84 protein-coding genes (1 of these 84 only partly in view) are annotated in these 84,971 nt (G+C 72.4%); 56 read left to right on the top strand and 28 right to left on the bottom strand.

The window, feature by feature from the left end:
• Nucleotides 1-584: carbohydrate-binding protein (locus ABD901_RS31960; protein WP_345132346.1), on the bottom strand; the 584-nt coding region annotated here is incomplete at its 3' end.
• 303 nt (nt 585-887) lie between these two features.
• Here ABD901_RS31960 and ABD901_RS31955 point away from each other — a divergent pair.
• Complete coding sequence (locus tag ABD901_RS31955) at nt 888-1,634, top strand: CAP domain-containing protein (RefSeq protein ID WP_345132343.1); 747 nt, start codon at nt 888-890, stop codon at nt 1,632-1,634.
• Here ABD901_RS31955 and ABD901_RS31950 read toward each other — a convergent pair.
• Complete coding sequence (locus tag ABD901_RS31950; protein WP_345132341.1) at nt 1,631-2,740, bottom strand: cellulose binding domain-containing protein; 1,110 nt, start codon at nt 2,738-2,740, stop codon at nt 1,631-1,633. The genes ABD901_RS31955 and ABD901_RS31950 overlap by 4 nt on opposite strands.
• 183 nt (nt 2,741-2,923) lie before the next feature.
• On the opposite strand from ABD901_RS31950, the gene ABD901_RS31945 reads away from it, so the two are divergent.
• Nucleotides 2,924-4,306, top strand: a complete 1,383-nt coding sequence (locus ABD901_RS31945; protein ID WP_345132339.1) for a ferredoxin reductase family protein — start codon at nt 2,924-2,926, stop codon at nt 4,304-4,306.
• Nucleotide 4,307: 1 nt separating this feature from the next.
• On the top strand, nt 4,308-4,709 hold the full coding sequence (locus ABD901_RS31940) for an FMN-binding protein (protein ID WP_345132337.1): 402 nt from the start codon (nt 4,308-4,310) through the stop codon (nt 4,707-4,709).
• On the opposite strand, the gene ABD901_RS31935 is transcribed toward ABD901_RS31940, so the two are convergent.
• Nucleotides 4,676-6,706 (bottom strand): MMPL family transporter, encoded by a 2,031-nt coding sequence (locus ABD901_RS31935; protein WP_345132334.1) that lies wholly within the window; start codon nt 6,704-6,706, stop codon nt 4,676-4,678. The genes ABD901_RS31940 and ABD901_RS31935 overlap by 34 nt on opposite strands.
• Before the next feature lie 109 nt (nt 6,707-6,815).
• Here ABD901_RS31935 and ABD901_RS31930 point away from each other — a divergent pair, with 109 nt between their 5' ends.
• The 23 genes from ABD901_RS31930 (at nt 6,816) to ABD901_RS31820 (ending at nt 32,403) form a co-directional block, all read left to right on the top strand.
• Complete coding sequence (locus ABD901_RS31930; protein ID WP_345132332.1) at nt 6,816-8,093, top strand: sensor histidine kinase; 1,278 nt, start codon at nt 6,816-6,818, stop codon at nt 8,091-8,093.
• Nucleotides 8,045-8,689 (top strand): response regulator transcription factor, encoded by a 645-nt coding sequence (locus tag ABD901_RS31925; protein ID WP_345132329.1) that lies wholly within the window; start codon nt 8,045-8,047, stop codon nt 8,687-8,689. The genes ABD901_RS31930 and ABD901_RS31925 overlap by 49 nt, the downstream gene beginning before the upstream one ends.
• A gap of 27 nt (nt 8,690-8,716) precedes the next feature.
• Entirely contained in the window at nt 8,717-9,451 is a 735-nt protein-coding gene (locus ABD901_RS31920) for a dienelactone hydrolase family protein (protein ID WP_345132327.1), read from the top strand.
• Nucleotides 9,452-9,700: 249 nt separating this feature from the next.
• A complete protein-coding gene (locus ABD901_RS31915; protein WP_345132325.1) occupies nt 9,701-10,222 on the top strand; it encodes a hypothetical protein in 522 nt (173 codons plus the stop codon).
• 62 nt (nt 10,223-10,284) lie between these two features.
• Nucleotides 10,285-10,839 carry a M48 family metalloprotease gene (locus ABD901_RS31910; protein ID WP_345132323.1) on the top strand — a complete coding sequence of 185 codons (555 nt, stop codon included), beginning with the start codon at nt 10,285-10,287 and terminating at the stop codon, nt 10,837-10,839.
• Between the two features lie 7 nt (nt 10,840-10,846).
• Complete coding sequence (locus ABD901_RS31905; protein WP_345132321.1) at nt 10,847-12,094, top strand: MAB_1171c family putative transporter; 1,248 nt, start codon at nt 10,847-10,849, stop codon at nt 12,092-12,094.
• Entirely contained in the window at nt 12,091-13,272 is a 1,182-nt protein-coding gene (locus tag ABD901_RS31900) for a cytochrome P450 family protein (RefSeq protein ID WP_345132318.1), read from the top strand. The genes ABD901_RS31905 and ABD901_RS31900 overlap by 4 nt, the downstream gene beginning before the upstream one ends.
• Nucleotides 13,273-13,445: 173 nt before the next feature.
• Nucleotides 13,446-14,507 carry a Gfo/Idh/MocA family oxidoreductase gene (locus ABD901_RS31895; RefSeq protein ID WP_345132316.1) on the top strand — a complete coding sequence of 354 codons (1,062 nt, stop codon included), beginning with the start codon at nt 13,446-13,448 and terminating at the stop codon, nt 14,505-14,507.
• Between the two features lie 122 nt (nt 14,508-14,629).
• Nucleotides 14,630-15,685: an NADPH:quinone reductase gene (locus ABD901_RS31890; protein ID WP_345132315.1), complete on the top strand. Its 1,056-nt coding sequence runs from the start codon at nt 14,630-14,632 to the stop codon at nt 15,683-15,685.
• A gap of 62 nt (nt 15,686-15,747) precedes the next feature.
• Entirely contained in the window at nt 15,748-16,629 is an 882-nt protein-coding gene (locus ABD901_RS31885; protein WP_345132313.1) for an alpha/beta fold hydrolase, read from the top strand.
• 17 nt (nt 16,630-16,646) lie between these two features.
• Nucleotides 16,647-17,348, top strand: coding sequence for a DUF427 domain-containing protein (locus ABD901_RS31880; RefSeq protein WP_345132310.1), 702 nt, complete (start codon nt 16,647-16,649; stop codon nt 17,346-17,348).
• A gap of 421 nt (nt 17,349-17,769) precedes the next feature.
• A complete protein-coding gene (locus ABD901_RS31875) occupies nt 17,770-18,276 on the top strand; it encodes a hypothetical protein (RefSeq protein ID WP_345132308.1) in 507 nt (168 codons plus the stop codon).
• A complete protein-coding gene (gene pstC, locus ABD901_RS31870) occupies nt 18,273-19,271 on the top strand; it encodes a phosphate ABC transporter permease subunit PstC (RefSeq protein ID WP_345132306.1) in 999 nt (332 codons plus the stop codon). Before ABD901_RS31875 ends, pstC begins: the two co-directional genes overlap by 4 nt.
• Nucleotides 19,268-20,569: a phosphate ABC transporter permease PstA gene (gene pstA, locus ABD901_RS31865; RefSeq protein ID WP_345132304.1), complete on the top strand. Its 1,302-nt coding sequence runs from the start codon at nt 19,268-19,270 to the stop codon at nt 20,567-20,569. The genes pstC and pstA overlap by 4 nt, the downstream gene beginning before the upstream one ends.
• 62 nt (nt 20,570-20,631) lie before the next feature.
• Nucleotides 20,632-22,242 (top strand): phosphate ABC transporter substrate-binding protein PstS, encoded by a 1,611-nt coding sequence (locus ABD901_RS31860; protein ID WP_345132302.1) that lies wholly within the window; start codon nt 20,632-20,634, stop codon nt 22,240-22,242.
• Nucleotides 22,242-24,857 (top strand): hypothetical protein, encoded by a 2,616-nt coding sequence (locus ABD901_RS31855; protein ID WP_345132300.1) that lies wholly within the window; start codon nt 22,242-22,244, stop codon nt 24,855-24,857. The genes ABD901_RS31860 and ABD901_RS31855 overlap by 1 nt, the downstream gene beginning before the upstream one ends.
• Nucleotides 24,858-25,088: 231 nt before the next feature.
• Nucleotides 25,089-26,318 carry a hypothetical protein gene (locus ABD901_RS31850; protein WP_345132298.1) on the top strand — a complete coding sequence of 410 codons (1,230 nt, stop codon included), beginning with the start codon at nt 25,089-25,091 and terminating at the stop codon, nt 26,316-26,318.
• Nucleotides 26,319-26,508: 190 nt separating this feature from the next.
• On the top strand, nt 26,509-27,807 hold the full coding sequence (locus ABD901_RS31845; protein WP_345132296.1) for an Ig-like domain-containing protein: 1,299 nt from the start codon (nt 26,509-26,511) through the stop codon (nt 27,805-27,807).
• Between the two features lie 91 nt (nt 27,808-27,898).
• Nucleotides 27,899-29,089 (top strand): WxL protein peptidoglycan domain-containing protein, encoded by a 1,191-nt coding sequence (locus tag ABD901_RS31840; protein ID WP_345132294.1) that lies wholly within the window; start codon nt 27,899-27,901, stop codon nt 29,087-29,089.
• 64 nt (nt 29,090-29,153) lie between these two features.
• Complete coding sequence (locus tag ABD901_RS31835; RefSeq protein WP_345132291.1) at nt 29,154-30,116, top strand: sortase; 963 nt, start codon at nt 29,154-29,156, stop codon at nt 30,114-30,116.
• A gap of 41 nt (nt 30,117-30,157) precedes the next feature.
• Entirely contained in the window at nt 30,158-31,078 is a 921-nt protein-coding gene (locus ABD901_RS31830) for a phosphate ABC transporter ATP-binding protein (RefSeq protein WP_345132289.1), read from the top strand.
• A 10-nt stretch (nt 31,079-31,088) separates the two neighbouring features.
• Nucleotides 31,089-31,709 carry a hypothetical protein gene (locus ABD901_RS31825; protein ID WP_345132287.1) on the top strand — a complete coding sequence of 207 codons (621 nt, stop codon included), beginning with the start codon at nt 31,089-31,091 and terminating at the stop codon, nt 31,707-31,709.
• Nucleotides 31,710-31,743: 34 nt separating this feature from the next.
• Complete coding sequence (locus ABD901_RS31820) at nt 31,744-32,403, top strand: hypothetical protein (RefSeq protein WP_345132285.1); 660 nt, start codon at nt 31,744-31,746, stop codon at nt 32,401-32,403.
• A 352-nt stretch (nt 32,404-32,755) separates the two neighbouring features.
• Here the strand turns inward: ABD901_RS31820 and ABD901_RS31815 are convergent, their stop codons facing one another.
• Entirely contained in the window at nt 32,756-32,953 is a 198-nt protein-coding gene (locus tag ABD901_RS31815; protein ID WP_345132283.1) for a hypothetical protein, read from the bottom strand.
• Between the two features lie 49 nt (nt 32,954-33,002).
• Between ABD901_RS31815 and ABD901_RS31810 the strand changes: the two genes are divergently transcribed.
• Nucleotides 33,003-33,404 carry a hypothetical protein gene (locus tag ABD901_RS31810; protein WP_345132281.1) on the top strand — a complete coding sequence of 134 codons (402 nt, stop codon included), beginning with the start codon at nt 33,003-33,005 and terminating at the stop codon, nt 33,402-33,404.
• A gap of 168 nt (nt 33,405-33,572) precedes the next feature.
• The gene (locus tag ABD901_RS31805; protein ID WP_345132279.1) at nt 33,573-33,881 is read left to right on the top strand and encodes an LPXTG cell wall anchor domain-containing protein; all 309 of its coding nucleotides are present in this window, start codon (nt 33,573-33,575) and stop codon (nt 33,879-33,881) included.
• 7 nt (nt 33,882-33,888) lie between these two features.
• Here the strand turns inward: ABD901_RS31805 and ABD901_RS31800 are convergent, their stop codons facing one another.
• The 5 genes from ABD901_RS31800 to eccCb all read right to left on the bottom strand — a co-directional run bounded on the left by ABD901_RS31800 (nt 33,889) and on the right by eccCb (nt 42,267).
• Nucleotides 33,889-34,542, bottom strand: a complete 654-nt coding sequence (locus ABD901_RS31800; protein ID WP_345132277.1) for a response regulator transcription factor — start codon at nt 34,540-34,542, stop codon at nt 33,889-33,891.
• The gene (locus ABD901_RS31795) at nt 34,530-35,750 is read right to left on the bottom strand and encodes a sensor histidine kinase (protein ID WP_345132275.1); all 1,221 of its coding nucleotides are present in this window, start codon (nt 35,748-35,750) and stop codon (nt 34,530-34,532) included. The genes ABD901_RS31800 and ABD901_RS31795 overlap by 13 nt, the downstream gene beginning before the upstream one ends.
• A complete protein-coding gene (locus ABD901_RS31790; protein WP_345132273.1) occupies nt 35,747-38,206 on the bottom strand; it encodes an ABC transporter permease in 2,460 nt (819 codons plus the stop codon). Before ABD901_RS31790 ends, ABD901_RS31795 begins: the two co-directional genes overlap by 4 nt.
• Entirely contained in the window at nt 38,203-38,931 is a 729-nt protein-coding gene (locus ABD901_RS31785; RefSeq protein WP_345132271.1) for an ABC transporter ATP-binding protein, read from the bottom strand. Before ABD901_RS31785 ends, ABD901_RS31790 begins: the two co-directional genes overlap by 4 nt.
• A 321-nt stretch (nt 38,932-39,252) precedes the next feature.
• A complete protein-coding gene (eccCb, locus tag ABD901_RS31780; RefSeq protein ID WP_345132269.1) occupies nt 39,253-42,267 on the bottom strand; it encodes a type VII secretion protein EccCb in 3,015 nt (1,004 codons plus the stop codon).
• 90 nt (nt 42,268-42,357) lie between these two features.
• On the opposite strand from eccCb, the gene eccD reads away from it, so the two are divergent.
• On the top strand, nt 42,358-43,743 hold the full coding sequence (gene eccD / locus ABD901_RS31775) for a type VII secretion integral membrane protein EccD (RefSeq protein WP_345132267.1): 1,386 nt from the start codon (nt 42,358-42,360) through the stop codon (nt 43,741-43,743).
• Nucleotides 43,744-43,791: 48 nt separating this feature from the next.
• On the top strand, nt 43,792-45,186 hold the full coding sequence (gene eccB / locus ABD901_RS31770; protein WP_345132265.1) for a type VII secretion protein EccB: 1,395 nt from the start codon (nt 43,792-43,794) through the stop codon (nt 45,184-45,186).
• 138 nt (nt 45,187-45,324) lie between these two features.
• On the opposite strand, the gene ABD901_RS31765 is transcribed toward eccB, so the two are convergent.
• Nucleotides 45,325-46,128 carry a TIGR02452 family protein gene (locus ABD901_RS31765; protein ID WP_345132263.1) on the bottom strand — a complete coding sequence of 268 codons (804 nt, stop codon included), beginning with the start codon at nt 46,126-46,128 and terminating at the stop codon, nt 45,325-45,327.
• A gap of 69 nt (nt 46,129-46,197) precedes the next feature.
• On the opposite strand from ABD901_RS31765, the gene ABD901_RS31760 reads away from it, so the two are divergent.
• Complete coding sequence (locus ABD901_RS31760; RefSeq protein WP_345132262.1) at nt 46,198-47,010, top strand: heavy metal-binding domain-containing protein; 813 nt, start codon at nt 46,198-46,200, stop codon at nt 47,008-47,010.
• 3 nt (nt 47,011-47,013) lie between these two features.
• Here the strand turns inward: ABD901_RS31760 and ABD901_RS31755 are convergent, their stop codons facing one another.
• On the bottom strand, nt 47,014-47,421 hold the full coding sequence (locus tag ABD901_RS31755) for a hypothetical protein (protein WP_345132260.1): 408 nt from the start codon (nt 47,419-47,421) through the stop codon (nt 47,014-47,016).
• A 62-nt stretch (nt 47,422-47,483) separates the two neighbouring features.
• Between ABD901_RS31755 and ABD901_RS31750 the strand changes: the two genes are divergently transcribed.
• Nucleotides 47,484-47,978 (top strand): tetratricopeptide repeat protein, encoded by a 495-nt coding sequence (locus tag ABD901_RS31750; RefSeq protein ID WP_345132258.1) that lies wholly within the window; start codon nt 47,484-47,486, stop codon nt 47,976-47,978.
• Here ABD901_RS31750 and ABD901_RS31745 read toward each other — a convergent pair.
• On the bottom strand, nt 47,941-49,242 hold the full coding sequence (locus ABD901_RS31745; protein WP_345132256.1) for a S8 family serine peptidase: 1,302 nt from the start codon (nt 49,240-49,242) through the stop codon (nt 47,941-47,943). The two genes, ABD901_RS31750 and ABD901_RS31745, sit on opposite strands and share 38 nt — an antisense overlap.
• A gap of 45 nt (nt 49,243-49,287) precedes the next feature.
• Here ABD901_RS31745 and ABD901_RS31740 point away from each other — a divergent pair, with 45 nt between their 5' ends.
• Nucleotides 49,288-49,860 carry an HD domain-containing protein gene (locus tag ABD901_RS31740; protein WP_345132254.1) on the top strand — a complete coding sequence of 191 codons (573 nt, stop codon included), beginning with the start codon at nt 49,288-49,290 and terminating at the stop codon, nt 49,858-49,860.
• Here ABD901_RS31740 and ABD901_RS31735 read toward each other — a convergent pair.
• Nucleotides 49,857-50,768: a hypothetical protein gene (locus ABD901_RS31735; RefSeq protein WP_345132252.1), complete on the bottom strand. Its 912-nt coding sequence runs from the start codon at nt 50,766-50,768 to the stop codon at nt 49,857-49,859. The two genes, ABD901_RS31740 and ABD901_RS31735, sit on opposite strands and share 4 nt — an antisense overlap.
• Nucleotides 50,765-51,988 carry a type VII secretion protein EccE gene (locus tag ABD901_RS31730; protein WP_345132250.1) on the bottom strand — a complete coding sequence of 408 codons (1,224 nt, stop codon included), beginning with the start codon at nt 51,986-51,988 and terminating at the stop codon, nt 50,765-50,767. Before ABD901_RS31730 ends, ABD901_RS31735 begins: the two co-directional genes overlap by 4 nt.
• A gap of 203 nt (nt 51,989-52,191) precedes the next feature.
• Here ABD901_RS31730 and ABD901_RS31725 point away from each other — a divergent pair, with 203 nt between their 5' ends.
• Both ABD901_RS31725 and ABD901_RS31720 read left to right on the top strand, forming a co-directional pair.
• The gene (locus ABD901_RS31725) at nt 52,192-52,797 is read left to right on the top strand and encodes a Dps family protein (protein WP_345132248.1); all 606 of its coding nucleotides are present in this window, start codon (nt 52,192-52,194) and stop codon (nt 52,795-52,797) included.
• Between the two features lie 22 nt (nt 52,798-52,819).
• On the top strand, nt 52,820-55,285 hold the full coding sequence (locus ABD901_RS31720; protein WP_345132246.1) for an Hsp70 family protein: 2,466 nt from the start codon (nt 52,820-52,822) through the stop codon (nt 55,283-55,285).
• A gap of 8 nt (nt 55,286-55,293) precedes the next feature.
• Here ABD901_RS31720 and ABD901_RS31715 read toward each other — a convergent pair whose 3' ends face one another.
• Nucleotides 55,294-55,992, bottom strand: coding sequence for an SDR family oxidoreductase (locus ABD901_RS31715; protein ID WP_345132368.1), 699 nt, complete (start codon nt 55,990-55,992; stop codon nt 55,294-55,296).
• 6 nt (nt 55,993-55,998) lie between these two features.
• Nucleotides 55,999-57,159, bottom strand: a complete 1,161-nt coding sequence (locus ABD901_RS31710; protein WP_345132244.1) for a thiolase family protein — start codon at nt 57,157-57,159, stop codon at nt 55,999-56,001.
• A gap of 66 nt (nt 57,160-57,225) precedes the next feature.
• On the opposite strand from ABD901_RS31710, the gene ABD901_RS31705 reads away from it, so the two are divergent.
• Nucleotides 57,226-58,056 carry a hypothetical protein gene (locus tag ABD901_RS31705; RefSeq protein ID WP_345132241.1) on the top strand — a complete coding sequence of 277 codons (831 nt, stop codon included), beginning with the start codon at nt 57,226-57,228 and terminating at the stop codon, nt 58,054-58,056.
• A gap of 115 nt (nt 58,057-58,171) precedes the next feature.
• Here ABD901_RS31705 and ABD901_RS31700 read toward each other — a convergent pair whose 3' ends face one another.
• The 3 genes from ABD901_RS31700 to hisN form a co-directional block, all read right to left on the bottom strand.
• A complete protein-coding gene (locus tag ABD901_RS31700; RefSeq protein ID WP_345132239.1) occupies nt 58,172-58,594 on the bottom strand; it encodes a YybH family protein in 423 nt (140 codons plus the stop codon).
• 439 nt (nt 58,595-59,033) lie between these two features.
• The gene (locus tag ABD901_RS31695) at nt 59,034-59,921 is read right to left on the bottom strand and encodes a hypothetical protein (RefSeq protein ID WP_345132366.1); all 888 of its coding nucleotides are present in this window, start codon (nt 59,919-59,921) and stop codon (nt 59,034-59,036) included.
• Between the two features lie 82 nt (nt 59,922-60,003).
• Complete coding sequence (gene hisN, locus ABD901_RS31690) at nt 60,004-60,822, bottom strand: histidinol-phosphatase (protein ID WP_345132237.1); 819 nt, start codon at nt 60,820-60,822, stop codon at nt 60,004-60,006.
• Between the two features lie 52 nt (nt 60,823-60,874).
• Between hisN and ABD901_RS31685 the strand changes: the two genes are divergently transcribed.
• Nucleotides 60,875-61,411, top strand: a complete 537-nt coding sequence (locus ABD901_RS31685; protein ID WP_345132235.1) for a DUF2087 domain-containing protein — start codon at nt 60,875-60,877, stop codon at nt 61,409-61,411.
• On the opposite strand, the gene rsgA is transcribed toward ABD901_RS31685, so the two are convergent.
• A complete protein-coding gene (rsgA, locus tag ABD901_RS31680; RefSeq protein WP_345132363.1) occupies nt 61,388-62,371 on the bottom strand; it encodes a ribosome small subunit-dependent GTPase A in 984 nt (327 codons plus the stop codon). The two genes, ABD901_RS31685 and rsgA, sit on opposite strands and share 24 nt — an antisense overlap.
• Nucleotides 62,372-62,378: 7 nt before the next feature.
• Entirely contained in the window at nt 62,379-63,707 is a 1,329-nt protein-coding gene (aroA, locus tag ABD901_RS31675) for a 3-phosphoshikimate 1-carboxyvinyltransferase (protein ID WP_345132233.1), read from the bottom strand.
• Between the two features lie 74 nt (nt 63,708-63,781).
• Here aroA and ABD901_RS31670 point away from each other — a divergent pair, with 74 nt between their 5' ends.
• From ABD901_RS31670 to ABD901_RS31640, 7 genes are all read left to right on the top strand, one after another.
• Nucleotides 63,782-64,498: an SOS response-associated peptidase gene (locus ABD901_RS31670; protein WP_345132231.1), complete on the top strand. Its 717-nt coding sequence runs from the start codon at nt 63,782-63,784 to the stop codon at nt 64,496-64,498.
• Between the two features lie 169 nt (nt 64,499-64,667).
• On the top strand, nt 64,668-65,120 hold the full coding sequence (locus ABD901_RS31665; RefSeq protein ID WP_380136877.1) for a WhiB family transcriptional regulator: 453 nt from the start codon (nt 64,668-64,670) through the stop codon (nt 65,118-65,120).
• 632 nt (nt 65,121-65,752) lie between these two features.
• Nucleotides 65,753-66,343, top strand: coding sequence for an alpha/beta hydrolase family protein (locus tag ABD901_RS31660; RefSeq protein ID WP_425556735.1), 591 nt, complete (start codon nt 65,753-65,755; stop codon nt 66,341-66,343).
• A gap of 329 nt (nt 66,344-66,672) precedes the next feature.
• The gene (locus tag ABD901_RS31655) at nt 66,673-67,473 is read left to right on the top strand and encodes a sigma-70 family RNA polymerase sigma factor (protein WP_345132359.1); all 801 of its coding nucleotides are present in this window, start codon (nt 66,673-66,675) and stop codon (nt 67,471-67,473) included.
• Nucleotides 67,474-67,479: 6 nt separating this feature from the next.
• Nucleotides 67,480-67,764 carry a mycothiol system anti-sigma-R factor gene (rsrA, locus tag ABD901_RS31650; protein ID WP_345132229.1) on the top strand — a complete coding sequence of 95 codons (285 nt, stop codon included), beginning with the start codon at nt 67,480-67,482 and terminating at the stop codon, nt 67,762-67,764.
• Nucleotides 67,765-67,905: 141 nt separating this feature from the next.
• Complete coding sequence (locus tag ABD901_RS31645; RefSeq protein ID WP_345132228.1) at nt 67,906-68,121, top strand: biotin/lipoyl-binding carrier protein; 216 nt, start codon at nt 67,906-67,908, stop codon at nt 68,119-68,121.
• On the top strand, nt 68,118-68,630 hold the full coding sequence (locus tag ABD901_RS31640) for a GNAT family N-acetyltransferase (protein WP_345132225.1): 513 nt from the start codon (nt 68,118-68,120) through the stop codon (nt 68,628-68,630). Before ABD901_RS31645 ends, ABD901_RS31640 begins: the two co-directional genes overlap by 4 nt.
• Here ABD901_RS31640 and ABD901_RS31635 read toward each other — a convergent pair.
• Nucleotides 68,568-69,410: a TetR/AcrR family transcriptional regulator gene (locus ABD901_RS31635; RefSeq protein WP_345132224.1), complete on the bottom strand. Its 843-nt coding sequence runs from the start codon at nt 69,408-69,410 to the stop codon at nt 68,568-68,570. The genes ABD901_RS31640 and ABD901_RS31635 overlap by 63 nt on opposite strands.
• Nucleotides 69,411-69,508: 98 nt before the next feature.
• Here ABD901_RS31635 and ABD901_RS31630 point away from each other — a divergent pair, with 98 nt between their 5' ends.
• Together ABD901_RS31630 and ABD901_RS31625 are read left to right on the top strand one after the other, a co-directional pair.
• Nucleotides 69,509-71,068: an MDR family MFS transporter gene (locus tag ABD901_RS31630; RefSeq protein ID WP_345132222.1), complete on the top strand. Its 1,560-nt coding sequence runs from the start codon at nt 69,509-69,511 to the stop codon at nt 71,066-71,068.
• Between the two features lie 140 nt (nt 71,069-71,208).
• Nucleotides 71,209-72,237 carry an SIS domain-containing protein gene (locus tag ABD901_RS31625; RefSeq protein WP_345132357.1) on the top strand — a complete coding sequence of 343 codons (1,029 nt, stop codon included), beginning with the start codon at nt 71,209-71,211 and terminating at the stop codon, nt 72,235-72,237.
• On the opposite strand, the gene ABD901_RS31620 is transcribed toward ABD901_RS31625, so the two are convergent.
• Entirely contained in the window at nt 72,212-72,604 is a 393-nt protein-coding gene (locus ABD901_RS31620; RefSeq protein ID WP_345132221.1) for a hypothetical protein, read from the bottom strand. The two genes, ABD901_RS31625 and ABD901_RS31620, sit on opposite strands and share 26 nt — an antisense overlap.
• 80 nt (nt 72,605-72,684) lie before the next feature.
• Between ABD901_RS31620 and ABD901_RS31615 the strand changes: the two genes are divergently transcribed.
• The 5 genes from ABD901_RS31615 (at nt 72,685) to ABD901_RS31595 (ending at nt 78,220) form a co-directional block, all read left to right on the top strand.
• Nucleotides 72,685-74,181 (top strand): sensor histidine kinase, encoded by a 1,497-nt coding sequence (locus ABD901_RS31615; protein ID WP_345132220.1) that lies wholly within the window; start codon nt 72,685-72,687, stop codon nt 74,179-74,181.
• Nucleotides 74,182-74,572: 391 nt separating this feature from the next.
• The gene (locus ABD901_RS31610) at nt 74,573-76,261 is read left to right on the top strand and encodes a nitrite/sulfite reductase (RefSeq protein ID WP_345132218.1); all 1,689 of its coding nucleotides are present in this window, start codon (nt 74,573-74,575) and stop codon (nt 76,259-76,261) included.
• A 154-nt stretch (nt 76,262-76,415) separates the two neighbouring features.
• A complete protein-coding gene (locus ABD901_RS31605; RefSeq protein WP_345132216.1) occupies nt 76,416-77,132 on the top strand; it encodes a phosphoadenylyl-sulfate reductase in 717 nt (238 codons plus the stop codon).
• Complete coding sequence (locus ABD901_RS31600) at nt 77,129-77,851, top strand: sirohydrochlorin chelatase (protein WP_345132215.1); 723 nt, start codon at nt 77,129-77,131, stop codon at nt 77,849-77,851. Before ABD901_RS31605 ends, ABD901_RS31600 begins: the two co-directional genes overlap by 4 nt.
• 69 nt (nt 77,852-77,920) lie before the next feature.
• Nucleotides 77,921-78,220 (top strand): TFIIB-type zinc ribbon-containing protein, encoded by a 300-nt coding sequence (locus ABD901_RS31595; RefSeq protein WP_380139797.1) that lies wholly within the window; start codon nt 77,921-77,923, stop codon nt 78,218-78,220.
• A gap of 106 nt (nt 78,221-78,326) precedes the next feature.
• Here ABD901_RS31595 and ABD901_RS31590 read toward each other — a convergent pair whose 3' ends face one another.
• Together ABD901_RS31590 and ABD901_RS31585 are read right to left on the bottom strand one after the other, a co-directional pair.
• A complete protein-coding gene (locus ABD901_RS31590) occupies nt 78,327-78,584 on the bottom strand; it encodes a WhiB family transcriptional regulator (RefSeq protein WP_190257048.1) in 258 nt (85 codons plus the stop codon).
• Between the two features lie 380 nt (nt 78,585-78,964).
• Complete coding sequence (locus ABD901_RS31585) at nt 78,965-79,903, bottom strand: diacylglycerol/lipid kinase family protein (RefSeq protein ID WP_345132210.1); 939 nt, start codon at nt 79,901-79,903, stop codon at nt 78,965-78,967.
• 84 nt (nt 79,904-79,987) lie between these two features.
• On the opposite strand from ABD901_RS31585, the gene ABD901_RS31580 reads away from it, so the two are divergent.
• Nucleotides 79,988-80,395 carry a hypothetical protein gene (locus ABD901_RS31580; protein ID WP_345132208.1) on the top strand — a complete coding sequence of 136 codons (408 nt, stop codon included), beginning with the start codon at nt 79,988-79,990 and terminating at the stop codon, nt 80,393-80,395.
• A 73-nt stretch (nt 80,396-80,468) separates the two neighbouring features.
• Entirely contained in the window at nt 80,469-81,164 is a 696-nt protein-coding gene (locus ABD901_RS31575) for a FadR/GntR family transcriptional regulator (RefSeq protein ID WP_345132206.1), read from the top strand.
• A 379-nt stretch (nt 81,165-81,543) separates the two neighbouring features.
• Here the strand turns inward: ABD901_RS31575 and ABD901_RS31570 are convergent, their stop codons facing one another.
• From ABD901_RS31570 to sodN, 3 genes are all read right to left on the bottom strand, one after another.
• Nucleotides 81,544-81,963 carry an ATP-binding protein gene (locus ABD901_RS31570; RefSeq protein ID WP_345132204.1) on the bottom strand — a complete coding sequence of 140 codons (420 nt, stop codon included), beginning with the start codon at nt 81,961-81,963 and terminating at the stop codon, nt 81,544-81,546.
• A 35-nt stretch (nt 81,964-81,998) separates the two neighbouring features.
• Nucleotides 81,999-82,493, bottom strand: coding sequence for a GNAT family N-acetyltransferase (locus ABD901_RS31565; RefSeq protein WP_345132202.1), 495 nt, complete (start codon nt 82,491-82,493; stop codon nt 81,999-82,001).
• Between the two features lie 73 nt (nt 82,494-82,566).
• Nucleotides 82,567-82,971: a superoxide dismutase, Ni gene (gene sodN, locus ABD901_RS31560; RefSeq protein ID WP_345132200.1), complete on the bottom strand. Its 405-nt coding sequence runs from the start codon at nt 82,969-82,971 to the stop codon at nt 82,567-82,569.
• Nucleotides 82,972-83,040: 69 nt separating this feature from the next.
• On the opposite strand from sodN, the gene ABD901_RS31555 reads away from it, so the two are divergent.
• The 3 genes from ABD901_RS31555 to ABD901_RS31545 form a co-directional block, all read left to right on the top strand.
• Complete coding sequence (locus tag ABD901_RS31555) at nt 83,041-83,355, top strand: S24/S26 family peptidase (RefSeq protein WP_345132198.1); 315 nt, start codon at nt 83,041-83,043, stop codon at nt 83,353-83,355.
• 103 nt (nt 83,356-83,458) lie between these two features.
• The gene (locus ABD901_RS31550; RefSeq protein WP_345132196.1) at nt 83,459-84,640 is read left to right on the top strand and encodes an NAD(P)-dependent malic enzyme; all 1,182 of its coding nucleotides are present in this window, start codon (nt 83,459-83,461) and stop codon (nt 84,638-84,640) included.
• 20 nt (nt 84,641-84,660) lie between these two features.
• Nucleotides 84,661-84,971, top strand: partial view of a zinc-binding dehydrogenase gene (locus ABD901_RS31545; protein ID WP_345132194.1) — the beginning only. The gene runs 634 nt beyond the window's last position; the window shows 311 of its 945 coding nt (coding positions 1-311); its start codon is at nt 84,661-84,663; its stop codon lies beyond the right edge, outside the window.

Here is an 84,971-nt window from a genome sequence, read left to right as displayed (position 1 = left end):
GTGGCGAACGCGGGGTACTTCTTCATCGCGTCGGTCAGTCCGGCGTAGGTGTAGAACGAGTTCCGGCTCGGGAACATCTGGTTGAACTGGGCCTCGCTGACCACGAAGCCGCTCGTCGACCCGCCGCCGGTGTCGCCACCGCCGCCGCCACCGCAGGCGTACGGCGACCAGAACCAGGTGCTGATCGTCGGGTCGTATCCCGGGTTGTCGTGCGTGGCCTGGTAGTACAGGCCGTTGGTGTACCGAACGATCGCGCCGGTCGCGTACCACTGCCCGGCCACCCAGTTCGGGTAGCTGCACGATCCCGTGCCGCCGCCGCCACCGCTGCCGCCGCAGCTTCCGCCGTCGGTCCACACGCCGGAGCCGCCGGTGCTCGGCGCTTCGTGCTGCGTCCACCACTTGGCGGTCCAGTTGTGGCCGTTGTACGACGCCTGCATGCCGCCCGTGTACACGGTGCTGTCGGCGTAGGCGGGTGCGCAGGCGACCGCCGCGTCGGCGCCGGCCGTCGGCAGGATCGCGGCCGCGGCGGCGGCGATCGCCACGCCCGCCGTGGCCATGAAGGCGAGGAGTCGTTTCTTGGGCATGAGGTAGCCACCTTCCCGTGAGCGGCGGGTGCTCGGTGCATGGATGTTCTTCCATGTAAATTAGTAAACAAGACTTAGCTAGTTGTAAAGACTGTTTCTTGATTCCGGTGGCACGGCGTCCAGGCCGACACGATCACCGGCGGCGCTCGGCGGTCCCGTCGCGGACCCTGGCCGGCCAGGAAGATGAAGGGCCGGCTTTCTGGTGCTTTAAGTCGGGCTTTGCAGGGCTCTGTTGCGGCTCGCGGGGCGGTACCTTGCGCGGTGGTCTCTTGCTCGGCCACCGCGATCGGAAGGTTCCTACCCGTGCGATTCCAGCTCCGTGTGAAGGGCGTCCGCCTGGCGTTGGTCCTGGGGGTGATCGCGCTGGGCGGCATCGTGACCACCGCAGTCGTGGCCTCGGCGCACGGCGGATCCGACAGCTCAGTCGACGGGGCGCAGGTCGGGCAGGCCTACCTGGCGGGCGCGGGGAATCCCGACGGCGCCGGTGGGGCGAGCACGCAGGTCACCGCCACCACGAGTCCGAGTGACGCGCCGAGCACCGCGGCGTCGCCTTCCCGGGCCGCGACGAAGGCGCCGACGACCGCGACCACCACCAAGAAGCCGGGCAATGCGGCGCCCACCGCGGTGGCCGGGGTGGCCAACGCGGTGCTGGCGCACATCAACGAGCTGCGGGCGAGCAATGGGCTCCCGCCGTACACCATGAGCTCGGGGCTGGTGGCCAGTGCCCATGCGCACAACCTGCTGATGCTCAACGGGTGCGGGCTGTCGCACCAGTGCCCGGGCGAAAAAGGGCTGGGGGAGCGGATCAGCGCCCAAGGGGTCAAGTGGAACGCGCTCGGCGAGAACATCGGCTACGGCGGCGGGGTGTCCAACACCCCCGCCGCCATCACCGCGTCCGCCAATGGGCTGACGACGAGCATGTACAACGAGAAGCCGCCGAATGACGGGCACCGCAAGAACCTGCTCAGCTCCACCTACACGCATGTCGGGATCGACGTGGTCCGGGACTCCTCGGGAACGGTGTGGCTGACCCAGGACTTCTCGAACTAGGAGATCGTGCAGGCCACGCTGGGCGGGGTGTTCGTGGTGTTGTTCCACGACGCCAGGAAGCCGAACGACGTGGCGGAGCCCGGGGCGAGCGTGCCGTTGTACGTCACGTTGCGCGCCGTCACCGCGGCCGCCGACTGGGTCACGGTGGCGTTCCAGGCCTGACTCACCTGCTGGCCGTTGGCGAACGTGAACGTTGCCGTCCAGGCCGTTGAGGCGGTGCTGGATGTGTTCGTCACCGACACCTCGCCCTGGAAGTTGCCTCCCCATTGGGAGACGATCCGATAGGTGGCGGCGCACCGGGAGGCGCCGGGCGATGCCGATGCCGACGCCGACGGTGAAGGCGAGGCGGAGCGGGACGGTGAGGCCGACGGGGACGGCGATGGCGGCGCCGCGCCGAGGGCCTGGGTCAGGGCCGGGTACCAGCGGTCGGCCATCTTCTGGAAGCCGGCGTCGTTCGGGTGCACCCCGTCGACGGTGTCGGCGACCGCGTCGAAGCCGGTCCACAGGTCGGCGACGGTGATCGGGGACTGGGCCGTGGTGAGGCCGGCCGCCCAGCCGGGGATGGCGTTGTTCAGCGCGATCACGTCGGCCGGGCAGGTGGCGCAGGCGGACTGGCTCATCGGGATGATCTGGGCCACGATGATCTTGACCGCCGGGTTGTTGGCGCGCATCTGGCCGATGAGCTTGGTGAAGGCGGCCAGCTTGGTGGACAGCGGGATGTAACCGCCCCACATGTCGTTGGTGCCCAGGTGCATGAGGATGACGTCGGGGCGGGCCGCGGCGAGCCACGGCGGCAGCTGGTTGTTGTCGGCGATGCCGGTGGCGGAGTAGCCGCCGTGGCCCTCGTGGTCGAAGTCGTAGGAGTAGCCGGGGTTGCAGCCGCCGCCGTCGGAGACGCCGCCGACGAAGTCGATGTTGGTGTAGCCGCTGGTCTGCAGGCGGTGCCAGAGCTTGGCGCGCCAGCAGCCGGGGCCGGCGGTGATGGAGTCGCCGAGCGGCATGATGCGGACCGGCGCGGTCGCGGACCGGGCCGGGTGGGCGAATGCGACCGCGGCCGCGCTCAGCAGGGCGGCGATCAGGGCGGGCAGGAGTGATCTGCGCAGCATGGGAGAGCTCCTCATGAAAAGGCACGGAGAATGGCCGGGCTCCCACGGCATCGCGCTTCATCGATGGTACTCGACTGTCCAAACTGGAGCGGATCCAGGCTGTGAGGCCCTTCGATTAGGCGCGCCTTAAAAGATGTTGAAGCATTCGACTCCGGGGCCGCGGTGTTGGTAAGACCGTCCGCGGTGGACACGCAGAGGGCGGAATACGAGGCGCGGTTCCGGCGGCCGTACCGGGCGCGCGAGTCGGTGGACGCGTGGCGGGCGGCGACGATCGCGGGCTTCTGGGCCGGCCTGGCGCTGACGCTGGCGCCGTGGTGGGCGAACACGCCCGACGGATTTCTCAGCGACTCGGCGGCGTCGCTCACGGCGGCCGGGCGGATCACCGGGCTGCTGGCCGGGTACGTCCTGCTGGTGCAGGTGCTGCTCATGAGCCGGCTGGGGTGGCTGGAGCGCTGGCTCGGCGCTCGTGACCTGCTGCACTGGCATCGCGACCTGGGCGTCTTCGTCGTGGCGCTGGTCGTGGCGCACGCCGCGTTCATCACGCTGGGCTACGCCGGCTTCGAGCGGGTGGGGCCGCCGCGGGAGGTGGCGCGGCTGCTGACGGTGGACAAGTACGAGTACATGAGCGGGGCCTTCATCGGCACCGGGCTGCTGGTCGCGCTGGCGGTGCTGTCCATGCCCCGGCTGCGGCGGCGGATGTCCTACGAGGTGTGGCACGTGCTGCACCTGTCGGCGTACGTCGTGCTCGTGCTCGCCGTCGGCCACCAGTTCGCCGTCGGGCAGGAGATGTCCGCGCCGGGGATCTCGCGGTACACCTCGATGCTCTTCTGGTGCGCGGTGGTCGCAGCGGTGCTGTGGGGCCGGATCGTCGCACCGCTGCGGATGAACCTGCGCCACCGGTTCCGCGTCCGCGAGATCGTCCCCGAGGGCCCGGACATGATCTCGATCTACATCGCCGGCCGGCGGATGCGCGGTCTCGGGGTGCGTGCCGGGCAGTTCTTCCGCTGGCGGTTCCTGGACCGGCGCAACTGGTGGCAGGCGCACCCGTTCTCGATGTCCGCCGCACCCAACAACGACTGGCTGCGCCTCACCGTCAAGGTCGTCGGTGACCACACCGCCGGGCTGCGCGACCTTCGCCCCGGCACGCCGGTGTTCGTGGAGGGCCCGAGCGGCGACTTCACCGCAGACCGGCGCCGGCAGGCCCGCGCGCTGCTCATCGCCGGCGGCAGCGGCATCGGCCCGGTCCGTGCCCTGCTGGAGGAGCTCCCGCCGCGCACGGTCGTGCTCTACCGGGCCCGCAACGCCGCCGAGCTCGTCCTGCGCGCGGAGCTGGAGATGCTGGCACAGGCCCGGGACGCGCAGATCTGGTACGTCATCGGCGGTCGCGACGAGCCCGGGCCGCGGCGCGCGTTCAGCCCGGCCGGCCTGCTCGAGCTCGTCCCCGACCTCGTCCGCCGCGACGTGTACCTCTGCGGCTCGGCCGGGCTCGTGGACGCCTCGGTCATCGCGCTGCGCCGCGCGGGCGTGCCGGCGCGGCAGATCCACCTCGACCCCTTCGAGTTCTGACGTGCGCCGCGTCGGTTGGGCGTTGGCCGGGACGGGCCTGGTCACCGCGGTGCTCATCGCCGTGAAGTCGCAGGCACCGGCCCCGCTGCCGGTGTCCGCGGCGGTCTCCGAGAAGGACTCGGTGACCAGGAACTACCTGGGTGCCGTCGTCCCCAACCGCTACGGGCCGGTCCAGGTCCGCATCTCGGTCCGCGCCGGCCGGCTGGTCGACGTCGAGGCGGTCCAGCTGCCGACGGCGGCGGCCCGCGGCGTCGAGATCGGCCGGCGCGCGGTTCCGATGCTGCGCGAGCAGGCCTTGCAGCGGCAGAGCGCGGACCTGGACACCGTGTCGGGGGCGACGTACACCAGCGACGGCTACCGGCGTTCCCTTCAGTCCGCGATCGACGCCGCCCGGGCGGCCTGAGCCGCCGGCCACCAGGTCCGGCGTCCGATGTGGAGGGTCAGGGCGGGGACCAGCAGGCTGCGGACCAGCAGCGTGTCGATCAGGACGCCGGCGGTGACGATGATGCCGATCTGGATCGACGGGACCATCGGCAGGACCGTCAGGGCCGCGAACGTGGCGGCCAGGACCACGCCGGCGCTGGTGATGACGCCGCCGGTGACCGTCAGCGCGTGCAGGACGCCCGGGCGGTGCCCGACGCGGGCCGTCTCCTCGCGGGCCCTGGTCATCAGGAAGATGGTGTAGTCGACGCCCAGGGCCACGATGAACAGGAACGTCTGCAGCGGGACCGCGCTCCACAGGCGGGGGTGGCCGACGGCGTTCAGGATCAGGCCGGCGGCGCCCAGGGCGGCCGCGTAGGACAGGACCACGCTCGCTATCAGGACCAGCGGGGCCACCAGCGCGCGCAGCAGCACGATGAGGACCAGCAGGACGACCGCCAGGACCAGCGGGACGACCACGCGGTTGTCGCGGCTGGTGACCGCGTCGCCGTCGGCCTCGAACGCGGTGTCGCCGCCGACCAGGGCCTCCGACGCCGGGACCGATTGGACCGCCGTGCGCAGGCGCTCCAGAGTCTCCACCGCCGCCGGGCTGGTCGGCTCGGCCGCCAGGGTGGCCTCGATGCGGACCCAGCGGCCATCGGCGGAGCGCATCGGCTCGCCCACCCGCGCCACGCCGTCGACCTTCTCCGCCAGCGAAGCGACCTGGGCCGCGGTGCCGGCGGTCGCCGTGATGACGGCCGGCGACAGGGTGCCGCCCGGGTAGTGGCTCTCGATGAGGCGCTGGCCGGTGATCGAGCCGACCTCCTTCGTGAACGTCTCGTCGCCGGGCAGGCCGATGCTGAGGTGGCCGATGCCGGCGGTCAGCGCGGCGAGCGCGGCCGCCGTGGCGATCCAGATGACGCGGGGCCGGGCGCCGACGAAGCCGGCGATGCGCGCCCAGACCCCGTGCTCGGTCGCGGAAGCGGCGACACGCGGGATGAACGGCCAGAACACCCAGCGGCCGAGCAGGACGAGCAGCGCGGGCAGCAGGGTCGTCATCGCCGCGAGGGTGGCCACGACGGCGATCGCTCCGACCGGGCCGAGGCCGCGCGTGGCCGGGAGGTCGGCGGCGAGCAGGCACAGCAGGCCGATCATGACGGTGATCGCCGATGCGCAGATCGCCGGGAAGGAGCGGCGCAGCGCGACCGCCATCGCCTCGCGGCGGTCCTCGTGGCGGCGCAGCTCTTCGCGGTACCGCGAAATGAGCAGCAACGCGTAGTCCACGCCCACGCCGATGGCGAGGATGGTCATGATGTTCTGGCTCTGCAGGTCCACGGTCAGCCCGGCGTGCCGCACCAGCAGGTACACCACGCCGCCGGCGCACTGGCTCGCGATGCCCGCCGTCAGGAGCGGGATGAACCACAGGACCGGGCTGCGGTACGTCAGCAGCAGCAACAACGCGACGGCGGCCACGGTGGCGAGCAGCAGCGTGACGTCGAGGCCGGAGAAGGCCTCGCCCAGGTCGTCCTCGGCGCCGGCCGAACCGGTCAGCGCGGTGCGCAGCCCATCGGGGGCCTGCGCGGCGAGGCGCTGCCGGATCGGCGCGACGGCCGCGGACTGCTGGTCGTCGTCGCCGGCGAGGGGGAAGGTCAGCAGCAGCGCCTGGCCGTCGGCGGCGGGTGCGGGCTCGGGGACCGTCCCGCCGCGTGCGTAGGCGGCGAACGCGGCCCGGTCGGCGTCGACCTTGGCCCGGTCGGCGGCGGTGAGCCCGGACTCGCGCACGTACACGGCCACGGCGACGAGCGCGTCCGGCCGCGGGAAGGCGGCCGCCTCGCGGGCCGCGGCCCGGGTCGCCTCGGCCGAGGCGGGAAGCGAGCCGAGCGTGTCGTTGTTCTGCACGTTGGTGAGCTTGAGCGCGAGCGGGCTCAGCCCGGCCACGATGGCGACCCAGAGGGCCAGGGTCAGCAGTGCGGTTCGCATACCTTCGATCGAACGCACGCGGCGCGCGCCGGGCAGGAGTGGCAGGTCCCGGGCGGTGGTAGAGCTAACACCACCGCCCGGGCGCGCGCTGATGGGCGAGAATGGGGCCGTGCGCGTCTGGGTGCTGCGCGGCCTGCTGGCCGGCCTGCGCGGCCTGCTGTTCGCGGTCGGGGCGTTGGCGCTCAACGCCGCGCTCTTCGGGCTGTTCGTGGTCGGGGTCCTGCTCAGCGTCGCCGGCCTCGGGATCTTCCTCGTGCCGCTGCTCGCCGTCGTGGTCCGCGCGGTGGCCGACTACGACCGGCGGATCCTCACGCAGTGGACCGGAGTCGCGATCGCCAGCCCCTACCGGGCGCGGCCGGAGACGCTCGGGGCCTGGGGCACCTACCGCTGGGTGATGACCGACCCGGCCACCTGGCGCGACCTGCTCTGGCTGTTCCTGTCGACCTACGCCGCCGCGGCGCTGCTGATCGTGCCCGCGGCGCTGATCCTCTCCGGGACCGAGGGGATCACGGGTGTACCCGTCCTGCTCTACTACATCCTCGACTGGTACGGCTACGGCGTGTTCTGGCCCATGTCCAACGCGGTCGAGGCGGCGCTGAGCTGGCCGCAGGGCTTCGCGATCCTCGCGGCGGGGCTGACGCTCGCGCCGCCGGCCCTGCGCTGGTACGCCCGGTTCACCAACGCCCTGCTCGGGCCGACCCGCGCCGCCGCGCTGGCCCGGCGGGTCGACCACCTGACCCAGACCCGCACCGACACCGTCGACGCGCAGGCCAGCGAGCTGCGGCGGATCGAGCGCAACCTGCACGACGGCGCGCAGGCCCGGCTCGTCGCGCTGAGCATGAAGATCGGCCTCGCCGAGGAGCTCATGAACCGCGACCCGGAGGCGGCGCAGCGGCTGATGGCGCAGGCGCGGGAGTACAGCGGCCAGGCCCTCGAGGAGCTGCGCGACCTGGTCCGCGGGATACACCCGCCGGTGCTCGCCGAGCGTGGGCTGGACGGCGCGGTGCGCGCGCTGGCCCTGACCGTGCCGTTGCCCGTCGAGGTGGAGGTCGACCTGCCGGGGCGGCCGCAGGCGCCGCTCGAGTCCGCCGCGTACTTCGCGGTGGCCGAGTCGCTCGCCAACGCCGCGAAGCATGCGCGCGCCACGCGAATCCACGTGCACCTGCGGTACCACATGGACAGGCTCAGCATCGTCGTGCGCGACGACGGCCGGGGCGGCGCCGACCCCGAGGCCGGCAGCGGGCTGCGCGGCATCGGGCGCCGCCTCGCCGCGTTCGATGGCACCATGTCGGTGGACAGTCCGCCCGGCGGACCCACCACCGTGACGATGGAGCTGCCGTGCGCGTTGTCATCGCCGAGGACCTCGCCCTCCTCCGGGACGGCCTGATCCACATCCTGCAGGCGTTCGACTTCGAGGTCGTGGCGGCCGTGGACAACGGCCCGTCCCTGCTGCCCGCCCTGCTCGGGCACCGGCCCGACGTGGCGGTCGTCGACGTGCGGCTGCCGCCGACCTTCACCGACGAGGGGCTGCAGGCCGCGATCGCCGCCCGGGCCGAGGTGCCCGGCCTGCCGATCCTGGTGCTGTCGCAGCACGTGGAGCAGCTGTACGCCCGGGAGCTGCTCGCCGGCGGCACCGGCGGGGTCGGCTACCTGCTCAAGGACCGGGTCTCCAACGTCGGGCAGTTCATCGACGCGGTACGCCGGGTCGCCGACGGCGGCACCGTGATGGACCCGCAGGTGGTGGCGGTGCTGCTGGCCCGCCGCCCGCAGGCCGGCCCGCTGGACGCGCTCACCGCGCGCGAGCGGGAGGTGCTGGGCCTGATGGCCGAGGGCCGCTCCAACGCCGCGATCGCCGGGCGCCTCTTCGTCACCGACAAGGCGATCAGCAAGCACATCAACAGCATCTTCACCAAGCTCGGCATGCCGCCGTCCGACGACGACAACCGCCGCGTGATGGCGGTCCTGGCGTACCTCGACCGCTGACGGGCGCGCGTCAGTAGGGTTTGCGGCATGAAGCTGCGCGAGGACCAGGTCACGGTGGCGGGGCGCGACTGCGGTATCCGCACCGCCGTGATCGGGCCGGTCGGCGATGGTGCGTGGCCGGGCGTGTTGCTGTACACCGACATCTTCCAGCTCACCGAGTCGACGCTGCGCAGCGCCCGGCGGCTCGCGGCGGCCGGGTTCGTCGTGTGCGTGCCGGAGATCTACCCGCGCGGGCCGCTGGCCGGGGTGGCGCTCGAGTTCGACGACGCCGGCAAGCGGGCCGGGCTGGCCGGGGCGGCGGCCACCACGACCGGGCAGTTCGACGCGGACCGCATTGCGGTGCTCGACCACATGCGGCAGCGGGCGGACGTGACGACGCTGTTCGCGGCGGGCTTCTGCATCGGCGGGCACCTCGCCTTCCGCGCGGCGCTCGATCCGCGGGTCGCCGCGACCGTGTGCTTCTACCCGACCGGGCTGCACAACGGCGCCCTGGGCGCGGATGCCGACGCCGGGTCGCTCGCCGCGGCGGGGGACATCCGTGGCCGGCTGATGATCGTGTTCGGGGCGCAGGACCCGCACGTGCCGGCCGACGCGCGGGTGCGGATTCTCGCGGACCTGTACGCCGCCGGGCACGACGACCTCGAGCTGCACGTGTATGCGGGTGGCGAGCACGCGTTCATGCGCGACGTGGGAGCGCGCCACGACCCGGTCCTCACGGACCTTGCACTGGACGCGGCGGTCTCGTTCTTCCGCGGGCGCTGACCTTCGAGACCGCAAGTGGGTGGAAGGTGCCCCCTGTTGAAGGCACCGAGTGCCGCACCTTCCACCCCGCAAATGGGCTGCTTCACGCGCGTTGCGGGTTTGGGCAAGTTGTTCAACGGGCGTTTTGCGCAACGCTCAGAGGATACGCCGGGCTGATAGGTGGCTGTCAACGTCGGGCGGGCCGGGTAGTGTCCTATACTGCTGAGCAGCGTTGTTGATCGATATGTTGGCGGGGCGGTGGGGGCAGCCGTGGAGGAACGTCGCTCGCTGGCGGATCGGCTGAATCTGCTCTTCGCGACCTTCAAGCCCAACGACGGGGTCAACCGGACGCGCTCCGACGGGGAGTACTTCAACAGCGAGATCGCCGAGCGGATCAACAAGGGCGAGCTGGCCGGGCGGCTGCAGCAGGAGATGGACGCGCCGGTCACGATCAGCGGTGCGTATATCGGCGAGCTGCGCAGCGGCAAGGCCACCGATCCGCGCCTGAGCCATCTCAAGGCGCTCGCCATGGCGTTCGGCGTGCCGACCACCTACCTCGTGTCCGCCGATGACGACCCGGCGCTGGACGACGTCGAGGGCGACCTCTCACGCCTGCGCACCATGCGCGAGCTCAACGTGCAGAGGGTCGTCCTGCGCGACGTCATCGGGCGCACCGGACTCTCCTCGGCCAGTCAGCGCGCGCTCAACTCCGTGCTGGCGCAACTGCTCGAGCTCGAAGGGATCGAACATCCCGACGTGTCCGGCCGCGGGGAGCCGGAGACGCCGGCGTGACCCAGCACCTGGTGTCGGTGTGGGTACTACCGCCTCTGGAGGATGAGCGAAGCGGTGGACGGATGAGATGGGCACGGCCGCGCCGGCGCGGCAGCGTCGCCGCCGGGCTGTCCCTGCCGAAGCACGTCACCCCGGACGTCCTCTGCGACGTCGTCAGCGAGCGCGTGGGCAAGCCGATCCACCGGCTCTACGTGGCGATGCCGCCCGAGCTGCCCAGCGGCTGGGTCGCGGTGCGCGCCAACAGCCTGAACATCATCATCGACGCCGCCGCGCCGCGCTGGCTGCGCGACATGGTGCTGTGCCACGAGCTCGCCCACCTCATCCACGGGCACCACCTGCTCGAGCTCGACGACCCCGAGGCGATCCGGCGGCTGCTGCCCAACCTCGACCCGGCGGCGGTGCGCGCCACGCTGCTCGAGCCCGGCGAAAGCGAGCCGGTCGAGGGCACGCTCGCCCGCACGTGCTTCGAAGGCGCCGCCGAGCGCGAGGCCGAGGAGCTGGGCACGGAGCTGTTCGAGCTGCTCAACCCGTGGCGCGGCGAACAGCGGTGGGACGTGCCCGAGGGCGCGGCCGGCGTCATCACGCGCATCGAACGCGCGCTCGGAGACCAGGAATGAGGCCGGCGTGAACGGCGTGCTGTACCCACTGGCGGCCGCCCTCGCGTGGGTCGCGCTGGCCTACCGGCTGGTGCGGGGCCTGCGCCAGGACCCGAGGGATCCGTCGCTGTACTCCGTCGGCGCCGCCTTCGCGCTGCTGGGCGTCATCTTCACCGTGTCGACCCCCGCGGTGTGGGCGCGGATCGACCACGCGGTGGCGGTGCCCAACCTGTCGCTGCTCATCAGCCAGAGCTGCGTCATCGCGTTCTCCGGCACGATCCAGTGCATCATCATCTTCTGGACGGAGCCGCAGCCCGGCAGCTGGCGGCGCGCCCGCTGGCGGATCGTCTGGGTGCTCGGCGTCCTCGTCGCGATGGCGGTGCTGTTCACCGCCGCGAGCCGGCAGGACGAGCACCCGACCGACGCCGCCGCGACCTACGCGAACGACCCGATCTACGCGGCGTACCTCGGCTGCTACATCGCGATGGTGGCGCTCGGCTTCTCCGACATCGCCCGGCTGTGCCTGCCCTACGCGCGCGCCGCCGGGCGCGTGTGGCTGAGCCGTGGCCTGCGGCTGACCGCGATCGGCGCCGGGCTCGGCCTGCTGTACTGCGTGGTCCGCGCGGTGACGCTCGTGGAGGGCCTGGTCGGCACCGACTCGAAGCGGCTCGAGGCGCTCGTGCCGATCTTCGCCGCGCTCGGCGCGATGCTCGTCATCGTCGGCCTGACCCTGCCGTCCTTCGGCCCGCGGCTGTCGCGCATCGCGGCCTGGCACGTGCAGCGCCGGTCGTACCGGCAGATGTACCCGCTGTGGGAGGCCATCGCGGTCACCGTCCCCGAGGTCGTGCTGGACCCGTCGGCCTCGCCGGCCCGCGGCGTCGTGCGCCACGTGGAACGGCGGCTGCGCCGGCGGGTGGTCGAGATCGGCGACGGCATCCGCCAGCTGCGACCGCACATGGACGACACCGCGGCCGCGGCCTCGGCGGCGGGCACCGCCGCGCAGATCGTGGCGGCCTGCATCGCGTACGAGACGGAGCGCCGCGTCGAGGCGCAGGGCGGCGACGAGGAGCAGCGGCGGGCGCGATGGGACGCCTGGCGCGCCGCGCTGCCGGCCACCGCCCGGCCGGCGGATTCGGCGGACGCCGGACCGCAGGCGCCCGGCGTCGACCACGAGGACTTCTTCGCCGAGGTGCGCTGGCTCGTCGCCGTCGCCCGGGCAATGCGCGCATCAGAGTTGCCAGTCGCCGGAAGCGACCAGATCGGGAGTAGGACATGACCACCGCAGCGATGGACGCGCTGCTCGCGGATCCGCACGGCTTCTACGCGACCCTTCGCGAAAGCGGCCCGGCGCATCAGGTGACGCTGCCCGACGGTTCGCCGATCTGGCTGCTGACCCGCTACGAGGACGTCCGCGCCGCGCTCGCCGACCCGCGGCTGTCGCTGGACAAGCGCAACTCCTCCGGCGGCTGGGCCGGCTTCTCGCTCCCGCCGCGGCTCGACGCCAACCTGCTCAACATGGACGCGCCGGACCACACCCGGATCCGCCGGCTGGTCGCGCCGGCGTTCACGCCGCGCCGGGTCGAGGCGCTGCGCCCGAGCATCGAGCGGACCGCGAACGACCTGCTCGACCGCCTCGCCGCGGACGCCGAGGCGGACCTGCTGACCGGGTACGCCACGCCGCTGTCGATCGCGACGATCTGCGAGCTGCTCGGCCTGCCCGACGCGGACGCCGACCGGATGCGCGCCTGGACCAACACCCTCATGAGCCCGCCGCCCGACGACCCGAAGGCGCCGGCCCGCGCGGTCATGGCGATCGAGGGGTTCCTGGTGGACCTCATCCGCCGCAAGCGCGCCGAGCCCACCGACGACCTGCTGACCGCGATGATCACGGCGCACGACGCCGACGACCGGCTCAGCGAGGAGGAGCTCACGTCGCTGGCCTTCCTGACGATCTTCGCCGGCTACGAGAACTCGATCAACCTGATCGGCAACTGCGTCCTGGCCCTGCTGCGCCGGCCGCAGCTGCTCGACGACGTCCGCGAGGACGCCGGCCTGCGCCGCGCGGCGATCGACGAGACGCTGCGGCACGAGCCCGCGGCGCAGCTGTCGATCCGGCGGTTCGCCCGGGAGGACCTGACCTATGACTCTGTCGCGATCCCGAAGGGCGCGACGGTGCTGCTGAGCCTCGCCGCCGCGAACCGGGACCCGTCGGTCGTCGAGGACCCGGACGAGTTCCGGCTGCGCCGCCCGAGCGCGCCGCACCTGGGCCTGGGACACGGCCCGCACCACTGCCTGGGCGCGGCCCTGGCGATCCTGGAGACCGACGTGGCCGTGGGCGAGCTGCTGCGCCGCTTCCCGCGCCTGACCTTGGCGGAGGCGCCGGACGGGCCGGCCTGGCGCCGCTCGTTCCGCAGCCGCTCCTTGGCCACGCTGCGCGTGGCTCTGAAGCACTGAAAGGGACCGGCATCCACGGGGGAAGACGCCGGTCCCACCGATCACTTTACGGCATATGAGCCGGATGTACCAAGGTCTATCGATCGGGTGGTCTTGTTCACAGCCGGGACCGCCCGGTCCCGCGGGCGGCCCTGTCATCCATCGACGGTGGCGCCGTGCTGAAGACTAGGGCCATGAGCGACTCCACCCTGCGCGTCGGCCTGGTGGGCTACGGCCTGGCCGGCTCGGCGTTCCACGCGCCGCTGATCAGCACCACGCCGGGCCTGCGCCTGTCGGCGATCGTCACCGCCGACCCGGGCCGGCGGGCCGCCGCCGCGGAGGCCTACCCGGACGCCCGCCTCGTCGAGCGGGCCGAGGAGCTGTGGGCCCTCGCCGGCGAGCTCGACGCGGTCGTCATCGCCTCGCCGAACCGCACCCACGCGCCGCTGGCCCGGGCCGCGCTCGAGGCCGGGCTGGCCGTCGTGGTCGACAAGCCGCTCACCCGCACCGCGGCCGAGGGCGCGGAGCTGGCGGCGCTGGCCGCCGAGCGGGGGCTGCTGCTGACCGTGTACCAGAACCGGCGCTGGGACGGCGACTTCCTGACCGCGCGCCGGCTCATCGAGGCCGGCGAGCTCGGCCGGGTGCTGCGGCTGGAGTCCCGCTTCGACCGCTGGCGCCCGGTGCCCAAGGGCGGCTGGCGGGAGAGCGGCGACCCGGCCGACGTCGGCGGCCTGCTGTACGACCTCGGCAGCCACCTCGTCGACCAGGCGCTGCAGCTGTTCGGCCCGGCGAGCGAGGTGTACGCCGAGGTGCACACCCGCCGCGCCGGCCTCACCACCGACGACGACGTGTTCGTCGCGCTGCGCCACGCCGGGGACGTGCGCTCCCACCTGTGGATGACCGCGCTCGCCGCGTCGGCCGGCCCGCGCCTGCGCATCCTGGGCGACCGTGGCGCCTACGTGAAGTACGGCCTGGACGTGCAGGAGGACGCGCTGCGCGCCGGGCACCGCCCGACCGAGCCCGGCTGGGGCCAGGAGGACCCGGCGAGCTACGGCACGCTCACCGCCGACGGCGAGGAGCGGATCGTGCCGACCGAGCCCGGCGCGTACCAGGAGTTCTACGCCGGGTTCGCGGCCGCGCTGCGCGACGGCGGCCCCGCCCCGGTCGACCCGGCCGGCTCGATCGCGACGCTCGAGGTCCTCGAGGCCGCCCGCCGTTCCGCCGAGCGGGGCGAGGTCGTCCGCCTGTCCTCCTGATCGTTCGGCCGGCGATCACGGCGTTGCCGGTCGACGACCACCCGCACGCTCACCCTCGCCGCCGGCAGGTACACGATCCGCCTGGAGGTGACGCGACGGCCCCCGGTCGTAGATTTGGGCTCATGACCCAGACCTACAGGGCGATCGTGCACAACGAGTTCGGAGCCGCGGCGGTGCTGCGTGAGACGGAGCGGACGCTCACCGAGCCCGGCCCCGGCGAGGTGCGGGTGCGGGTGGTCGTGTCCGGGGTCAACCCGACCGACTGGAAGTCCCGCACCGGCGCCACTGCGACATCGGACATCCCGGCCGACGGCGCCGTGCCCAACCAGGACGGCGCGGGTGTCGTCGACGCCGTCGGCCCGGGGGTGACCGGCCTGGCGGCCGGCGACCGGGTGTGGCTGCTGCTGTCGGCCTACCAGCGGCCCGGCAGCGGCACCGCGCAGGAGTACACCGTCGTGCCGGCCGAGCGGGCGGCGCGGCTGCCCGACGGCGTCGGCTTCGAGGCCGGCGCGTGCCTCGGCGTGCCCGCGCTGACCGCGCACCGGGCGCTCACCGTGCACGACGGCGCGCCGCGGCGCCTCGCGCCGGGCGCGCTCAAGGGCCTCAACGTCCTCGTCGCGGGCGGCGCTGGAGCCGTCGGCAACGCCGCGATCCAGCTCGCCACGTGGGCCGGGGCGTCCGTCGTGGCGACCGTCAGCAGCCCGGAGAAGGCCGCGCTGGCCCGGGCCGCGGGCGCGGGCCGCGTCGTCAACTACAAGGACGCGGACGCGGCCACGCAGATCCGCGACGCGCTCCCGGGCGGCGCCGACGTGGTGGTCGAGGTGGCCGCCGCGCACAACGCCGAGCTGGACCTCGCGCGGCTGCGCAACGGCGGCACGATCGCGATCTACGCGAACGACTCGGGCGGCGGGCCGCTGATCCTCGATGTGCGCCGCAACATGGTGCTCAACTCGCGTTGGCAGTTCATCCTGCTGTACACCGTGAGCCCGGAAGCCCTCGCGGACGGCATCGCCGCCGTCAACGCCGCCCTCGCCGACGGCGGCCTGCGCTTCGGCGCCGACGCGGGCGTGCCGCTGCACCGCTTCCCGCTGTCCGACACGGCCGCGGCGCACGCCGCCGTCGAGTCCGGCGCCGTCGGCAAGGTCCTGATCGACGTGAGCCCTTCGGCCGGCTCCTGACCTCACCCCTTGTGCCGCCCCGCCGCCGGGGTTCTCCCGCGGCGGCGGGGCAGGTCTGATCCGTGGCTCACGTTCATCACCGCACCGCGCACGTGGACGGGCAGACCGTCTTCTACCGCGAGGCCGGCGATCCGGCCGCGCCGCACGTCGTGCTGCTGCACGGCGCGCCGGCCAGCTCGCACATGTTCCGCGAGCTCATACCGCGGCTGGCGGGGGAGTACCACGTCATCGCGCCCGACCTGATCGGCTTCGGGCTGGGCGGCACCCCGCCGGTGACCGAGTTCGAGTACACCTTCGACCGGCTGGCCGACTTCGTCGAGGAGTTCCTGGCGCAGCGCGGCATCGACCGCTATGCCATGTACGTGCAGGACTACGGCGCGCCGACCGGGTGGCGGCTGGCCCTGCGGCACCCCGAGCACGTGCGGGCGATCGTGTCGCAGAACGGCAACGCCTACGAGGAGGGCTTCGTCGACACGTTCTGGGACCCGCTGTGGCAGTACGCCGACAGCCGCTCCCCGCACGACGCCGAGCCCCTGCTGGAGGCGCTGAGCGAGAGCGGCATCCGATGGCAGTACCTGCACGGGGTACCGGATCCGGATGTCATCGACCCCGATGCATGGCTGCACGACTATGCGCAGGTCAGCCGGCCCGGCAACCGCGAGGTGCAGCTGGCGCTCTTCGCCGACTACCCCAGCAACGTCGCGATGTACCCGGCCGTGCACGACTACTTCCGGTCCACGCAGGTGCCGCTGCTGGCGATGTGGGGCCGCAACGACCGGATCTTCGGCCCGGCGGGCGCCGAGGCGTTCCACCGCGACCTGCCCGACGCCGAGGTCCGCCTGCTCGACGGCGGGCACTTCCTGCTCGAGTCCCACCTGGACGAGGCGACCCCGATCCTCGCCGGTTTTCTGGCCCGGCAGCGACCGAGCGACACTTGGGTATGACGACGAGTCGAGGACGCGTGAAGGTTGTTCCGGGCGCGAAGCGGGTGCGCGCCTACCTGGGCGGCGTGGCCGTAGCGGACACGCCGCGGCCGCTGCTGGTCTGGGAGAACCCGCACTATCCCGCGTACTACCTGCCGGCGGCCGACGTGCGCGAGGACCTGATCACGCCGGACGGCGAACGGGTGCACTCGCCGAGCCGGGGTGACGCGGAGCAGGGCACGGTCACCGCCGGCGGGCGGACGGCGGCCGGCGCCGTGCTGTTCTACAAGGACTCGCCGATCGAGGAGATCCGCGGGCACTACCGCTTCGAGTGGGGCGCGCTGGACGCCTGGTTCGAGGAGGACGAGGAGGTGTTCACGCACCCCCGCGACCCGTACACCCGCGTCGACATCCTGCCCAGCTCCCGCCTCGTGCGGGTCGCCATCGGCGGGGTCACGGTCGCCGAGTCCACGTCGCCGCGCATGCTCTTCGAGACCGGGCTGCCGGTGCGGTACTACCTGCCGAAGCCGCACGTGCGCATGGAACTGCTCGAGCACACCGACACCGTGACGACCTGCCCCTACAAGGGCACGGCGGAGTACTGGTCGGTGCGCATCGGCGACACGCTGCACCAGGACGTCGTGTGGTCGTACCGCACCCCGCTGCCGGAGAGCCGCACGATCGCCGGCCTGGTCTGCTTCTACAACGAGAAGGTCGACATCACCGTCGCATCCGCCTGACCGCAGCCGCACGCAGCGGGCCGCCACCGTAAGTAGGTGGCGGCCCGCTGCGTGCATCTGTCCCTATCCACGCGCCGGGTGAATCGGCGGCAAAGCGCCGCCCTGCTGAATATGGCGATGCATGGATCTCGCGGCTCCGGCCGCATTTCCTGAGGTCGTATGCACCAACACGCCAATCGCCCAAATTGGACCCGAATGCCGTCGCGCCGGGCCGGCTCAAGGTCGGCTGAACGGTTGATTGTCGATGGGCAACTCATTCCGTGTTCAACCGCCGAAACGGTTGCGATCCATATTCGGCGACCCACGCTTCGTTCGGCGTTCACTATCCCTCCCTCGGCGCGTGGCTCGGCCTTGCAAGGTTCACCACATTGCGCCCCGGCATCTCGAACGGGTGTGCGCAGAGCGAGGCTGGAGATGGTTGATGCCCCAGGTGCGTATGCAGGTGCTGTCTGGACCGGCTTCGGTGCATCCGCACCGGATGGGATGGTCGCTGGCGCCGGTGCCCGTCGAGGCACTGGCGGCCGCGGGCTCTGCCGAGTCCACACCGCGTGACGCGGCCTGGCGCGGCGAGTGGTACGCCTGGCGGCTGATCGGGACGAACAACCACGAGCTCGGCCGCAGTGCGCTCAGCTTCCCCACCTACGAGCTGGCGCTCGGCGCCTTCGCCGAGCTGCAGGAGGGCCTCGACCGGCTCGTCCAGGTGCCGATCTACGACCGGCCGGCCGGGCGCTGGGGCTGGCGGCTCGAGCTGGACGGCGCGGCCGTCGCCATCAGCGGCCGCTGGTACCAGCGGGATCAGGACAGCTCGCTCGGCGCGGCCAAGTTCGTCGAGCTGTCCGCCGAGGCGGAGCTGGCCGACAGCGTCGTCGCCATGCACGAACGGCGCCCGCTCGGCGCCCTGAGCCAGCCCGTGCGGGGCATGCGATGAGCAGCGACATGATGCCGACCCAGGTCAAGCGGAAGCTGGTCGACAACGCCGGCCTCGCCGACAAGGTCTTCCGGGGCGTGGCCCGCGGCGGCGGCAGCCTCGTGCTGGTGCTCATGGTGCTCGTCGGCACGTTCCTGGCCTACCGGGCCTGGCAGGCGCTGAGCGCCGCCGGGCTCAGCTTCATCACCACCGAGCAGTGGAACCCCGACGGCGGCGGCTTCGGCATCGCCGCCGTGATCGTCGGCACCGTGCTCATCGCGTTCGTCGCGATCGCGGTCGCGGTGCCGGTGGCCATGGGCACCGCGCTCTACATCTCCGAGTACGCGCCGCGGCGGATCAAGCGCACACTGGTCGCGCTCGTGGACCTCATGGCGGCCGTGCCGAGCGTCGTGTTCGGCCTGTGGGGCGCGTTCTTCCTGCAATGGAAGATCATCAGCCTGTCCCGCTGGATCTCCGACTGGTTCGGCTGGATCCCGATCTTCAAGGTCGGCGGCGTCGAGCGGCACGACCCGCTGGCCACGCAGACGGCGTACACCTCCTCGACGTTCATCGCGGGCGTGGTCGTGGCGCTGATGGTCGCGCCGATCGCCTGCTCGGTGATGCGCGAGGCGTTCGGCCTGGCCCCGGTCGGCGAGCGCGAGGGCGCGTACGCGCTGGGCGCCACCCGCTGGGGGATGATCCGCAGCGTCGTGCTGCCCTTCGGCCGCGGCGCCGTCGTCGGCGGCACCATGCTCGGCCTGGGCCGGGCGCTGGGCGAGACCATCGCCGTCGTCATGATCATCTCGCCGCGCTTCGAGATCCAGCCGCGCCTGCTGGAGCACGGCACCAGCTCGGTCTCGTCGCTGATCGCGCTGCGCTACGGCGAGGCGAGCCCGTTCGGCATCTCGGCGCTCATGGCCGCCGGCGTGGCGCTGTTCGTGCTGACCCTGCTCGTCAACTTCGGCGCGGCCTTCGTGGTCTCCCGGTCCCGCTCCGGCGCGGTGAGCGAGGTATGACCGTGCTCCGCGGGGTCCAGCCGACGGCCGCCGACACGACCGAGGTCGTGGGCGGTCCGGAGGTCACGCGGTCGGAAGGCCCGCAGGCGCACGCGACCACGGTGCCGTCGCGCCCCACGGGGCCGAACGACCAGCGCCGGCGCCGCACCAGCGGGCTGCGGCGCAGCGACTGGTTCGCCATCATCGGCGCGTTCGCCGCGGGGACCACGACGACCGGGGTGCTGTGGACGCAGCTCGGCCCGTTCACCGGCGCCCTCGGGTACGTCATCGTGACCTGGTTCGTGATCGTCCTCTGTTACGCGGCGCTGGTCTCCTTCGACGAGAGCCGCGCGGTGATGCGCGACCGCATCAGCGCGTTCGTCGTGCACTCGCTCGGGCTGCTGCTGATCGCCGCGCTCGGGTTCGTCATCGAGTACACGCTGCAGCGCGGCTGGCGCGCGATCATCCACCTGAACTTCTACACCGAGGACGTGCGCGCGACCCTGGCCACCGACCCGCTCACCAAGGGTGGCGTGCTGCACGCCATCATCGGCACGCTCATCGAGCTGGGGATCGCGCTGGGGATCGCGGTGCCGCTGGGCCTGATCGCGGCCATCTACCTGCACGAGGTGCCGGGCCGCTTCTCGCGGTTCATCCGGACCGTGGTCGAGGCGATGACCGCCCTGCCGGACATCATCGCCGGCCTGTTCATCTACGCGACCCTGATCCTGATCTTCCACCTCGGGCCGTCGGGCTTCGCGGCCGCGAGCGCGCTCGCCGTGACGATCCTGCCGATCATCATCCGCGCCTCCGACGTGGTGCTCCGGCTGGTGCCCGGTTCGCTCAAGGAGGCGTCCCTGGCGCTCGGCGCGAGCCGGTGGCGCACCACGTGGCACGTGCTCCTGCCGACGGCCCGCTCGGGCCTGGCGACCGCCGTGATCCTCGGCGCCGCCCGCGCGATCGGCGAGACCGCACCGGTGCTGCTGACCGCCGGCGCGACCGGCTACATGAACCTCAACCCGTTGCACGGCTCGATGATGTCGCTGCCCCTGCTGGCCTTCACCCAGGTGCAGGCGCCGGAGAAGAACGAGATCGCCCGCGGCTTCGGCACGGCGTCGGTCCTGCTCATCCTCGTGCTGCTGCTGTTCATCATCGCCCGCGTGATCGGTGGTCGCGGCCCGGGCGAGCTCACCGCTCGCGGCCGGCGCGCCCGCGCGGCCGCCTCGCGCCGCGACGCGCGGCGCATGGCGGCGCGGCACGCACACATCGGCGTGGCACACCCAGTCACTGTTGAAAGGCAGGAAGAGGCCGGACCATGAATCCTCGGCGTTTCGGATGGCGTCGCCGTACCGCGGCGGCCATCACGGTGCTTCTCGGCGCGATGATCAGTCTCGTCGGGCCCGCACGCCCCGCGGTCGCGGCCACCTACGTGCCGATCTCCGGCGGCGGCTCCACCTGGTCGTACAACGCGTTCCACGCGTGGATCGGCAACGTGGCCCAGTACGGCATGCGGGTCGACTACGAGCGCAGCGGCTCGACCACCGGCCGGTCCAAGTTCCGTGAGGGCACTCTCGACTGGGCGGCCTCCGACATCCCCTACGGCGTCAAGGACGGCCAGAGCAACGACGACCCGCCGCCGCGCGGGTACGTCTACATGCCGGACACCGCCGGCGGCACGACCTTCATGTACAACCTGAAGATCGGCACCAAGCGGGTCACCAACCTGCGGCTGTCGGGCGAGAACATCGCCAAGATCTTCACCGGCGTGCTGACCAAGTGGAACGACCCGGCGATCAAGGCCGACAACCCCGGCCTGAGCCTGCCGGCCATCACCATCGTCCCGGTGGTCCGCTCCGACGGCTCCGGCTCCAGCGCCCAGTTCACCCAGTGGATGATCGCGACGCAGGGCCAGTACTGGTCGGCGTACTGCGCCAGGGTCGGGCGCAACCCGTGCACCCAGACGTCGGCGTACCCGGTGCTCGGCGGCTCGCCGATGATCGGCCAGCCGGGCGACCTCGGCGTCTCCGGCTACGTCAGCCAGGAGGGCGCGGTCGGCTCGATCGGCTACGTCGAGTACTCCTACGCGATCCAGGCCGGCTTCCCGGTGGCGAAGGTGCTCAACCAGGCGGGCTACTACACCGAGCCCACCGCCGGCCACGTGGCCGTGTCGCTGCTCGTGGCCGAGATCGACATGGACAAGAACAACCGGGCCACCTACCTGACCCAGAAGCTCGGCAAGGTGTACACGAACACGGACTCGCGCACGTACGTGCTGTCCTCGTACTCGTACATGATCCTGCCGACAACGACCGAGTTCGGCTTCAACGCGCAAAAGGGCTACACACTAGGCGACTTCGGCAAGTATCTGTTGTGCCAGGGGCAGAGTCAGGTCAACGCGCTCGGCTACTCGGCGCTGCCGATCAACCTGGTCCAGGCCGGTTTCGGTCAGCTGGCCCTCGTGCCCGGCGCCCAGGTGCCGCCCCCGTCGGACATGCGTACCTGCAACAACCCGACCTTCTCCACCGACGGCACCAACACCCTGGCCAACAACGACCCCTTCCCGCCTGCCTGCGACAAGAAGGGGCCCAACCAGTGCACGACCGGCACCGGTGGCGCCAACCCCGGCGGTGGCGGCGGCAACGGTAACGGCGGCAACGGCAATGGCAGCGGCAATGGCGATGGCAGCGGCAACGGCGCCGGGAACGGTGCCAGTGCCGACCCGTCGGCGAGCGCCAGCGCCGGTGGCGCCCAGAACTGCGACGCGGACACCGGCATCTGCGAGGGCGGCGGCGGCTCGGGCGGCGGTGGCCAGAGCGGATCGAACCAGGTCGACGCGGCGGCCGTCTCGACCGCGCCCGGCCTGTACAACGGCTTCGAGGTCGTCCTCATGGTGGTCGCCGCGGCGCTGCTGCTCGGCCTGGCCCTCGTGCCGCCGCTGACCGCGCAGTACGGCGCGAACCGCCGCCGGCGCGACGGATCGGGAGGCTTCTGATGGTCCTCAACACGCCGGCACGCAGGCGCGCGGCGAGCGGCCTCGCCGCCGTGGTGGCCGCGCTCGGGCTCGTCGCGCTCGGGCCGGTCGACCCGGCTCGGGCGGCGGGTTCGACCGTCGACCAGATCACCGGCAACGGGGTGACCGACACCGCGGTCACGGTCCGCTGGGACGCAGGGCTGGTCGGCCAGGACAACCAGACGGTCGTCAAGCCGCGCGATTCCAACAGCCCGTACGCCTTCATGTACGACGACTTCAAGAACCTCGAGGTCACCGTCGGGCAGACCAAGAACCTGGTGCACCAGGCGATCCAGGTGACCTGGAAGGGCGGCATCGAGACCACGGGCCAGGGGCAGTTCGTCGCGCACTACCTGCAGTTCATGGAGTGCTACGGCGACACGACCGCCGGGCCGGACCCGGAGACCTGCCAGTTCGGCGCCACCGGTCTCAAGATCGCCAACTCGGGCGGCACCAACACCGGGATGCGGGCGGGCACCACCTGCGAGAGCCACGCGCCCAGCGTCACCGACCCGCCGATGACGCGCGAGGGCCAGCCGGCGCTGCTGGGCTGCGACCCGGCCGAGGACCCGGACGCGCCCGGTTACACCCATCAGTACCCGGGCGGCGGCAAGGGCACGTACACGGTGCCGTTCATCCCGGCCGACACCGGGGAAAAGATCTTCGATCCGGCCCTGTTCCCGTTCAACAAGTTCAACAGCAACGAGATCCAGCAGGCCACCACCCGGCCGGACGGGACCGGCGAGGTGTTCTTCAACACCCTCACCCGTCGCGAGGCGCCCGGGCTCGGCTGCGGTGAGATCCAGACCAACGGCAAGCCGCGCGACTGCTGGCTGGTCGTCGTGCCGCGGGGCGGCTACGAGCCGAACGGGTGGAAGCTCAGCGGCGACGGCATCAGTGCGGCCATCCAGGAGTCGCCGCTGGGCTCCTCGACGTGGGCCCAGCGGATTCAGGTCCGGCTCGGCTACAGCCCGGTGGAGCCGAACTGCCCGATCGGGTCGGCCAAGGAGCGCCAGACGCAGGGCAGCGAGCTCGTCTCCCACGCGGTCTACTCGTGGCAGCTCGCGCTGAACAACGCCGCGAACTGCCACACGCTCTACGGGTACTCCGCGACCCCGGAGGCGTCGAACACCGCCGAGATGTCGAACCCGATGTCCGAGACCGGGCTCACCTTCACCACCGTGCCGATCGGCAGCGAGGCCATACGCAGCGGCTCGACACCGCCGGCCCTGCCGCCGCTGGTGTACGCACCGGTCGCCGTATCGGCGGTCACCTTCGGCTTCCACGTCAACCTCTTGAAGGGCTACGTCAGCACGCCGGTCAAGCTGACGCCGCGGCTGGTCGCCAAGGCGCTGACCCAGTCCTACCGCAGCGACCTCACGGACCTGCCGAGCTTCGGCAACAGCGGCCCGGAGTGGGCCCGGCAGAACCCGATGTTCATGACCCAGGACCCCGAGTTCATCAAGGTCAACCCCGACATCGGCGAGCGGTCGGGCGCCTCGCTCATGGCACCGCTGCTGACGGCGGAGCACTCCGGCATCATCAAGCAGGTCTGGGCCTGGGTTCTGACCGACTCGGCCGCGCGCGCCTGGCTCGGCGGCGCCAAGGACGAGAACAACATGGTCGTCAACCCGCTCTACAAGGACCTGGGCCTGAACAACGCCCCGTTGGACTCGTTCCCGCGCCCCAACCACTGCTACAACACCGGCGTGCAGGGCGAGACGGACCGCGGCCGTTGCACGCTGGATCTGCTGCCCTACATGGAGAACTTCGACGAGAGCGCGGCCCGGGTGCGCCAGGCCAACAACCCCGAAGGCGCCGACTGGGACACCACCGCGCGGGCGCCCGACGGCTCGTCGGGCTGGTGGTCCGTCCCCTTCCCGATCCAGTTCCCCGGCCAGGTGTTCATGTGGGGCGTCATGGACTCCGCGAGCCTGGCCAACTACGGCGTCATCCCGGCGCAGTTGTGCAAGTCCGACGGCACCGGGTGCGTGTCGCCGACGGAGGCGACGGTCGCCGCCGCCGTCAGCGGTGCCAGGCCGGACTCCAGCGGGCTGCTGCAGGTGGACCCGGCCTCGCCGGGAGCGGGCGCGTACCCACTGACCGCCGTCACCTACGCGGCGGTGCGCAAGAACCAGGAGCAGGCGGCGCTGGCCGACTACGCCGCGCTCATCAAGTTCGCGGTCAACGAGGGCCAGACCCCCGGCGTCGACCCCGGGAACCTGCCGCACGGGTACCTTCCGCTGCCGCAGCGCCTGCGCGACACCGCCACGGCCGCCGCCAACGTTCTCCTCAACCCGGCCACCACCACCACGACGACCACGGCCGGCACCGGAACGGGCAACAACGGCGGCGGGGGAGGTGGCGGCGGCTCCAGCGGCGTGCCCAACACCGGTGCGCGACCGTCGGCGTCGACCTCGTCCGCGCCGCCCTTCACCACCACCACGGCGAGCCCGGTGCCCGCGGCGATGACCACACCGCCGCAGGCGGTGGGCGTGATCCGGTGGGCGCTGCTCGTCGTGATCATCGCCGGCCTGGCCGGTTCCGTCGGCGGGCCGTTGCTCCGGTTCGCCCTCAGCCGCCGGACCCCTCCATGAGGCACTGCACGCCCAGCCGCACCGCAGTGACCGTTTCGGTGAACGACAGCCGACGGTCAGTGGAACGGAACTACATATCCGCTTAACCGGTGCTTAAGAATGGCGTGCCCGCAAGTATCGCGAGCCTCCATGCACTTTCGGTATCGGGCCCCGGTCACGTTTCCAGAAGATTGTTTCGCTCGCTCCGAGTCGGAGCGGGAATTGCGGCCCCCATCGCAGGAAAGGACGCACATGAACAACGCGAAGCGGCTCGTGCGGAGGTTGCTCGTCGGCGGTATCGCCACGGCCACCGTCGCCGCGGGTCTCGTCGTCGGCGTGACCGGGCCCGCCTCCGCCGACCCGGTGGCCGGCCTGGTGGGTGTCGGGTCCGACACCACCCAGGACGTCATGAACGGTGCTGCCGACGCCATCGGCCTCGGTGTCGTCGGCTCGTACGACGCCATCGACCCGATCACCAAGGCCCAGCACCTGGTGATCAGCGGCAAGCGCAGCTGCACCTTCAACCGGCCGAACGGTTCGGGCCAGGGCGTCACCGCGCTGCGCCAGTCGGGCAACGTCGCGGCTGCCATCTCCGGCACGTTCCCGGACGAGGTCGACCTGCCCGAGCTGGGCTGCATCGACTTCGCCCGCTCGTCGAGCGACCCCGGGACCAACCAGTCGACGAACGGTCGCTGGGCCTACATCCCGTTCGCGCTGGACGCGGTTGCCGTGGCGAGCCAGCACTTCGGCGACGCCACCGCCACCAACTACAACGCGCTGAGCTTCGACCCGAACAACTCGCCGACCGGCCAGGGCACGCTGCAGAAGCTGTACCGTGACGGCACGGCCGTGACGGTCAACGGCGTCACGTACGACCCGCAGTGCAACGTCGCGCCGTGCGCCGGTGGCGCCACCCCGATCCACCTGTACATCCCGCAGAACGGCTCGGGCACCCGCACCTACTGGCTCGGCAAGATGGGTATCACCACCGTGCCGAACTGGGTCCACGACCACGCGTGGAACGGCACCGACTACACCGGCACGCTCGTCGAGGAGCACGACGGCACGGTCCTCGAGGCCGACGCGCTCGGCATCGCGCCGTTCTCGATCGCGCAGTGGGTCTCGCAGCGCAACGGTCACGGCGACCGTCGCCACAACGCCCACCTGCACAGCCTGGTGAACGTCACCACGAGCGCGGTGTTCAACCCGCTCACCGGCGCGTTCCCGACGGTGGAGACCGGCGGCCTCAACTCCAGCTTCCTGGTCCGTCGCGAGGTCTACAACGTCGTCGAGTGGTCGAAGGTCAACGTGGGCAACGCGGCCTTCGACGCGTCGCTCTACGCGGTCTTCGGTCCCGGCCAGGGCCTCTGCGGCAAGTCCTCGGTCATCCTGAACTACGGCTTCGGCCTGCTCAACAGCGCTCCGCTGGGCCACACCTGCGGCGCGATCGTTGACGGTCTGCGCGCCTACGCCGCCGGCTAAGGACGACTGATCGGGTCGGTGCCTGGCCGGCGGGTCACCTACCGACCGGGCACCGGACCCTCCGGCTCCACACCGTGCACGTCCCTGGATTGATCGCAATCCACAGACTCCCTGGGGGCCCAATCCCCAGGGCGGTCCAGGGCTGTGCAGCGGGCATTGCCCTCTAGCAGAAAGGTCAGTGTAGCCCCAGATGAAGACCAGTTCCCTGAAGCGCCAGGCCCTCGCGGCCGGTGTGGTGCTCGGGGCGATGGGCGCGACCCTGCTCGTTCCCTCGATCGCCCACGCCGAGCTTCCCAACCCGATCCCGGGTGGGATCACGATGGGCGGCCTGCACCTGACGCCGACGTCGGGCAACGGCAGCGAGACCCCGACCTTCGTTGCCGAGCACGCCTGCCCGGCGGGCACCAACCTGGCGAACGTCAACACGATCGACCTGGGCGGCGTCGAGCAGACGATCTCCAACAACGTGGCCGGCCCGGTGGCCGTGAGCCCGAACTTCGGGGCCGCGTTCAACACCGACATGAACACGGTCCAGGCGCTGGGTGGTACCCCGGGTACCGCCGAGTCGTTCCTGTTCCTGGTCGACTGCCGCACGGGTGCCGGTCACGGCACCTACACCGACGCTGTCCAGGTGGACTACGCGGCCGACGGCAGCTGGCAGATCCACGGCTCGGGCCCCGTCCAGCAGCCGACCACCACCACGCTGTCCCCGGCCTCCCAGACGGTGCCCCCGGGCACCAACGTGACGGTCACGGCCACGGTCAGCCCCGCGGCTGCCACGGGCACCGTCGAGTTCAAGGAAGGCGCCACCACGCTGTTCACGACCCCGTCGGGCAGCGGCACCTTCACCTTCTCGTCGGCCGCCCTCGCGCTGGGCTCGCACACGATCACCGCGACGTTCCACTCGGGCAACGCGGCCGCCTACGCGGACTCGAACTCGACCGCGCCGGCGACGATCGCCGTCAGCAGCGACACCCTGACGGGCTCCGAGACCATCCAGGTCGGCGTTCCGCAGGAGCAGGGCGTGTTCACCATGACGGTGGACCCGGGCATCGTCGACCTGGGCACTGCCCACCTGACGGGCACGGGCGACGCGCGCCACTTCCACGCGGAGGGCACGCTGAAGAACGTCAACATCTCCGACGGTCGTGACCAGACCGTTCCCGGCTGGTCCGTGACCGGCCAGGTCGGCCAGTTCACCAACACCACTGACGCCACCAAGCACTTCCCGGGCACCAGCCTCGGCTGGACCCCGGCCGTGGTGGCCCAGAACCCGGCGGCGAACGTCTCCGCCGGTGCCGCCGTCGCGACCGGGACCACCCCGGGCCTGACGTCCGCCAGCGTTCTGGGCGGTGCCCAGGCCGGCAAGGGTCTCGGCGACAGCAAGCTCGGTGCGGCCCTCGCTCTGGACTTCCCGAAGGGCACCACGCCGGGTACGTACGCCGCGACGATCACGATCACCGGCCTCGGCGGCACCCCGCTCGCCTAGGTCCTGACCAGGGGAGGGGTGCGCGGCCCGGCCGCGTGCCCCTCCCCGCAGCAGCCGTGAGAGCTCCATCGAAGTGAATGGACGTGCTGAGATGACGACCCCGCGCCCCCCGCGCCGATCGCGCGCGACCAGCGTCGTGTTTGGCCTGTTGATCGCCGCCGCGATCGCGGCTACGGGTACCCCGGCCGGTGCGGCGCCCTCGCCGACGCCCACGCCGTCGGCGCCGGCCGCCAACACCAACGCCGGCGGAGGCGTCGAGCCGGCGCCGCCGGGCTCGATCCGGTGGTCGGTGCAGCCGTCCAGCGCGCAGGGGCCGGACAGTCGCAAGGAGTTCTCCTACCGCGACGTCAAGCCCGGCACCGCCATCCACGACTACGTCGCCGTGACGAACTTCAGCTCGGCGCCGGTGACGTTCCAGATCTACGGCACCGACGCGCTCAACGGCAACGCCGGCGCCCTGCAGCTGCAGCCGGCCGATGAGAAGCCGAAGGATGTCGGCGCCTGGGTGTCGATCCTGAAGACCAGCGTCACCCTCAAGCCGAACGAGCGCGCGATCGAGCCGATCACCCTCACCGTCCCGGCCACCGCCACGCCCGGTGACCACACCGGCGGCATCGTCGCCTCGATCGGCGTGGAGGAGAACACCGCCAACGGCCCGGTCAAGGTCGACCGCCGGCTGGGTGTCCCGCTGTACCTGAGGGTCGCGGGCCCGCTGAACCCGGGCATCACCATCGAGTCGGTCAGCGCCAGCTACCACGGGACCGCCAACCCGTTCGGCGGCGGCAGTACCGACGTGACCCTGACCGTGCACAACACCGGCAACGTGCGGCTCAACCTCAACCCCGAGGTCGCCGTGCACGGCCTCTACTGGCTGAAGGTCGCGAGCGCCAACCCGGCGACGATGCCCAACCTGCTGCCCGGCTCGACGGTGCAGATCAGCGCGCACCTCGACGGCGTGTACCCGCTCGGCCCGATGACCGCGGACGTCCGCGTCGTGCCCAGCCAGATCACCGCGCTCGGCCTGCCGAAGGCGCCGAACGAGCCGCAGGCCGTCGAGTCCGACGCGTTCCTGTGGGCGACGCCGTGGCCGTTGCTCCTGCTCGTGCTCCTGCTCGTCGGCGGGTTCTTCGCGTTCCGCTGGGTGCGCAGGATGCGCCGCGGCCGCCAGGACCAGGTGGTCGCCGAGGCCGTGGCGAAGGCCCGCCAGGAGACGGTCGAGCAGCTGAAGAAGAAGGCCATGGCCGCGAAGGCGGGCGGCGGGGGCACCGGGGCCTCGGGATGACCCAAGTCGATTCGAGTGATTTGGCTTCGGGTGATTTGGTTTCGAGTGATCTTGTGAGGGTTCCATGACCGCGTCCGACGTGCTGCCGGCCAACGGGCCGGCAGCACCGCCGCACGTCGTCCCACCGCCGCCGGGACTCGCCGCGCCACCGCCGCCGCGGGTCCCGCGCCGTGCGTCGCCCGGCGTCCAGGTGGTCACGACCGCGATCACGATCCTCTCCCTGACGCTGCTCGGGTTCGGCGCCTACGTGGGTTTCCTGTCCCGGCTCCACCACGACCGCGCGCAGCTGACCGCCTTCGCCGACTTCCGCGTCGACCTCGCGCAGGGCACGGCGCCGACCGGGCAGACGAAGCCGACGGACCCCAAACAGCTGCTGGAGCTCGGCACGCCGGTCGCGGTGCTCGAGATCCCCAAGCTGGAACGCAAGGAAGTGGTCTTCGAGGGGACCACGGGCGAGGTGCTGCAGAGGGGGCCGGGCCACCGGCGGGACACGCCGCTGCCCGGCCAGGCCGGCGTCAGCGTGATCATGGGCAAGGCCACCACGTACGGCGGGCCGTTCGGTGCCCTGCAGACGCTGGTGCCCGGCGACCAGTTCACCGTCATCACCGGCCAGGGCAAGAGCCGCTACACGGTGCTGGACATCCGCCACGGAGGCATGGCACAGCCGCCGCCGGTGGCCGCGGGCAAGGGGCGGTTGGTGCTCACGACGGCGTACGGCGGGATGTTCGTGCCCTCCGACGCGCTGCGGGTCGACGCGGACCTGACCACGGAGGCCTTCCCGAAGCCGAACTCGGTGCTGAAGACATCCGAGCTGTACCCGTCGGAGCAGGTCATGGCGATCGACCGCGGCGTGTGGTTCCCCCTGGTCTTCATCGGCGAGGCGCTGGTGCTCGCGGTCGGGCTGCTCTCCGCCGCGCGCGCGTTCTGGGGCGGCTGGCAGACCTGGATCGTGGCGGTGCCGGTGGTCCTCTTCCTGGGCATCGCGACCGCCGACCAGGTCTCCCGGCTTCTACCGAACTTGATATGAACCGACTTCTACCGATCTGATATGAACGAGGAAGTTGCACCGTGAGCCGAGCCAACGACAACACCATGCCCATGCCACCGGGCGCGCTGGAGCACACCGACACCCTCACCGATGCCGGCTGGGTCACCTCCAGCGAGGCGCTCGCCGCGTACGACGACTACCTCGGCGCCCATCGCCATCTGCCGTCGCTGGCCGGGCTCGACGCCCGCGACATCAGCGCCTGGTTCGGCGACCACCAGGTCCTGGACCGGGTGTCGCTGTCCATGAAGGCGGGCAGGGTGACGGCGCTGATCGGCCCGTCCGGCTGCGGCAAGTCGACGTTCCTGCGCATCCTCAACCGGATGCACGAGCTGGTCCCAGGCGCGGGCCTGGCCGGCGAGGTGCTGCTGGACGGCGTGGACATCTACGACGCGGCGCGCCGGCTGACCGACGCCCGCCGGCAGGTCGGCATGGTGTTCCAGAAGCCCAACCCGTTTCCGGCGATGTCCATCTACGACAACGTGCTCGCCGGCCTGAAGCTCACCGGCCAGCGCAAGACCCGTTCGGAGAAGGACGCCCTCGTCGAGGAGTGCCTCATCAAGGGCGGGCTGTGGCGGGAGGTGCGCGACCGGCTGCGCCAGCCCGGCGGAGCGCTCTCCGGCGGCCAGCAGCAGCGGCTGTGCATCGCCCGGTCGCTCGCGGTGCGCCCGCGGGTGCTGCTGATGGACGAGCCCTGCTCGGCGCTGGACCCGACGTCGACCCGGGTCATCGAGGAGACCATCAAGGAACTGGTGGCCGAGGTGACGATCGTGATCGTCACGCACAACATGCAGCAGGCACAGCGCATCAGCGACCACTGCGCGTTCTTCCTCGCCGAGCAGGGCACGCCGGGGTACATCGTCGAGCACGGCCCGACCGAGGCGATGTTCTCGACGCCGCAGGACCCGCGCACGTCGGACTACGTGCACGGCCGGTTCGGCTGAGGTGCCGACGATGACCGGTTCCCTGAAGCGGATCGCCCTCGCGGCCGCCGCAGTGCTCGGCCTGGCGGGCGCGACCGCGCTCGCACCCGGTGCCGCTGTGGCCGCCCTGCCGGAGAAGATCCCGCCGCAGATCACCATGGGCGGCCTGCACCTGACCCCGAGCTCCGGCACCGGCAGCGACGTGCCGAGCTTCAAGGCGGACCACGCGTGCCGGGAGGGCACCCGCCTGGCGAACGTCAACACGATCGACCTGCTGAACGTCGAGCAGACCATCTCCAAGAACGTGCTCGGCGAGGCAACCCAGGACAAGGGTTTCGGTGCCGCGTTCAACGCCGACATGAACACCGTCCAGGCCGCCGCCGGCACTCCGGGGACGGCCGAGAAGTTCCTGCTCATGGTCGACTGCCGCACCGGCGCCGGCCACGGCGTCTACACCGACGCCGTGATCGTGGCGTTCGAGGCCGACGGCGGCTGGCGGGTGGAGAGCTCGCCGCCGGCCGGCGGCGCGGCGAGCGAGGACGATTCATCGGTGGAAGTGTATGTCCTGGTCGGCGTCACGGTCGCATTGATCGGCGCCGGGGCCGTTCTGTTCTTCGTCCTGGGTCGCCGCCGCACGAAGTCCACCGTCTGATCGATCGGATATCAGAAAGGTCGGCGTCTCCCTCATGAAGACCACGCTCTCGAAACGGCTGGGCCTCGCGTTCGCGGCGGCTCTCGGGGCGATCGGGGTGAGCCTGCTCGTTCCCTCGATCGCCATGACCGCCATGCCCAACCCGGTGCCTCCCGGCATCAACCTCGGTGGCCTGCACCTGACCCCGACGTCCGGCAGCGGCACCGACACGCCGAGCTTCGTGGCCGACAGCGCGTGCCCGGGCGGCACCAACCTGGCGAACGTCAACACGATCGACCTGTTGCACGTCGAGCAGACCATCTCCCTCAACGTCGTCGGGCCGCAGTCGCGGATCCCGGGCTTCGGCACCGTTTTCAACGTCGACATGGCCGCGGTTCAGCTCCTGGCCGGGACCCCCGGCACGGCCGAGTCGTTCCTGTTCATGATCGACTGCCGCACCGGCGCTGCGCACGGCACCTACCTCGACGCCGTGCAGGTGGACTTCCACGCCGACGGCACCTGGCAGGTGCACGACGGCAGCACGCCGCCGACGCCGACCCCGTCGGTGAGCGCCTCGCGCTCCGCGTCGGCGTCCCCGTCGGCGTCGCACTCCACGTCCCATTCCGCGTCCGCGTCCGCCTCGGGCTTCGGCGGGCGCCGCGTCGTCGTCGGCAGCGCCATCGACGCCCACCTCGAGCGCCCCGCCCGGGGGTAACCTGCCGGTGACCGGCACCGACGTGACCGCCATGGCGGGCATCGCGCTCGCGATGATCGGCGTCGGGTCGGCCTGCGGTACGCGGCGCGCCGCCGGGACGAGGAGTCCGGCGCCCGATCGATCCCGCGATCCACCCGCCGGGGTGGCCGGCCGTACAGGCCGGCCGCCCCGGCGCCTTTTTGGTCCGGCCACAATGGACCGATCTTGGCGAGTCCGCGCCCGCGCGCGGGACGGCGGCAGCGCGTTCACAGCGGGCATTCAGGTTCAATTCAGGCACCCATCAGACCGGACGCTTAATGGGGTACTGCTGGCTATCGCCTGTTCGGTCAGGCGTTTCTGCTGAATGGATTACTCATCGTTTTCTGATGTTCATCTCGTGCATGTCCGGCGTGCGGTCAGGTACGCGTGCCACGTCATCGCCGAAATCGAGTGTCAGCACGGTGGCCTGCGCGCCGGCCGAGCTACGAGCTGCCCGTCGCGCCGGCAACGAACATTCGGGGAGGAATGTCCACATGCTGCCGCCGCGGTTCATTTTCCTGGCGATCGTCACACCCGACGATGACGAGTCTGTTGCGGACCGGCAACAGCGGACCGCATGGATGCTTTGCTCACCCAACAATCGGATCCTCGGCCGCGGGAAGCAACCCTTCGACACCGAGGCGGAGTGTCGCGAGGCCGTCCTCGGCCTGGTGGACGCCGCCGACCGGCTCAACCCCGTCTCGACCGCGCTGGGCACCAGCGGGCACTGGGTCTGGCGGGTCGAGCTCGACGGCGTGCCGGTCGCGGTCTCGCACCGCTCGTACCTGCGGGCGCGCGAGTGTCAGTACAACGTCGGGCGGTTCATGGCCGCCCTGCCCGCCGCTCTGCTGACCGAGGGCCGGCGGCTGCTGCGGGAGGCACCGCGGGCCGTCGAGCGGCTCACCCGCGGCGCGGTGGAGAACCCGCCGGCGCCGCGCCGCGCCCTGGGTGACACCGCCTGGCGGGTGATCTCGACCGCGTGATGCCCAATGCCTGAAAACGGCCCCGAACATTGGCGGCCGCGTTTCACCGCGACCCTATTCCCGACACGTATAGGTGTTCACCGGCCCGCCCATTGGTGTGTCGGTTCACGAAACCCGGGCGCGCCAGGATGGCCGGATGCTCAACGGTTGCGCCGGAACGGATCATTCATGAAACCAGCCCGCACGAACCAGCCGTATGTCCGCCTCGTCGTGCTATTCGCGGCCGTCTTCGCGTTGCTCCTGGCGGGCGCGCCTGCGCACGCGGTTCCCAGCGACGACGGAATGCCGATCACGGTCGTGGTGAGCGGCAGTCCGGAGCCGTCGACGAGCCCCACGCCCGGCGGCGGTGGCGGCGGGCTGCCCAGGACCGGCCTGAACATCATCCTCATCGCGGGCGTCGGCGCCGGCCTGGTGGCGCTCGGCGCGGTCGTGCTCATCGCGGCCCGGCGGCGGCGTGCCGTCGGCGCGCAGAGCTGAACCCGGGTCAGGACGCCTCGGCGCCCAGGTACGCCAGGACGGCGCGCACCCGGCGGTGCGCGTCGTCCGAGGGCGGCAGCGCGAGCTTGGCGAAGATGTTCGTGATGTGCTTCTCCACCGAGACCGGCGCGAGCACGAGCGCGGCACAGATCGCGGAGTTCGACAGCCCCTGCGCCATCAGCGACAGCACCTCGCGCTCCCGCGGCGTCAGCGCACCCACCCCGGCGTTGCGGTCGTTGCGGGTGAACAGCTGCCGCACGACCTCCGGGTCCATCGCGGTGCCGCCCGCCGCCACCCGCTCGATCGCGTCGAGGAAGTCGTCCAGCGCGGTCACCCGGTCCTTGAGCAGGTAGCCGACCCCGCCCCGCCCGTCGGCGAGCAGGTCGGCGGCGTAGGCGCGCTCGACGTACTGCGACAGGATGAGCACCCGCGCGGACGGGTCGGCGGCGCGGATCGAAAGCGCCGCCCGGAGGCCTTCGTCGCGGAAGCCCGGCGGCAGGCGCACGTCCACGATGGACAGTTCCGGCGAGTGCTCCGCGACCGCCGCGAGCAGCTCCGGCGCCGAGCCGACGGCGGCGAGCACGGTGTGGCCGGTGTCGGTGAGCAGCCGGACCAGCCCGTCGCGCAGCAGGAGCAGGTCTTCGGCGATCACGATGCGCACGGGAACTCCGCCTTCAGCAGGGTGGGCCCACCGGGTGGGCTGGACACGGTCAGGGTGCCGTCCAGGGCCTCGACCCGCCGCCGCAGGCCGTCCAGGCCCGCGCCGGCGGGATCGGCGCCGCCCCGGCCGTCGTCCTCGACGGTGATCGAGACCCGGGATTCGGTACCGCGCAGCTCGATCGCGCACGCCCCCGCGCCCGAGTGCTTCGCGGCGTTGGCGAGCCCCTCGGCCGCCACGAAGTACGCGGCCGACTCCACCGCCGCCGGGAAGCGCAGCCCCGCGTCCCCGCGCACGGCCACGGTCAGCGGGCTGTCGGCGGCCAGCGCGGCCAGCGCGGCGTGCAGCCCTCGGTCGGTGAGTATCGGCGGGTGGATGCCCCGCACCAGCCGGCGCAGCTCGGCGAGCGCCTCGTCGAGCTGCCGGCGCGCGGTCTCCACGTCGTCCGCCGCGGCCCCGCCGGCCCGGATCTTGCGCGCGGCGAGCGCCAGAGTGATCCCGGCCCCGACGATGCGGGCCTGCGCGCCGTCGTGCAGGTCCCGCTCGATCCGGCGCAGCTCGGCCGCCTGTGCGTCGACCACCCGCGCGCGGGTGCGCGCCAGCCGCTCGGTCTCCTCGACGAGGCGCCGGTGCTCGCCCGGGGCCAGCAGCGCACGTGCGACGGCGACCTCCAGCGCGGCCAGCCGGCGCACGATCCACACCGCCAGCGGCACCAGGAGCAGGCCCAGCAGGGTCAGGCCGAACCGGCCGGGCGTGGTGGTCATCAATGGTTTCACGGGGAACGGAGCCCGCGGGTTGGGCACCGCCCAGGCCCACGCGGGCGCGGTCAGCACCCCGGCGCAGACCGCGGCGGTGACGATCCCGGCGACGCCCAGCCCGACGCCGAACGGGAACAGCAGCACCAGCCAGGCCAGGTCGCGCCAGGTGGCGGGCTGCGAGCCGACGGCCGCGACCCGGCGGCGCAGGGTGTCGCCGCCCGCGGCCACGTACGGCGGGTCGATCGGCCGGCCCAGCACCCACCCGGCCCGGTGGCGCTCGAGCCGGGCGAGGCCGCGGGTGACCCAGGCGGCGCCGAGGAACGCCGGCCCGCCGAGCTGCGTGATCGCGAGGACCAGGACGGCGACCGTCGAGGCCACGCTCCACAGCAGCCCGACCGGGCCGGCCACCACGCCGCTGGCCAGGTACGCCAACGCCGCCGCCGTACGCCTCACTCGGACCAGGTTACGCATCGTTTCCGGACCACGAAGCGCACGGGCACGGCGCCGGCGATCAGCCCCAGCAGCGCGGTGCCGCCGAGGAGCGCCGCGTAGACCGGCGGGTCCACGAACACCCGGAACACGCCGTCCTGCGCGACGCTGAACGCGCCCACCACGATCGCGGTGACCGCCGCGCCCAGCAGCGCGCCGACCGCGACGGTGATGCCGGCCTCGGCGGTGACCAGCCGGCGCACCTGCGTGCCGGTGGCGCCCGCGAGCCGCAGGTCCGCGTACTCCCGCCGGCGCGCGGCGGTGGCGATCGCGAAGGTGTTGACCACGGCGATCGCGGTGAAGCCCAGCGAGACGGCGACCATCAGCTCCCAGGCGCCCTGCTGCTGCGGCGCGTCGGCGGGCGCGGGCGCGGCGGTCCGGACCGGCGCGCCCTGCGTGGTACCGCGCAAGGCCAGCCCGGTGACGAGGCCGCGAGGATCGTGCGCCGCGACGAGCGAGGCGGGCAGCACCAGCTCGCCGAAGCCGTGCGAACGCTCGTACACGGCGGTCAGCGGCAGCTCGGTCCGGAACCCGTCGGCGAGCCACACCGGAACCCGGTCACCGACGCGCAGCCCCTCCTGGCGGGCCAGGAAGGCGCTCATCGCCAGCCCGTCCGGGCGCAGCGCACCGTCGCGCACGCCGAGGTCGAGCGCGGGCGCACCGGTGGACAGCAGCCCCTGCGCGGCGTAGTCCTCGGGCTTGCCGCCGCGCACCAGGATCGCCCGGGTCGGTATCGTCGCCGCCGCGCCCGCGGCGCCCGAGGCGCGGATGAGCTCCTCGGCCGCGGTGAGCGGCAGCCCGGCCGCGGTGTCGACGCGCACGTCGGCGGGCGCACCGCGGGCCGCCTGCTCGTCCCCGGCCAGCCGGGTCAGCAGCGAGCTGTTGAGCAGCATCGTCGCGTTGACGGCGAACATCAGCACGAGCGGGACGGCGACCGCGGCGACCCGGCGGTACTCGGCCCGCGCGATCAGCCCCGCCAGCCGGCCCGCGCGCCCGGGCGCCAGCCGGGCCACGACCGCGGTCAGCCCGCGCACCAGCAGCGGACCGCTCGCCGCCACGGCGCACAGCAGCAGCGCGCACGACACGAAGCTCATGCCCATGCCAAGGGGCCCGTCCAGGGGTACCACGGAAAGCACGGTGACGGCACCGGCCGCCGCGACCACCGACAGCACGACGCGCAGCGCGCCGGCGCCGCGTGGCGCGACCGCCGTCTCGGCCAGCGCCTGCGTCGGGGCGATCCGCACCGCCCGCCGGGCCGCGATCCGCGCCGAGAGCACCGTGAGCAGCACCCCTGCGAACGCCGCCGCGACGAGCACGCCGCCGTTGACCCGCACCGCGAACTGGGCCGGCACCACGCCGAGGTCGCGGAAGCGGCCCGCGATCATCCCGGCGATCGCGGCGCCCAACGGCGCGGCCGGTATCGAGGCGACGAGGCCCAGCACGGCCGCCTCCACGCCGAGCAGCCGCCGCAGCGTCCGGGGCGTCGCACCGATGGTGCGCAGCAGCGCGAGCTCGCGCAGCCGCTGCCGCACGCCCAGCGCCACCGTCCCGACCAGCACGAACACGGCCGCGAACGCGGTGATGCCGATGACGAACCCGAAGATCGAGATCGGCGCGACGTAGTCCGGCAGCGCGCCGGGCAGGTCCGCGCGGACGCGGTCGTCGCCGGTGAGCACCGGCGCGTCGGTCACCCGCAGGGCCGCGGCGGCGAAGGTGGCCGGATCCGCCGTACGGACGGCGATCGCGGTCGGCCCGGCCAGCCCCGACAGCGCGGCCACCTCCCCGTCCGCGACGAACAGCGCCCCCTGGGCCGGCAGCCCGTTTGCTTGCGCGGGCGCGGCGATGCCCGAGACGCGCAGCGACCGCACGCCGGCGCGGGTCGTCACCTCCACGGTCGAGCCGGGGGAGAGGCGCGCCCGCGCCGCGAGGTCGGCGTCGACGACCGCCTCGCCGGCCTTGGGCGGCGCCCCCGCGCGCAGCGCGAACGGCGTCAACGCCGCCGAGGCCCACCCGTGCCCGACCACCGGCGCCCCGTCGGCACCGCGCACCGTCCGCTGGTCGACGGCGAGCTGCACCGGGAACGCGTAGTCGGCAACGGCTTCCCGCACCCCCGGCAGCGCCGCGAGCCGCCCGGCCAGGTCGGCCGGCAGCGTACCCGCCCCGGTGAGCCGCTCGGTCTTGGTCTTGGTCTTGGTCTTGCCCTTCTTCTTGTGCGTCACGGTCGTCGCGGTCACCTCGCGCTCGCCGGACACCACCGCGTCCGCGCCGGCGAAGCGATCCGCGGGCGCCCGCGCGGTCAGGACGGAGAACAGGAGCAGCCCGCCGGCGCCGAGCAGCGCGACCGCGAGGAGCGCGGCCAGAAACGTCCCGGCGTAGGCACCACGGTGCCGGCGCAGCGTGCCGAGGGCGAGGCGGATCATCGCGCACTCACCGCCGTCATGCGGGCAGCGATCCCTTCGGCGGTCGGGCCGGTCAACTCGTCGACGACGCGCCCGTCGGCCAGGAACACGGCCCGGTCGGCCCATGCGGCGGCGGCCGGGTCGTGGGTGACCATGACGATCGCCGTACCCATGCGGTCCACCGCCTCGCGCAACAGCCCGAGCACCTCCCGCCCGGTAGCGAGGTCGAGCGCCCCGGTCGGCTCGTCGGCGAAGATCACCTCCGGCCGCCCCGCGAGTGCCCGCGCCAGCGCCACACGCTGCCGCTGCCCGCCGGACAGCCGCGCCGGCCGCTCGTCCTCCCGCCCGGCGAGCCCGACCCGCCGGATCACTTCACGCGCCCACCCCTTGTCCGCGCGCACCCCCGCCAGCCGCTGCGGCAGCAGCACGTTGTGCCAGACGGACAGCGAGTCGAGCAGGTTGTACGCCTGGAACACAAACCCGACGCGCCGCCGCCGCGCCTCGGTCAGCCGCGGCTCCTTGAGCCGCTCGATGTCCTCGCCGGCGAGCCGCACCCGCCCGGAGTCTGCCCGGTCCAGCCCCGCCGCGCAGTGCAGCAGCGTCGACTTCCCCGACCCGGAGGGCCCCATGACCGCGCAGAAGCTCCCTCGCGCAACCGCGACGGAAACCCCGTCCAACGCCCGGACCCCGGCTCCGGGGTAGGTCTTGATCAGGTCGTGCACCTCGACGACCGGCGTGTTCTCCATGCCTTACAGCCTCGGAAAATTCGCCGCCCGCGAACACATGGCACCCTTGGGTCTTGGGGGTATGGACAGCCCTACCCCGCCTTGTTCCGCGTCGCCGACCTCGTGAACCCTCGATCTGTCGAGCGCCCCAAGTGTCCACTTCGCCGCCGACTACTACGGACGTCCGTAGGGGCCGTCACCGCAGGTGGAACGTTGCGCCGTCGCCCGTGCTGGCGATGCCGGTGTTGTGGCCGATGGCGATCGAGCGCTCGCCCGACGCCTCGATGTGGGTCGACGTACGGGACCACCGCCGCGGCGGTGGTCGTCACGTCTACATCCATGTCACTTGGGTACACCCACCGCGCCACTCGCGGGAGTGGCCTCGCGGATGTCGGTGACGAGGCGGGCGATGCCCTCGGGCAGGTCCTCGACGCTCGGGCGGCCGTCCACGCGCGGCAAAGCGGCCACGAACTGCAGGCCGCCGGGAATGACGCCGCGGCCGGGCGCGCGGTCGGGGACGTTGGCGGCGGCGCGGCGGTCGATCTGGGAGTCGGCCGGCTCGCTCAGGCGCAGCTCAAGGCGGCTGCCGAAGCGGTCGCGGACGGGCGCCGGGACGTCGAGCCAGCGCGTCGCGGTCGCGACCACGTGTACGCCATAGGTCAGGCCCCGGCTCGTCAGGTCGTCGATCGCCTCCTCGAGGTCCGGGAAGTCGGCGCGGATCGTGGGCCAGCCGTCCACGACGAGGAACACGTCGCCGAACGGGTCGTCGGCGTGCTGGCCGGCGCGGCGGGCGCGGCGGTACGTCGCCATCGAGTCCACCGACGCCGCGGCGAAGCGGCGCTGGCGTTCGGCGCGCAGGGTCTGCAGGGCGGCCACCGTCCGGCGGACCGCGTCCGGGTCCTGGCGGGTGACCACGGTCGCGACGTGCGGCAGGTAGCGCAGGGCGGTCAGCGTGCCGCCGCCGAAGTCGAGGCAGTGGAAGGCGGCCTCGCGCGGGGTGTGCGACAGGGCGAGGCTCAGCATCAGGGTGCGCAGCACGGTGCTCTTGCCGCTGCCGGGGCCGCCGACGACGATCGCGTGGCCGGCCGGGCCGGACAGCTCCCACCACACCGGGTCGCGGCGCTGCTCCAGCGGGCGGTCCACGACGCCGATCACCGCATACAGGCCGCCCTGCAGCTCGGGGACCGGCACGGTCAGGCCGCGCTGCGGGTCGGCGACCGGGGCGGGCAGCAGGGCGCCCAGGGTTGGCGGCTCGGCCAGCGGCGGCAGCCACAGCGGGTGCGCCGGCTGGCCCTTGCCCTGCATGCGGGCGACCAGGGCGTCCAGGGCGCCGGCGCCGGGCGCGACGAGCGGGGCGCCGGGGTTCTCGCCGGTCGTCGCGGGCGCGACGTAGGCCGACACGTAGTCGTGGATGACCGGGGCGGCCGGCGCGGCGGCCCGGCCGTACAGGCCGGAGACGCTCGCCGCCCGGAACGGCCGCGGCGGCAGGCTGGCGACGCTGAGGTGGCCCTGACCGGGCGCGTCCGGGTCGCCGTCCGGCGCCGGGCCGAGCCCGATGCGGTAGGAGAGGTGCGCGTCCAGGGCGCGCGGGCGGCCCTCGTCGAGGCGCCGGGAAGCCAGCAGCAGGTGTACCCCGAGCCCGTGCCCGATCCGCCCGACCCCGGCGAGGGTGTCGATGAGCGCCGGCCGCGCGGCCAGCAGCTCGGAGAACCCGTCGCCGACGATGAGGAGGCTCGGGAAGGGGCGCTGCAGCTCCTGGCGGCGGCGCAGCTCGCCCTCGATCGCCGCGGCCAGGCGGTCGACGAGGGCCGGCTGGTCGGCGACGCCGGCGATGAGCGCGCCGGTGTGCGGCAGCGCCTCCAGGCCGGCGAAGGTGCCGCCGCCGTGCGCGTCGACGAGCAGGAAGTTGATGCGGTCCGGGCCGTGCGCGACCGCCAGGCCCGCCACGACGGCGCGCAGCAGCTCGGCGCGCCCGGCGTCGCCGGTGGCGATGACGAGGCCGTGCGGGCCGTCGCCGTCCAGGTCGAGCTCGACCGGGGCGCCGTCGGGCGACCAGCCGATCGGCACCCGCAGGGCGGCGCCCGCGGCGGCCCACCGCTCGGCCGGGTCGAAGTCGTCGACGGCGCTCAGGCCCAGCAGGGCGAGGTCGTCCGTGGTCTCCGATGCCTCCGGGCGCAGCGCGGCGAGCTGCATGGCGAGGGCCTCCGCCTCGGCCAGGCTCAGGGCGTCGGCGCGGCCGGCGGGGGTCCAGCCCTCGGCGGCGGCGCGCAACAGCATCCCGTAACCGTCCACGGAGACGACGGCGGAGGACGGGCCGTGCCCGGACGGCGCGGCGGAGAGGTCCAGCACCGTCACGCCGGCGACGCCGCCGTCGCGCAGGAGCTCGGAGCGCAGCTCGTCGCCGCCGTCGAGGACGAGCAGCAGGTGCGGCTCGCCCGCGCCGGGCTCGAAGCGGGGGCGGTTGCCCAGGATCGGGTCGAGCAACGTTTCCAGGGCCGCCATGGCCGGCACGACCAGGCGCACCGGGCCGAGGGCGTCGCGCAGCTGCGGGTGCTGCGCGTGCGGCAGCCACTTGGCCCACTCCCACAGCGGCGCCGCGCCCGGGCCGGCGCAGACGGCGACGAGCAGGTCGCGCGGCGAGTGGAACGCGGCGGCCTGCGCGACGATCGCGCGGGCCAGCGCCCGGGTCGCCTCCGGCGCGCCCTGGACGTGCAGGCGGGCGAGGTCGGCGAGCCGGAGCGCCACGGGCAGGTCCTCGACGGCGGCGTACGTCGTCATGAACCGGCGCACCTCGACCGCGCACATCGGGTCGAGGTTGTCCAGGGGGCGGGCCGGCGGCGGCACGATCGGGGTCGCGAGGGGCTGCGGGCCGAGCGCGACGCGCACGGAGCCGAAGTCGGGGTCGCCGGGGCGGCGCTCCCACAGGCGGCTGCTCGGCGGGATGGACCACAACGAATCCGGGTCCGGGTGGCGGTACAACAGCGTCGCCCTTTGCATCTCGACGCTCCGCCGGGCCCGGCGGCGCAGCTGGGCGAGGTGGCGCAGGTAGGCGCGGCGGGCGAGCAGCCGCTCCCGGCGGCCGGGCCCGGTGCCGCGGCCGAACAGCGCGACCAGCAGCCCGACGGCGGCCAGCGCGAAGAGCCCGGCGGTCAGGTACACCAGCGGCCCGACCGGCTGCCCGGCGAACAGCAGCGCCATGGAACCGGCGCCGAGCACCAGCGGCACCACCGCGACCAGCACCGCCCCGCCGCGCCCCGCCGACGCGGGCAGCTCCGGCGGCGGATCGAGCACCAGTTCGCCGGCTGGGTATTCAGGCTCGGCCCGCCGCATCGGCCTGGGGCGCACAACGGTGCTCACGGGGAGACATGCTAACGGTGGCGGCGCCGTGAGCGGCGGCTGCTAGGTTGGGCACTCTCGATGGACGCGGACGCTAGGGAGCGCGCGGCGATGGCCGAGAACGTTGGTGCCGGGCTGGCCCGGGTGGTGCTCGCCGCGCCCAAGCGGCGGCTGGACCTCGTGCTGCCGGAGCAGATCCCGCTGGCGATGCTGCTGCCGGGCGTGCTGCCGCGCGCCGGCGAGGCGCTCGCCGACGAGGGGCTCGAGCACGGCGGCTGGGTGCTGCGGCACACCGACGGCCGCCGGCTGGACCTGAGCGGCACCCTCGCCGCGCAGGGCGTGCGCGACGGCGACATCCTGCACCTCGCGCCCCGCTACGCGCAGTGGGCCGAGGTCGAGTACGACGACGTCGTCGACGCGGTCGCGGCCGGCGCCCGCCGGCACGGCGCGGCGTGGACGCCAGCGGCGACGCGCGCCACTGGCATCGGGGCGGCCCTGACGCTGCTGCTCGGCATGCTGGTGCCGCTGCTGGCCGCCGGGCCGTCGTGGACGGTGCCGGCGATCGTCGCGCTGGCCGTGGCCCTGGGCCTGCTCGCCGGCGGCGTCGTGCTGTCCCGCGCGCTGTCGGAGGCGACCGCAGGCGCGGCGCTCGGCGCGGCCGGGCTCGCCTACGCGTTCGTGGGCGGCCTGCTCATCCTCGGCGGCGACGACCCGCTGTCGCGCCTGGGCGCGCCGCAGCTGCTCGTCGGCGCCGGTGCGCTGCTGGTGGGCTCCGTCATCGGGTACGTCGCGATCGCCGCTCAGCTGCGCCTGTTCGTGGCCGGCATCGCCGCCGGCGCGCTGGGCGTCGGCGCCGGCCTGCTCGGCCTGACCGACCTCGGCGCCCCCGAGTGCGCCGCCGCGCTGATCGGCGCCCTGGTGCTGCTGGCGCCGGGGATCCCGCAGGCCGCGGTGCGCCTGGGCCGGGTGCCGGTGCCGCGGCTGCCGCGCACGACCGACGACCTGCTGCGCCCCGACCCGGTGCCGCCGGCCGCCGCCACGTACGCGCGGGTCGCCCGGGCCGACGAGATCCTCACCGGGCTGCTCCTCGCCTTCGCCCTGCTCAACGTCGTTTCGAGCTGGCTGGTGCTGCGCAACGGCGGCGCCGTGGCCGAGGTCCTCGTCGGCGTGGTCGCCGCGGCCGCCGCGGTGCGCGCGCGCCTCTTCGCCGCCGTGCGCCACCGGCTGCCGCTGCTGGTGGCCGCCCTTGCCGGCGTGGCGCTGCTGACGGTCCGCCTCGCCGACGGGGACCGGGTCGTGCAGGGCGCGGTCGCGGCCGGGCTGCTGCTGATCGCGATCGCCGCGGTGGCGGCCGGCGTGCGCTACGGGTCGCGGCCGCCGTCGGCGTACCTGGGCCGGGCCGCCGACGTGCTCGACGTGGTGCTGGTGCTGTCGGTCATCCCGCTGGCCTGCCAGATCCTCGGCGCCTACGCCTGGGCGCGCGGTCTCGGCGGCTGAGTCGCCGTCCTTTTGTTCGGTGCCAAGCACGGAGGGGGACACACGCCGATGCCGTCCCGGCGGGAGCAGATCCAGTCGCACCAACATGCCATGCAGCGCGTCGTCGGCGCGTTCGTCGCGGGCGACGCCGAGCCCGCGCAGGAGCCGACCCGCCGGCTCGGCGCTGCCGCGTTCGCCGGCCTGCTGGTCGCCGCGGTGGCGCTGGCCGGCGCGGGCGTGTTCGGGCTGCTGCGCCCGGGCGGCAGCACCGGCTGGAAGCACGAGGACGCCGTCGTCATCGAGCGCGAGACGGGGACCCGCTACGTGTACCGCGGCGGCCTGCTCTATCCGGTCGCGAACTTCTCCTCCGCCGTGCTCGCCGTCGGCCGCGCCCCCGAGCCGGTCATCGTGTCGCGGGCGTCGCTTTCCGGCACCGCGCGCGGCCCGCTCATCGGCATCGCCGGCGCGCCCGACGCGCTGCCGGCCGCGGACCGGCTGCTGCGCGACGCGTGGTCGGTGTGCGCCACGAGCGGGCGCGACTCCGGCGGCGCGACCACGGTGACGAGCGAGGTCCTCGTCGCGCGGGCCCCGTCGGGCGGCACCGACCTCGGCGATGCCGGCATCCTGGTGCGGGAGAACGGCAGCCAGAAGGTGTACCTCGTGTGGCACGGCCGCCGGTTCGCCATCAACAGCAAGCAGGCGCTGACCGCGCTGAACGTCGACGCGCAGCCCCGCATCCCGGTCGACGACGCGTGGCTCAACACGGTCCCGGTCGGCCTGCAGATCACCCAGCCGCCGGTCGAGGGGCGGGGCAAGGCGTCCACGCCGCTGCCGAGCTACCTCGTCGGCCAGGTCATCACGGTCGACGGCGCCGGCTACCTGGTGCGCCAGGCCGACCTGCTCCCACTGACCCCGGTCGAGCAGGCGATGATCCTGGCCGACCCGAACACCGCCTCGGCGTACCCCAACGCGACCCCGGCGGCCAAGACGGTCCAGGCCGCCGACATCGCCGCCGTCACGAAGGCCACCCGCCCGCCGGCCTCCGACCTCGACCCGCCGGCGCAGCCCCCCGCGATGGCGAGCGCCGACGCGGCCCGCATGATCTGCACGACGTTCGCCGACGGCCAGGCCGCCCCGAAGTTCGTCCTCAACGCCGACCCGCGCCCGGGCGGCGAGGGCATCGCCACCAACGGCAGCGCCACCGACCTCGTCGCCGACCGCGTCCTGGTGCCGCCGGCCTCGGGCGTGCTGGTGCGCTCCGCGCAGTCCTCCGAGGCCGACTCGGGCACGCTGTTCCTGGTAACCGACCAGGGCCGCCGCTTCGCGGTGCCGGGCACGGAGCCGCTGGCCTGGTTCGGATACGGCGGTGCGAAGCCGATCGAGCTACCGGCGAACGTCGTCGCGCGCATCCCGGCCGGCCCGGCCCTCGACCCTCGTGCCGCGCGCCGCCCGCTGACCGGCTGAGCCTTTCGCTCTTCGCCTTTCGCTCTTCGCTGTTCGCTCTCCGTCTTTCGCCTTTCGCCTTTTGTCGACAAGTCGGGCACTCCGTGCCACGACTTGTCGGATTTATACCCCGGCTGGGGATAAATGGCGGCGGATGGCTCAGTCGTCCCCGAACGCCTCGGCGAACACGGCGTGGACCGGCGTGTGCGGCAGCCGGTCGTAGATGGCGAACACGACGTTGTCGAAGCACGGCACCTCGCGCAGCGCCGCCGCGAACGCGGCCGCCACCTCGACCGGGAGGTTGCGGAACACGCCGCAGCCCCACGCGCCGAGCACCAGCGTGCGGTGGCCGTGTGCGGCGGCCACCCGCAGCACACGGGCGGCGCGGCGGCGCAGCACGGCGGGCACGTCGCCGGCGTCCTCGGACTGGTTGCGCAGGATCGCGCCGAGGTTCGGGGCGGCGGCGGTCAGGAACGCCGTCGTGTACGCCTCGCCGAGCAGCCGGCCCTTGTCGTCGCGGAACACCGGCACGCCCGGCGAGTAGATGACGCGGTCGCTGTAGCGCAGGTCGCGCTGGTGGCGGTGGAAGTCGTAGAAGGCCGGGGCGGTGCGCTGGCTGGTGTACAGGGCCGAGGCGCGCGCCAGGCTCTCCTCCTGCGCGACCGCGCCGCCGAGGAAGCCGCCGCCGGGGTTCTTCGCCGAGGCGAACACGAGCGTCGCCGCACCCGGCCCTGCGCGCCGCGCGGCCTGCAGCGTCGACTCGCGGGTCACCTCGATCGCGGGCGGCCCGTCCGCCGGGCGCCCGGCCGGCAACTCCTCGTCGGGCTCGTAGAGGCGCGTGCCCGCCAGCGACGCGGCCACCGCGGCGGCGATCGACACCGTCGCGCCGTCGGGGTTGACGTAGTCGCCGCGCTCGGCGATCGCCACGGTCTGACGGGCGATCTCCCGCAGTCGGCCACTCACGCCGGTCACCATAGCCTCTGTCGTGTTCCGGGCCGACGTGGTTTTCCGGTGGGCGTAGCGTTCGCGGCTATGAGCGATCCGGTCTCACAGCAGCCGCAGCCGCTGCCCGAGAGCGCGCGTGCCCGCATCGGCCGCGCCCGGCAGGGCAAGCCGTTCTTCACCTCCGACCTGTCGGTCAACGAGTTCGTGCTGACCTCGCAGGCCGGCTTCGAGCCGCTCGGCCTCGTGATGGGCACGTGCATCTACCACGTCGGCATCCAGCAGTCGCGCTGGAGCGTCAGCCAGGAGCTGCAGGTGCTCAGCCAGGCGATGTACCAGTGCCGCGAGCTGGCCATGGCCCGCATGGAGAGCGAGGCCGACGCCCTGGGCGCCGACGGCGTCATCGGCGTGCGGATCCGCTCGCTGAACTACCAGTTCGCCTCCGACGTGCTGGAGTTCGTCGCCGTCGGTACGGCGGTGAAGGCGGCGAACGGCCAGTCCTACCGCACGCCCCATGGCCGCCCGTTCACGTCCCACCTCAGCGGCCAGGACTTCTGGACGCTGCACCGCCACGGCTGGATGCCGCGGGGCCTGGTGCTGGGCACGTGCGTGTACCACATCGCGCATTTGACCTTCCGCCAGATGCTATCCAACGTCGGCCAGAACGTCGAGCTCACCAACTTCTCACAGGCCGCCTACGACGCGCGCGAGATCGCGATGGACCGGATGCAGTACGAGGGCCAGCTCCTGGAGGCCGACGGCATCGTCGGCGTCACGGTGGAGGAGTCGGCCTGGGAGTGGGGCCAGCACGCGATCGAGTTCTTCGCGATGGGCACCGCGGTGGCCCGCCTGCACCCGGACGCCCAGCCCGAGCACCCGACGATGGTCATGCCCCTGACGTAGGCCTCAGGAGGTCAGCCGCCGCAGGGCCTCGACCGCGGCCGTGTCGCTCCCGGCGTTCTCGACCAGCGCGGCGGTGAGCGCGCGGCACCACTCGTCCGCGCTCACCGTCTCCGAGGACAGCACCACACCCCGCGACTGGTGCCGGATCACGGTGGTCGGGCGCGCACCGACCCCGTCCCGGTCGATCTCGAACCGCCGCTCGCCGAGCGTGACGGCCACCCCGAGCACCGCCGGCTCCCGCCCGCTCAGGCGCGCCTTGAGCCGCCCTTCGCGCCTGACCTCGACCAGGTGCTCCGGCAGCGCCCCCGACAGGACCGCCAGCAGCATCCCGCCGTGCAGCGAGAGGTCGTCGGCGCACCGGCGCAGCTGCGCCGCCACGATCTCCAGATCCAGGTGCGACTCCGGGTTCACGCCCTTCATCGTACGGACGCCGCCTCTTCCCGCCCCCGCCCAGCGCGGTGTAGGCAGATGCCATGGAGGCCGATCCGCGCTCGATGGTCGCGACGACCAACAGCGGCATCATGAACACCGGCGACAATCCGAGGTTCATCAGGATCGACGCCGGCTCGTCGCTTCCCGCCCCGTTCCGCGTCGTCGGTCTTCCCCGGGAGCCGGTCGTGCCGTTCGTGGGCCGGGACCGCGACCTGGCGCTGCTGGAGGCGTCGGCGTTGACGCGGGCGCTGTACAACCTCGCGTACGCACTGGATGCGATGGACAGGCCGGATGAGGCACTCCCGCTACGCCGGCGGGCCTTGGAGGTCAGCGAGGCCGCGCTGGGACCCGATCACCCCATCGTCGCGGTTCGCCTGCACAACCTGGCCACGACCTTGCTGTTGCTGTCCCGCCCGACGGAGGCCCGCCCTTTGCACGAGCGGGCCTTGCGCATCAGCGAGTCCACGCTCGGCCCGGACCACCCGACGACGGTTACGATCAGCCGGAATCTCGCGGAGCTCGAGCTGCCGGAGTGAAGAAGAGGTGCTCCGGGGTGTCGGCCGGGGGCGCCGGCGGGGTGGGCTCGCCGGGGCGCCAGCCGCGCTCGCGGCCCCGGCGAATCGCCGGGCGCAGTGCGAACAATGCGGCCGTCGCCAGGAGGACCGTCAGGGCCACCGCGAGGCCCGTCAGGGCCGCCGAGGACCAGCCCGAGGAGGGCGTCGTGGCCGACGCGGGAGGCAGTGCGGGGCCGCTCGCCGGGTTCTCCCGCGGTGGGGCCTCCGTCACGGCGCGGTACGGGTCGAGCATGCCGTAGCCGAACTCGTTGCTGCGGCCGCCGCCCGCGATGCGGTCCGAGGTGATGCGCAGGCGCCAGGAGACGTCGGAGTTCTTCAGGTACGGCTGCGAGGACCACAGCAGGGCGGCCGCGGCACTGACGAAAGCGGGTGCCAGCGTCGGGTCCTTGAAGGACTGGTGGCCGCTCGCGCGCGTCGCCGCCAGGATCTGGGCGCCGGGGGCCGACAGGTCGACGTAGCTGCCGACCTGGGACGTGGGGACCCGGGACTGGTGGTCGTCCACCGCGGCCACGCCGAGCACGTTCTCGTACGCCGCGGGGTAGGACGACGGGTCGTTGGGGACGGGGTTGCGGGCCGAGCCGATCGGCGGAAGTTCGGCGTCCGTGGTGGGGTGGTGTGCGCCCACCGTGGCGACGACCAGGCAGCCCTTCGTCGTGATGGCGTAGTCGACGGCCTGGGAGAGGGGCTGTGCGTCCTTGTCCAGCGCGACCGAGATGTTGATGATTTTCGCGCCCTGGTCGGCGGCGTAGCGGATCGCCTGGGCCAGGACGTCGGGGTTCACCGGCGAGTCGGGCTTGTCCGTCACGCGCAGCGGGAGGATCTTCACGCCCTGGGCGAGGCCCTCGAACGCGGTGCCGTCGATGTGCTTCGCGGCGATGAGGCTCGCCACCGCCGTACCGTGTGATGTGCAGTCGAAGTCGGCGCCCGGTGTGTTGCGCACGAAGTCGAAGCCGGGCAGGACCTGGCCGGACAGCTGCGGGTGGGCGCCGTCCACGCCGGTGTCGAGGACGGCGACCGTGATGCCGGTGCCCGTCGTGAGGGGCCAGATGCGCTGGGCGTCGAAGAGGCGCTGCGGCCAGGGGCGGTCGGCGATCACGGAGCCCGGGGGCTCGGGGGTGTCGCAGACGCCGGGCGGGGGCGGGCCGGCGGCGGCCGTCGTCGGGACCAGCCAGGCGGTCACGGCCAACAATGCGGCCGCGGCGGCCGACCAACGCTGACGGTGCACGTCACGGGGCCCTTCTATCGCGCGGACCACGCTATGGTACGGCGTATGACGCGCACCTTCGACGGATCGGTGGGGTGGGCGGCGTTGCGCCCGACGTTCGCCGATCGGCTCGGGCCGCAGACGCTCGAAGCGCTGGACGACGCCGTCGCGTTCGCGACGCAGCGGCACGGGGAGCAGCGGCGGCCGGCCGGCGAGCCCTACGTCGAGCACCTGCTCGAGGCGCTGCAGGTGCTCGTCGACGCGGTCGGGGAGCGGGACCCGGACACGCTGCGCGCCGCGGTGCTGCACGACGTCGTCGAGGACACGCCGACGACGATCGACGAGGTGCGGGAGCGGTTCGGGGATCGGGTCGCCGAGCTGGTCGGGTGGGTCACCAAGAGCGGGGACCGCGCGCAGTACCTGGCTCGGCTGCGGGACGCGCCCGATGCCGCCATCGCGGTGAAGCTCGCCGACCGGCTGAGCAACGTGCAGCGGCTGCGCACACACCCGAGGCCGGAGAAGCGGGCGTCCTACTACCGGGAGACGGTCGCGACCATCGTCCCGCTGGCCGCCGGTCGGCCCTGGTTCCAGCAGTGGTACTCCGAATGGCAGGCCGGCCACGCAGACCTGGACGGCTAGCGGGCAGGCTGTCCGTGGTACTGCCGCTCGATGCTCGTCGGCGCGAGCCACACGTAGCGGTTCGCGCCGCCGCCCATCAGAGCCAGCATGTCCGGCGTCATCTCCTGCAACGGGCCGGCGCCGTTCTCCGGCAGGTTCAGCGCCGCCGCGGCCACGGCGGCCTCGGGCGGGCTCAGCTGCTGCAGCATGACCAGGTCGACGCCCTGCAGGGTGTGCGCGAGCTCGGGGGCCAGCTGCGGTACCACGGCGATCTGGGTCTGCCACGCACCCAGCTGCGCCGGCGTGCCGGCGGGCGCGACGATCAGCAGCGGCTGGCGAGGGCTCGCGGGCGCGGCCGGCGGGCGCGGGTCGTTCCACAGCACCATGCGGTCGTTCATGCCGGTCGCCCACTCGCCGAGGCCCTGCCACGGGCGCGGGTCGGTGCCCATCACGATGACGCGGGCGCCCAGCGCGAGGGCGCGGAACACCAGGATCCGCTGGGCCCACAGGCCGCCGACGAGCGTCACGCGGGTCGGCTCGGGACGGAACAGCCGGACCGGCACCGGGCGGCGCTGGTAATCCACGCCGATGATGAGCCCGGCCGGCCCGGTGCCGGCGCGCACCTGGCCGAGCGCCTCGGCCGTGACCTCGTGCCAGCCGACGTGCAGGGCCGGCAGGGTGGGCGCCAGCGGGCCGATCGGGCGGCCCGGCGGAGGCGGCGCCGCAACCGGCACGGGCGCAGGCGGCGGTGGGGGAGCCGCGACCGGCGCGGGAGGAGCCGCGACCGCCGCGCCCTGCCAGGGGAGCTCGGGCGCCGCGGCCGGCGACAGCGAGCTCTCCAGGTCGAACTGCGGCGGGGCCATCGCCGGGTGCACCTCTTGGGTGACGTGCGACTCTGGCTGCTGGAAGGGGCGTACCGGCTGGGTCACTTGGCACCGCCTCCGGTCGGGGCGCAGGCGTACACGGCCGGCCCATGCTCCCCGTCGAGGCGCACGAGCTCGGCGTTCGCGGCGGTGGCCGCCTCCTCGATAGCGCGCACCGCCGGCTCGAGGGCGCTCGCGGTCGCCGCCACCCGCACCAGGCAGCGCGCGGCGAGGCCCTCGCCGTCGCGGGTCAGCGTGAGCGAGGCGGCGCAGGACGCCGCCGGCAGCGAGAGCAGCCGCTCGAGCAGCGCGGCCGTCTCCGGCAGGCGGGGCCAGGTCTTGAGCCACAGGCCGTTGTGCGACAGCTCGCCGTTGCGCCACGCGGTCCACTCCTCGCGGGGGCGCCAGGGCTCGCCGGGATGGCCGTAGCCGGGGACCGCCGGGTCGAACTCGCAGGCGCGTACGAGGGCGCCGACCAGCTCGCCGGCGGTGAGGATCCGGTGCTCGAGGCCGGCGGCGCGCAGCAGCCGACTCGCCTTGCGCGCGAGCGAGGCGACCAGCTCGGGCGCGCGCTCGGCGTCGTCGGCGCCGCCCAGGCCGGCCTCGGCGCGGGTGCGCGCGTCGAGGCGCACCGCGACCCACGTGGTCCGCTCGGCCGGCACCGGCGGCGCGGTCTGGAGCTGGTGTAGCTCGTGGTAGGAGCGCGCGGCGAACTGCGCGGCGTCGATCTGCGGCCACGGCGCCGGGACGCTCACGGTGCTGACCTGGACGACCGCGCCCGCATCGGCGGCGTTGTGCAGGACCTTTGCCAGCAGATCCAGCGGTACCCCAGCAGCCGCATCCCCGCTCATGGACGCCTCGCCGCCGAGCTGGACCGCGGCGTACCACCCGGCGGCGTCGCACCCGATGCCGATCGGCCGGTCCTGCGCCGTCTCGCCGGGGACGTCCCGGACGGTCAGGCCGGGCGCGAGAGTCCGCAGCATCACCAAGGGCAGTCCGTCGGCGGAGTGCGGGACCGGGCCGGCCTTGCGGCGGCGGCGGAACTCGCCCGCCATCGCCCGCCGCTCCAGCCACCAACGGCCGCGGGCGCGCAGCAGGGCGATCACGATGACGAGGATGCCGGCGAATGCGGTGATCCCGGCTACGACCGGCCCGCGCGGCAGCACCGCTGCGATGCCGAGCAGCACGGCCTCGACGAGCAGGACCCGCCCGATGGGCAGGCCCGCGAACAACCCCGGCCGCCGCCGCAGCCGCGGCTGTTGCGCGGGCACCGGCGCTTGCGTCATGGGATCGCAGCTTACCCATTCCCTTCCGCCGATGGCGCGGGGCAGCGCCTCCGCCGGCCGCGGAGGTCGAGGAGCTGTCGGAGGGCGGATACGCGCGGTACGAGGAGCCGAACTGACCGGGGCACTGTCGGAAACGCGACGGTCGGCCACGAGTCACCGCGCCGGGTGAGGGTCGCCGCGTCCGCGGTGGGCACCTGGCGCGCATGCCAGCTAAGAAGAAGGGCAGCCAGCCGTGGCTGCATCAGCAGGGCCACGAGATCCAGCGGTTCGGGCAGATCAGGCAGTTCCCGGTCGCGCTCTCCTACGAGGCCCGCATGTACTCCTGCGAGCGGCTCAACCAGGTCCTCGCCGACACGCAGATCCTCTATGCGCTGTACAAGAAGCACCACTGGCTCATGCGCGGGCCGACCTTCTACCAGCTTCACCTGCTGCTGGACAAGCACGCCGGTGAGCAGATCGAGCTCGTCGACGCGCTGGCCGAGCGGGTGCAGACCCTCGGCGGCATCGCGGTCGGCGACCCGCGCCACGTCGCCGAGCTGACCCGGGTGCCTCGCCCGCCGGACGGGGCCGAGGAGGTACCGGCGATGCTTTCGCGCCTGCTGGAAGCGCACGAGATGATCCTGCAGGAGTGCCACGACGCCGCCGCCAAGGTCATGGAGCAGGGCGACGACGGCACCAACGACCTGCTCGTGTCGGAGGTCATCCGGACGGGGGAGCTCGAGGCGTGGTTCCTCGCCGAGCACCTCGTCGACACCCCGCTCGTGCGCACGGAGGAGGAGGCGCGGGCGGCCGCCAACGGCCGCCGTTGATGGGAGGCGCTACCGTGTCGGCGTGACGAGGCATATCGAGTCGCAGCTGGGCATCGACCTGGGCACCACGCACACGGTCGCTGCACTGACCGCCCCCGACGGTCGAAGCCAGCCGCTGCTGTTCGACGCCAGCTTCCTGCTGCCGTCGTCGGTCTACGCCGAGGTCGACGGGCACCTGCTCGTCGGCAGGGACGCCGAGCGCAGTGCGCGACTCGACCCATCCCGCTACGAGCCCAACCCGAAGCGCCGGGTCGACGACGGCACGGTGCTGCTGGGCCAGCGCGAGTACGCCGTGTCGGACCTGCTCGCCGCGCTGCTGCGGCGCACGGCCGACGAGGCGTCGCGGGTGCTGGGGATCATGCCGGTGCGCTCGGTGCTGACGTACCCGGCGAACTGGGCCACGCACCGCCGCTCGGTGCTCGCCGACGCGGCGGCCCGAGCCGGCATGCCGGCGCCGATCCTGGTGCCCGAGCCGATTGCGGCCGCCGCGTACTTCACCACCGTCCTCGGGCGCAACATCGTCCCCGGCGGCGTGCTCGTGGTGTACGACTTCGGCGGCGGCACGTTCGACACGACGGTGCTGCGCCGCCGGCCCGACCTCGGCTGGGACGTGCTGGCCAGCGACGGCCTGCCCGACGTCGGCGGCGTCGACCTCGACGCCGCGATCATCGCGCACATCGGGCAGTCGATGACGACCAGCGACCCGCAGCGCTGGCGGGACCTCGTCGAGCCCGGCGACGACGCCGCCCGGCGCCGCAACCACCTGCTGCGCGAGGACGTGCGTTCGGCGAAGGAGCAGCTCTCGCGCAGCTCCACCGCGAGCGTGCACCTGCCGTTGTTCGAGACCGACGTGCACGTCACCCGGCCGGAGTTCGAGCAGCTGTCCCGCTCCTACCTGGAGCGCACCGTCGACCTGACCGCCACCACGCTGCAGCGCGCCGGCGTGCGGGTGGACCAGATCGGCGGGTTGTTCCTGGTCGGCGGCTCGAGCCGGATCCCGCTGGTCAGCACGCTGCTGCACCAGCGCCTCGGCGTCGCGCCGACTCTGATCGAGCAGCCGGAGCTGGTGGTCGCGCTCGGCAGCGTGCTGGCCGCGATGCCGCCGCGCCCGGCGCCGTTCCCCGCGCCACCGCCGCCGGCCGGGCCGCGCCCGCCGATGATGATGGGGCCCACCGGCGCCCCGCCTGTCATGGGCGGCCCGCCGCCGAACGCGCCCGTCTCGGGGCCGAGCCCGGTGCCGGTCTCCGGCCTGCCGGTCTCCGGCCTGCCGGTCTCCGGCCTGCCGGTCTCAAGCCTGCCGGTCTCCGGCGGGCCGCGGCCGCCGGTCTCGGGCCCGGTCTCACCGGCCGCGTTCCAGTCCGCGGCGACGCCGCAGTCGCCGCCGGGCCAGCCCAACAGCACCGCCGTTTTCGGTGCTGCGCCGCCGGCACCATTGACCTCACAAGCCCCGCCGCCGCCCTACGGCCCGTCCGCCCCGCCGCCGCGCCCGGGCGGCTCCGGCGGCCGGCTCGGCCTGCTCGTCGGCATCGTCGCGGTGCTCGTGCTGCTGCTCGGCGTCGGCGGCGTCGCGGCGTGGCGGGCGGTCAGTAACGACAAGTCCAACGACAACGGCTCGGCCACCGGCGGTCGCGGCGGCGCCGGCAACAACGGCTCGGGCGCCGACGCCACGGACGACTCGGGCGGCCAGGCGGCGAGCACCAAGAACGCCCAGCCCGGCCCCGACCAGCAGACGGCGCAGGTGGGCAAGACGGTCTGGTACGCCCAGTTCAAGATCACCGTGAACAAGGTGACCTACAACGGCAAGGCCGAGCAGCACCCGCTCTCCGCCGAGGTCGTCATGGAGAACCTGGGCTCCGACAACGAGACGCCGTACCTGCCGATCGTGCTCTCCGTCGGCGGGCAGCAGTACACGGGCTCGTTCCGGGAGAACAGCACGGTCGCGGGCGGGCAGAAGAGCAACTACAACGTCGACTTCTCGATCTACGACCCGCTGAAGGGGAACCTCACCTCCGGCGAGATCATCATCGGCGACGCGGACCGCGAGCAGCCGAAGATCCCGCTCGGCGGTGGCGCGCCGGTGGCGTACGAACCGTTGAATCTGATCAAGAGCAAGAAGGTCACGGCGCACGACGTGACGGCCACGTACACCACGTGCGACCTGCGCGGCGGCTTCTTCGACTACAACGGCCAGGCGAAGAAGGGCTACCGCGTGGTCATGTGCAAGGTCGACATCCAGTACACGGGCAGCTCCAGCAAGTACGTCGGCCAGGAGCACTTCCGGCTCCTGCAGCCCGACGGCACCGAGATCGGGCCGCTCACGGCGCCGAACGAGGCGCTCTCGGGCAGCCAGGTCGCGGTGGGCACCGACCTCGCGTTCCAGGTGAAGATCGACGCGGCCGGGACCTACAAGCTGCGCCTGGTCGACCTCGGCGATCACAAGGACCGCCAGGCCGGCGATGTCGCCGAGGTCGACCTGGTCCTCAAGTAGGAGCGGACCTACCGGGCGCCGCCGTTGACGTAGAGGGTCTGGCCGGAGACGTAGGAGGCCTCGTCGCTGGCCAGGAACGCGATGACGGCGGCGACCTCCTCGGGCCGGCCGACCCGACGCAGCGGCGTGCGCTCGGCGGCCATGGCCTGGTGCTCCTCGGCGCTGCTGCCCACGCGCTCGGCCGTCGCCGCCGTCATGGGCGTCGCGATGTAGCCGGGCGCGACGGCGTTGACGGTGATGTCGTACGGCCCCAGCTCGATCGCCAGGGTCGCGGTGAGCCCCTGGACGCCCGCCTTCGCGGCGGCGTAGTTGACCTGCCCGCGGTTGCCGAGCGCGGAGCGGCTGCTGAGGTTGACGATGCGGCCGTACCGCGCCGGCACCATGACCTTCTGCGCGGCCTGGCAGCACAGGAACATGCTCGTCAGGTTGGTGTTCAGCACCGCCTGCCACTCGTCGTACGGCATCTTGAACAGCAGGTTGTCGCGCGTGATACCGGCGTTGTTGACGAGGATGTCGATCCGGCCGATGCCGGCGAAGACCTCGTCGACCTGCTCCTTGTCGGTCACGTCGCACTGCACGACGCCGTCGCCGGCCTGCCGGTCCAGCCGGACCACCTCGGCGCCCTGCTCCCGCAGCAGCGCCGCGGTCGCCGCGCCGATGCCCTGCGCCGCGCCCGTCACGACGGCCGTCCGGCCCTCAAACCGCATCATTCGTCACCTTTCCACCAGTACCGCAGAACCTTGACCGACCCCGACGCACATGGTCGCGAGGCCGCGCGTGTCCCCGGTCCGCTGCATGCGGTGCAGCAGCGTGGTGAGGATCCGCGCGCCCGAGCAGCCCAGCGGGTGCCCGATCGCGATCGCCCCGCCGTCCGGGTTGATCATCTCCGGGTCGAGCCCGAGCTGGTCGGCGCAGGCGAGGACCTGCGCGGCGAACGCCTCGTTGAGCTCGGCCTGCTGCACGTCGCCGACCTTCCACCCGGCCCGCTGCAGCGCCTTGCGGGTGGCCGGCACGGGCCCGACGCCCATCACGTCGGGGTGCACGCCCGCCGACGCGCCGGCGACGTACCGCCCGAGCGGCTCCAGCCCGAACTCCCGCAACGCGTCCTCGCTGACCAGCAGCAGCCCGGCGGCGCCGTCGTTGAGCGGCGAGGAGTTGCCCGCCGTCACCGTGCCGCCGTCGCGGAACACCGGCTTGAGCTTCGCGAGCTTCTCGAGGCTGGTGTCGGCCCGGATGCCCTCGTCGGCGCTCACCCCGTCGATCGGCAGCACCTCGGCGGCGAAGTGCCCGGCCTGCGTGGCGCGGTCGGCGTTGCGGTGGCTGCGCAGCGCGAACGCGTCCTGCCGCTCGCGGGACACGCCGTAGCGCGCGGCGACCTCCTCGGCCGTCTCACCCATGCTCAGCAGCCCGTGCAGCTCGCGCATCCGCGGGTTGACCAGCCGCCAGCCGAGGCGGGTGTCCGCGATCGACATCGCATTGGGCAGCGGGTCGTCGGGCCGGGGCAGCACGAACGGCGCCCGGCTCATCGACTCCGACCCGCCGGCGACCACGACGTCGGCCTCGCCCGCGGCGATGGTGCGCGCGGCGACGGTGACCGCCTCCATGCCCGATGCGCAGAGCCGGTTGACGGTCGCGCCCGGCACGCTGTCGGGCAGCCCGGCGAGCAGGACCGCCATCCGGGCCACGTTGCGGTTGTCCTCGCCGGCCTGGTTGGCCGCGCCCCAGTACACCTCGTCGACGCGCGCCGGGTCGATCCCGACCACCAGCTCCTTGACCACGGCCGCCGCGAGATCGTCGGGCCGCACGTGGGAGAGCGCGCCACGCAGCTTCCCGATCGGCGTGCGCCGCGCGGCGGCAAAGTACACGGTTCGCATGCCCCTAAAACTAACACTGTAAGTAGGCCGTGGAACCGTCCGATGCGCCACACCGTCGAAGGGCTCATGAAGCTCTCGCGCCTGATCCCAGCGGTCGCCCTGCTCGCGGCCGGCTGCGCGTCCCCGACGGTCGCCGGCAAGCCGCCCGCCGGCTATGCGCCGGCGGACCTCGTCCTGCGCGTGGACACCGCCGGCGGCATGCTGCCCGTGTCGGCCACCGTGACCAACCTGCCGGAGCTGAGCGTGTACGGCGACGGCCGGGTCGTCACCGTCGGCCCGATCCCGGAGATCTACCCCGGCCCCGCGCTGCCCAACGTCCAGGTCGTGCACATCGGCCGCGCGGACGTGTCGGCACTGGCCCGCCGTGCCCTGGAGGCCGGCGTCGGCAACGGCGAGGACACCGGCACGCCCAACGTCGCGGACGCCCCGTCGACCCACATCACCGTGCGCACCGAGTCCGGGCTGGTCGACACCACCGTCCTGGCGCTCGGCCTCGACGCGGGCGAGCTGAGCCATGAGCAGCGGGCCGCGCGGGAGCGGATGAAGGAGCTGGTGGACGCGCTGACGGACCTGCCGCGGACGCTCGGGAAGGGGGCGGTGAGCTCGCCCGCGGCGTACGAGCCTTCGCGCATCGCGGCCGTCGCGACCGAGTGGCGGCCCTCGGACACGCTGCCCTCCGACCCGCCGGCGGTGCGGTGGCCGGGCTCGGCGTCGCTGCCCGGGCCGGCGGTGCCGAACCGGCCGAGCGTGAACTGCGTGGACGTCGAGGCGGGGCCGGTGCTGGCGGCGGCGAAGGGCGCGAACGCGCGGACGCCTTGGGTTTCGGGCGACGCGCGCTGGTCGGTGCAGTTCCGCCCGTTGTTGCCGGACGAGTCCTCGTGCGCGGACCTGTCTTGACTTCTGTACGAGCCCGAAATGTCCGGCGCCTGGCGGCGCCGGACATTTCGCCAATTTCGTAGTCACGTGATTGATGTTACGAAATGTTGGATAAATCGGGTGCTGGGTGCCGGATTTATCCGGATCGAGACGGTTCTTGCGAGGCGCGCCACTCGGGCGTCGGTTCCGAGCCCTGGACCGCGCGCCAGAGCCAGGCGCCCGAGGAGCGGCGCGAGAGCAGTCCGGTGATGCGGTACGGGAACGGCTCGACCGTCCCGTCGGCCGCGTGCTCGGCTCCGTCGGCCTCGGCGATGAGGAACGCGGCGCCCGGCAGGCTGTGCACCGTCGCCGAGGTGGTCTGCCAGCCGTAGGCTTCGGGGCGGGCGAACAGGCCCGTCAGGAGCGCGCGCACCGCATCGCGGCCGGTCGCCGATTCGCCGGCCTCCGAGCCGACGTACGTGATGTCGTCATCGGGCACGAAGCAGGCGAGCGCGGCCTCCACGTCCCGGGTCAGAAACGCGTGGCCCAAGCGGTCGACCATCTCGACCACATCGCTCATGTCGTCACCACCAGCTGCTTCGGCGAGCGCACGCCCGGCAGATACAGGACCGCCGAGGACGCCCGCGCCGACGAGCGTGTCCTGCGCGCCTGCCTGAGGCGCCCGCGAGCGTGCCCCAGAGCCACACGTTGCCCCGGCCGTGGTTGATGCCCTCCTTGAACTTGGCCCAAACCGACGTCTCGGAACTGTCGGAACCGGTCCCCCCGCGGCCCAGGCGGCCGGGCGCGGACTCGAGCAATGCGGACAAATCGCAACTACAGCGCGTCGCGTGGCCTCAAGCGCTTCGCTCCGCGGGTGCGCCGCGCGGTTGACGCAAAAGCACCAAACAACGATAAGTCGGGCACTTCGTGCCGCGACTTATCGGACTTATCTCCTGTCAGGGTATAAAGCCGATAAGTCGTGGCACGAAGTGCCCGACTTATCGCAAAAAAGCGGGAAATCAGCGGCTCGCGCGACGGGCCGCGGCGCTGTGGGAGCCGCTGAAGGCCAGGCCGTGCGGTATGCACTCGGCCTCGGGGGCGATCTTGTGGTGGTGCTGCGGCTCGGCGTAGAAGCTCAGCCCGATCACGCCCGCCAGCGTGACCACGAAGCCGATCGCGACCAGCCACTCGCGGTGCGGCCACACGCCGTCGCCCAGGAACAGCAGGCCGACCAGCGCCGCCGGTACCGCGCCCGCCGCGTCCATGGCGGCCACGGCGGCCGTGGTCGAGCCGCGCTGCATCGCCAGGCCCAGCAGCAGCTGGCCGACGAGCGAGTGTGCGATGAGGAGGTACGACAGCGGGTCCGTCACGCACTGGGAGATCGAGTCCGCCGACGCCAGCGGGCGCGACGCCACCGCCGCCGCGCCGAAGGCCACGCCCGACAGGGAGCCCAGGACGACCGAGCCGGGCGCGCCGTGCAGGCGGCCGGCGAAGAAGCCCAGCACCGCCAGCACCGCGAGCACGGCGATCAGCCCGATCACGCCGCCGGTGCCGAGCTGGCGCGACGGTGCCGGCTTGGCGGCGAGCACGAGCGCCGCAATGCCCACGATCAAGGCGAGCAGCAGCGCGATCTCGGTGCGCGGCAGCTTCCACTTCAGGATCAGCACGCCCAGGATCGTGGTCACGCCCAGGCCGGCGGCCATGGCGGACTGCACCAGGAAGAGCGGCAGGTCGCGGCGGGCGAAGAAGGCGAGCGCGAAGCCGGCGCACTGGCAGGCGACGCCGACGAGGTACGACTTGTGGCGGCCCAGGCGCAGCAGCAGCATCGGCTGGAAGCCGTGGTGCAGGTCGGTGCGCGCGGCGGCCATGGATTGCAGCAGGTTGGCGACGCCATAGGCGGCGATCATCGCGCCGAGGAACAGCCAACTCCAAGATGCCACCCGGGCAGGATAGACCCCGCGGGTGACCCCGGCATACGGACCTTTCGGTTCAGCCAGACAATCCGGACAGTCGGGTATTGCCCAAACGGGTGAGCACGTCCTCGTGGAGATGGCCGTTCGTGGCCACCGCGCTGCCGCCGCCCGGGCCGGGCTGGCCCTGCAGGTCGGTGAAGGTGCCGCCGGCCTCGGTCACGATCGGCACGAGCGCGGCCAGGTCCCACAGCGACAGCTCGGGCTCCACCATGATGTCCACGGCGCCCTCGGCCAGCAGCATGTACCCGTAGAAGTCGCCGTACGCCCGCTGCCGCCACGTCCGGCGGCTGATGTCCAGGATGGCGCCCAGCCGTCCGGCCTCCTCCCAGCCGCCGAGCGACGAGTAGCAGAACGACGCGTCGGCGAGCCGGTTGACACCCGACACGCGGATGGGTGTCGCGGCTGCGGTGTGGCGCCCGGCGTACGCCCCGTGGCCGATCGCGCCCCACCACCGCCGCCCGAGCGCGGGCGCGGAGACGAGGCCGACGACCGGCTGGTTGCCCTCCATGAGTGCGATGAGCGTGGCCCAGATCGGCACGCCGCGCACGAAGTTCTTGGTGCCGTCGATCGGGTCGATGACCCACTGCCGGCTGCCGGGCCCGGCGGCGGCCTCGGTCGCGCCGAACTCCTCGCCGAGCACGCCGTCGCGCGGGCGCGCCCGGCCGAGCGTCGCCCGCAGCGCCCGCTCGACCGCTGTGTCGGCGTCGGTGACGGGCGTCAGGTCGGGCTTCTCGGTGACGTGCAGGTCCTGTGCGCGGAAGCGCGGCACGGCGATCGCGTCCGCGGTGTCGGCGAGAAGATGAGCAAGGGCCAGATCGTCCGCGTAGCGCGCCATGCGCGGAAACTTAGCCGACGATCGCCACCTTCTGGCAGTACTGTCGCCGTTTGTGACTCCCACAGCCCTGTGTGGCCTGCTCGCCGAGTCCGATCGCCTGCAGGTCTTCGCCGCCGTCGTGCTCGGTGCCCGCACCCCGAGCGAGGTCGAGTCCACGACCGGCCTGTCCGCCCGGCTCGTCGAGCCGGCCATCCGCCGCCTCCAGCAGGGCGGGCTGCTGCGCATATCCGACGGCGAGCTGGCGGCGGCCGACGAGGCATTCAAGGATGCGGTACGCCAGAACGCCGCCCCGGCGGCACCGCAACCCACGCTGGACCCCGACCGTCAGCGGGACCTGATCCTGCGCACCTTCATCAGCGACGGACGGCTGACCCAGATTCCGGTCGCCCAGGCCAAGCGCACGGTGGTCCTGGAGCACGTCGTCTCTTCCTTCGAGCCCGGGATTCGGTACCCCGAACGCGAGGTCAACGCGATCCTGCGCGCCTGGCACGACGACCACGCGGCCCTTCGCCGGTACCTCGTCGACGCCGGGCTGCTGTCGCGGGACAACAACGTGTACTGGCGCTCAGGCGGCCCCGTCGTCCTCTGAGATGCCCTCCTTGGAGGCGAGCAGCCGGCGGAACGACTCGAGCCGGCGCTGGTCGGCGCCGCCCTCGGCGATGAGCTTGTCGAGGCCGCAGTCGCCGCCCGCGCCGGTGTGGTCGCAGTTGGGTGGGCAGCGCGTGGAGGCCTCGACGAGGTCGGGGAAGCCGTGCAGCACGCTGTCGGCGGAGACGTGCGCCAGCCCGAACGAGCGGATCCCGGGCGTGTCGATGATCCAGCCGGCGTCGTCGGGCAGCTGCAGCGCGACCGCGCTCGTCGAGGTGTGCCGGCCCTTGCCGACCGCGCTGACCCGCCCGACGGCCCGGTCGGTGCCCGGCACCAGCCGGTTCACGAGCGTGGACTTGCCGACGCCGGAGTGCCCGATGAGCACCGAGACCCGGCCGCGCAGCTCGGCGACGAGGGCGTCCAGCGGCTCGTCCGGGCGGCACAGCACGTACGGCAGGTCGAGCTCGGCGTAGTAGTCCAGCACCGCCTCGGGGCCGGCGAGGTCGCCCTTGGTCAGGCACAGCAGCGGGTCGATCTCGGCGTCGTAGGCCGCGACGAGGCACCGGTCGATGAACCCGGTCCGCGGCGGCGGGTCCTGCAGCGAGTTGACGATCACCAGTTGCTCGGCGTTGGCGACGACGACGCGCTCGAAGCGCCCCTCGGTGCCGCCCTCCTCGTCGTCGGCGGTGCGCATCAGGACCGACTGGCGCTCGTCGATGCGCACGATGCGGGCGAGGGTGTCCGGCCGGCCGCTCACGTCGCCGACGATCTGGACGTGGTCGCCGACCACGACGCCGTGCCGGCCCAGCTCCCGCGCCCGCATGGCCGTCACGGTGACACCGGCGCCGGCGATGTGGCAGGTGTACCGGCCGCGGTCGACGGCGACGATGAAGCCCTCGACGGCGTCGCTGTGCTTGGGGCGCTGGCGCGTGCGCGGTCGCGAGGACCGGCCGGGGCGCACCCGCACGTCATCCTCGTCGTACTCGCGCTTCCGCGTCAGTCGACCCTCCCTCGTATCCGAGCACCATGGTCGACCATAGCCGGGGGAACTCCGGCAGCGTCTTCGCGGTACACGCCACGTCATCCAGGTTGACCCCCGCGACGGCGAGGCCGAGCACGGCGCCGGCGTAGGCGAGGTGCCGGTCGCCGTGCGTGCGCAGCGTGCCGCCCCGCAGCGGCCGCGGCCGGATGCGCAGCCCGTCCGGCTCGGGTACGACGTCGGCGCCCAGTGCGCTCAGCGCCGCGGCGAGCCGGCCGAGCCCGTCGGCGCTCTCGTCCCGCCGCAGGTGGCCGAGGCCGAACAGGTGCGACGGCCCGTCGGCGACGGTGGCCAGCGCCGCCACGACGGGCGCGAGCTCGGAGATGGCGCCGAGGTCGGCGCTGAGCCCGTGTACCGCGCCGGTGCCGCGCATCACGAGTCCGCGCGGGGTCAGGGCCGGCTCGCCGCCCATCCGGCGCAGCAGGTCCAGCAGCCGCCGTGCGGGCTGGGTGCTGGCCGGCGGCCAGCCCTGCACGGTCACCGTCCCGCCGGTGACCAGCGCCGCGGCCAGGAACGGCGCGGCGCTCTCGATGTCCGGCTCGATCTCCCACGCGCGGCCGTTGAGCCGCCCGGGCTCGACCGACCACACGTCGGGCCGCGTGTCGTCGATGCCCGCGCCGGCGGAGCGCAGCATGTGCACGGTGAGGTCGAGGTGGGGCTTGGGCATGGGGGTGCCCACGTGGCGTACCACGGCGCCCCGGTCGAAGCCGGGCGCCGACAGCAGCAGCCCGGAGACCAGCTGGCTGGACGCGGAGGCGTCGATGTTCACCGGCCCGCCCGCCATCCGCCCGACGCCGTGCACCGTGAACGGCAGGCCGTCGTGCGTGTCGGTGCGGGTGTCGATCCGGGCGCCGAGCGAGCGCAGCGCGCCGATCAGCGGCGCCATCGGACGGCGCCGGGCGCGCGGGTGGCCGTCGAAGGCGACGGCGCCGTCGGCCAGCCCGGCGACCGGGGGCAGGAAGCGCATGACCGTGCCGGCGAGCCCGACGTCGACGCGGGCCGGCCCGGCAAGGGGCCGGGGCCGCAGCAGCCACAGGTTGTCGTCCACGGTCGACACGTGGCAGCCCATGGCGCGCAGCCCGGCCGCCATCAGCTCGGTGTCACGCGTGCGCAGCGGCGTGTGCAGGGTGCTCGACCCGAGGGAGTTGGCGCCGAGCACGAGCGCCCGCGCCGTCATGGACTTCGATCCGGGCAGCCGCAGCGATGCGTCGAGGGGGCCGGGCGCGGTCGGGGCGGGCCACGATAAGGGGGTCTCCACGCGCTCAGTGTGCGGTCAGTTTCGATATGTAGCGACCGGCAGGTTTTGTCGTACCCCGTCGCTAGGGTGGCGGCATGTGTGGCAGGTATGCGACCTCGCGCAGCAACGCCGACCTCAGTGCGCTGTTCGAGGCCACTGACGACAGCGACGGGCTCGAGCCCGACTACAACGTGGCCCCGACCGACCCGGTGCCGATCGTGCGCGTGTCGCAGTCGGCGGGCGCCCGGGTGCTCAACACCGCCCGCTGGGGCCTGGTCCCGGCCTGGGCGAAGGACCCGAAGGTGGGCGCTCGGATGATCAACGCGAGGGTGGAGACCGTCGCCACCTCCAATGCGTTCGCGCAGTCCTTCGCCCGGCGCCGCTGCCTCGTCCCGGCCGACGGCTGGTACGAGTGGGTTCGCACCGGCGACAACAAACAGCCCTACTTCATGACGCTCGGTGAAGACGAGCCCTGCGTTTTCGCCGGGCTGTGGACCGTGTGGGGTAAAGACGAGGGTCGGCTGCTCACGTGCAGCATCATCACCACGCCCGCCGTCGATGACCTGGCGCTCATCCACGACCGCATGCCGTTACTGTTGCCCCGCGACCGATGGGACGCCTGGCTGACGGCCGACCCCGATCCCGGCCTGCTGGCCCCGACCCCGTCGTCGCACGTCGCACGCCTGGAACTACGCCCGGTAGGCTCCCGCGTCGGTGACGTACGCAACGACGGTCCTGACTTGGTGGCGAAAGTTCCGGCCCCACCACTGCGATCGAGCGATGTCGAGCCGATCGATCTGACCCTTTTTTAGGCTGTAAGTCCAGATAAATGTCCGACCGTTTTTGCAAACCGGCTTGAAAACTCTTGTATTTGCTGTCGTTTGTGCGATACAACACAGCGCCGGTGGGTCTATGTCGGATGGGGGCATCCCGACATTTACTCACCCTGCGTTCGTTTGACCCACGGGGGAGGTGGGTGTAATGACCCGGGCGAGGATGCCACGCCCTCATGAAGTTGCAGCCGCGCGGCGAGATCCGCGATTGCTGCGGGCAGTCAAGGAGCAGCAAGGCGACGGCGCCTGGCGCATACGAGGCGCATGCCAGGCAGTGGACCCCGAAACGTTCTTCCCGGCTCCGACGGAGCCGGCCGACGCCGCCGTGGCGCTGTGCCGCACGTGCGACGTGCAGGGCGCCTGCCTGGCGTGGGCGCTGGACGTCGGGGACTGCCATGGCGTGTGGGGAGCCACCACACCACGCGAGCGCCGTGCAATGCTCGTGGCATGGCGCAACGAGGTGCCGGGCCAGGTGATGCCCACCGCGGCCGGCGCGACCGACCCGAGGCTGGGCGCGGTGGCGTGCCTGCCGATCATGCCGATCCAGCGGGCCCCGCGCTCGCACGAAACCCCGGACCCGGTGGGCGCCGCGGCGCAGTAGCGACGACCACTCGGCCCGACGGCCCTCAGCCGGCCGGCTCGCGCGACCGCAACGACGCGGCAGCGCATCGGCCACATCACCCACAACCGGCACAATCTTCACGGAAGCCACCCGCGGCGGCCTCGTCCGCCGCGGGTGCCTCCGCCACACCGTCCGAGGACCGCCAGACGGCGAAGAAGACTGCCGCGAAGGCGTCTCCGGCGGCCAAGGCAGCTGCGGCGCCGAAGAAGGCCGCCCCGGCGAAGAAGACCGCGGCGCCGAAGAAGACTCCGGTTGCGAAGGTTGCGAAGGTGGCCGGGCTCGCCCCGGCGGCCAAGGCGGCCGGGCTCGCGCCGGCGGCGAAGAAGGCCGCGCCGGCGAAGAAGGCTGCCGCTCAGGCGTCTCCAGCGGCCAAGGCCGCTGCGGCGCCGAGGAAGGCCGCGCCGGCGAACAAGGCCGCGCCGGCGAACAAGGCCGCGGCGGCGAAGAAGACTTCGGCTGCGAAGCTGGCTGGGCTCGCGCCGGCGGCCAAGGCGGCGGGGCAGACCGCGGCGGCGAAGAAGGCTCCGGCGGCCGCGAAGAAGACACCAGCGGCGAAGGCGGCCAAGACCGCCAAGCCGGCTGCGGGTGCTCGATCCCGTGCCGGAGGGCCGGTGCGGGAGGTGGAGACGCGGGTCGGGGTCGCGCGGTACCGGCTCGACGTGCCCGACCCGCACGGCGGCGTCCTGCTCGTCCTCGGGCACGGCGCCGGCGGTGACGTCGACGCGTCCGACCTCGTCGCCGTGCACGATGCGGCGCTGGCCCGCGGGGTGGCCGTGGCGCTCGTGACCCAGCCGTACCGGGTGGCCGGCCGCCGAGCCCCCGCTCCCGCCGGGCAGCTCGATGAAGCCTGGCTCGCCGTGATCGAGCACCTACGTGCCAGCCTGGCGTTCAGCTGGCTCGTGGTCGGCGGGCGGTCGAGCGGCGCGCGGGTTGCGTGCCGTACGGCGCAAGAGGCCGGTGCGGACCGCATCCTGGCGCTCGCGTTCCCGCTGCACCCGCCAGGCAAGCCGGAGAAGTCGCGCGCCGAGGAGCTCGACTCCGGGGTGCCGACCCTGGTGCTCAACGGCGACCGCGACACGTTCGGCGTGCCGCAGCCTCGGCCCGGCGTGACCGTGCGCGTGCTGCCGGGGGAGACCCACGGCCTCTCCAAGAACCCCGCGGCGGTCGCGGCGGCGGCGATCGACTTCGTGGCGGGCGAGTAACACCCCGCCCGCGAGCGTTGGTGCAGGGCGCGGGCTGAGGCGGGGCGACGGGCGTCACCTCGGTGGCTGGTGGGTCGTGGGATGCGGTGTGATCGGCACAAATCGGACACGCTCCACAGCCTCCCGGGCCCTTCCGTCCTGTTCCGGTGGTCGGCCCGGTCTAAGAGTCGCCGGGGGTAGGCCGGAGAGTCGCCCGGGGGCAGGTCGGGTGGTTTCGGGGGTGAGCGGCGGCGACGTTACGTCGGTCACGCGGAATGGGGACGCACGCCTCGTTGTTACACGCATCGTGCGGCGCTGCCGACGGCGCCGCCAGCGGAGGGAAACCAAGCGTGGCAACACTTGAGCGTGACGATCTGCGGTTGCGGGAGCTGCTGTTCAGTCCCGCATGGCCGGCGTCGACCGATGCGGAGCCCGATCCGTCGTGGCAGCCGATTGCCCGGGAACGCTTGACGGGCGCCACAAACTCAGATCTCGCACAGCAACTCGGCGTATCCTCGGCGGGACGGTCGAGGGTGGGGGTCGCACGAGTGGTCAGCAGCGAGAGCGCGGAACAGCAGCGTGTCCGGTTCGAGCATGACGCGCTGCCCTTCATCGATCAGCTGTATGCGGCCGCCCTGCGCATGACGCGCAACCCGTCGGACGCCGAGGACCTGGTGCAGGAGACGTTCCTGAAGGCGTTCGCCGCCTTCCACCAGTTCGAGACCGGCACCAACCTGAAGGCCTGGCTGTACAGGATCCTCACCAACACCTACATCAACTCCTACCGGCGCCGGCAGCGTCAGCCCGTCCAGGCGCCCACGGAGGAGATCACCGACTGGCAGCTCGCCGAGGCGGAGTCGCACACCTCCAGCGGTCTGCGCTCGGCCGAGACCGAGGCCCTGGACCGCCTGCCGGACTCCGACGTCAAGGAGGCGCTGCAGTCGCTTCCCGAGGAGTTCCGCCTGGCCGTCTACCTGGCCGATGTCGAGGGATTCTCCTACAAGGAGATCGCCGACATCATGAACACGCCGATCGGCACCGTCATGTCCCGCCTGCACCGCGGACGGCGCAACCTGCGCCGGCAGCTCGAGACTTATGCTGCCGACCGAGGGTTCACCCGCAACCCGTCCGCTGAGCCGAGCGAGGTCTGAAATCCGATGAGCTGTGGAGACCCGCACGAAACCGACTGCAGTGACGTCCTCGCCGAGGTCTACCTCTACCTCGACCTGGAGTGCGCCGACGACCGGCGCGCGCTGATCCGCGAGCACCTCGACGAGTGCTCGCCGTGCCTGCGGGAGTTCGGCATCGAGCAGGAGGTGAAGGCCCTCGTGGCGCGCTGCTGCGGCTCGGAGCTCGCCCCGGCCGACCTCAAGGCCCGCCTGCGTTCGAAGCTCTCCGAGCTGGTCCTCAACGCCGACTCCCGCGAGCTGCGCCCGGACTAGAGCGGCGCGGCGCACCCGAGCGGATGACGGCCCGGACAACCCCAACCGAAGATAGGGGTGTCCGGGCCTTCGTGTGTGCGGGCCGCAGGAGTTGTGCACCGATATGCTTCGAGCGCACGCAGAGCCGCGAAGGAGACCGGGATGTCCGACGAGATCCGCGCCGAGATGGTGGCGAACGTCTGGAAGATCACCACCGAGGTCGGTGCCGACGTCAATGAGGGCGACACGCTGGTGATCCTCGAGTCCATGAAGATGGAGATCCCGGTCGTGGCCGAGTCCGACGGCACCGTCAGCCAGATCGCCGTCCACGAGGGCGACGTGGTGCAGGAGGGCGACCTCATCGCCGTAATCGGGTGAGCGCACCCGGCATCGTCGTCCGCCTCGTCGAGCCCCGCGACCATCCCGAGGTCGAGCGGGTCACCGTCGCCGCATACCGCGAGGACGGCCAGCTCGAGGCCGCACCCGAATACGCCAAGGTCCTGGCCGACGTCGCCGCCCGGGCCGCGGCCTCGGACGTGCTGGTGGCAACCGCCGAGGGCAAGGTGCTCGGCGCGGTTGCGTTCACGCTGGCCGGCGGGGCGTACGCAGAGGTCTCCAAGCCCGGCGAGGCCGAGTTCCGCACGCTCGCCGTGGACCCCGCCGCACAGCGTCGCGGCGTGGCCCGGGCGCTCGTGCAGGCGTGCATCGACCGCGCCGCCCAACTCGGCTGCAACGCGCTGGTCATCTGCGTGCGCGACGACAACAACGGTGCCCACGCGCTCTACGAGCGATTCGGCTTCGAGCGCGACCCGAGCCTCGACTGGTCACCGGTGCCGAGCGTCAAGCTCCTCGGCCTGCGCCTGGCTCTGCCCGTCCTCGCCAAGTAGCGGCTCGGCCGGCTCGCCGGCGACGGGAGCGGTGGCCTCCGCGACCGCGCCCTCGGCGGAGCCAGCGGCCGAAGCTGGGGCGGCGGCCGAAGCTGGGGCAGCGGCCGAGGCGGGGGCAGCGGCCGAGGCGGGGGCAGCGGCCGAAGCGGAGGCATTCACCCGGTCTGCGGACGACATCAGCTCCGCCGCCACCTCCAGGGCCGCCGCGCGGCGCTCCTCCTGCGTGCCGGGGCGCTCGCGCAGCAGGAACCAGCTGGCGTGGATCGAGAAGAGCGCCATGGCCCGCCGCAGCTGCTGCGCCAGGGACTCCGCCGGGTCGGTGAGCAGGTCGAAGACCCGCATCATCTGCTCGCGCAGGCGCTTGCCGGCCGGCAGGGTGTTGACCACCGTCTGGTTGCGCTCGAAGAACCGGATGACGTTCTCGTGCGCGAACTGGTCGTGCAGGCCCGAGTAGCGCCGGATGAACTCCAGCCGCGTCGCCGAGTCGCGCGGCTGCGCGGCCGCCCAGTCCAGCAGCGCGTCGACGGCGGCGATGCGGTCCTCGATCAGGCTGGCGACGATGTCGTCCTTGGTGGGGAAGTGGTAATACAGCGCCGCCTTGGTCACGCCCAGCTTCTCGGCGATCTCGCGCAGCGACGTCTTGTCGTACCCCTCCTCGATGAACAGGTCGAGCGCCACCCGCTGGATGTGCGCCCGCACATCCGCGCCCTCGGCATCGCCGGTGCGGATCCGGTTGCGCCCCCGCACGACCCGGGCCCCGCTGTGCTCCGTCTGCTCCATCGCCCCACATCCTACTTGACGCCCGGCTAGTAACAAGCTTACCGTGCGGCTAGTAAGTTCACTAGCCGGTCGACAGGTAAGTTCGGGGGCAAGGGGCAATGTCCGAAGTATCCGAAACAGCCGAAACTGCGGCGCAGCGCACGGTCAAGGCGGTCCTGCCGGGGCTGCTCATGGCGATGCTGCTGGCCATGCTCGACAACGTCATCGTCGGCACCGCGATGCCGCGCATCGTCGGCGACCTGGGCGGCGTCGACCACCTGTCCTGGGTGGTCACCGCCTACGTGCTCGGCACGACCGTCTCCACCCCGCTGTGGGGCAAGCTCGGCGACCTCTACGGCCGCAAGACGGTCTTCATGACCTCGATCGTGCTGTTCCTGATCGGCTCGATGCTGTGCGGCATCGCGCAGAGCATGCCCGAGCTCATCGGCTTTCGCGCCTTCCAGGGCCTCGGCGCCGGCGGGCTCATGGTCGGCGCGATGTCGGTCATCGGCGACCTGGTGCCGCCGCGGGAGCGCGGGAAGTACCAGGGCCAGTTCGCCGCCGTCATGGCGATCGCGATGGTCGGCGGCCCGCTCGTCGGCGGCTTCATCACCGACCACGCGAACTGGCGCTGGGCGTTCTTCGTCAACCTGCCGCTGGGCGGCGCGGCGCTGCTGCTGCTCGCGCTGCGGCTGCGCCTGCCGAAGCGGCGCACCGAGCACCGCATCGACTGGCTCGGCGCGTTGCTGCTGTCCGTCGGCGTGACGGCGCTGGTGCTGATCACGACCTGGGGCGGCAACCAGTACGCCTGGGGCTCCGCCGAGATCCGCGGCCTGGGCGTGATCGCGGTCGTGGCGCTCGCCTTCTTCGTGCTGGTGGAGCGCCGCCACCCGGAGCCGATCGTGCCGCTGGCGGTCTTCGCCAACCGCAACTTCACGCTGGTGGCGCTCGTCGGCTTCCTGGTCGGCTTCGCGATGTTCGGCGCGGTGACGTTCCTGCCGCTGTACCAGCAGATCGTCCAGGGCGCCTCGGCGACCAACTCAGGGCTGCTCCTGCTGCCGATGATGGGCGGCCTGCTCGTGACGTCGCTGGCGGTCGGGCGGATCATCACCAAGACCGGGCGGTACCGCGTGTTCCCGATCGCCGGCGGGGTAGTGCTCGTCGGTGCGATGCTCCTGCTGTCCCAGCTCGACGCGCACACCTCCAAGCTCGAGTCCGGCGCGTACATGGCCGTGCTGGGCCTCGGCCTGGGGTTCCTGATGCAGACGACGATGCTGATCGCCCAGAACAGCGTCGAGCTCAAGGACATCGGCGTGGCCAGCAGCACGGCGACGTTCTCCCGCTCGATCGGCGGCGCGTTCGGCGTGTCGGCGTTCGGCGCGATCTTCAACCACAGGCTGCACGCGCTGCTCGGCGAGCGGCTCGGCACCGCGGCCGCGGACAAGATGGCGGCCGGCGGCGGGGGAGCGCGGATCGACCCGGCCACCCTGGCCCAGCTGCCCGCCCCGGTGCGCACCGCGGTCGTGGACGCGATCGCCGGCGCGACGTCGAGCGTGTTCCTGTGGTCGATCGCGGGCGCGGTGCTCATCCCGGTGTTCGCGTTCTTCATCCGCGAGGTCGCGCTGCGCGGCGGGCCCTCCGAACAGCCCGAGCGCACGCTGATTGCGCAGGAGGGCTAGTTTCGCGCACGCTATGCGCGAATTTGCCCCTCGAACTAGCGATCGGTGCGCGAAACTGCCAGACTATGAGCAGGATCGCGCACCGATCGCGCGTTTGACGACTTGAGGGGAAGACCGTGACCGAGCAGCCCGGCGCCGGGATGAAGGCTGACATCGCCGAACAGCCGGAGGTGTTCGCCCGCCTGCTCGATCAGCAGGCCGGCGCCATCGGCGACGTCGCCGCGAAAATCGCGCAGTGGCGGCCGCGCAGCGTCGTTTTCACGGCCCGCGGCACCTCCGACCACGCGGCCCTCTACGCCGCGTACCTCACCGAGATCCGCCTCGGCATCCCGGCCGGGCTCGCCAGCCCGTCCGCGATGACGGTGTACGGCGCCCGCCCCGACCTGCGCGACACGCTCGTCGTCGGGGTCAGCCAGAGCGGCGGCTCGCCCGACCTGCACGAGGTCCTGCGGGTCGCGCGCGAGCAGGGCGCGCACACCCTCGCCGTGACCAACAACGCCGAGTCGCCGCTGGCGCAGGTCGCCGAGCTGCACATCGACGTCGTCGCCGGTCACGAGGTCGCGGTCGCCGCCACCAAGACCTACACCGCCGAGCTGCTCGCCCTGCTCATGCTCGTGGAGAGCGTGCGCGGCGAGGGCCGCCTGCCCGACGACGAGCTCGCGGCGCTGCGCTCCCTGCCCGGGCACGCCGAGGCGCTGCTGGCCGACGACTCGGCGGTCGACCTCGCCGCGCGGTACCGCTTCGCCGCCCGCCTGGTCACCACCGGCCGCGGCTACGCCTACCCGACCGCGCGCGAGACCGCCCTCAAGCTCATGGAGACGTGCTACCTGGCCGGGCTCGCCTTCTCCGGCGCCGACCTGCTGCACGGCCCGCTGGCGATGACCGATCCCGATGTACCGGTGCTCGCCGTCGTCGGCAACGGCCCGGCCGGCGCGTCGATGCGCGACGTGGTGACCCGGCTGGGGGAGCGGCGCGCCGACACGGTGGTGTTCGGCCCGAACGCCGTCGAGGGCGCCAAGGGCTGGGTGCGCACGCCGGACGTGGACGAGCGCTACGCCCCGCTGCTGGACATCCTGCCGCTGCAGCGCCTCGCGCTCTCGCTGGCGCTGCTGCGCGGCGAGAACCCGGACGCGCCGCGCGGGCTCAAGAAGGTGACGACGACGCTGTAGCCGGCGAGACGGGGATCACGGCAGGCTTGCCCTCCCGCAGCTCCTTCGTCTGGAACGTGGTGGCCGGGCGGTCGCCGACCATGATCGTGTACGTCGCCCGGCCGCCCGACAGGTTGCGCAGCTCAAAGGCGAAGTTGCAGGTGTACCCGCCGTCGGCCTGCGCAAGGACCCCGTTACCCAGCGTCGTCACGGCGATGACGTGCCCGGCCTCGTCGCCGACGCGGACCGTCCCGCCCTGCGCGATGTCGCTCACCCCGGCCGGGGCCAGGCACGGCGTGCCGGGCACTCCGGCGGCGGCGCCGGTCACGCTGACGTACCCGTGCAGCAGGATCCCGTCCGGCTTGGACTGCTCGTCGTGACGTCCCACCCACCCGCAACCGCCGAGGGAGAGCACCAACACAAGGGGAAGGACCAATCGCCGCACGCGGCAACCTTAGTCTTGTCAACGTGTCGACCCTGCGTGACCTCGTCGAGGAACACACGAGCCTCGAAACCGACGACATCGAGCACCTGCACCGCCTCGCCGGCGACTGGCAGATCGTGTCGGACCTGAGCTTCGCCGACCTGCTGATGTGGGTGCCCATCGAGGCGCGCGGCGAGTACCTCTGCGTCGCCCAGGTGCGCCCGACCACGGCCCCTACGGCATACCAGGACGACCAGGTCGGGCGGATCGCCGGCGGCCCCGAGGTCGCGCACCTGCAGATCGTGCGCCAGCAGGGGCGCATCTGGCGGGAGGGGGATCCGGTCTGGTACGGCGACATGCCCGCCCGCCACGAGGCGATCCCGGTGCGCCGTCGCGGGCAGGCCCGGGTCATCGCCGTGCTCGGGCGCGACACCAACCTCAGCACCGCGCGCACCCCGGCCCAGCTGGAGCTCAACTACCTCACGACCGCCGACGACCTGGCGCAGATGATCGCCGACGGCAGCTGGCCGCCGCCGCGGCACCCCGGCGAGACCACGAGCGCGCCGCGCATCGGCGACGGGCTGGTGCGCCTGGACGCCACGGGCAAGGTCACCTACGCCAGCCCGAACGCGCAGTCGGCGTACCGGCGGCTGGGTCTGGCGGCTCACCTCGTGGGCGAGAGCCTCGCCGCGATCACCGGCCGGCTCGTCGACGACCCGCTCGAGGGCGCCGACGCGACCGAGCGCATCAACTCCGCCCTGCACGGCGAGGCGCCGGCCCGCAAGGAGCTCGAGGCCCGCGGCGCGACGGTGCTCATGCGCGCGCTCCCGCTCATGCCGGCCGGCGTGCCGATCGGCGCCCTGGTCCTGGTGCGCGACATCACCGAGGTCCGCCGGCGGGACCGGCAGCTGATGACCAAGGACGCGACGATCCGCGAGATCCACCACCGGGTCAAGAACAACCTGCAGACCGTCGCCGCGCTGCTGCGCCTGCAGGCCCGGCGCGTCGGCGTCCCGGCCGCCCGGCATGCGTTGGAGGAGTCGGTACGCCGGGTCGCCTCCATCGCGCTGGTCCACGAGACGCTGTCGATGTCGCCCGAGTCCTCCGACGAGGCCGTGGAGTTCGACGGCATCGTCGACCGGGTCGCGGCGGCCGCCGTCGAGGTCGGCGCGACCGGCTTCCCCGTCTCGGTGCGCCGGCAGGGCGACTTCGGCGTGCTGCCGGCCGAGATCGCCACCCCGCTGGTCATGGTCCTCAACGAGCTGTTGCAGAACGCCGTCGAGCACGCCTTCGAGCCCAAGGCCCCGGAGGCGCCGGAGGTCGTCGTCTCCGTGCACCGGTTCCGCAAGCAGCTGCACGTGACCGTCGCCGACAACGGCCGCGGCCTGCCCGAGGGCTTCGACCTGGACGCGAGCGAGCGGCTAGGCCTGCAGATCGTGCGGACCCTGGCCACCGGCGAGCTGCGCGGCACGATCGAGCTCCGTGCACGTGCAGAGGGCGGCACCGAGGCTGTCATGGTGGTACCGCTGGCAAAACGGTAATCCGACCGCAGTGTGGGACGGGGGCGTGAAGGCCTCCGCCACCTGCGCCAAGGGTGCCTTCCTTTCCTATCGTCTGAGTGTTATTTCCGTTACCGGCCTGTCAAATCGCGTTGAGACAACCCTCACGCGGGCGTGGCGTAAGGACCGGTCACATGGAAGACTGCACAACATGCACGCTGCTTCTCTGCGGCTCGTCAGCCGCCGACACGTCGACTACGGTCGCGTGCGCAGCGCCATCTGTCCGGCTTGCTGAAACGCCGCCCGCCGAACTTTTTCCCGGGTGCGCGACTTCGCGCCGGATTTTTTTATGACATCGACGTCATCCGATCTCTGATCATGCGGGGTCGGCCGGCGCTGGGTCGCGTGCTCTCAACCTTGAGAGGACGCCGACATGTCGGTGAACACGGTCCGCGGACGTGGTGCGGCCGGTGGGCGCCCTCGTGGTGAAGGCCAGTGGGCCCTCGGCCACCGAGAGCCGCTCAACCCGAACGAGCGCAGCAAGAAGGACGACAACCCGCTGAACGTGCGGGCCCGCATCGAGAACATCTACGCGCACCGGGGCTTCGACTCGATCGACCCCGCCGACCTGCGCGGGCGTTTCCGGTGGTTCGGGCTGTACACCCAGCGCCGCCCCGGCATCGACGGCGGTCGCACCGCCGTGCTGGAGCCCGAGGAGCTCGACGACCGCTACTTCATGCTGCGCATCCGCAGCGACGGCGGGCAGCTCTCGCTGGCGCAGCTGCGCGCGATCGCCTCGATCGCGCAGCGCTTCGCCCGCGACACCGCCGACGTCACCGACCGGCAGAACATCCAGCTGCACTGGATCGAGATCGAGAACGTGCCGACCATCTGGCGCGAGCTCGAGGAGGTCGGCCTGACCACCACCGAGGCCTGCGGCGACACGCCGCGTGTCATCCTCGGCAGCCCGATCGCCGGCGTCGCCGAGACCGAGATGCTCGACCCGACCGAGGCGATCACCGAGATCAACCAGCGCTTCATCGGCGACCCGGAGCTGTCGAACCTGCCGCGCAAGTTCAAGTCGTCGATCTCCTGGCTGCCCGACACCCCGTACGAGGCCAACGACATCTCGTTCGTCGGTGTCATCCACCCCGACCACGGCCCCGGCTTCGACCTGTGGGTCGGCGGCGGCCTGTCCACCAACCCGATGCTCGCCCAGCGGCTCGGGGCGTGGGTGCCGCTGCACGAGGTGGCCGACGTCTGGCACGGCGTGATCAAGGTCTTCCGCGACTACGGCTACCGCCGGCTGCGCAGCCGCGCCCGGCTGAAGTTCCTGGTCGCCGACTGGGGCGTGGACCAGTTCCGGCAGATCCTCGAGAACGAGTACCTCGGCCGCCGCCTCATCGACGGCCCGGCGCCGGACCTGCCGGAGAAGCCGATCGACCACGTCGGCGTCCACAAGCAGTGGGACGGCAAGTACTACGTCGGCGCCGCCCCGATCGCCGGGCGCAGCTCCGGCAGCCAGCTCGCCGCCGTCGCGGACCTGGCCGAGCGCTTCGGCTCCGACCGGGTGCGGCTCACGCCGTACCAGAAAATCCTTGTCCTCGACATCGCGGAGTCCGACACCGAGCCGCTCGTGCGCGGGCTCGCCGGCATCGGCCTCGAGGCGCGCCCGTCGAACTGGCGGCGCAGCACGATGGCCTGCACCGGCATCGAGTTCTGCAAGCTCGCGATCGTGGAGACCAAGGCGCGCGCCGCGGAGCTCATCGCGCACCTCGAGAAGCGCGTCGCCGAGCTCGACGCCGACATCTCGATCCACCTCAACGGCTGCCCGAACGCCTGCGCCCGCACGCAGGTCGCCGACATCGGCCTCAAGGGCATGCTGGTGCGCGACGAGGCCGGCGACATGGTCGAGGGCTTCCAGATCCACCTCGGCGGCGGCCTGGGCATGGCCGAGGGGCAGACCGCCGGCTTCGGCCGGAAGCTGCGCGGCCTCAAGACCACCGCGACCGACCTGCCCGACTACGTGGAGCGGGTCGCCAACCACTACCTGGCCGGGCGGGCGCCCGGCGAGTCCTTCGCCCGCTGGGTCATGCGCGCTCCGGAAGAGGAGCTGCGATGAGCGAGCGGATGGCGCCGCTGTACTGCCCGTACTGCGGCGATGAGGACCTCCGGCCACACGAGGACTCGCACGGCGCATGGGAGTGCCGCAGCTGCGCGCGGGTCTTCTCACTGAAGTTCCTGGGACTGGCGGCAAAGACGTTGGAGGCAAAGCGATGAGCAGCACGGTCGTTGCCCGAAGTACGGAAGAGTCCATCGAGCTGGCGAAGGCCGCATCGGCCCGCCTCGAGAACCAGCCGGCCGAGAAGATCGTCGAGTGGGCCGCGGCCCAGTTCGGCGACCGGTTCTGCGTGACGAGCTCCTTCGCCGACGCCGTGCTGGCGCACGTGGTGTCCCGGGTCGTGCCGGGCGTTCCGGTGATCTTCCTCGACACCGGCCTGCACTTCGCCGAGACTCTGCGGGTGCGCGAGATCGTCCAGCGCACCCTGCCGGTGACCGTCCGCTCGATCCGTCCTCGTCAGACGGTCGCCGAGCAGGACGCCGAGCACGGGCCGCGGCTGTACGCCCGCGACCCCGACGAGTGCTGCTTCCTGCGCAAGATCGAGCCGCTGGAGCGGGCGCTGGAGGACTACGACGCGTGGGCCGCGGGCCTGCGCCGCGACGAGTCGCCCAGCCGCGCCAACACGCCGATCGTGAGCTTCGAGCAGGCCCGCAGCAAGTTCAAGGTCTCGCCGCTGGCGCAGTGGACGCAGGCCGACGTCGACGCGTACATCTCGCGCTACAACGTGCCGGTCAACGCGCTCATGCGGCAGGGGTACGCCTCGGTCGGCTGCTGGCCGTGCACGCGGCGCACGCCTCCCGGCGGCGACCCGCGCGGCGGGCGCTGGCCGATGTTCGACAAGACCGAGTGCGGGCTGCACACCGCCGGATGACCGCGGTACTCCTCGTTGCCCACGGGTCCTCGGACCCGCGGGCGGCCGCGGCCACCCGCGCACTGACGCGGGCGGTCGCGGCGCAGCGGCCCGGCCTGGACGTGCGCTGCGCGTTCCTCGACCACGCCGGCCCGCGCCCCGGTGACCAGCTCTTCGCCTTCCAACGGCTCGGCCACGCCGGGGCGGTGGTGGTGCCGCTGCTGCTCACCAATGCCTTCCACGGCCGCTTCGACCTACCGGCCGTGCTCGAGCAGGCCCGCGAGGACGGGCTGGGCATGGACGTGACGACGACCGACGTGCTCGGCGCCGGCACGCCCGCCCTGCTGCTGTCGGCCCTGCGCCGGCTGCTGCCGCCCGTCTCCTACGACGGCGTCGCGCTCGTCGCCGCCGGCACCCGGGACGATCTGGCCCGCCACTCCGTCGACGTGGCCGCGAGTGCCCTGGGCGCCTCGCTGGGCGTGCCATGCCTGGCGGCGTATGCCTCGGGGTCACCGGTGACCGGCGCGGTCGCCGTGGAGGCCCTACGGGCCCGCGGCTGCTCGCGGATCGCCGTGTCGTCGTACTTCCTGGCGCCCGGCAAGCTGCACGACCTCGTCGTGGACTCCGCGCTGTCGGCCGGCGCGCTGTCGCCGGTCGCGCCGCCGCTCGGCGCCAACCTGGACGTCGCCCGCCTGGTGATGTCGCGGATCGGCGCGTTCGGGCTGCTGCGGGCCGCCTGAGGCCGTTTCCGGCCTGGTCACGGCCCTGCGGACCAGCACGTGGCACGTGCCGGTTACCGTTGATGGATGATGACATGCCCAAAATGCCGCGGCGAGATGCGCCAGTTCGAGCGCAGCGGCGTCACCGTTGACCAGTGCCTCGAATGTCGCGGCATCTTTCTCGACCGCGGCGAGTTGGAGCGCCTGGTCGATGCCGAGCAGGCCTGGAACGGCAGCCGGCAGCAGCACCAGCAGCCGTCACACGGCTATCCGCAGCAGCCCTACCAGCAACCGTACCCGCCTCAGCATGGTGGCTATGGGCATTACGGCCACCACAAGAAGCACCGCCGCCATCACCGTGAAAGCTTCTTCGGCGAGCTGTTCGACTGACGGTTCGCGGACACGCAACAACGCCCCGGCCGGTGCGGCCGGGGCGTTCAGCGTCTTGTGCGTGCGTCTTTGTGCTCGCGGTCTTCGTCGTGCGTAGTAGTAAGGCTCAGGCAGAGTGAGCGCGGACCCGCAGGCCGCCGCGACGCTTCATCAGGCGACGCTCGTCTTCGCTCATTCCGCCCCAGACGCCTGCGTCCTGACCGGAGTCGAGCGCCCACTGCAGGCACTCGCTGGTCACGGAGCAGCGCTGGCAGACCGCCTTCGCCTGCTCAACCTGCAGCAACGCCGGTCCGGAGGTCCCAATGGGGAAGAACAGCTCCGGGTCCTCGTCGCGGCAGAGGGCATGGTGGCGCCAGTCCGACATGGCGGCAACACTCCTTGTTTTTTTTCGCGGATCGTTGTTGGTGATTCCCTATATGCATCTCATGTAACGGTTCGGCTAGGCGGAGCCTGAAGATCCGTAACATGCGTGCGGGCAACGCTCAGTGGTCGTTTCGCTTGTGAATGCTTTCACGAACTACCGCGATGTCAAGGGGTCCAAACCAAAAAAATCCAAGTCGGTGAGCAAGCTCACGCACTGTTTGTCCGATTTTATGGCGACTGGTAACCCTGGATCGCAACAGTCAGTGACCAAGATAGTACGGTTCGGTCAACGACCGACGGGGTTTCCGTGGTGCGGCCGCGGTGTCTCTCTCGCCACGCTCTGCAACTTTCTCCCCTTCGGTGTTTGAACCCCGGGGTGACTCAACACACTACGCGTAACGCCCCCGGTACGGACGCGAAATCCAACTTGTCGACCTCCCCGAGGTACTCCCCGTCAACCTGGTAGGCGATCGGTCTGGCGGCGGTCAGCGTGAAACCCGGCAGGTCGTGCATGCGCACCACCTGCTTGCCCTTCGGGCTGCGGCGGCCGGCCACCAGCTGGACCATGGTCCGAGCCGCGCCGCCGACCTGCAGTTCCCGAAGCCCGAGCAGGTCAAGCCCGGTGTCGAACGACGCGCGCGGGTTGGGGTCCACTGGCTTTTCGCCTATGTACGTCCACGGTGCGGTGTTCTGCACCAACATCCAAGCTAGCCCGGTCTGCGCCGTTTCGCCCGGCAACTCGATCGTGAGCAGCGGCACCCGGCGGTTGGTGGCGGCCAGCTGCGTCATCGTGGCCCGGAAATACAGCCACGGCGTCGAGGTCGAGCCCTTGTGCCGCGCCTGGTCGACCCGGCGCACGACCTCGGCGTCCAGGCCCAGCCCGGCGCAGAAGGTGAAGTAGCGATCGTCGGCGCGGCCCAGCCCGATGATCCGCTCGCGCCGGTCGCGCAGCGCCTCCAGGATCGCGCCGGTGCCCTCGGCCCAGTCGCTGGGCAGCCCGAGTGCTCGGGCGAAGACGTTGGTGGAGCCGCCGGGCACGACGGCGAGGGCGGGGCGCTCCTGCGCGCGGCCGCCGGCGGGCCCGGAGTCGAAGGTCATGAGGCCGTTGACGGCCTCGTTCACGGTGCCGTCGCCGCCCAGGGTCACGACGAGATCGATGCCCTCCCGGGCGGCCTCGCGCGCGAGGTCGGCGGCGTGGCCCCGGCGCTGCGTGTAGGCCACGTCCAGGTCGACCTGGCTGCGCAGGGCCCGCACCAGGATGTCCCGGCCGCGTTCGGTGGTGGTCGTGGCGTTGGGGTTGACCACCAAGAGCGCTCGCATGGGCGGCACTGTACCCGCTCCAGGGCGCGATAAGGTTGTAGCCGCATATCCCTGTGCGATGTCGTGAGCAGGAAGGACGCCCAGGTGAGCGGGACGGCGGCGGCCGAGACAGCACCCGATCAGACCCCGGCGACCCTGCGCTGGGCGGTCCGGCTGCTCCTGTTCGAAGGGGCCGGCCTGGCCCTGCTGACGCTGTGGCTGGGCTACCTCGACGTCACTGCGGACGCCAGCGACGCCCGCGCCGCGCTCGGCGTGACCGCCTACCTGGCGCTCATGACGATCCTCTTCCTCGGCATCGGCTTCGCCCTGCACCGCCGCCGCCGCTGGGCCCGCGGCCCCGGCATCGTCGTGCAGATGCTCCAGATGCCCATCGGCTGGACGATGCTGACGCAGGGCCAGCCGTATATCGGCGCACCGCTCTTCCTGCTCGGCGTCACCGGCGCCGTCCTGCTCTTCGCCCCGTCGACCCGGATCGCACTCGGAGTGCGATAAGCGCATTGACTCGCAGAGCGCTCAGCGCATTGATCGGTCCCAGACGGCTTCGGTTGCTCTACGCTCAAATGTCGTGACGGTCGCTCCTGCCTATCAGGTCCTCGCCGAGCGCATCCGCGTCGACATCATCTCCGGCCAGCTGCGCCCCGGCGAGCGCCTGCCGACGGAGCCGCAGCTGTGCGAGCAGTCGGGCCTGAGCCGCTCCACGGTCCGCGAGGCGCTGCGCCTGCTCAGCAGCCAGCACCTGATCGTCACCACGCGCGGCGTCAACGGCGGCAGCTTCGTCGCGGAGCCCGACGCGCACCAGCTCGGCGAGACCCTCTGCGACGGCGTCGGCCGCCTGCTCACCAGCGGCGCCGTGACGAGCGACAACTTCCTGGAGGTCCGCCGCATGCTCGAGGTCCCGGCCGCCGGCCTCGCCGCGTCGCGCCGCCTGCCGCACCACCTCGACGACCTCGAGCGCGCCATGTTCGACCCGGAGCGCGAGGACCTGGAGCGGCGCATCGAGGCGCACGCGGCCTTCCATCTCGCGGTGGCCGCGGCCACGGGCAACTCGCTGCTCGTCCTGGTGGCGCGGCCGCTGTACAGCATGACGGACCCCCTCGCCGTCGAGCAGGTGGCGCCGCTGGGGTTCTGGCGCGCCGTGGACCGCGACCACCGCGCCCTGCTCGACGCCATCCGGGCCGGCGACGTGGCGCAGGCGATGGAGCTGGCCCGCGCACACATCGACAACGTCCGCCCCGCCGAACCCCTCTCAACGGCATCCTGACCCGTCGCGACCTGCGACGCTGGGTCCGTCCCGGATAAGTCCAGACGCTGCCGCGTCCGGACTTATCCGACATTTCACAATTTTTCGCGCTAGCTCCCGACTGGGCCGCACCGGGCGGCGTCTCGGCGACGTTTTGTTTCCACGATCACGCAAAAGTGTGGTGGACAAATCGGACATCGCCATGATCGTGGAAACAAAATGCTGCTGACCGCTCTCGGGAGCCGCCTGAGCCGAGTCGGAGCGGCGCGCGCGGCGTTCGGTCAGTGCGCAGCTCGGCGACGTGCGGGTGCTGCCTGAGCCGAGTCGGAGCGGCAGTCGAGGAGCGAGTGGGTGTCTGCCCCGGCCGGCCCGAACCCGCCCGCTGCGCTGAAGCGCCGGGTCAGGAAGGGCGGCGCTTCGTCAGGCGAATGCCTGCCTGATGCCCGTCGACCGTGGCCGACACCTCGTCGGCCAGCGCGCTCAGCACCTGCCAGGCGAACGACTCGCCGCCCGGCAGGCGCTCGTCCGGCGAGCCCAGCGGAACCGTCGTGTACACGGTCAGGGCATCGCTCGTGACGGTGAATCGGCACGAGAGCTCGACTGTGTCGCCCAGTTGGGGAGTGTCCGCGGCGATCGCGAGCAGCATCGCGCAGGCCTCGTCGACCGCGATGCGCAGGTCCTCGATCTCGTCCAGCGTGAACTGCAGGCGCGCGGCCAGGCCGGCCGTGGCAGTGCGCAGCACGCCGAGGTACGCGGGCGATGCCGGCACGGCCAGCAGTACCACATCGTCGCCGTCTGCGCCGGATCTCTTCGGAGCCACCTGAGTCACGCGAATGAACCCCCTCGAAGGCGACTCTACGACGTCAACGCACGCGATGACGCGGCGAGTGTGGCCAGCGGCGCGCCGGAGAGCCGGTAGGGCACCCATTCGGACTTCGGCTCGGCGCCCAGGGCGTCGTAGAACTGCCGGGCCGGGTTCCAGTCGAGCACGCCCCACTCGAGGCGCTTGTAGCCGCGCTCGACGCAGACCGCGGCGAGCGTCGCGACCAGGCCCTTGCCGGCGCCGGTGCCGCGCGCGGACGGGCGCACGTAGAGGTCCTCGAGGTAGATGCCGTGCACACCCTCCCAGGTGGAGTACGTGAGGAACCACAGCGCCATGCCGATCACCGTGCCGTCGTCGGCCTCCGCGACGTGGCAGAAGACGGCGGGCGCCGACCCGGCCGGGAAGAGCGCCGCCGTGAGCTGCGGTGCGGTGACGTGGCACTCCTCGAGCGCGCGCTCGAATTCGGCGAGCTCGTAGACCATGGAGACGAGCTCGGGAACGTCGGCCGGGCGGGCGGGGCGAATCATCAACAAAGGCTCCCATAGAAAAGCGTGACCCCCACCCCGCGGGCGCGGGATGGGGGCGAGACCGGTGCGTGGATCAGGCCTGCTTGGTCTCCCAGAAGATCTTCGCGATCTCGTCGATCTTCGACAGCAGCTGCTCGGCGACGGCCGGGTCGGCCGAGCCCTTCGAGCCCGAGGCGCCGGCGAGCTTGGTCGCCTCGTTGAACAGCCCGTGCAGCTGCGGGTACTTCTCGAAGTGCGGCGGCTTGAAGTAGTCGGTCCACAGCACCCAAAGGTGGTGCTTGACCAGCTCGCTGCGCTGCTCCTTGATGATCAGCGCGCGGGTGCGGAACTCGGCGTTGTCGTTCGCCTGGTACTTCTCACAGATTGCCTTGACGGACTCGGCCTCAATTCGAGCCTGCGCCGGGTCGTAGACACCACACGGCAGGTCGCAGTGGGCGCTCACCACGGTGCGCGGGGTGAAAAGCCGCGACAGTCGCATCGAACCCTCCAGGGTGATTTGCGATGATCCTCAGTGCTGACCCTACTCCTATCCAAGTTCGGGGAATTCATGCGCCTGCCGTGGTTTACGGCACTCGTCTCGGGCCCCTCCATGGTGCCGACGCTGCGCTCCGGGGACCGGATCCTGGTGTGGCGCACGGGATTCGCGCGACCGGGCGATCTCGTGGTGGCGACGTTTCGCAGCCGGCCGGATCTGCTCGTGGTCAAGCGCGTGGAGCGGGCCGACGGCGACGGTTGGTGGGTCGTCGGCGACAACCCCTTCGGCACTGATGATTCTTCGGGGTACGGCCGGGCCGACGTCATCGGGCGTGTGACATTTCGCTGGTGGCCACAACCGATGCGCTTCCGGCGGATGCCACGCTAAGGTGATGCGGATACGGGAGACCCCCGCCGCATTCGCAGATTTCCGCGCTTTCACCCGCGCCGCGCGTCCTCCCCGTATTAGAAGCCGTGGCAAAGGAGCCCCCGTGCTTACATCCGTGTCCGACACTGTGTCCGACCCCGTCTTCGAACTGCATACCGGCGGCAAGCTGTCGGTGCAGTCGACGGTCCCGCTGTCCACCCGCGAGGACCTCTCCCTGGCCTACACGCCCGGCGTCGCCCGCGTGTGCGAGGCGATCGCCGCGGACGAGTCGCTCGTCCACTCGCTCACCTGGGTCGGCAAGGCCGTCGCCGTGGTGACCGACGGCTCCGCCGTGCTCGGCCTGGGCAACATCGGCCCTCGCGCCGCGATGCCCGTCATGGAGGGCAAGGCGGTGCTCTTCAAGCAGTTCGGCGGCGTGGATGCGGTGCCGATCTGCCTGGACACCCAGGACCCCGACGAGATCGTGCGGATCGTGACCGCACTCGCGCCGTCCTTCGGCGGCATCAACCTCGAGGACATCTCGGCGCCGCGCTGCTTCGACATCGAGCGGCGGCTCGAGGACACCCTGCCGATCCCGGTGTTCCACGACGACCAGCACGGCACCGCCATCGTGGTGCTCGCGGCGCTGCGCAACGCCGCCGCCGTGCTCGGGCGCGGCATCGGCGACATGCGCATCGTGGTCAGCGGCGCGGGCGCGGCCGGCGTCGCCGTCACCCGGATGCTCATCAACGGCGGCGCGGACGCCGGCGAGATCATCGTGCTCGACTCGCGCGGCTGCCTGCACACCGGCCGCACCGACCTCAACCCGGTCAAGGCGGCGCTCGCCGCGGAGACCAACGCCGGCGGGGTGACCGGCGACATCGCCTCCGCGCTGCGCGGTGCCGACGTGCTTATCGGCGTCTCGGGCGGCACGATCGGCGAGGACGCGCTGGCCGGCATGGCGCCGGACGGTGCGATCTTCGCGCTGGCCAACCCGACGCCGGAGGTGCACCCGGAGATCGCGGCGCGGTACGCGAGCGTCGTGGCCACCGGCCGCAGCGACTTCCCCAACCAGATCAACAACGTGCTCGCCTTCCCCGGCATCTTCCGCGGCGCGCTGGAGTCCGGCGCGACCCGCATCAGCGACGGCATGAAGGTCGCGGCCGCATCGGCGATCGCCGGCGTGCTCGGCGCGGGCGAGCTCTCGCGGGGCTGCATCGTGCCGAGTGCGCTCGACCCGCGGGTCGCGCCGGCCGTGGCGGCCGCGGTCGCCGACGCCGCCCGGCGCGACGGCGTCACGCGTTAACGAGGATTAAGGTCACGGACATGCGTGCCGCATTCGCAACCGCGTTCAACGATGCCGACCCGCTCTCCGTGCTCGAGATCGGCGACACCGCCGAACCGGCGTCCCGTGACGGCTGGGCCGTGGTGGAGGTGCGCGCCAGCGCGCTCAACCACCACGACCTGTGGTCGCTGCGGGGCGTCGGGCTGCGCCAGGAGCAGCTGCCGATGGTCCTGGGCTGCGACGCCGCCGGGATCGGCCCCGACGGCGCCGAGGTCGTGGTGTACCCGGTCGTCTACACCGACAAGGGTGACTTCACGATCCTGTCCGAGTACTACCCGGGCACGGTGGCCGA

The sequence above is a fragment of the Dactylosporangium darangshiense genome, assembly GCF_039537565.1.
Taxonomy (GTDB): Bacteria; Actinomycetota; Actinomycetes; order Mycobacteriales; family Micromonosporaceae; genus Dactylosporangium; species Dactylosporangium darangshiense.
The sequence above is the reverse complement of the archived record's forward strand: the minus strand, read 5'-3'. Positions and strand labels throughout refer to the sequence as shown.

Excerpts from the sequence above, each read along its gene's own strand:
- ABD901_RS31695 (WP_345132366.1), bottom strand. The coding sequence starts at position 59,921 with ATGATCGCCGCCTATGGCGTCGCCAACCTGCTGCAATCCATGGCCGCC.
- sodN (WP_345132200.1), bottom strand. The coding sequence starts at position 82,971 with ATGCGACTGTCGCGGCTTTTCACCCCGCGCACCGTGGTGAGCGCCCAC.
- ABD901_RS31845 (WP_345132296.1), top strand. The coding sequence starts at position 26,509 with ATGAAGACCAGTTCCCTGAAGCGCCAGGCCCTCGCGGCCGGTGTGGTG.
- ABD901_RS31750 (WP_345132258.1), top strand. The coding sequence starts at position 47,484 with ATGGAGGCCGATCCGCGCTCGATGGTCGCGACGACCAACAGCGGCATC.
- eccB (WP_345132265.1), top strand. The coding sequence starts at position 43,792 with ATGCCGTCCCGGCGGGAGCAGATCCAGTCGCACCAACATGCCATGCAG.
- ABD901_RS31645 (WP_345132228.1), top strand. The coding sequence starts at position 67,906 with ATGTCCGACGAGATCCGCGCCGAGATGGTGGCGAACGTCTGGAAGATC.
- ABD901_RS31910 (WP_345132323.1), top strand. The coding sequence starts at position 10,285 with ATGAGATGGGCACGGCCGCGCCGGCGCGGCAGCGTCGCCGCCGGGCTG.
- eccD (WP_345132267.1), top strand. The coding sequence starts at position 42,358 with ATGGCCGAGAACGTTGGTGCCGGGCTGGCCCGGGTGGTGCTCGCCGCG.
- pstC (WP_345132306.1), top strand. The coding sequence starts at position 18,273 with ATGAGCAGCGACATGATGCCGACCCAGGTCAAGCGGAAGCTGGTCGAC.
- pstA (WP_345132304.1), top strand. The coding sequence starts at position 19,268 with ATGACCGTGCTCCGCGGGGTCCAGCCGACGGCCGCCGACACGACCGAG.
- ABD901_RS31785 (WP_345132271.1), bottom strand. The coding sequence starts at position 38,931 with ATGGAGAACACGCCGGTCGTCGAGGTGCACGACCTGATCAAGACCTAC.
- ABD901_RS31875 (WP_345132308.1), top strand. The coding sequence starts at position 17,770 with ATGCCCCAGGTGCGTATGCAGGTGCTGTCTGGACCGGCTTCGGTGCAT.
- ABD901_RS31665 (WP_380136877.1), top strand. The coding sequence starts at position 64,668 with ATGACCCGGGCGAGGATGCCACGCCCTCATGAAGTTGCAGCCGCGCGG.
- ABD901_RS31625 (WP_345132357.1), top strand. The coding sequence starts at position 71,209 with ATGAAGGCTGACATCGCCGAACAGCCGGAGGTGTTCGCCCGCCTGCTC.
- ABD901_RS31730 (WP_345132250.1), bottom strand. The coding sequence starts at position 51,988 with ATGACGCAAGCGCCGGTGCCCGCGCAACAGCCGCGGCTGCGGCGGCGG.
- ABD901_RS31610 (WP_345132218.1), top strand. The coding sequence starts at position 74,573 with ATGTCGGTGAACACGGTCCGCGGACGTGGTGCGGCCGGTGGGCGCCCT.
- ABD901_RS31590 (WP_190257048.1), bottom strand. The coding sequence starts at position 78,584 with ATGTCGGACTGGCGCCACCATGCCCTCTGCCGCGACGAGGACCCGGAG.
- ABD901_RS31810 (WP_345132281.1), top strand. The coding sequence starts at position 33,003 with ATGCTTTGCTCACCCAACAATCGGATCCTCGGCCGCGGGAAGCAACCC.
- ABD901_RS31920 (WP_345132327.1), top strand. The coding sequence starts at position 8,717 with ATGAAGCTGCGCGAGGACCAGGTCACGGTGGCGGGGCGCGACTGCGGT.
- ABD901_RS31715 (WP_345132368.1), bottom strand. The coding sequence starts at position 55,992 with ATGCGGTTTGAGGGCCGGACGGCCGTCGTGACGGGCGCGGCGCAGGGC.
- ABD901_RS31585 (WP_345132210.1), bottom strand. The coding sequence starts at position 79,903 with ATGCGAGCGCTCTTGGTGGTCAACCCCAACGCCACGACCACCACCGAA.
- ABD901_RS31840 (WP_345132294.1), top strand. The coding sequence starts at position 27,899 with ATGACGACCCCGCGCCCCCCGCGCCGATCGCGCGCGACCAGCGTCGTG.
- ABD901_RS31895 (WP_345132316.1), top strand. The coding sequence starts at position 13,446 with ATGAGCGACTCCACCCTGCGCGTCGGCCTGGTGGGCTACGGCCTGGCC.
- rsrA (WP_345132229.1), top strand. The coding sequence starts at position 67,480 with ATGAGCTGTGGAGACCCGCACGAAACCGACTGCAGTGACGTCCTCGCC.
- ABD901_RS31670 (WP_345132231.1), top strand. The coding sequence starts at position 63,782 with ATGTGTGGCAGGTATGCGACCTCGCGCAGCAACGCCGACCTCAGTGCG.
- ABD901_RS31740 (WP_345132254.1), top strand. The coding sequence starts at position 49,288 with ATGACGCGCACCTTCGACGGATCGGTGGGGTGGGCGGCGTTGCGCCCG.
- ABD901_RS31950 (WP_345132341.1), bottom strand. The coding sequence starts at position 2,740 with ATGCTGCGCAGATCACTCCTGCCCGCCCTGATCGCCGCCCTGCTGAGC.
- ABD901_RS31630 (WP_345132222.1), top strand. The coding sequence starts at position 69,509 with ATGTCCGAAGTATCCGAAACAGCCGAAACTGCGGCGCAGCGCACGGTC.
- ABD901_RS31725 (WP_345132248.1), top strand. The coding sequence starts at position 52,192 with ATGCCAGCTAAGAAGAAGGGCAGCCAGCCGTGGCTGCATCAGCAGGGC.
- ABD901_RS31565 (WP_345132202.1), bottom strand. The coding sequence starts at position 82,493 with ATGATTCGCCCCGCCCGCCCGGCCGACGTTCCCGAGCTCGTCTCCATG.
- ABD901_RS31835 (WP_345132291.1), top strand. The coding sequence starts at position 29,154 with ATGACCGCGTCCGACGTGCTGCCGGCCAACGGGCCGGCAGCACCGCCG.
- ABD901_RS31595 (WP_380139797.1), top strand. The coding sequence starts at position 77,921 with ATGACATGCCCAAAATGCCGCGGCGAGATGCGCCAGTTCGAGCGCAGC.
- ABD901_RS31860 (WP_345132302.1), top strand. The coding sequence starts at position 20,632 with ATGATCAGTCTCGTCGGGCCCGCACGCCCCGCGGTCGCGGCCACCTAC.
- ABD901_RS31635 (WP_345132224.1), bottom strand. The coding sequence starts at position 69,410 with ATGGAGCAGACGGAGCACAGCGGGGCCCGGGTCGTGCGGGGGCGCAAC.
- ABD901_RS31555 (WP_345132198.1), top strand. The coding sequence starts at position 83,041 with ATGCGCCTGCCGTGGTTTACGGCACTCGTCTCGGGCCCCTCCATGGTG.
- ABD901_RS31600 (WP_345132215.1), top strand. The coding sequence starts at position 77,129 with ATGACCGCGGTACTCCTCGTTGCCCACGGGTCCTCGGACCCGCGGGCG.
- hisN (WP_345132237.1), bottom strand. The coding sequence starts at position 60,822 with ATGGCGCGCTACGCGGACGATCTGGCCCTTGCTCATCTTCTCGCCGAC.
- ABD901_RS31705 (WP_345132241.1), top strand. The coding sequence starts at position 57,226 with ATGAAGCTCTCGCGCCTGATCCCAGCGGTCGCCCTGCTCGCGGCCGGC.
- ABD901_RS31825 (WP_345132287.1), top strand. The coding sequence starts at position 31,089 with ATGACCGGTTCCCTGAAGCGGATCGCCCTCGCGGCCGCCGCAGTGCTC.
- ABD901_RS31900 (WP_345132318.1), top strand. The coding sequence starts at position 12,091 with ATGACCACCGCAGCGATGGACGCGCTGCTCGCGGATCCGCACGGCTTC.
- ABD901_RS31850 (WP_345132298.1), top strand. The coding sequence starts at position 25,089 with ATGAACAACGCGAAGCGGCTCGTGCGGAGGTTGCTCGTCGGCGGTATC.
- ABD901_RS31790 (WP_345132273.1), bottom strand. The coding sequence starts at position 38,206 with ATGATCCGCCTCGCCCTCGGCACGCTGCGCCGGCACCGTGGTGCCTAC.
- ABD901_RS31820 (WP_345132285.1), top strand. The coding sequence starts at position 31,744 with ATGAAGACCACGCTCTCGAAACGGCTGGGCCTCGCGTTCGCGGCGGCT.
- ABD901_RS31805 (WP_345132279.1), top strand. The coding sequence starts at position 33,573 with ATGAAACCAGCCCGCACGAACCAGCCGTATGTCCGCCTCGTCGTGCTA.
- ABD901_RS31605 (WP_345132216.1), top strand. The coding sequence starts at position 76,416 with ATGAGCAGCACGGTCGTTGCCCGAAGTACGGAAGAGTCCATCGAGCTG.
- ABD901_RS31855 (WP_345132300.1), top strand. The coding sequence starts at position 22,242 with ATGGTCCTCAACACGCCGGCACGCAGGCGCGCGGCGAGCGGCCTCGCC.
- ABD901_RS31935 (WP_345132334.1), bottom strand. The coding sequence starts at position 6,706 with ATGCGAACCGCACTGCTGACCCTGGCCCTCTGGGTCGCCATCGTGGCC.
- ABD901_RS31700 (WP_345132239.1), bottom strand. The coding sequence starts at position 58,594 with ATGAGCGATGTGGTCGAGATGGTCGACCGCTTGGGCCACGCGTTTCTG.
- ABD901_RS31760 (WP_345132262.1), top strand. The coding sequence starts at position 46,198 with ATGAGCGATCCGGTCTCACAGCAGCCGCAGCCGCTGCCCGAGAGCGCG.
- ABD901_RS31890 (WP_345132315.1), top strand. The coding sequence starts at position 14,630 with ATGACCCAGACCTACAGGGCGATCGTGCACAACGAGTTCGGAGCCGCG.
- ABD901_RS31710 (WP_345132244.1), bottom strand. The coding sequence starts at position 57,159 with ATGCGAACCGTGTACTTTGCCGCCGCGCGGCGCACGCCGATCGGGAAG.